Origin of the sequence: Aliidiomarina sedimenti (assembly GCF_003986955.1) — a bacterium.
Taxonomy (GTDB): Bacteria; Pseudomonadota; Gammaproteobacteria; order Enterobacterales; family Alteromonadaceae; genus Aliidiomarina; species Aliidiomarina sedimenti.
Map to the genome: position 1 here is coordinate 57672 of NZ_PIPN01000005.1, position 113593 is coordinate 171264.

Sequence of the window (113593 nt, forward strand, 5' to 3'; positions counted from 1 at the left end):
TTGCTGAGGGTCCGGAAAAAGAAATTCGAGCCGTTCTTCAAGCCCCTTCTGCGACGCCTGAACCAGATAATCGGCAATGCTCATATCGCCAGTCGGAAAGTCCGGTAATACATACTCATCGAGCGTCACGGTGACATTGCAACGCTTGGCAATTTCGATCGTGTTGGCGAGTGCTTCCGGAATATCTGCGAATACCTCTGCCATTTCAGCTGCACTGCGCAGATACTGTTGTTCGCTGTATTGCTTGGGCCGTCGTGGGTCGCCGAGGGTATAGCCGTCATGAATTGAGACCCTGATTTCATGGGCATCGTAGTCTTCAGCATCGAGGAAAACCACTTCGTTCGTGGCTACCACCGGGAGGTCGTATTGACTCGCCAGATCAACCGCCAGATGCAAATAGTCTTCTTCCTGCGGCCGTCCGGTGCGGATTAATTCAAGATAAAAATGGTCGGCGAAATGGGTTTGATAAAATTGCAGGCTTTGCTGCAACGCTTTCTCATTACGCTGCAGCAATGCCTGGCCGACATCGCCGTCTTTGGCGCCAGAAAGCACAATCAAACCTTCTGCTTTATCAGCCAGCCAGCTTTGCTCGATACACGGCCGCCCGCAACGATGACCTCGAAGGTAGGCATCCGATATCAGCAGGGTCAAATTCTGATAGCCCGTGTTATTTGCTGCCAGTACCGTCAGACGGAACGGGGTATCCGGCCAGTCATCGCTGAGCACCCACAAATCAGCCCCGATTAATGGTTTAAGACCGAGGTCTTCTGAGGTTTTGTAATAACGCACCAAACCACACATATTCATCTGGTCGGTCAATGCCACAGCAGGCATTGCCAGCTCAGACGCTCGCTTACACAGCGGTCCTACTTTTTGTACGCCATCGATCATGGAAAAATCGCTATGCACACGCAAGTGAATAAAAGCAGGTGTTGATGTCATTAAATAGGTAACCTTTTGCAGCTAAAACGCGGTCAAACGCAGACGGCTAAACATACACAAACAGACCTGTTATTGTGCCTTAAAGACAAGCGGATCGCCACCGATGAAAAGGGTCCAACCAGGGCCGGAAATCTGTTACCCTTTTAGGGTATAAGGGACTACAAACAAAGAGTTAAAAAACACTATGCGCAACAACCTTCCGGTAAGTGGAAAAGAACACCGTTACCCAGAGCATTATCGATTAATTTCGTCCACTGATACCCGCGGTATCATTACTCACTGCAATGACGCTTTTGTCGAAGTTTCGGGCTTTAGCGAAGAGCAACTGATTGGTGCCCCTCATAACCTCGTGCGCCACCCCGATATGCCCCCAGCTGTCTACAAAGACATGTGGGAATGTTTACGCAGCGGTAAAGCCTGGATGGGGGTGGTTAAAAACCGCTGTAAGAACGGCGACCACTACTGGGTAAGTGCGTATGTGACCCCGATTAAAGACGGTTCAACCATTGTAGGCTATGAGTCCGTTCGGGTGAATGCGGATGAAGCTTCGAAGCAACGCGCACAGCGGATGTATGATCGTATCCGCGCCGGAAAATCTGCCCGTACCGGCATGCAACAAGCGCTTAGCTACGGTCGCGAGATGCTACCTGTGGCAGTGCCCGGTTTAGTTGGTAGTGCCATTCTGGCGGCGATTGCTGGCCCTACTGCAGCCATCGTCGGTCTGGCCACTGGCGCAGCCGCCCTGGCCTGGCAACAGGCGCATTCAAATAGTTGTCTGCGTGCCATGTTAGCGCAACGTCCGGACGCCTATCAGGACCCGTTGGTCGCACAAAGCTACAGTGACTGGCATGGTCTGCGCGCGCAATTGAACCTGGTACTGCTAAGTGAGGCAGCTCGTGCCCGCACCGCCTTGACCCGAATTGAAGATGCCGCCACTCAGTTGCATCACATCGTCGCGCAAACCCGTACCCAGGCTCAGTCCAGTAACCAGTTGATCGAAGAGCAGAACAACGCGACCGAGAATACCGCTTCAGCAATTAATGAAATGGCGACCTCAATCGGCGAAGTAGCAGATAAAGTTGAGAGCAATGCCGCCCAGGCAGATGTCGCCAGCAAGAGTGTCGACAGCAGCACCGAAACGGCGGCTGAAGCGCTGCTTGCAATTGAGAATCTGAATAAATCAGTTCACAGCATTGCAGCGACGGTGAAAGCACTGGCTGAATCAACAGGCAGCATTGGACAGGCCGCTGACCTGATTTCTGACATTGCTGAGCAAACTAATTTACTTGCGTTAAATGCAGCGATCGAAGCGGCACGCGCCGGTGAGCATGGTCGTGGATTTGCAGTCGTCGCCCAGGAAGTTCGCGCATTAGCGCAACGCACACGCGAATCAACGCAGAATATCCATTCGATTGTGAATAACCTGAAAGAACGTGCAGAGGACGCCGTCAGTGTTTCTCTGGCCGGTGAAGAAACAGCCCTGGCTGGGGTAAGTAAGGTTGAGCAAACAGAAAGCGCGTTGCGTGATATTGCACGTGCCATCAACGATATCACCGACGCTTCGATGCAAATGGCGACGGCTGTTGAAGAGCAAAGCAATGTAGCAGAGCATATTAATCAGCAAATTACCGCTATTTCCGATATCGCTCAGCAGAGTAAACAGAATGCGCAAAATACATTCGACTCAAGCGAGCAACTGTCCACCACCACGGAAGAGCTGTATTCACTGATTAAGCGGTTTGCAGCGCGTTAACCGGTTTTATCAGACGTCGATTCTGTCTACGTGAACAGGTAAAGGGATATGGCGCAGACCACCAGCAATGGTGGTTTGTGCTCTAGCCATCTGGTACGAATTTCAGGCACAAAAAAATCGCCTGAAGGCGATTATTAAGTGGCGGAGCGGACGGGACTCGAACCCGCGACCCCCGGCGTGACAGGCCGGTATTCTAACCAACTGAACTACCGCTCCACACGGTACTTTCTATCCGAAAGCTTGTTCATCTTTGTGCATGTTTTTTCTGCTTGCTGCTTGCGTTTGCTCAGTTCAAGTGGCGGAGCGGACGGGACTCGAACCCGCGACCCCCGGCGTGACAGGCCGGTATTCTAACCAACTGAACTACCGCTCCACATACCTGAGCTTACGCTAACATTGCATCAAGAAACGAATTGGCGGAGCGGACGGGACTCGAACCCGCGACCCCCGGCGTGACAGGCCGGTATTCTAACCAACTGAACTACCGCTCCGCTGCATACAGCGTTCGCTCTCAATGCGGCGAGGATAATACGAGTCGCCCGCGTCGCCGTCAACCCTTTTTTCCGCCTTTGCGTCTGTTTGCGCACGAAATCGCCAAAACGTCTACTTTTTAGCTTTTCCGCTGTTCTTTCCTTGCCCACGGCGACGGAAAAGCATCACGCCGATCCAGCCGAGTACCAGAACCAGATTCACCCCTACAATCAACCAAAGCATGACCCGTTGTTTGCGTAGCCGTTCACGTTCTGCTGCAACCTGTGCGGCAATTTCAGCCTCACGCTGCTCTGCCCGGATCGCTGCCAGTTCTTCGTCTGTAGGGCCCGCAGGCTCAGGCTGACGCGCCATAAAGTCATAGGTCGCCACGGTAGCCTCGATTTCACGCCCGTCTGTTGTGGTCGCAAACAAGGTTAAATCAATGGCAAAATTTCCATTCACATAATTTGGGATCCGTTCCCGCAATCTGTCACCCATCGCTGTACGGATATCTATCCGCTGAATTTCGCCATTGGGGTACTCAACATCGCCGCGTAAGACCAGATCATCAACCTGCAGTTGTTCCTCATCGACGTGAATATCAAGCACATGGGGCACGCCCTCAGTGGCGGACACCCGCACCTCCAGTTCAACCGGCAATTCAGCCAACATGACCGGCGACTGCTCGAAAGTGCGTTGGTACAGCGGCGTGATCGCCTGATACGACGGCAAATACGGCCCCGACGGTGCATTGAACCAAATTTCACCGGTAAAGATACCATCCCTGGCCCGTACGTCATGACCACGACCATCGTCGAGAAAATCCCCTAAGTGCCGCGGATTAATACCAAAGTTGTTGTGGTTCTCATCGTTGGTACTGACCAGATGAAGCTGCATCTCGATAGCACTGCGAAAATCGCGTTGCTCAATGGGTTCACCAGCCTCGGTGAATCGCCCTTCAACGCTGATGGTCTCGCCCCGGAAGATGCGTGGCGGCAATGGCTCCGCATGAAACTGCAGATCAGAGATAACCATCAACCGGCTTTCAGGTCGTAGTGCCCCGGACACCTGCCAGGGACCGCGCATAGGCGATTCGATACGCACCTGGTCAAAACCGGCACCCGACTCCCATTGCACATCGTCCGGATGACGCGAGCTATACCACTTACTGCCATCCGGTAAAATAAGCACCACAGGGTCCGTCCCGTGATCACGAAAGAAGACCATGGTGATCTCATCTACATGATCGTCAATACGGAACCGGTCACCAAGCAACGGTAATTGATTATCAGGTGCCATTTCGGTTAACCGAAAGGCGTCATACGGATTAGGTAAAGATTCAGCCACCGCTGCTGGCTGGGATGCCAGCAAGACAGTAAGTGCTAAACCACAACGAATTAACCAGACACGGGCCAAAGAGACTCCCCTCCCTTCTTAAGAAGCTTTGCGATGCGTTGCTGATGTGCTGCTTCTTCTTCGGCAGATGCAGGTAAAACCTTTAGCGCTGGCCGCTGATCGGGTAAACGTCGGATGGCGGTGAGGTCAGTCAGCTGACCATCTTTGTCTTTATCTGCCAGCGACAGTTTGCGCTGGCCACCAGTCATCCACAGATAGACATCAGCCAGGATTTCGGCATCGAGTAACGCGCCATGCAGGGTACGGTGTGAATTATCAATGTCGAAACGTTTACACAGCGCATCCAGGCTGGCCCGTTGCCCGGGATACAACTGCCGCGCCAGCGCCAGGGTATCCAATACCCCGGCAATGTCTTTGGTTAAGCCGTATGGCGCATTAATGCGGTTAAACTCAGCATCCATGTGGCCGACGTCGAACGGCGCATTATGAATAACCAGCTCAGCGCCACGGATAAATTCAACAAACTCATCAACGACTTGCGAAAAAACTGGTTTGTCTTCCAGAAACTCATTGGTAATCCCATGCACGCGGATGGCATCTTCCTCAACCAGGCGCTCCGGGTTCAGGTAGGCGTGAAAATGGCGCCCCGTCAGTTTACGTTCGATTAACTCAACGCAACCGATTTCGATGATACGATGACCCTGCTTAGGGTCGATACCTGTGGTTTCTGTATCCAGCACAATTTGTCGTTGTGATTTGGAATCAATCAGTTCATGCATATCATCAACCTTTTATTTTTGCTGTCGGGCTGCGTATACTCGACGCTTTCACTGCACCGGCATATCTGTCAGAGCGCTATAGTAGCAACATCAAAACCTGAGAAGAAGCATGCAGACAAAGGACGTAACAATATTTACCGATGGCTCCTGTCTAGGCAACCCCGGACCTGGCGGCTACGGGGCGATTTTACGCTACGGAAAACATGAAAAAGAACTGGCTCAGGGTTTCCGCCTGACCACGAATAATCGAATGGAGTTGATGGCCACAGTGGTCGCACTCAATGCGCTGACCAAAGCCTGCAAAATCGATGTCTACACCGACAGCGAATATGTCCGCCAGGGCATTACTAAGTGGATTCAGGGCTGGAAAAAGAAAGGCTGGATGACCAGCGCGAAAAAACCAGTCAAAAACCAGGATCTATGGCAGGCACTGGATAGCGCAATCGCCCGCCACAAAATTGAATGGCACTGGGTTAAAGGGCATTCAGGTCACCCCGAGAACGAGCGTTGCGATGTCTTAGCACGAACCGCCGCCGAACGTGGCCCTCATGATGAAGACCACGGATATCAGCCGGACTAACCTTACAGGCGCGCTTTGCGCGCCGCGAACCAGCCGATTATCATCATCAGCACAAAAACCAGCGTAGCGACGCTACCCGATGTCAGTGCCGCTATCGCCGGACCCGGGCAATAGCCGACCAGTCCCCAGCCTAAACCAAACAGCAGCGCTCCAATCACCAGTGACTTGTCAATGCGATTGCTTTTTGGCAGGTGAAATTGAGTATCACAGACTGGTGCTTTACGCTTACGGATAAGCAAAAACCCGGGTAAAAAAACTGCCAGTGCCCCTCCCATCACCAATGCCAGGCTTGGGTCCCAGCCCGGACCCAGGTGCAAAAAGCCAAGCACTTTATTGGGGTCGATCATCGCTGACACCGCAATCCCCGCCGTCATCAGAAGTCCGCTTAGAAAAGCCATTAAAATTACCATGTGGCTGCCCCCTGAGTGAATAAGGTTGCAATGAGGAAGCCCGCAGCCATGAAAATTAACGTGGCTACGATGGAACGCTTCGATAACCGGCCAATACCACAAATACCATGGCCCGAGGTACAGCCCGACCCTACGCCGGTGCCGACGCCAACCAGTAAGCCAGCCACGACCACTTCCCAGCCAAGATCTGGCGTGGCAAAGGTAAAGTCGGTTAAAATCAGGCCAACCAGCAAAGGCCCCACTAATAACCCAGCGACAAAGGCCAGCCGCCAGGCCCGACCCTCGGATTGAAATATAGCGCTTGACGCTATACCCGAAATACCGGCTACCCGGCCCAGCATTAACATCAGCAATAGCGCGCCGCTACCGATGATGGCGCCGCCTATCAGCGCACTAACGGGAGTGAAGTTTTCCATTTTTTCTCGCCTTACACAGTTGGCTTGCCGCTATCGACCCAGGCTTGCATCCCACCTGCGACTGAAAACACCTTTTCTAAACCCATTTTCTGCAACGACTCTGCTGCCAGCGCAGAGCGTCCACCGGAGCGACAAATCAGGTAAGTTGGACGAGCCTTTAGCTGCTCCAGCGCGACCATAGGTTCGCAGCCACTTGCTGCTACCGATGGATGATTGGCCAACTGGAATTCGAGCACGCCGCGCGGCAGATTGATTGCCTCTTTTATATGATGATCGATGTATTCAGCGGGTTCCCGAATATCAATGATCAACGCGTCTGACTCTGTCACCTGAGCCAGCTCATCAACACTGCATTCAACGATTGCCTGCTTTGCCTCTGCTACTAACTGTTGTGCTGTTTTCATAACCTTGTCTCACCTTATACTGCTTTTTGTGCACGCTGCACTTGACCAAACTACCCTGCTATTCTGATTAATATTAACAGGGCCTAATTAATTCGCTATAAAACGGACTGATAAATCACCACAGCGGCCATTAACACCAGAAAAACCGCAAATCCGCGCTGCATTTTCTGCTTAGGTAACCGTATGGCCAGCCAGCTGCCGCCAAAACTACCTATCACGCCTGCCACAATCATGGTGGCGATTACGCCCATTTCGAACTGATAACCAGCATTCGTCATCGGCACATAGTACTGGGTAAAACCGACCACGGATTTAAGTGCAATAATAACCAGACTTGTTGCGATCCCGATCGGCATACTTAGCCCACCTAAGAGAACCAATGCCGGGACAATTAAAAAGCCACCGCCAACCCCGACAAAACCAGTGATACAGCCTACTATCAGACCCTCTGCCATCACTTTCCAGGGTCGTATAACAATGGGGGCACCCAATTCAGGTAAGCGCGCCCGCCACATCATGTACGCGGCCACTATCATTAACAGCGAAAATACCAACAGCTGCCAGCGTGGATCTACCATTAAACCCGCGAGCGCGCCGAGCCAGGTTCCAAACACGCCAGGAACACCGAAAAAGCCAACATGGCGCCAGCTGATTAATTTCTTAAATGCGTTTTGCACCGAACCAAAAAAACTGATCCCGGCCACGATCAGCAACGACGAGGCAATCGCTACCTGAGGGTCCTGATGCAAAAGATAAAGCAACACCGGCACGGTGAGAATCGAACCACCCGAGCCAAACAAGCCAAGACTGAGGCCTATTATCAACGCACCAAAAAGAGCCATCTTTAGATTCCTGCTTATTATCGCCAGCTACCATATTCAAAAATAGAATATACTTATAACCAATAAATTATAAACGCAATATTAAGCATGTCAAATATTTCGACTGCTCGGTGACGGCATGGCTTTCGGGGTTGTAACCTGACGTGCAAACTGGAGAAACCCCGGGCTCGGGGTTAATGGGAACACGCGCTTACGGGCAATCAAATAATAGCAGCTGCGCAGCCAGGGAACATAGTTGCACACTCGATTTTCGCTCTCGTGACTGGCATCACTGCGGCCTGGCCAAAGCGCGCGGCTGCCAGCGTAACCACTGGCCAACACTTCATAGTTCAATAACCCCAGCCAGTCTTCGATCCGGGCCTTACTAAAATAGCGACCACTCCATGGAGGTTTGCCCGCACTGCCGGGAAATAACCCGGTCAGGGTTGCCAGCGCGAGCGGATTATACAAGGTTAGGACCAGGTACCCGTCAAACGCCAGACTACGGTCTGCTTCACGCAGTAACTGGTGGGGGTCATCCGCATACTCAAGTACATGCGCCATGATCACCACATCGACACTGCGCCGGGAAAAAGGTAATGCGTTCAGCTGGGCCCGCACCCGGGCGTCATCGCCAGGATGTACCGGGACTTTCTCACGTGCCCGGCAACCTTTTGAAATGGCTTCACTTAACCGACCCAACTGGAGCGCGTAATCGCCGGCTATGGTTGCCCAGTACGGAGCCAATGCGTTGCGCTCCGCCTGACACAGGTAGCTGCCGTGGGCGAGATCCCGCCAGGCCAATGGCTGACGTTTGGAACGTGCGACTAAAGCTGGTTTTATTAACATCTAAGGCCCCTTATACTGGGCAGTATACTCTGACTGAGGATGCAGACTTATGCAATTACATGCCATTCGTGCGTTTGACGACAATTACATCTGGCTGATTGACGCTAGTGACGATAAGCATTGCGCGGTCGTCGACCCAGGTCAAGCGGCGCCGGTACTTGAGTACCTGGACAAGCACCAGTTAACACTTAGTGCGATCCTGATTACCCACCATCATCACGACCACACTGGTGGCATTGACGAGTTAGTGGCGCGCTTCGACTGCCCGGTATTCGGCCCGCATAATAGCATCGCAGGTATTACCCACCGGCTAGAGGATGGTGATACTATCAAGGTGCCTGATCTGCCTCTTGAATTGGCAGTGCTCGCGTGCCCGGGACACACGCTCGATCATATTGCCTTCTACGCTGAACCCTGGCTGTTTTGCGGTGATACTTTGTTCTCAGCCGGCTGCGGTCGCATGTTTGAAGGCGAACCAAACCAATTTTTTAGCAGTTTACAGCGTTTTCGACAGCTACCTGAGGATACCCTGGTATATTGCGCTCATGAGTACACGGCGGCCAACCTTGCCTTTGCAAAGGCGGTGGAACCCGACAACCGTATGCTTGACAAACATTCGCAATGGGTGCAAAAAAAACGTCAACAGGATATGCCAACGTTGCCATCTACGTTAGCCTTGGAGGCAGAAATTAACCCCTTTTTGCGCTGTCACTTGCAAAGCGTCAAAGATGCAGCACAAATCCATGCGCAAACCAGTCTTAGTGACCCGGTAGAAGTCTTTGCCTGTCTACGCAACTGGAAAGATAACTTTTAAGTCAATGGCATACCAATCAATATGTATCATTGGCGTAGATTTTGCTTAAATTTACATCAGTAAGTAGCCGCGTAGCGGTTACCTTTAACGATAAAATGGCTTTAAAAGCCGTGCGCTACATAGGTTGTATATGAAAAAAATATGTCTTGCGGTACTCGGTGCCCTTGCTTTGTCTGGCTGCCAGGCGACCCAATGGGTTTCTGATAATGTGATGCCGAAGCCTTATACTGACGAGGAACGCACTCACTCCATGGACGAGGGCCTGGCGTTATACGCGCTAAACGCCCCCGTCAATTTACCGACACCCACCTCGACCGATAGCAGCCTCTCCCCTCAGCAACAGGCTGACCTGTGGGATCGTATGCGCTTGCAGATGAGCATTGACGTGCCGCTTAACGAACGAGTGCAAACCCATATTGATTGGTACACCCGGCATTCCAGCTACATTGATCGCATTTCACAGCAGGCGGCACCGTTTTTATATCTGATTATTGAGCGTATCGAGGAACGTGGGTTACCCGTAGAGCTAGCGCTGGTCCCGGTGGTCGAGAGTTCCTATGATACCTTTGCCTACTCTCATGGCAGTGCATCAGGCATTTGGCAGTTTATCCCGAGCACGGCAACTTACTACGGACTGGATATCAACTGGTGGTACGACGGCCGTCGCGACATCATTGCTGCCACCGATACGGCACTGGATTATCTGGAACGCCTGCACCGTACCTTCGACGGTGACTGGCTGCACGCTATGGCTGCATACAATGCCGGCCAGGGCCGGGTCGCCGGAGCTATCCGCCGCAACAAAAATGCCGGTCTGGATACCGATTTCTGGTCGTTAAACTTACCTCGCGAAACGCAAAACTACGTTCCAAAAATCCTCGCGCTGGCCGAGCTGTTACGTGACAGCCAAAACTATGGCGTTGACTGGCGTTATGTTGCCAACCAGCCGGTAACCGCGGTGATTGAACTTGAGAATCAGATTGACTTAGCGCAAGCCGCTGAAATGGCGGGGATGACTTTGCACGAATTGCATCGTTTTAACTCTGGTTATAATCGCTGGGCTACCGGCCCGGACGGCCCCCATCGTTTACTGCTGCCAGTGGCCAACGCCGAGCAGTTTAACGTTGCCCTGGCGCAAACGTCGCCTGAGCAGTGGATGAACTGGCAACGCCATCAGGTACAAAGCGGCGAATCGCTGATTCGGATTGCAAATCAATACGGTACAACCGCACGCGCCATCCAGTTAGCCAATGAACTCGACGGGCACGTTATCCGCCAGGGAGACCATTTATTAATTCCGGTGGCCAGTCTCGATCTCGAAGAATACACGCTGAGTGCTGAGCAACGCCGCGTATCGACGCAAAACCGTTCGCGAGGCAATCATCGTATTAACCACCAGGTCGCCAGTGGTGATACCTTGTGGGATCTTAGCCGCAAATACAGCGTGCCGGTACGCAGCTTGGCCTCGTGGAACAATATGGCGCCGGGGGACTTTCTTCGTCCTGGTCAGACGCTGACCATCTGGCGTCAGGAACGCCCGTCCAATGCGGGCGATGGCGCGGTGGTCCGGGCGGTGTATTATCAGGTTCGTTCAGGCGATTCGCTGGACCGGATTGCTAATCGTTTCAGTGTTTCCATTGCGGACATTGAGCGCTGGAATGAGATCAACCGTCAGCGCTTTTTACAGCCAGGCCAACGGCTCACCTTATATGTTGACGTAACCCGGGTAAATATCTGATGAAACGGCTACTTTTAATTGGATTGTGTTTGATTTGCTGGGCCCTGGCAACGTCCGTTAAAGCCGACACAAATGACGAAGATAGCCGCGGTTTTTCGTATCGGATAGAAGGTCAGGCGGTGCTCGCTGACGGCGAAGAAATTGAAGTCGACATGTTACTCGGCTTTCAGCGCAGCCAGACCCGTGGCTGGTATTTCCGCGCTGGACCGGACTATATTTTCCGCGACACGCCACCGCAAGCCTACTACCTGAATCTGATCCTGGACGGTGAAGGCCACGCGTACATTCTGGAATTTTCTGATCAGCCGATTAAGACCTTTCTGGTCACCGTGGATGACTACGAACTGGAACTAATGCCAACTGAGAATCCGGAGATAAATTTTGGTGTTCGCCTGCGCATGAACGAACGGCAATATCTTTTCGACAGCTCTCACCCACGCCTGCGTTTTGAGTTAACTGAAGATGGCCTTAGCACTATCGTGGCCGAGCGCACCATGCGCGACTTATCCATCCGCCGCGCCGAGTAACGCCAGTAAGTCTGCTTCGCTGAGCACTGGGACCCCCAGTGCTTCGGCTTTAGCCAGCTTCGATCCTGCTTTTTCGCCGGCAACCACACCACTGGTTTTGGCTGAGACACTACCAGCAACTTTTGCTCCAAGCGCCATCAACTGCGCTTTCGCCTCATCCCGGGTCATCTCTGTCAAGGTGCCGGTTAACACATAGGTCTTACCGCTCAACGGCTGTTCGCTTTGACTCGGGGCACTTAGCTGAGGCCAGCTGACGGCCTTGTCGCCGCTAATCAACGCATTGATAACAGCCAGGTTATGTGGCTCACGAAAGAACGCATAAACGTGTTCTGCGACAACCACACCCACATCATTGACGTCCTGCAATGCCTCTTTGTCTGCAGCCATCAGGTTATCCAGCGATGCAAAGTGCAGCGCCAGATTTTGCGCCGTGGCTTCCCCTACTTCCCGAATACCCAGGCTGTATAGAAATTTGGCTAACGTGGTGACCCTGCTTTTATCTATGGCAGCGACCAGGTTCTGCGCCGATTTCGTTCCCATCCGCGGTAGCGATGCCAGTTGCTGCGTGGTTAACCTATAGAGTTCAGCCGGGCTCTGTACCCACTCGCGCTCTACCAGCTGTTCAATCAGTTTGTCACCCAGCCCGTCGATGTCCATAGCCTTACGCGATGCATAATGCATCAGCGCCTGCTTGCGCTGTGCCGCACAATACAAACCACCGCTACACCGCGCCACAGCTTCGCCTTCAACACGTTCAATCGCGGACTGACAGACCGGGCACTGGGTTGGAAACTCAATGGCCTGCGTGTCCGCCGGACGTTCATCCAACACCACTCCAACGACCTGGGGAATAACGTCGCCAGCGCGCCGAACGATCACGCGATCGCCAATACGAACGCCCAGCCGCTCTATTTCATCCGCGTTGTGCAGCGTCGCATTGGATACCGTAACCCCGGCCACTGTCACCGGCTCCAGCCGGGCTACAGGGGTTATAGCGCCTGTTCGGCCGACCTGAAAGTCGACCCCGCGCAACCAGGTAAGCTCCTCCTGGGCGGGAAATTTATACGCAATCGCCCAGCGTGGCGCCCGTGAAACAAAGCCCAGTTGCTGCTGCAGGTCGATTGCATCAAGCTTAAATACCACACCATCAATTTCATAGCGCAACGCGGCGCGGCGTTGCTGGATATCTGCATAATACTCAAAGCAGGCGTCACTGGTATCCAGCTGGCGAGTTTCAGGACAGACCGGTACACCCCAGTCTTTTAATTGCATTAAACGCTGGTAGTGGCTGTCGTCATCCAGTTCCCGAGCCGGTTCGACTTCTCCCATCGCGTAGGCATAAAACTGCAACGGTCGCCGGGCGGTAATTCGCGAATCGAGTTGGCGCAAACTTCCAGCCGCCGCATTGCGTGGATTAGCAAATACTTTTTCCCCCAGCTCGCGCGCTTTCTCGTTATAGGCGCTAAAGCCTGCCACAGGCATAAATACTTCACCACGCACTTCCAGCCGCGCCGGGACATCGCCGCGTAAGCGCAACGGCACGTTTTTAATGGTCCGCACATTGGCGGTAATGTCTTCGCCCTGATAGCCGTCACCACGGGTAGCAGCACGCACCAGCTTGCCGTTCTCATACAGAATACTGACGGCGGCACCATCCAGCTTAGGCTCTGCACACCAGCGCAGCCTTTGCTCCCCGCTCCGCTCTTCGACCCGGCGAATAAATTGTTCCATCGATACCTGGTCAAAGGCATTATCGAGTGACAACATCGGCACCTCATGGGTAACGGTGGCGAAGGCCCCTGACGGCGGTGCGCCTACTTTTTGCGTGGGCGACTCATCGCTGGCCAGTTCCGGGAACTGACTCTCAAGCTCCGTTGCCCGTGCAAAGAGTCGGTCATATTCCGCGTCTGGCACGCTCGGCGCGTCCTGCACATAATACTCATAATTAAATTGCTGCAGACGATCGCGTAAGTCTTCCAGCTCGGCTTTCGCAGCGGCCAGTGATAAAGATGTTGTCATGTCTGAACTACCAGTTGGTCGTGGGCTTTTGCAAACGCTGTTTACGTTCGAATTCGCGAATCCGCTGATACGTATGCTGCACGGACTGTTTGGTCACCGGGTTACGGTTTCCATCCAGAACCGCCGCGCGGGGCATTGCGTCCGCGATTTTATTTGCCGCATTGTACATCATAGTGAACGCCTGATGACCGTCACTCTTGAGTGGCAGGGTCATAAACAGCACCAGTCCTTCTGTATGAAACCGCTCCATACTATGGATATCGAAGGTCCCGGGGTTAAACATATTCGCCACGCTGAATAACACAGGTCCATGTCCGGAGGACTCCAGGTGGCGGTGAAAAATATCCATCTCACCATATTTGAGTCCCAGCTCAGCGGTCATCTGCAACAGTATGGCACCCTGAATATCGCCGGTAATAAACAAGGTGATCACTTCCATGTCATCCTTTGCTGCAGGTTCTGATTGAGGTTCTTCCTTCGCGTCTGCAGGCTCTTCTAGCGGGCTGTGCTGGTCGTTCTCAACATGCTGCACCTGATCGGTTGTTGCCTGCGGCGACTGCTCTGCGCCCCGGCTGTCATCCACCCGTTGGTCATTGTCATCAAGTAAGCCCATTTGCTGCTGCTCAACTGAGGCTCGCTCATCATTCAAATCGATTTCCATTTGTTGCAGATCTGGCTCATGCAACTGCTCATCGTGCAGCAGATCAGTTTCCACATCGGTCGCGATCTCAGGCTCACGCTTACGGCTGCGACCCGGTCTGGTCGACACGTCACGCGGTGGTCGCGAAGTCTCCTCGCTGAGATCAATATCATCGGCGGCACTGAACAGATCGTCCGCTTGTCGGCTACGTTTGCGTTCAAGGGTTTCCTGCTCTCCTCGCGCTTGCTGGTTATTCTTGCGGATAGTCCATAGCCCCTTACCAAGCAGAGCCAGTATCACCAGTAAACCAATTATCATTAGAGCAATGCGTAAGCTATCCATCGTGTCCTTGTAACCCTTTGTTAGTATCAGGAGGCGTCGGCCAATGCCACGGCCTCATCCACATCGACTGCGACCAGGCGACTCACACCTGGTTCCTGCATGGTTACCCCAGCGAGGTGGGTCGCCATCTCCATCGCTATCTTATTATGGCTGATATAAATAAACTGTACCGATTCTGACATTTCCTGCACCAATCTACAAAAACGACCCACGTTGGCATCATCCAATGGTGCGTCCACCTCATCGAGCATGCAAAAAGGCGCAGGGTTCAGGCGAAATATAGCAAATACCAGCGACAATGCCGTTAACGCTTTTTCCCCACCCGAAAGCAAGTGAATAGTGCTGTTCTTCTTGCCCGGTGGGCGCGCCATGATAGTGACACCGGTTTCCAGCAGGTCGTCGTCCGTCAGTGCCAGGTAGGCACTGCCGCCCCCGAATACTTTAGGGAATAACTGACTCAGATCGCTATTGACCTGATCGAAAGTTTTGCGAAAACGTTGCCGTGTTTCTTTATCGATCTTTTTAATCGCATCTTCAAGCAACGCAAGTGATTCGTTCAAATCATCATACTGACTGTCGAGGTAAGCCTTTCGTTCCGCCTGAGCTTCCGCCTCTTCGATCGCCGCCAGGTTAATCGCCCCAAGCTGCTGCAACGAGCGGGCTATCTTATCTAGTCGCTGCTGCCATTCACCTTCGTCTGCGTCCTCCGGCATGGCTTCCAGTATTTCTTTTAATGCATAGCCGGTTTCCTGCAACCCTTCGAGCAGACTATGACCGCGCTCGCGGGAGGCAGCCAACTCAAGTTTGCTGGCTTCGACCTGCTCTCGCTGCTGCTCAATTTTCTGCTGCACACCTTGCTGGCCGCTGTTGAGTACGTTCAACTCAGCGTCGACTTCAGCCAGAGCCTCAGCAAATGCCTGTTTCTCCGCCTCAGCGTCTTCACGGCGAGCCAGCGCTTCCGCCAGCTCTTCCTGTTGTTCGGTCGTATCCTGATCCTGCTGCTGGCCCTGCAGACCCGCTATACGCTCACGTAACGCCTCTTCATTGCTACTGCTGCGTTGCATCGAACGCTGCAAATGCGCCTGCGACTGCTGTGCCTGCTGCTGCTTCAGTTGCAGCTGGTGGACATCCTGTTGCACCACCTGTTGCTGGTCGCGCACCGCCTGCAATTGTTGCCGTGCCTGACTTAATTGTTGTTGCTGCAGCTGTTCTGCCGGCTCCTGATCACTTACTTCAATACGCAGGCTGTCGAGTTCATCTTCCAACGCCAGCTTACGTTCTTCCTGTTCGGCCAGGGTCAGCGATAATTCTTCGACACTTTGTTCCAGCTCGTCACGCTCTTGTTGCTGCTGCTCGAGTCGTTGCTGCAACGATTGCAATTCAGTGCGCTGCTCGAGAACCTGCTGCTGACGGTTGCGCAGTTGCTCAGCAACACGCTCCAGTTCGGTTTCGCTGCGTTGTTTTTTCTCGCGCAACTCACGTTGCCGTTGCTCCAGCGCCGACGACTGCTGTTCCAATTGCGCGTGATCAGCCTGCCATTGCTGTAAGTTCTGCTGCCAGGCAAGAACACTGTCCGCCGAATCGGTTGGCTGTTGAATACCATCCGGGGTATACAGCCGCCCTGCCTGGTCGACCGCCATCAGGTAGGACTGCTGGCCAAATAACTCTGCCGCTTCCTCTCCGTCGGCGACCAGTGCCACATTCCGGAACAAGTGCAGATGCGCAGCATCACCAGTTAACCGGGTTGCCAGGCTTTTCGCCGGGGGCGGCTGAGCAATTTTATGCAGGTGCAACAGTCCCCCCTGGGTTAACGGCGCTTGCAATAATGTTTCAAACTCAGCCTGACGCAACACAGGGGCATGTAGCAGCGCGCCTGCCACCGCTTCAACGGCACTTTGCCAGCGTGTATCAACCTCCAGCAGCTGCAACAAGGACGGCGCATGCGCCTGGCCCTGAAGCCAGCTATCCAGTGCTGGCTGCTGAGCTGGTTCGGCACTGGCCAGCAATTGCTCAAACGAAGCAATGCGTCCACTGACTTGTTGCCGCTGACTGTTCAGCTGGTGTACTTCTACACTCAGCGCCTCCAGTTCAGTCGCTTGTTGCAGGCTATGCTGCTTTGCTGCCTGATGAGTCTGTTCCGCTTCCGCTAACTGCTGTTCACTCTCACTCAGGGTGGCGCTTAACTGCGTCTGTTCCGCTTGCAAATTCTGTTGCTGTAACTGCGCCAGTCGCGTTTGCGCCTGCTGATACTGCACATCCAGCCGCTGTTGTAAGCTCTCCATCCCGGCCAGCTCGGTCTGAGCAACCTGGATCCGCTGATTCTTATCGCGCATTCGCTGCGCGAGCGCGTCGGCTTCCTGCTGCTGGTTTTGCAACGCCTCTTCAAGCTCGAGTAAACGCTCACTGCTTTCTTCCAGCTCAGCCTGTTTAAGCTCAAACTCAGGCTCGAGCTGGAGCAGCGTTTCTGCTATCAACTCAGCCTCAGCGCTTTCTTCGTCCAGCTGGCTACGTAACTGTTCAAGCTGCAGCGTCGCTTCGTCCAGATCACGCCGTCGTTGGTCCGCCAACTGACGTTGATGCTGAATACTCTGTTCCATCCGGGTAATATCATTATTGCACTGGTAGAAAGCTTGCTGCGCTTTATCAAAGTCAGCTTTGAGTTGTGCCTGGCGTTCACGAAGCTCGGTCTGACCACGTTCACTGCCACGTTGTTCGGCTATCCAGCGCTCTAACTCGGTTTGTTCGTCACGCAGCTGAGCTTCAACCCGGTCACATTGCTGTTGATAGTGCAGCCAGCGCAATGCCTGCAACTGTGCCTTAAGCGTCCGCTCTTCTGCTTTTAAGGTTTTATAGCGCTGCGCCGCTGCAGCCTGACGTTGCAATTTGGCAAGCTGGGTGCCCAGTTCGTCGCGCACATCGGTTAATCGTTCCAGGTTTTCCCGCGTGCGGCGCATCCGGCTCTCACTATCCTTGCGTCGCTCTTTGTATTTTGAAATGCCTGCAGCTTCTTCAATAAAGACACGCAGTTCCTGCGGGCGGGACTCGATTAAGCGGGAAATCATACCCTGTTCAATAATTGCGTAGCTACGTGGCCCTAACCCTGTCCCCAGAAACAGATCCGTAATATCGCGGCGCCGGCACTTACTGCCATTGAGAAAATAGCTGGACTGGCCGTCCCGGGTCACCAGGCGTTTAACAGAAATCTCCTGGTAACTGGCATATTCCCCCTGCAAACGTCCTTCACTGTTATCAAAAACCAGTTCAACACTGGCACGGGAGACTGGTTTACGCGAATTGGATCCGTTAAAAATAACATCGGTCATTGCATCGCCGCGCAAATTTTTCGCCGAGCTTTCGCCCAGAACCCAGCGCACCGCGTCAATCACATTTGATTTTCCGCAGCCGTTCGGCCCGACTACACAGGTCATCTGCTCGGGGAAAGGTACTTTGGTTGAGTCAACAAAGGACTTAAAACCAGCCAGCTTGATATAATTTAAGCGCATCATTTATAGCTTTTTATTCGCGAGCCCCTAGTCTAGCGGCAAACCAGACCTGACTACAACTTTGTCATAACTATGCAAAAATTCCGGGGGATATTTGCAGGCGGCGGCGAAGATACATAGTATTAGCTCCAACCCAACAGACCTGACAATCCCGAGGTGTATTTTGCCGTTTCGCAGGCTGCTTAATCTGCTATCTCTGTTTGCCCTTATCGTCGGCTCCGCACACGCGGAATCCGGCAAAGGAGCCGCCAACAATAAATACACCCTGAGCACCTCGTTGTGGACGCAACATTTCAACCCTCAACCCGGACAAAATAATAACCAGAATTACATTGGTCTGGAACGGCGTGGGCAGAATATGCTGTCAATCCCTCTCGATGCACGTTTTCCGGCGTTAGAGAATGCCACGCCGCTACTCGGCTTTGCCTTTTTCAATAACTCGTATTATCAGTCGTCCGTCTACGCCTATGCCGGGTATGACTATGATATCTGGCAGGGTGACAACAGTGCCCTCTATATAAAGTTAACGGCCGGGTTTATCCATGGCTACCGCGATGAGTATCAGCACAAAGTGCCGCTGAATGACTATGGGACCTCACCCGCCGCGATTCCCAGCTTTGGTTTTCGCTATAAACAGATCGACAGTGAACTGGTGATATTTGGTGTTTCCGGTCTCATGTTACTAATTGGTTATAATTTTTAACAAAGGCCATTGCCGAACCTAAACATTCATCGTAGTATTAGTAGCTAAGTGTTGATTTATTTATTCATGGCCCGAGGTTTTATACCTATGTTCCAGCGCTTACTTTACATTATCGGCTTTTGCATCCTAAGCTCAGCGTCCGCGTCTGAGCAGTCTCCTCCGCGTATTACCTGGTTAACTGATGTTGACCCTGACGTGCCCGTCGCAACCCCGACGTCCTCTTCTGATATCAATAGTCAGTTACTTGCGCTGTATCAGCCCTACCTGAAGGACTTCGATGTCCAGCCACGCTTTGTAAACTCGGCCCGCGCCCAGGCGATGTTGAGCGAACAGGCCCATGTCTGTCGTGGTAAGAGTGTTTACAATGAAGAACGTGGTCAGTATGCCTATGCATCGGCCCTGCCTCAGGTGGTTTTCCCGCCGCTGCGATTGTATATGCTGGCCTCTCATCGGCTGGCGGACCAGGTCGAAGCGTTAAAGTCCGCTTCAGAAGACGACCATCTCTCATTGCAGGAGGTGCTTTCATTGAGCCCGAATCTCACCCTTGGCCTGGTCCGGGGCCGTTCCTACGGTGAGGACTTAGATCAAGCGCTGAGCAGAGACCGCCATAGTAACCAGTTGTGGATCCGATCGGTGCCTGATCAAGCGTCCGGGCTTTTCGATATGCTCGTCAGTGGACGCATCGACCTCACGATTCATACATCAGTCGCGATGGAACGCTTTATTCAGATGAGTAATCAGGCGCAACCTGACCTTAAAGTCATTCCGTTACGTGAAGCGGACCGAGCCTTGCTTGGCTACCTGCTGTGTAATCGTAGCGAGCAGGGCCAGCAGTTTCTGCAAAGCGTCAATCTGGCGATTGAAGAGCTGAGCCGCACGCAGGAGTACTTTGATATGCATATGAGCTGGGTCCCGGCTGCCGAACGGCCCTATCTGGCACGTTTATACAACGACATCTATGGTACCAGTTTCCGCGCCGATTAATCCGCCTCGTCGATGTCCGGAGTTTGTGGCAGACGTTTGTTCGGCTGTACTCCCATCGCCCGGAACTTCTCTACCCGACTGATGATGTTGCCTCGCCCTTCGGCTAATTTGTTAAACGCGGAATCCAGGTGCTTTTCGGAGTTTTGCAGCGCGCCGCGCACCTTCTGCATGTCATCGACAAAACCAACAAACTTGTCATAAAGCCGGGCTGCGTCTTCAGCAATACGCTGCGCATTCTGGTTCTGATATTCGTACTGCCAGATATTGTGGACCGTGCGCAGGGCAACCAGCAGGTTGGTCGGGCTAACCAGCATGATATTGTTATCCAAAGCCAGACTAATCAGCTCGGGATCTTTATCCACTGCAAGCAGAAACGCTGGTTCCAGCGGAATAAACAACAACACATAGTCGAGCGTTCGTACGCCATCTAAACTCTGATAATTCTTTTTGCCAAGCTCTTTTATATGCTGACGCAACGACTGCAGATGCTGCTGCATTGCCTGCTCTCGCATGGCCTCATCGTCACTGTTGAAATAGCGTTCGTACGCGGTTAACGACACTTTCGAATCGATAACCACATCTTTGTCATTCGGCAAATGAACCACCACATCGGGCTTAAAGCTTTTTCCCTCTTCATCCCGGTGTTGACGCTGAGTTGTATACTCGTGCCCCTCTCTCAACCCGGACTGATCGAGCATACGACCCAATACCACTTCGCCCCAGTTGCCCTGCTGCTTATTATCACCCTTTAAGGCCATGGTCAGAGCCTGGGCTTCCGACGCCATTTGCTGATTAAGCTGACGTAACTGGTTCAGTTCCTGTTTTAACGACGCCCGTTCCCTGGTTTCATCATTAAACTGCTGAGACACTTGCTGGCGAAAGGTATCGATTTGCTGACGCAGAGGCGCCAGCGTATGGCTCAATGTTTCCTGGTTTCGTTTATTGAATTGCGCTGAGGTTTGTTCCAGGATGCGTCCGGCAAGGCGTTCAAACTCTTTTTCGAGGCGCTCCTCACTGCGCTGCAGCAGGCTTATTTTTTCATCCGCATGCTGTTTAATTTGCTCAGACTGAGTGCGAGTGCTGGCCAGCTTTACCTGAAGTTGTTGTTGGTAGTGCTGTGCTTCACGCAGATCATCCTGCTGCGCTTCGAAGCGCCGGGCAAGTTCGTCGTAACGCGCTTCCAGCAGGCGTTTAGGTTTCAGGTTCCATAACCCGTAAACACCTGCGCCAAGGGCAAATGTTGTTACCGCGGCAAGGGCCAGCAACCAAACCGGCGAGCTGAGCTCCATCTAAAACTCCTTCATTGCTTTTCAAATAAAAAGGCCTGTTGCCAATCATATCGGCAACAGGCCTTGCTTGCATCCATTATAGGCTGCTTAGGTGTAGCGACTGTCCCAGCTACGCTTAGCCTGGAAAGGCATCGGCTTCAGCGATCTTAACCGCCCATGTCGCCGGGCCAGCCTGATGCGCATTGTTCCCTTGCGCATCCACCGCAACCGTCACCGGCATGTCTTCGACTTCAAACTCGTAGATAGCTTCCATCCCCAGATCATCAAAGGCCACAACCTTGGCTTTCTTCACCGCTTTGGCCACCAGATAAGCCGCACCGCCGACCGCCATCAGGTAGACAGCCTTGTGTTGCGCAATGCTATCGACTGTCTTCTGGCCGCGCTCTGCTTTGCCGATCATACCAATAATGCCGGTCTGCTCGAGCATGGTATCAGTGAACTTGTCCATGCGCGTGGCTGTGGTCGGCCCGGCCGGCCCGACTGCCTCGTCGCCAACCGGATCGACAGGCCCTACGTAGTAAATAAACTTATCGGTAAAGTCGACGGGAAGCGGTTCACCTTTGCTTAGCATGTCGGCGATTCGCTTATGTGCGGCGTCACGCCCGGTTAACAACTTGCCGCTCAGAAGTACGGTTTCACCCATTTTCCAGTCAAGAACATCGTCTTTTTTAAGCTCATCCAGGTTCACCCGACGAACATTTTCACCCACTTCAAAGGTAATATCCGGCCAGTCTTCTAGTTTCGGCGGCTGCAAATCGGCAGGTCCCGAGCCATCAAGGGTAAAGTGCACATGCCGCGTCGCCGCGCAATTTGGGATCAGAGTGACCGGCTTCGATGCCGCATGGGTTGGCAGCGAGTTAATTTTTACATCGACCACTGTGGTAAGTCCGCCGAGACCCTGAGCACCAATACCCAGCTTGTTAACCCGTTCAAAGATTTCCAGACGCAGTTCTTCTTCCGCGTTCTGAGGGCCTCGCTCAATAAGTTCGTGAATATCCACCGGGTCCATTAGCGACTCCTTGGCTAACACCGCGGATTTTTCCGCCGTACCGCCAATGCCGAGACCAATCATACCTGGCGGGCACCAGCCTGCGCCCATCTTCGGCAGTGTTTCAACCACCCAGTCAGCAACCGAGTCACTCGGATTCAGCATCACCATTTTCGATTTGTTCTCAGATCCGCCACCTTTGGCCGCGATCATGACATCCACCTTTGCCCCGTGGACCATGTCCAGGTGCACCACCGCAGGCGTGTTGTCACCGGTGTTCTTGCGTGTTCCAGCAGGGTCAGCGACGATCGAAGCGCGTAATGGGTTATCCGGGTTCAGATACGCGCGACGGGTGCCTTCATCGACCATTTCCTGCACTGTCATATCCGTTTTATCCCACTGCACATCCATTCCGACTTTGACAAAACAGGTCACAATTCCGGTGTCCTGACAAATTGGGCGGTGTCCCTGGGCTGACATGCGTGAATTCTGCAGCATCTGCGCGATCGCATGTTTGGCCGCTTCACTTTGCTCGCGTTCATAGGCGTCCGCCAGCGCCTGGACAAAATCCAGCGGGTGATAGTACGAAATAAACTGCAGCGCATCTGCAATGCTTTCAATAAAATCCTGCTGTTTTATCACTGGCTTGGTGTTGCTTGACTCAGATTTTGCTGACATAGCTTGGGTCGACATAATTACCTCTAGTCCGGCTACAATGGTTGCCCGGCGCAAACCAGGAAACGTGATTCTTAAGCGGCGGTTATGATACTCTGTTTACCTTCAAGCTGCCAGTTAGAGACCTTGTTAAATGCCTCTGTCATCGTCACCCAATGTAGTACTCAGTCGCGAAGTTCCGTACTCCGACTGGTCCGATACACTGGCTCTGTTCACCCCGTTCAGTCGCGAACCCTGGGCGTTGCTACTTGACTCGTCAGCCAGTGTTCACCCCAATAGTCGCTACGACATTCTGCTGCGCCAACCGCTGCAGCAACTCAGCGCATCGGTTGCAGAGCTGCGTCAGCAAGGGCTGGATCCATTCGAGGAACTGCAACAGCAACTCTCGGCTCAGGCGGACTATAAGGGCGAGCACGACTTGCCATTTACTGGCGGCGCTGCCGGCTACTTTGCATACGATCTCGGTCGTTTACTGGAGTCCATTGACAGCCCGGACGCAGGGCCTGCAAGCAGTGATATTAATCTGCCTGATATCGCCCTGGGTTTTTATCAGCACGCATTAATTATCGACCATCAGGAACAGCGCAGTTTTGTCCTTGCCCCCGCCGACCAACTTGAGCACTACGAGGCGTTCTGGAAGCCTCCACATGCACTGGGGCAATTTGATTTTTCCCTTTGCGGGGCCTGGCAGAGCAACATGACTAAACCTGCCTACCTTGCAAAAATTAAGCATATCCATCAGCACCTGCGGGCCGGAAACTGCTACCAGGTAAACCTCGCGCAACGCTTCAGTACCAGCTATCAGGGTGATGAATGGCTTGCTTACAGAGCACTTCGTGAGGCAAACCGGGCACCTTTTTCTGCTTTTATGCGCCTGCCTGACGGAGCCATATTAAGTCTGTCACCTGAACGATTTTTACAGACCGATGCCACCGGCGCGGTGCAAACAAAGCCTATTAAAGGAACGCGACCGCGCAGTGATGACCCGCAGACTGATACCCTGCAACGGCAACAGCTCGCGAGCTCGGCCAAAGACCAGGCCGAAAACCTGATGATCGTTGATCTGCTGCGCAATGATTTAAGTCGAACCTGTCTCCCAGGCAGCGTCAAAGTGCCGGCTTTGTTTGCTATCGAGAGTTTCAATGCGGTGCACCATCTGGTTAGCACAGTCGTCGGCCAACTTGCGACCCCCCAGCAAAGCATCGAGTTGCTGCGTGCGGCGTTTCCTGGCGGCTCGATTACCGGTGCACCGAAAATCAGCGCCATGCGGATTATTGACTCGCTCGAACCGCACCGACGCAGTGTGTACTGCGGTAGTATCGGCTATATTAATAAAGATGGTTCCAGTGATACCAATATTGCGATCCGAACCTTAGTCGCCGCCCAGGGCCACCTGCATTGCTGGGCCGGTGGCGGAATTGTGATGGATTCAGTAGCGGAAGACGAATATCAGGAAACCTTTGACAAAGTTCAGCGAATTCTCCCTGTACTCACCAGCATGGGTCAGGCTGATCAAGTGAGTCGCGGTGATGATTAAAACCCGGGAGCAGTTTATTCGCCAGTTCAACCTCGGTCGGCCAAGCCCCACGCGCTTTGTCAAAGAGCTCCCCATCCATTACGATTTGCGCCCGTCTGCGGTATTAATTGCGCTGGTCGAACAGCCTCAGGGCATTGAAGTAGTATTGACTAAGCGCACCGACCACCTGCGCCACCATGCTGGCCAGATTTGTTTTCCGGGCGGCCGCCAGGACGCTGACGATGGTTCATTGCAGGTGACCGCCCTGCGCGAGTTCGAAGAAGAGCTCGGGGTCCCCCGCGATCAGGTAGAAATTATCGGGCAACTGCCCGACATGCCGGTGATCAGCCGTTTTATGATCCGCCCCTATGTTGGCTTTCTTAAGACGCAGCCCCAGTGGCAACCTTCTCCGGCTGAAGTTGAAGAAGTTTTCACCGTACCGCTGCACCAGTTGCTCAGTCATCAATTGCATTATGCCTATCAACTGCCACGCTTCGGTGTTCAGCGAGTGTGGTTCATTCCCTGGCGTGAACGTATGATTTGGGGAGCAACAGCGGCGATTGTGCGGAGTTTAAGCGAGCAGCTTCTGCCCACCACACAGAAGCTGTACAGACCACTTAACTGAGGCTTGCATAAGCCTCGCTTCGCCCCCACACTAGCCGTCATACTAAGCTAATGATATGAATAACGGAGTTTCGAATGATCAGCGTATTTGATATGTATAAAGTCGGTATCGGGCCATCCAGCTCGCACACCGTTGGGCCTATGCGTGCTGCCCACGACTTTATGCGTGAAGTCGACAAGCAATACGGGGTCAGCAATGTCACCCGGGTTGAAGTCGAGCTGTTTGGATCGCTCGGTCAGACAGGTAAAGGCCATGGCACCGGTAAAGCGGTCATCCTCGGTCTTGCTGGTGAACTGCCCGAAAGCGTCGATACCAGTAAAATCGATGATTTCCTTGCCGATGTTGAGCAAAGCCAGCAGCTTCCTCTGCTCGGAGAGCATCCGGTTAAATTCCCGCGTCAGGGCGCAATCGTGTTCCATCGCCGCAAAAGCATGCCGAAGCACGCCAATGCTATGGAGCTGCGCGCCTATCAGGACGAGAACCTGCTGCACAAAGATCTCTATTACTCGATCGGCGGTGGTTTTATCGTCCGCGATGCGGATTTTGATGAAACACTGGAAGAAGCCATTGAACAAAGCACCAAGCCGATTCCTCACCCATTCGACTCAGCCGCGGACTTGCTCGAACAATGCAGCCAGCATTCAATTAGTATCAGTCAGCTGATGATGGCAAATGAAAAAGTGGAACGCGCCGAGGACGATGTTCGCGCAGGCCTGCTGCATATCTGGAAAACCATGCAGGACTGCATTGACACGGGCATACGTACCGAAGGTATTTTACCCGGTGGGCTCAAAGTTAAACGCCGGGCACCGGGCCTGCACCAGTGCCTCAGCACGGAAGAACAGAATGACCCAATGGGCGCAATGGACTGGGTAAATCTTTATGCACTGGCTGTCAATGAAGAGAATGCAGCCGGTGGCCGTATCGTGACCGCACCCACCAATGGTGCGGCTGGTATTATCCCGGCAGTGATGAAATATGCCGACACCTTTATTCGTCCGCTGACTGACGATGATGTGGTCAACTTCCTGCTGACCTCGGCGGCTATCGGTATTTTGTACAAGAAAAACGCCTCGATTTCCGGCGCGGAAGTCGGTTGTCAGGGCGAAGTTGGGGTCGCCTGTTCAATGGCAGCCGGGGCTCTCGCTGAGGTAATGGGTGGCAGCGTACGGCAGGTGGAATGTGCCGCCGAAATTGGTATGGAGCACAACCTCGGCTTGACCTGTGACCCTGTCGGCGGTCTGGTTCAGGTACCTTGTATCGAGCGCAATGCGATGGGGTCGGTGAAAGCCATTAATGCTGCACGTCTGGCGCTGCGCGGAACCGGTGATCAGAAAGTCTCGCTGGATAAGGTTATTAAAACTATGTGGGACACCGGTAACGACATGAAAAGCAAATACAAAGAGACCGCCCGTGGCGGCCTCGCCGTTAATATTACGGAGTGTTAAACAGCAACCTCAGTAGATCGGCAGCTCGAAGTCAGCAAACATGGCTTCGAGCTCGTCGTGACTGCGCATTGTCATTGCTTTTTCGACCACTTCTTTTGTCAGATGCGGTGCAAAGCCTTCGATAAAGTCAAACATATAACTGCGTAAAAATGTCCCTTTACGGAAGCCTATCTTCGTCGTCGAGTGGTCGAACAGATGCCCTGCCGGAATCGCTACCAGGTCATCATCTTTCTGCTCTTCATACGCCATACTGGCGACCACCCCAATGCCGAGTCCCATGCGAACGTAGGTCTTGATAACATCCGCATCAGTCGCCGTAAATACAATCTGCGGATCCAGGCCAGCGCGGGAAAAAGCTTTATCCAGCTCAGAGCGGCCAGTAAACCCATACACATAAGTAACCAGTGGAAAGCTGGCAACATCCTCAATGCTAATCGATGCCTTTTGCGTTAACGGATGCCCTTTAGGCACCAGCACCGAACGGTTCCAGTGGTAGCACGGCAACATAATCAAATCATGGTACAGATGCAGCGCTTCGGTGGCGATTGCAAAATCCGCCTTTCCTTTTGCCGCTGCTTCACTAATTTGCTGCGGTGATCCCTGATGCATATGCAACGAGACCTGAGGGTACTTGTTGATAAAACGCTGGATCACCGGCGGCAATGCATAGCGTGCCTGAGTGTGCGTGGTGGCGATATTGAGCTTACCCTGATCGGGTTTGGTATGTTCTGCGGCGACCGCCTTAATGGCATCGACCTTCGACAGAATATGCTGGGCAATTTCAATCACGTCCTGTCCTGCTGGCGTGACGTGAGTCAGATGCTTCCCACTGCGGCCAAAGATCTGAATGCCAAGTTCATCCTCCAGCATCCGGACCTGTTTACTAATACCAGGCTGAGATGTGAACAGACTCTCAGCGGTGGCTGACACATTAAGGTTATTGTTAACCACCTCAACGATGTAACGTAATTGTTGCAACTTCATATACATTGCCTTGATTGAGCCTGCCGTGACGCGGGGTTGGCTACGACAAGCGAAAGCATCCGGCCAGGCCTCTACTGGCTGGCGGTCCCTTTGCTATATTCTCTAACCGTATAAGATTGTCAATATCTATTCAAAGTGTCAAATATTAGCGTTGAATGGACTGTATTTTTCTCTGTCCAGGCCGATACATAACCAGAATTCTTTAAACCTTGATCCCGGACGCGCACATTATGCTAAAAGATCACAACCAGGCAGCCGACTTCGCCACTATTTTAGGGGCTGCGGTGCATGACATGAAAAACTCGCTCTGGCTGTTGCTGCAGAATATTAACGAAGTGTCCGAAGAGCTGGGCGATACCCCTGCAGGGCGCTCTTTGGCCGATATTCAGTATGAAGCACAACGCCTCAACACCGGGCTCATTCAGCTACTGAGCTTGTACCGCAACGAGTATGACGCCTTGCCTGTCAGCCTCGAAGAGCAGTTTGTCGATGAACTCTTCGATGATTTAGTTGAGGATAGCCGTTTTTATGCCCAGCGCCACCGGGTAGAGCTAAGCATAGATGTTGAATCTGGTTTGACCTGGTTTATGGATCGCACCCTGATCAACGTCCTGCTGCAGGATGTGGTGATTAACGCCCTGCGCTACGCAAATCAGCGTGTTCATCTGACTGCTACGGTAGAGGATAACCAGCTGCTTATTACAGTGCGGGACGACGGCGACGGCTACCCTGATGACGTGCTCGCGCAAATGGCCTCAGGGGAGCCGGATATTCGCTCAGGACGGACGGGGCTGGGCCTCTATTTCGCCCAGCGTATCGCCCAGGGCCACGCCCGCCATAATGTCGCCGGTAGTATCCAGCTTAGTAATGCCAGCCAGCAGGATGACAACGGCATGCCTGAGCATGGCGGCATTTTAACCTTGCAACTACCGTAAGTGTAAAAAGTCAGTTATTATACGCCCCTGCGGTCAAAATTAATAAAAAATGAAAGGAACGCACAACGCATGCTATACGTCATTATATTGCTTATTGTCGCTCTCGTTTTACTCGCTTTTGCGGTCAATGCTTACCAACAGCACCGCCAGCGACAGGAGCTGGAACGCCGACAAAAAATGGCTCGTTTTCGTAACACTCTGGATGAATCAGAAACGCTGATTGCCAATGCCAATGTGTTTCCCGTCGGCCGCAGTCTGATCTATGTTCTGCATGCCCGTGCCCGTGATGCACTGCAGAAGCTGTCTGAAGTTGCGCCTAAAAATGAACTTTATAAAGAACGTCTGCGCGAGTACGACGAAATTATGAATACACTGCGCCCGGACGATCATACTCTGGTCACAGAAACCTTTGCCCTGCCTGACGGCGACAAACAGATCATCACCATGATTCAGTCGCTGAAGAAGCTGCGGAGTGTGTTAAAAAGCGAACACAACCGGGGCCGCATCGACTCCAAGCACTTTCATGAAGAAGATCGCCGGCTCGAATTTACCCAGCTCAGAATCAACGTAGAAAGCCTTGAGCGGCGCGCCGATGCTGCATTCAATTCCAATCTGACCGGGTCTGCCCGTCAGTATTATGAGAAAGCCTTATCCACGCTGCGTAACCAAAGCTACTCCAACGAGTACATTGTCGACCACACCACACGGGTTGAAAAACGCTTACAGGAAATTACTGACTCGTTGCGCGAAACCAACTCTCGCGATGCGGCAGAGCGTGCAAAAGATGTCGATGAACTGGATGAACTGTTCCAACCGAAGAAAAAATGGTAAGTCATGAGCAAGGATTCACGCCTGGTTTACAGTACCGATAGCGGCCGTATTGAACAACCTGAGGCAGCGCCTCAGGTGGGCCCCAGTGACGGGGTCGTCCGTATTCAACGGGAAACCAAAGGCCGCAAAGGGAAAGGGGTGACCATTATACGCGGTCTGCCCCTGCCCCAGGACGAATTAAAGAAACTCGCCAAACAGCTAAAAAAGCTCTGCGGCGTCGGTGGCAGTGTTAAAGACTTCGATATCGAAATGCAGGGTGACCAGCGCGATGCCTGTAAAGCATTTCTAGAGAAGCAGGGCTATCAGGTTAAACTGGCAGGCGGCTAAGCTTACATTGGCAGGATGCACTCGACGGTGCGTCCGTTATCGTTCCAGCACAGCTCGCTGGTTAATTGCCTGATAAGCTGCAACCCACGTCCAAAACCATCATCAGTAGGTTCTTCTGCAACCAGTTCGGCATGGCTGAACCCGGCACCTGAATCAGTCACTCTAAGTTTCAAATAGCGTCTGGCTGGACAATACTCAATCCCAAATTCGATCCACCCGTGTTGCAACGCCTGTAAACGCTCCTGGTACAACTGATAGTATTGCTCAAACCCTTCCGGCGTGCTCTTCAGGCTTGAATCAAGTTGCAGCAAGCCATGTTCCAGCGCGTTACTGTAGGCCTCCTGAAGAACCGTAAATAACTGCGATTTAACCAAGCCAAAACCAGGAATATGAGACAAATCACGGACAATCTGGTTAACCGGATCGAGCTGCTGAATGTCCTCACTGTGCAGGCGTATTTTGACCTCGAACGGGATCCCGGACGGTGTGGTGTTGTCCTGGCGTGGCTTAAGCCCGGTCGGCCGACAGCGCAACCATGCCATCGACACATCATCACGCTGCTTCCGCCCAATCATAAGACGCTGCACTGCAGCAGTCAGTTCGCCCATGTTAGTACAGCCCTGCAGCAGCTCCCGCACACCATCCACGCCGAGCATTCCTTGCTCGGCAGGCAGCTCAGTTAAACCATCGGTATATAAAACCAGGCTATCATCCGGACTGACCCGCAACGACGAAACCCGGCTATCAAATTCATTATCAGTCAGGATACCAAGCGCCAGATGCTGCGGTTGCAACGCCGCCCAGGCTCGTTGATCAGCACCCAGCAATACCGCAGGCGGTATGCCGCCGTTCCAGTAACTCACACGCTCCCCCGACGCAGAAAGCTCCACCACTAATGCCGCAAGGAACATGTCGGTAGGCAGTAAATGATGCAACCGCTTGTTAATCTCGCGCACGATCTCACCGACCGAAGCACCCTGCTCAGTTAAGCTAAAGAAGGTTTGAGAGGTCGGCAATGCACCGACGGCGGCCGATAATCCGTGTCCGGTAAAATCACCCAGCAACACATAGATGTTGCCTAATGGACCGGGAGCCGCCAGTAACAAATCGCCGTTAAACATCGACATCGGCGACAGGTAGGTATGCAGGTTAGGATAATCGAGATAATTATGAGCTAACGAATTCTGAAAAATATGTTCAACGATTTGGTGTTCACGTTCGATACGGCTTGAATGATACGCCAGCGCTTTATTCTTTTCAGCCAGGGAACTACTTAATTCGCGAGTCCGCATGTGCGCGCGTAGTTTGGCTTCCAGCACCACAGGTTCAAACGGCTTACTGATAAAGTCATCACCACCCGCTTCCAGACACTGTAACAAAGTCTCCTGCTCATCCAGTGCGGTAATAAAAATGATCGGTAAATGGACTTCCCCCGCCAGCTGTTTCAACTTTGGCGCGGTGGCTAAACCGCTGAGGCCAGGCATAAGTACATCAAGCAGCACCAGGTCTGGGGTAAAACGCGGGTACACGGCAAGCGCGTCAGCGCCGTCGTTAACGGTCAGGCACTGGTAGCCAAAGCCACGCACCATATCGCTTAGCAGCAACCGGTTCGCAGCCTGGTCGTCGACAATCAGAACGCGCATCATCAATCGATATGAAAAAGTTTATCGAAACGGGCTATTTCAAGGATATTACGGATTTCCGGTCGGCAATTAACCAGATGAAAGTTTTTCTCACCCACACCGACTGACTTGCGCATATTCAGCAGCATCCCCAGCGCACAACTGTCGATGTATTCGGTTTCACGAAAGTCCACGACCACCGTCTCAGCGCCGTCTTTAAGCTCAGCATAGGACTGTCGGAATTGCTGGACCAGGCCAAAATCAAATTTGCCTTTGACGTGGATAACAAATTGCTTGTTGTCGTTAGAGTACTCGGTCGAGAGGGTCATTTGGTTACCATCCGTTATTTAGGTCAGTGCGACAAAGGTAATCAGCAGAAATAATTTTAAATTCATACCTTTGTCCTAGTACAGCTTGTCAAATGCCGTGTGATTTCTTACTCTGGTGACCTACAACATATGCAGGAATTATTTAATGTCGGCTCAGTTTAACGCCAGTCAGTTGTCCATTCTACTCATTGAACCTTCCGAGGTACAACGCAAAGTCATTACACGCCATCTGGCCGACGCGGGAGTGCGCCAGGTTGACGGTGCAGCGACCATCGCTGAGGCCCAGGAAAAGCTTGGTTACCTGAATCCGGATCTGGTGGCAAGCGCGATGTACTTCGAGGATGGTGACGCCGACAAAATACTCGACTTTATGTTCTCTCAGCCGCATTTGCGTGATACCCCGTTCATGCTGGTCAGTAGTGAAACCAAACGCAACTACATCGAACAGTTTAAGCAACTCGGGGTCGTTGCGATTCTGCCCAAGCCATTCACTTTCCCGCATTTAAAGCGAGCCTTGAATGCAACAATTGATTTAATTGAACCCCAGGCACTGAAGCTAAGTAATTTTGAAACCGAAGATTTGAGCGTGCTGATTGTGGATGACAGCGTCACTTCGCGTCATTACCTGGGCCGCGTGGTACGTAGTATTGGGATTGAGAATATCGTTGAAGCAGAGAGTGGCGCCCAGGCCATCGAGGTATTACGCGATTACCCGGTCGACCTCATTGTCACCGACTATCATATGCCAGAGATGAATGGCGACGAGTTTGCCAAAACCGTGCGCAATGAACTGAACCAGCAACACGTCCCTATCCTGATGGTTTCGGCCCGTGCCGACGAGCTTCAACTGGAGCAGATTGAGCAAAGTGGGGTCAATGCACTTACCGACAAGCCATTTGAGCCTGAAACCTTGCGCACCTTGCTGGCGAGTATTCTTGACGAGCTCTGAGCATAGTCTGAGCGTATAAAAACGACACAGACTCAAACAAAAAAGCTGCAGTTTTAACACTGCAGCTTTTTATTTTTCACCTATCAGTCATGCACCACTGAGCTTAGTCACGACGCTCGCGATACTTGTCCCATAACTGAGTCTGACGACTGCTCATTTCGACCGCCCGGCCGTCAATAAACATGTAATCTACCGAGTGCTCTAAGGGATCGAGTATATCCCCTTTTGACACCACCAGGCTGGCACTTTTACCCACTTCCAGTGAGCCGAGACGATCATCAACCCCCATCAGCTTTGCCGGTGCCATGGTGATGGAATAGAGGGCGGTGTCATGATCAAGCCCAAATGCAACCGTATGACCGGCAGCAAAAGCGAGGTTGCGGGTGTCCCAGAATCCCGGGTAAGCAAGTGCAAACTCCACGCCCGCCTGCGCCAGCTTGGCTGGGGTCGCAAAGGCCGTATCATAGGCATCATCCTGACGCGCCGGTAAGCCGTAAGCATCCCCAAAAACAACCGCGATATTGCGCTGAGCAAGTTCTTCGCCCATCATCCAGGCGTCACGCCCACCGATAATCACCGGAGTGATGCCCTGCTCGTCCGCAAACTCGATAGCCTGGGTGATTTGACGGCGGTCATCGGCATGAATAAACAGCGTTTTGGACCCATCAAACAAGCCCCGCATACCTTCCCAGCGAACGTCCTGACGTCGCTGAACACCCGCTTGCTGAGCGTCAGCATAGGCTCTGGCCGTGGTAAAAACGCGATCCAGTTCATCGCGCATCTCGGCCTGTGCTTCGCGCTGTTCCTCTGGCGAACGCTGTTCCCACGGAGAATTACTAACAGCAACCTGAGGCCAGCTGATATGAATACCAATGTCCGACTCAACCAGACTGTCACGGTTGTTCCACCCATCCAGACTCATTAAGCTGGAATTTCCGCGCACCAGATTGCCTTGCGGCACCACCTGAGCGTGGGTAATACCATTGTAACGAACCGTTGGGATAATATCGGAGTCCGCATTAAACGCCGTATGAGCGGAAACTTCCGGGGTGATATTGCCAATTTCATTGGCATCCCGGGTTGCCCGCACGGCTTCCATTTCAACTAACCCCAGCGTGGTATCCAGCGCAATCAAACCAGGGTACACGTGGCGCCCCTCAATATTAATGATCTCAGTCCCTTCGGGCAGATTGATATTGCTGCCGATGGCGCTGATTTTACCGTCTTCAAACAACAAGTCGCCCTGAATACGGCCGTCCGTTATGGTGTGCAGGGTGCCGCCCTGAAGTAAGACTGGTGAGCTCTGTGCACTTCCGGGCGCGACATTGTGAGCCAGCACCGGTGCGGCTAGAACACTCGCCGCTAGCAAAGTTAATGCATATTTCATTCGTGCTGTCCTCCATGTTGATGGCCATGAGCAAAGGTTTCTGACCAAACATCGTACTCACTGTCACAATGCCAGGTTGGCTGTTCTGTCTTATAGCCATTGCTGGCTCCGCGGCTGGCGTTGCTGCCTTCGGCGAGGATCTGCTGAATCAATGCTTGCTGTTCCTGTTGAATCAGCTCACGGCGCTCAAGATCCGCCTCACGGTCAAAGAACTTATGACCTTCAATCCAGGTTTGCTGAACCTGAGCATACGCTGACAGCGGATGATTGTTCCAGAGTACGAAATCGGCATGCTTACCTTCTTCAAGACTCCCGACCAGACTGTCAATTTCCAGCTGCATGGCCGGATACAGCGTAATCATACGCAGGGCTTCCTGTTCATCCATGCCACAGTAGCGCACTGATTTCGCGGCTTCGATATTCATTCGGCGCTGCAAATCGTTGCTATCTGAGTTAAGGCTGGTCAGCACGCCTTGTTCCATCATCTCACAGGCGTTGAAAGGAATAGCGTCAAAGGCTTCAACTTTGAATGCCCACCAGTCGGCAAAAGTCGATGCGCGGGCACCATGTTCAGCCATTTCCGAGGCGACTTTATAGCCCTCCAGAATATGGGTAAAGGTATGAATGCTAAAGCCCAGCTCATCGGCGGTTTCCATCAGTGCTAAGACCTCAGAAGCGATATAGGAATGAGCGTGAATATGACGTTCCTCGCGCAGAATTTCCAATAACGCGTCTAAGCGATAGTTACGACGCGGTGGTGCCGTTCGTGAACGCTCACGTCGGCTCATATCGTTGTAGGCTTGCTGCGTCTGCTCGTATTCAGCAGCAGTGCGGAAGAAATCGTGGATAACTGCGACAACACCCATACGGGTTTGCGGGTAACGGTGATTATTAATCCCCCAGTTACTCTGTTTCACGTTTTCGCCGAGCGCCATCTTAATGGTTGGCGGCGCTTCACTGAACTTAAGTCCTTCTGCATTCGCTCCCCAGCGCAGCTTAATCGTCTGGCCCTGGCCGCCAATGGGGTTGGCCGAGCCATGCAATAAATGCGCGACCGTGGTGCCACCAGCTAAAGAACGGTAGATATGAACATCATCCGGATTTACCACATCACCGATGCGAACTTCAGAGGTGACTGCTTCAGTGCCTTCATTGACGCCGCGATCAATGGCGATATGGGAATGTTCATCGACAATACCAGGCGTAACATGCATACCAGTCCCATCGATTTCCAGGTAACCTCGAGGGGTTGGTAAATTCTGCCCGACGCTGTAGATGCGTCCGTCACGTACCACCATGTCCGCGTTTTCCAGAACACCGGCATCTGCAGACGTCCAGATAGTGGCATTTTTAATGATCAGGTTCTGTTGTTCCGGCAGTTCATCGACCCCTAAGCCAATATTCGGCAAGGTCAGCTGGCTACGGTACTCTGGTGAGCCAGCCTGTCGAGGTGATGTCTGCTCCTCGTCAGGATCGCCCTGGCGCTCGGCGACCACAGCATGGTCCTGACCCGTTGCATCGGTGTAACTACCGGATAACTGATCACGGTTGCTGGCACTTAACGAAAAACGGTACACACCATTGCCACCAAACGCTTGCATGTCCACCACAAAGTTGAGCTGATGCGCCTCGGCCACTACATGAGTGACGTCAGCCTGCTGGTCATCAACACCTAGTGTGCCTTTCACATCACCTTGTTGTTGCAAGGTCAGTGTATAGCTTTGCCCTTCAACGTTAATGCTGAACTCGCCGGCAAAGCGGGTTGGGTGCATTGGTTTCAGCGCGTGTTCCTGGCCCTGAGTCCACACCGAAACAATTTCACCGTCGCTAAACAGGTCACCGCGACTGACCACAAAGTCGGCCATATAGCCAGGTGCCAGGCGGCCAGCCTTGTCTTCCACACCAGCAATACGTGCAGCCGACGTGGTTAAAGCGGCCAGCGCCGTGTCAGGTTGCAACCCATGATCGATGGCTTGCCGCACATTGCTCAGAAAATCACTACGGTTTTCAAGCCCGTGCAAGGTGAACGCAAAGTCGACTCCAGCGTTGGCCATTGCAGCCGCATTGCCGGGAGCGCGTTCCCAATGCCGCAAGTCCGCAACCGACACATCCAGCTCAGCATACTGAGCACTTACATCAGGTGCCGCCGGGTAATTCAATGGCAGAATCAACGACGAACCGGTGGCCGCAATATCCGCTAAGCGCGCATATTCAAAGCCCGACCCAACATAGCTGACCGGGACATCGAACTCGCTGAATACCTGGTGCGCACGCGCAATATCGAGCTCTTCGGTGGTTTCAAAAATAACCCCCTGCTCAGACACATTACTCAGCGCAGCAAGTGCCGCATTGTATTCGAGTACACCACCGCCACTCAGAGTCCGGCCCTGAGCCTGCGCGTACCACTGGGCGTCAGACAGGGTCTGGCGAATTAACGCAACACTGCCCATCAACGAGGCCGGATACTGCTGTGTCGAGCTGCCTTTATCAAACGAGCTAAAATGGCGGGTGACAGGCTGGTATACCACCTGGTTTGGAATGTCATCGGCAAGCGAAACAGTGGTGCCCTGGCCGCGGAAAATGCCATCCATACGAACGCTCTGAATCGCCGTGAAACCTAATTCACGATAATCATCTGCCTGCTCTGAGTCGGTTGAAAACCCATCCACCCAGCGCAGTTGAGCATGAATCGCATCATTTGCCGCATTGCCACCAGTGCGTTGGTTGTCGTACTGGGCTGGCTCGCTACGCGTATAGCGTTGCGCGGCCTCAGCTTCGGTCACCCCGTAATTGCTATAAGGGTCAATAAAGCCCGGGTAAATGGTATAACCGGTTGCATCGATAACCCGCGCCCCCTGAGGCGCCCGGTTGTTACGCTGAACCGCAGAAATTTTTCCGTTTTCGATCACCAGCGTAGCATTGTCTAACTGCTCACCAGGTTCGGTCACGATGGTTGCGTTTTGCAATGCAACTAAAGTGGGACTGTTGTCGTGGAGGCCGCGAACTGGTGTAGTATTGCCAGCTGACGCTGTCACCACCACAGTTCCCAACGCTGCCAGCAAACAACTTGCCAGACGCCCTTTCCCCTTCATGTGGATCCCCTATATTCTAATTTACTTATATTTTGTGTATGTTCAGGCCAGTAGGCATTAAAACCGACTGAACCGGGAAGCACAAGAGAACCGTCCGCTTAGCAAGTTAAATCCACAGCTTTGCTCGACAAACCGCGATAAATCTCTAAACTAAAATAAATTTCAACCTTTACAAATAATTAAAGGATGCTCTCATGCACACAACTATGCTCCGCTCGCTTAGCCTGCTCACTCTGTTGGGCATTAGCTCGCTCAGCTTTTGCGCCCATTCCTCTGCCTTTACCGAAGCAGAGGAAGCCGTCGAATACCGCCAGTCAGCACTCCAGCTGATGCGTGAAAACTTCTCCGTCATGGCCGACATGGTTCGGGGTGACATTGACTACGACGCAGCCACCTTTGAAACCCGCGCGGAGGCTTTTTATCATGCCAGCCACTTACCCTGGGATGGGTTCCGTGACGCAGGGGAAAATTTTCGCGGTGATGGCGATGCTCTGCCCGCCGTATGGGAAAACTGGGATGATTTCAGTCAGCGCATTGAGCAACTTAAAAGCGATGCCAAAGCATTAAGTGAGGCATCCGCCAGTCACGACATGAGTACCATTCGTAGCTCCTTTATGAGCACTGCACGCAACTGTCAGCAATGCCATGACCGCTATCGCGAGTAACCAGGACGACTAGCAATGACCCACTTAGTTCGCGTCTGGGACAGTTTCGTCCGCGCCTTTCACTGGATACTGGTGCTATTACTGCTTGGCCTGTGGTTTACCGGCGGTAAAATCGATTACATCGACATACACGTCAAGCTGGGGCTGTTCACTCTGGCGCTTCTTATTAGCCGCCTGATGTGGGGAGTCGTCGGCAGTGACAGTGCCCGTTTCGCCGATTTCGTGCGCGGACCGGTACGCGCGTTGCGCTTTCTGCGCGACGAAATACGCGGCAGAAACCCAGAGCTTGCCGGCCACAACCCGGCCGGTGGCTACATGATCCTGCTGCTATTGGCGCTGGTTCTGGCACAGGCAGTAAGTGGGCTGTTTACCAATGATGATCTGTTCTTCATGGGTCCACTGGCGAACTGGGTCGAGTATGACACTCAGCGCCTTCTAACCCGCTTTCACGGGGCTAATTTTAACTGGATCCTGATTGCTACCGCAGTTCATATTATTGCGATATTTATTTATATGGCGCGCAATAAAGATCTGATTACGCCCATGTTCAGTGGGAACAAAAAGCTAAGCAAGGACACCGCAAAACCCCGTATCATCAACGGGGGCATTGGCTTTGCCATTTTTATTGGCAACCTGGTCTGGGTATTTTGGTGGCTTGGTTAGCATGCTACACTAGCCGTTCACTTATACGACGAGCAAGGTTGTTATGCACACAGTGTTGATTGCCGATGATGATTTCATCAGCCTTGAAGTGCTCAAAGCGATGCTGGATGAGTATCCACTGGATTTACTGGTCGCCAACAATGGCGAAGAAGCCCTTAAGCTGGCCCGGGAAGGTGAACCCGAGCTGCTTATTCTTGATTACGACATGCCAGATATGACGGGCGCCGAGGTTTGCCGGGCATTGCGCGAAGACGCACAATTCAGCGATCTCCCCATTATTGCCTTAACCGGGCATCAAAGTGTCTCAGAACTGAATGCATGCCGCATGGCTGGCATGAACGAAACATTGCACAAGCCTGTTTCACCGGACAGCCTGCACGTGATTATGCAGCATTATCTGAGTTTGTAAGGTAGCAGGCGGATTGAGATCGGACTGAAGCCACCTTCAACGTGCTTTTGCATCATCCGCCTGTTGCAATAAAGCGCTCGACTCGGCCAGAAATGCCTCCGCATCCTCGCCAAACCAGTCGGCTACTTTATTAAACTCGGCAATAAAACTGTCCCGGCCGCCCTGTTCCAGCGCTTCCAGTAAATTCGCGAAGCGTTGCAGGTAGCGCCGGATCATGGCGAAATTCTGCGGAGCGTCGAGAATAATATCGGCATACAAAGCCGGAGACTGAGCAAACAGCCGCCCGACCATCATCAGTTCGAGACGGTAAATCGGCGAACTCAGGGTTTTTAACTGGTTCAGGCTGGCATCCTCCTCCATCAGATGAACACCATACGCGAACGTACTCATGTGACGCATGACCTGAATCAGGCTCATGCTTTCGTCGTGAGATGTTGCATCCAGCCACTCAATATGTGCGCCCCAGGTCTGCAACTGGGTAATTAACCAGCTATAAGTTTCAGCTTGGCGCCCTGCGGTGGCTACAATCAACTGCTTTGCCATGCTCGATACATTGGGCCCGAACATCGGGTGCAGGCCAACCACGGGCCCCTGGTGAGCCGCCAGCATCGCTTGCAGTGGTCGTGACTTCACTGAGGTTAAATCCGCCAGCACGCAATCCTGAGGCAAGTTGGTTAAGCCACTAATCACCGCTTCGGTACTGGCAATAGGCACGCTCACAAGAACCAGTGCCGCATCTGCAACCGCGTCTGGTAATGTCTCTGCGTTGTCGGTATCAATCACATGCACCGGGTACCCAGATAATTCAAACCAGTGGGCAAACAGAGAGCCAAGCTGGCCGCGACCACCAATGACCACTACAGCGCGATCATCCTCTCGTGCTTTTTTAAAACCGCGACCTTTCTGGCTCAGGTAAGACTCGCGCATCACCCGTCGTAAGACGTCTTCAGCTAACTGGGGGTTAATTCCCTGCTGACGTGCTTCTTCACGTCTGGCGGCGAGCAATACCCGTTCCCGTTCAGGCACATAAAGCGGTTGGCCTAACTGGGATTTAATCTCGCCGATTTCGCCGGTGACCTGTAAACGCTGGGCGAGCAAGCGAACCAGTTCGCTATCAATTGAATCAATCCGGGCACGCAATGCATCCAGGGAAGGTTTTGCCATGGTTACAATCTCTTTATTAAAGCAAAAGTTTAAACACTAACTGCGTATACCGTTTTGCAACACCTGCCGCAGGACTCCATAGGCCCATTGCAGTGACTGCATGGCATCACTACTACCGCCTTTGTCAGGGTGTTTATGGTGCACCTGCTGCCGATACAGACGCTTTAACTGACGTTCATTTTCCGGCATGGTCTGCACATCCATAATCATCATCGCCTGGCTGCGCTCGTCTGCGCTCACGCTCACCACATCATGGCTGAAGCGACGCCAGAATCCATCCAGCAATGCTTCCACGTCATCACCACTGGTTTCTTTCAGGTGGCTAATATCCAGATAGTACTCGGCTAAAGGGTCGGTCGACTGAAGTCCTTTATCATGTCCATCCGCTAAGGGCTGCAGTTCAATCGAAAGCGGCTCAATCCGCAAATCCGAGAAGCCCTCCCCCCGCCACTGTTCACGTAACAGGTAGAGGCAATGAAAGAGCAGAAAATGAGTCTGAAACAAGCTCAGACTTCCGCGCAGAGCACGCTCGCTCAGTAATTCATAGGGTTCATTCTGTAATATTCGTATCAGTTCAAACTCACTCAAGGGTTGCACCTGAGTCAGTAAAATTTCACTGATAGCCTGTTTCATCGCTTGCATCCATTCACCATAACAAAAAGCTCTGCCGGAGCAGAGCTTTTTTCACCGCTATTCGCTGCGGGTCCTGAATTCAATGGTGCCACTGACAGATCTCACATCCACTCGCCCCTGCCCGTCGCCCAGGCTAAACCGTAAGTTGCGGGCTGGCCCATAAGTGGCTCGTTCAGCCTGGTCATCCGACAGATGATTGTTAATCTGACCGCCAGCACTGGTGTTGACACTGAAGCGGGCATCCGCCGTAGCGGGCAAGTTAAAGATAAGCCGACCGCTGACTGACTGAGCCTGCAGACGTGGGGACGATGCACCCAGTGTCACTTCGGCCCCACCACTCACCGTATTCACATCAATCGCAGTGGCATCGGACAGATCAAGTCGCAGCCGACCACTGACCGTCGAAACTGAGACTTCCTCTGCCTGCGACTGCACCTCAATATTGCCGTTTACGGTTTGATACGCAACCCGTCCGCTTGAGTTGGTGTCCTCAATACCGCCATTCACCGTGCCCAGCTCAATACGTCCCTGATTGTTCTCGCTGCGGATATTTCCATTGACTGTTTTCAGACTGACCTGACTACTCAGGTTTTCGCCATGCACCGCGCCGTTGACTGTACTCAGTGAACTGGCACCTTCAATACCCCGCGCGCGAACATTCGCATTCACGCCTTCAAAGCGGACATCAGCCTGCACAGGGACACGAATAGTTAATCGTGAGCCTGACTGCCGGCTGTCCGCCTGAACCTGTTGTGGCATACGAACTTCAAAGCTGGTAAAGCCATCGTCAGACTCTAAGCTATAGCCCTCAGCCAGGCTATCAAGCTCACCCCTGACCTCAAAGGTAGCCTGATCATGGGCGATAATTTCAACTTCACCGCGCATATTCTTAATGTAAATTCGCTCGTTCGCACTGACCTCACGAGATTCATTGATAACCTCAGCGGCCATACTCACGCTGCTCAACAAGAGCATGATGCTTGCCAGTGCTACTGCTATATTTTTAGACATGAATGTCTCCTTAGCTCAGCGTTGCTGAGTGGTAACTGGATACGGCCTGTAACCAGGCCAGTTGTTGTTGGTACACATCCTGGAGTTGTTGCAGCAATCCCGGGTTGTGTGGTTGAAAACTAAGAGCAAAACGAATCTCTGCCACTGCCGAACGAAACATCTCTAACTGATGCTCCACATCACCCCAGTTGCTGTCCGCGCTCTGCAGAACATGAATCCGCTCAGCGATAGCCGTTTCATAGGCAGTGATAACCTCGGCTTCTGCGGAGGCTTCCATTGCAATGCTTAAGTCTGGCTGCTGGTCCCCCGACGGCACATAAGTCACCACCAGTAAGACACCAACCAGCAAAACACTGGCCACAGCACCCCAAACAAAAGCAAGCCTCCCCTGCGCAGGTTGGTGCGCTTGAGCTTGATCGAGTTCAGGCTCAAGTTGAGCCCACAAATCAGTTTGCGGGGTAATCTCCCGACTCAGGCGGGCGACCTGTTGATCCAAATATAGATCCGGGTCTTTTTCATGACTCATGAGATAACGCCTCCTTCAGCAACTGCCGCGCACGAAAATAATGAGATTTACTACTGCCTTCGGCGATGTGCAGTAACTCAGCAACTTCGCGATGGGTATGCCCTTCAATGGCAACTAACACAAATACCGCTTTTGCCTGCGCCGGTAAGCGCTGAATCGCTTGCTCGAGTTGATTGTCGAATGCGTCCTCCGCGGTGGCTTCGCTTTCATGCTCATCGCCAACCTCGACCAGGCGTACCTGCTCCCGTCGCCACATATCAATCGCTGTGCGCTTAGCGATACTGTGCAGCCAGGTGGTAAACTGGCTGTTAAATGAGAATTCCGGTAACTGGCGCCATACTTTGATAAAAACCTCCTGAGTGGCCTCCTCCGCTCGCCCGCGGTCACTGCATAAGCGACGGCAAATGGCGTATACCCGGCCGACATAGCAGTCGTAAAGCTGACGAAACGCCGCTTTATCACCCGCCTGGGCCTGCTCAATTAAGCCTTTCTCAGAATTAGTCATAGTTGGTTAATTTATTGCTTTACCTGGTTAGTCGCAGGCGGAAGCAAAAAGGTTTAAACAGGCCTTATTATTTACCCATAAAAAAAGCCCGCACAAAGCGGGCTTTTCTGCAAAACGTTAGCGGGTAAGCTACAAAGCTTACTTAGTCGCCAGCTTCTCGCGGATACGTGCAGACTTACCTGAACGCTCACGCAAGTAGTAAAGCTTAGCACGACGTACCGCACCACGACGCTTCACATTAATGCTATCAACTTGTGGGCTGTGCGTTTGGAACGTACGCTCAACACCTTCACCGTTAGACACTTTACGAACCGTGAATGCACTGTGCAGACCACGGTTACGCTTACGGATTACAACACCTTCAAAGGCCTGCAAACGCTCGCGTGTTCCTTCTTTAACCTTAACACTCACCACAACGGTGTCGCCCGGAGCAAATTCCGGTAAATCTTGCTTAAGCTGCTCGTCTTCAAGCTGCTTAATAATATTCTGATTAACTTTAGCCATGATAATCTCTCTTCCTAGAATTACACTGCCCGTTACTCAGCGCCATCCTGATGCTCTTCAATGAAGGCGGTCAGTAATTGCTGTTGCTCGTCAGTCAGAGCTAGGTTGTTTAAAAGTTCTGGTCGACGCAACCAGGTTCTGCCTAGAGCCTGCTGCATTCGCCATTGACGAATTTTTTCGTGGTTGCCACTCAGTAAAACCGAGGGCACCTGTTTACCATCCAACACTTCAGGGCGAGTATAATGCGGGCAATCCAGCAAGCCATCAACAAACGAATCCTCTGCTGCTGACGCCTGGTGACCCAATACGCCCGGCACTTGTCGTGCAAGGGTATCAATCATCACCATTGCCGGTAACTCACCGCCACTTAACACAAAGTCGCCAATTGACCATTCCTCATCAATGTCGGATTCAATCACCCGCTCATCAATGCCTTCGTAGCGCCCTGCAACCAGTACCAGTTTATCGTACTGACTTAGCTCCAGAACTCCGCGCTGGTCAAGCTTGCGCCCTTGTGGTGACAGGTAAATAACCCGGGCACCTTTACCGACCCCTTGTTTCGCTGCAGCAATGGCCGCACGGAGCGGTTCCACCATCATCAGCATGCCCGGACCACCGCCATAAGGCCGGTCATCAACCGTACGGTGTTTGTCGTGGGTAAAATCACGAGGATTCCACGTTTCGACACTAAGCAGATCCTGCTCCACCGCGCGGCGGGTCACGCCGTAACTGGTAATTGCTTCAAACATGTCAGGGAATAAACTAACCACCCCAACCTGTAATGCCGCGGCCATTAAAAGTCCGCAGGCCAGTCCACGGTAATCCGTTTTTCTTCACGATCCACTGCAACCACATACTGTGACTGAATGAACGGAATTAAACGCTCCCGCTTTCCAAAAGCATCATTGCTGTTTGCCGTCACCACCAGGACATCATTCGATACCGTTGGCAGCATCTGGCTCACCGTGCCCATGTCATAGTTTTCAGTGTTAACCACTTTCAACCCGACCAGGTCACGCCAGTAAAACTCGTCTTCCGGTAATTCCGGCAGTTTATCTGCCGAAACCGCGATTTGCCGACCTACCCACTGCTGTGCAGCGTCGCGGTCGTCAATAGTCGCAAACTTGGCAATTAGCCCTTTGTTGTGCCAGCGCCATTGCGCGACCTCAACAGACTGCCAATTCCCTTCCTGGCCTAACAGCCAGGGTTGGTATTCGAAAATACCTTCGGCCTGATCCGTAAAACTAATGACCTTCAACCAGCCCTTAATGCCATAGACCGCACCTAAGGTGCCTAAAATGACTGGGTTGTTGTCGCTCATGTTTACTCCAGAACCGTTAATAAATCAGCAAAGTTACGCAGCTGCTTTGTTTGCGTCTTTGACTAATTTTGATACACGCTCAGACAACTGTGCGCCCTGGCCTACCCAGTGCTCCACACGCCCTAAATCAACGCGTAATTTTTCTTCCTGACCACGTGCTACCGGGTTAAAGAAACCGACATTCTCGATGAAACGACCGTCACGGGCGTTGCGGCTGTCGGTAACAACCATTTGGTAGAATGGACGCTTTTTTGCGCCACCACGTTGTAAACGAATGGTTACCATACCGTCCTCTACAATGTTAATGAATGTTTCTAAGGATAAAGAAAGCCTCCCGACCGAAGTCAGGAAGCGCGCCAATTGTACGCATTTTGATGTGAAATGCAAGGTAAAGCTTGGGTTTTGGCTAGCGGCTCAGGCCCTTAGCCTGATTTCTTACGTTTGCGTTTACTGGGCATGACGCGAACGGTCTTGATCATGTTGTTTTCGACCTCAGTGACTTCAATCCGGTACGGACCCACCACGATGCACATCGGGTTTTCCGGAATATCGCCAAAAGCTTCAATGATCAATCCATTAATGGTTTTTGGCCCGTCAGTGGGGAAATTCCAGTGCAGATCTTTATTCAGCTCACGCAGATTAGCAGTACCTTCGATCAGGTAGCTTCCATCCGCCTGCAACTGGACATGGTCACTCGTGACGCCACTAATAGTAGTGGTAAAGTCACCAACAATTTCTTCAAGGATATCTTCCAGTGTAACCAGCCCCTGAATATCACCATATTCGTCAACCACCAGGCCAATGCGCTCTTTATTACGCTGAAACTTCAACAGTTGCACGTTAAGCGGGGTACCTTCAGGAATAAAGTATATATCGCGTGCAGCGCGCACCAGAGAGGCTTTATCCGGTACTGCCTGGTAGCGGGTGACTAATCGCATCATATCGCGAGCGTGGAGGAAGCCGATGGCATCGTCTATTTGACTGCGGAATAGCAATACCCGGGTGTGTTGCATGTTCATCACCTGCTTCATGATGGCAGGCCATTCATCGTTGATATCGATGGCAATGATTTCATTGCGCGGGATCATAATGTCATCAACGGTCACTTTTTCCAGATCGAGCACACTGACCAGCATGTCCTGGTGACGACTTGGAATCAGCGAGCCCGCTTCATTCACGATAGTACGCAACTCGTCAGCGCTCAGTGCATCCCGCTGCTGCTCGTTCGGGTTCATCCCGAACAGTTTCATCATGTTGTTAGTGATGAAGTTTAGTGCAATCACGAAGGGGAGCATAACTTTCATCAACAGCGCAATCAGAATCGAACTTGGCATTGCCACCCGTTCAGGGTTCAGTGCAGCAACGGTTTTCGGCGTTACTTCAGCGAAGATCAGGATAACCAGGGTCAGCACTATGGTCGCAAAGGCGATACCGGCGTCACCGTAGAGACGCATACCGATAATCGTGGCGATTGCCGAGGCGGCAATATTAACCAGGTTGTTGCCAATTAAAATAAGACCAATCAGACGATCAGGTCGGTCAAGTAATTTACTGACCCGCTTAGCCCCGCGGTCCCCACTCTGCGCCAGGTGGCGAAGTTTGTAGCGGTTGACCGAGACCATGCCAGTTTCCGTGCCGGAAAAATAGGCAGATATAATAATGAGTACGGCTAATATAATAAAAAGCGTACTCGTCGATATGTCGTCCAAGGGGGGTTCCTATTCTATTCGAAAGAGTAATAACTGTACGGCGTTCATGCAATAAGTCAAGGCTGTGAGCAGCACTCACCTCAAGCCAAAAGAACGTCCCGTACAAAGCGACTGCCATAATAGGCAAGAATGAGTAGCAGGCTGGCAATCAGGGTAATAATAACCGCCGGTTTACCGCGCAGTCCGCGCCAGTAATGAACCACCAGAATACCGTTAAAGGTTAGCCAGGCAACCAGGCTAAGTGAGGTCTTATGCAACTGACCAGGTGCGAACATATTTTCGACAAACAAAAATCCGCTGACAATGGCCAGGGTAAGCACGCCAGTCCCTATTGTCAGCAGGCGGAAAAAATAATTCTCCACCGTCATCAATGGCGGCAGGTTGTCACTTAACGCCTTCGCTTTGCGCTGCTTAAGCAGTCGATTAAGGTACAACAGTTGTAACGAATACAGTGCAGCCAGAGCAAGAATACTAAATGCCAGTAAAGACAGCCCAATATGTAAAGTGACACCCGGTTGCACGGTAATCGCATGGCCTGCGCGCAGCGGCGTCACAGCTACCAGTAGCAGGCTAAAAATAGCAAAGGTGAAAATAACCGGACGCAGCAGGTTGGCTTCGGCCCGTAAACCACGGCTAAGGTTGAAAATAGATAGCAGTGCCGCAATGATCAACAAAGTGGCAGCCATATTGAAGTGGCGGAACCCCGTTTCATTGAGCACCAGCGCGATACTTAACACGTGGGTGAACACCGCGACAGCACTACTGACCTGAATGCGACGCTGGCCCCAGCGCGGCGATGCAGCAAAACGCTGGCCGGTAAAAACCACCGCCATCGTGTAACTGACGATGCTAAGCATCAGCAGGAAGCTAATCATGTCAAGCTGAACCTTGTAGTAGTTGTAAGGTTAGTAAGTGTAAGTTCATGTTTTAAGGAAAGTTCATCATGTTGGGTTGAGTATACTGCGCAACATCGCCAAACCCAACCGTCTTAAGGTATAATAGCGCAAACTTTTCCCACAGGACGTAACGTTACTATGTTCGAGAATCTAAGTGAACGATTATCGCAAAGCCTGCGCAATATTGGTGGTCGCGGCCGCCTGACTGAAGACAATATTAAAGATACTTTGCGCGAAGTGCGCATGGCGCTGCTCGAAGCAGACGTCGCGCTGCCGGTGGTAAAAGAATTTATTAAGGCAGTCAAAGAGCGGGCTATTGGTGCCGAGGTCAATAAAAACCTCAACCCAGGCCAGGTCTTTATCAAGATTGTGCGTGAAGAGCTGGAAGCAGCCATGGGCGAGGCAAATGTCCCCCTCGACCTGGCAACTCAGCCACCCGCCGTTATTATGATGGCGGGTTTGCAGGGGGCTGGTAAAACCACCAGTGTCGGCAAACTGGCTCGTCACCTGAAAGAAAAGCAAAAGAAAAAAGTCATGGTGGTCAGTGCTGACGTCTACCGGCCAGCCGCGATTAAACAGCTGGAAACCTTGGCTGCAGAAGTGGATGTTGAATTTTTCCCTTCAACGGTAGACCAGGACCCGGTCACGATTGCCAGTAATGCCATTGCCCAGGCCCGTAAGCAGTTTATGGACGTGGTACTGGTCGATACCGCAGGTCGCCTGGCGATTGATGAAGCGATGATGGATGAAATCGGTCGCCTGCATAAAGCCATCAACCCCATCGAGACGCTATTTGTAGTCGACGCCATGACCGGTCAGGATGCGGCTAACACCGCCCGGGCCTTCAACGAAGCGCTGCCCTTAACTGGTGTTATTCTGACCAAAACCGACGGTGATGCGCGCGGTGGTGCGGCGTTGTCGATCCGTCATATAACAGGCAAACCAATTAAGTTTCTTGGGGTTGGCGAAAAAAATGATGCCCTCGAACCTTTCCACCCTGACCGGATTGCATCGCGAATTCTGGGCATGGGGGATGTGCTTTCCCTGATTGAAGAAGTTGAGAGCAAAGTTGATCGGCAGAAAGCCGAGAAAGTGGCAAAGAAAGTCATGAAAAGCGGCAAGTTCAGCCTTGAAGACTTTCGCGATCAGCTGCAGCAAATGAAGAACATGGGCGGCATGATGGGCATGCTCGACAAACTGCCCGGTATGGGTGCCATGAAAGGCCAGCTACAGGGGCAGATGGACGACAGCCTGACCACCCGGATGGAAGCTATCATTAATTCGATGACGCCAAAAGAACGTGAACATCCTGATTTGATAAAAGGTTCACGCAAACGTCGCATCGCGACCGGTTCCGGTACCCAGGTGCAGGACGTCAATAAACTGCTCAAGCAGTTTACCCAGATGCAAAAAATGATGAAGAAAATGAAAGGTGGCGGCATGCAAAAAATGATGCGCCAAATGGGCGGTAAAATGCCACCAGGGATGTTCCCTGGCGGCGGGCGTTAAGCAATACGTTTAACCACTACCCTTAACCGAACAATAAACGGCGCAGCCAGCCACGGTTGAGCCGTTCTTCACAACCACGTAACTGACCAGCGTAATTCAGTGAGCGCTGATCGACGCGGCGTGAGGTTGCTACCAACCACTGCTTTTGCAAATAAGTACGACGTTGATAGCCGCCCCACCCTTCGTGGTAGTTGAGGTACTGAGCATAGGCGTCCCACTTAGACACGCCATTAATTTGCTGGCTCTTACTAATAAACCAACCCATAAAATCAATCGCATCAGCGAAGTCGTCGCGCCGCCCACGGCGGTTGCCTGTCTCGCGTATATAGTCATCCCAGGTCATGGTTTTGGCCTGCGCATAGCCATAGGCATCGGACACCCGACCCCAGGGAATAAAACCCAGGACATACTTACGCGGCGGTAATGCCCGTGACCGAAACGAGCTTTCCTGATACATCATAGCCATAGGTACGTGAACCGGTACGCCCCATTCATCCCGCATCGCTTTAGAGGCTCGCCACCAGTCTCGACGCTCTTCAAAAATATTACAGATATTTTCGGGGTCTTTCGGAGGAGCGGTCGAGCATGCACCTAAAAATAGCGTGGAAACAACGGCTAAGACAGCAATCGTGATTTTTTTTCGCTTTTTTGCCAGCGACAGGAACTTTCTGCCTCGCTGCGCCTCTGAGTAAGTAAGCGATTTACACATGATTGGTCTTCCCCTGGACTACATCCCTTTTACGCGCCTCTAGCAGGCGCGTTCTTTTTTCTCTTCTGCTGCTGCAAAATAAGCCTGCAAGTAAGCCGCAAAGGTCCCGCTTTGCTGAGACTCAATTGTGCTTTGCTCTGTTAACGACTTTGTCGCCAGCGCTTTTAGCTCATCTTCACTGTAATACTCCAGCGACTCCTGCAACAGCTGTTCCCGGTAGTGCTGAGCAAGCTGCATAGCAAACCCCTGTCCGTGCTGTTGTGCTTTACGCATATCGGCGATCAACTGGCCTGACAGGGTCCGTTCCGGATTATCGATTTGCGGGCCTAAATGACCTAAAACGCAACGGTAGGCATCACCACCGTTTGCATTGTCCATCAGTTCTGCCAGGGGTTCCAGCGTCTTGAACAAATCTTTAAGTTGCTCTTTCAACAGCACCTGGTGTTGTCCTTGCTGCAACCGCAACCGAGGGTCACGACCATCAAGTACCACCTGAGTAAGGTTTCTGCCTGCCTGCTGTTGATCGTCCCAGCTCATTTTGGGACTGTCACTAAGCAGACAATGCATGAGTAACAAATCGAGAAACAGCATTTGCTCGGCGGTAATCCCCACTGGTGTGTAGGGATTGGTATCCAACGCACGAATTTCAATGTACTCGACCCCCCCACGCTCAAGAGCCTGGGTTGGAGTTTCACCAGAGTGCGCTGTGCGTTTAGGCCGGATCGGCGCATAGAATTCGTTTTCAATTTGCAGAATATTGCTGTTCAGCTGACGGAACTCGCCCTGGTCGTCCTGCACACCAATCTTGGCAAAACGCTCGGATGGTGTCGACACCGCGCGACGCAGGCCATCAATGTATTGCTGCGCCGAATCATACGAAATACGCAGTGCCGCCTGCTCTTTGTTGGTGTAACCAAGATCACTCATGCGCAACGCTGTGGCGTACGGCCGGTAACTCATGCCACCGCCAAATGACTGCAGGTCTACGTCACCCGGGCTATATCGGGTAAAAGAGCTGCATACGACGGGCGACGCACCAAAGAAGTACGGCACGACCCAGGCATGCTTAAGGAAATTACGGATCAGGTCAAAATACCGTTCCGAACGATAGTCGCTGCAATTCTTGGCCCCATCCTGCGCGGCCAGTTCATCCCACAGTTGGTCAGACACCGAGAAGTTATAATGCACACCTGCAATGGTCTGCATGACAGCACCGTAACGATGGGTCAGACCCTGACGGTAGGTGCTTTTCATCATACCCACATGGGACGAGCCAAAATCAGCGATACGAATGTCTTTGGGCTCATTAACATAGCAAGGCATGCTTAATGGCCATAAAAGCTCATCCCCAATATGGCGATAGGTAAAGCGATGTAAATCCCGCAGTTGGGTCAGGGTCTCCCTTACCGAGCGGGAAACCGGAGTAATAAACTCGAGTAAGGACTCCGCGTAATCGGTGGTAATCAGCGGATGGGTCAAGGTGGCACCAAGAGACTGCGGGTGCATGGTTTGCGCTAACTGACCACTATTGGTAATGCGCAACGTTTCCCGCTCAACACCCCGATTAATTCCAGCAAGGGTTGCTGTTTGCTGGCGCTGACGAAGAGCGTCGAGGCGTGCAGATAAATTCATCGACAAAGCAATTCCTATACAATTCCTGCTATCATGCGGCTAGTGTGCCATATTCGACAGTAAAATACAGCGCAGGGAGTTAACTTGAAGGTTTTATTTAAACCCAGCCAGCTAAATGTATTGCAGCATCATTTTTGGTGGATCTGCACGTTATTAGTGCTTTCTATTATCGTTCTGCCTGGTATTTGGATCACTATTCCCAGCGCCCTATTGGTCGCCCTGGCTACTGCCATCAGTATAGACAACCAGCAAAGCCGACAGAGTAAAACCATCAGTGCTGATAGCTCGCAGGTACTCCGTCAGGTGTTCAACGACCTGCCCAACCGGGTTTACTGGCGCAATACCGAGTTAAAATTAATTGGCGCCAACCGGGCTTTCCTTGACGATTTTGGCCTTAACGACCTCAATGAAGAGGACTTTGCGCAACAGGAATTCGATGCCTTGACCGCCAATAAAGAGCTGTTCCAGCGCGATCAGGCGACCCTGCAGGGGCAGCAGGCATGTAGCAGTGAAGAACTAAAATTAAAGCTTGGCGAAGCCGCCGACCAGACGCGCTGGGTCGAGCACGCCAGCGCCCCGCTCTACAACGACCATAACGAATTAATTGGTGTTCTCGGCAGCTACTATGACATTTCAACAATCAAGGCAGCCACGGTTGAAATGGCAGCTGCAAAAGAAGCAGCGGAGCAGGCAAACCAGTCTAAAAGCGATTTCCTGGCCAATATGAGTCATGAAATCCGCACCCCGATTAACGCCATTGTGGGGATGGCTAACCTGGCGCTTAAAACCGAACTGAATCCCAAACAACAACGCTACCTTAAAGTAATTAATTCGTCATCCAATGCGCTGCTTGGGGTTATCAATGACATTCTCGATTTCTCCAAGATAGAAGCCAATAAGCTTACTATCGAGCATATTCCCTTTGATCTCGACGAGGTGCTCAGCACCCTGGCGGACATGTTCGCCTATAAGGCATACGACAAAGATTTAGAGTTCATTATCAATCTGCCCGCGAACATACCGACCATGCTGGTCGGTGATCCCATGCGCCTCAACCAGGTTCTGGTCAACCTGGTCAGCAACGCGATCAAATTTACCGATGAAGGTGAAATTAACGTCTCCTGTACCTTGCTCGAACAAAGTGACGATAAAGTCTGGTTGCGCATGTCAGTGACGGACACCGGCATCGGCATGGACGAAGAACAGCGCGCAAACCTGTTTCAGGCCTTCACTCAGGCTGACACCTCTACTACCCGTAAATTTGGTGGTACCGGGCTGGGGCTGACCATCTCACAACGCCTGATCAAGCTTATGAACGGCGACTTGGGGGTAATTAGTGCGACCGGGCAGGGATCGACGTTTTACGTCGAAATCGCGTTGCCGTTGCAGCCTAATCAGGACGCATCACACCATCAGTTACTGCTGGAACGTCTCGAGGGTGTGCGTATCCTGGCCATCGACGACAATCTCAGTACCCGGGAAATGCTCTACGAATTGCTTCGCTCCTACAAAATGGACGCAAAAGTGGCGCGCAGTGCCGAACAGGGTCTGCAAATCATGCTCGATGCTGAAACCGCGGGCACTCCGTATCAAATAGTTTTGATCGACTGGCGGCTGCCTGGCATGGACGGCCTGACCCTGGTCGAAACCATGCAGCAAAAACTGGCTGCAGAGACCATGCCCAAAGCCATTCTGGCGACCGGGTATTACGCGGAAGAACTGGCCGAGAAAGCAAAACTGGTCGGTGCCTGTGACTTTATAACCAAACCCTATACCACCGCCACCCTGGCGCGGGTTCTGAATACCGCGGTATATGGGAACAGCAATACTGATTATGCAAATGCCACCGATACCATCGCTCATCCGGCTAGTTCCGAACGGGTTCCGGTTGCCTTGCGCAATGCACCGTTATTGGTGGTGGAAGACAATGAAATTAATCAGCACGTAGCGAAGGAATTGTTACGCGGGCACGGATTCTCGGTGGACATTGCCGAGAATGGTGAGGTCGCAGTGAATATGGTGCAGAAAAAAGCCTACGCCCTGGTGTTAATGGATATTCAGATGCCAGTGATGGATGGCTATCGCGCCGCCGAAACCATTCGTCAGAATTATAGTTACCAGCAACTGCCAATTGTGGCAATGACCGCTAATGCGATGTCTGGTGACGCAGAGCGCTCTCTCGCTGCGGGAATGCAAGGGCATATACCGAAGCCCATTGACGAAGACATGCTGCTTAGTCAAATCAGCAAATGGGCCATTCCAGGCCCTTATGACAGCTCTAAACCGGACGACGACGGCGTCCGTGAAACACCGCCGCTGCAGCAACATAAGTATCCCCAGGTGAAAGGTATCGAGTTTGCCTCGGCACTGGCGCGTCTCAATCATAACGCGGCGCTTTATATACGCCTGGTCAAGCAGCTAGTCGACAGCTACCAGCAAAGCGCGATGAAAGTCGCAGAGTTTATTACCCGCGGAAAACATGATGAAGCACGCCGCTATTTCCACTCGTTAAAAGGCGCCTCGGCTAACCTCGGCTTAATAGCGCTGGAGAAAAAGGCGGGTCGCCTTGAAGATGCAATGAAAGGCGGCGATATTGCGACTGTAGCAGACTTGATCGGCGGTCTTGATAAATTACTTAACGAAGCAGAACAAGCCGCCGATGACTTCGCGGCGCTGCATCAGTCCCAGCAAAGTGCCGACACAGGAGCACCCGGATGATCCGTTTACTATTTTTAATTCCTCTTGTTCTATGCCTGCTTTGGATGCTCTTTCTGACCTACCGGGGGTATAGCTTTACTGAGGGTAAGCAAGGCTTTATCTACATTCTGGTCATCAGCACCGTGATTGCTGCCTTCTATACTCTGATGTGGTTTATTACCTGACGCCAGGTTATTTGAGCAGCAGACAGCTGTAAGACTGTCTGCCGCCTGGCTCTATGTTACTTGCTCTCTAGTGCGAAGAACGTGTCTCTAGCTATCCAACCAGAGCGAGTAAAACACCCGCAGCAACCGCAGAACCAAGTACCCCGGCTACGTTCGGCCCCATCGCATGCATCAACAGGAAATTCTGTGGATTGGCAGCCAGCCCCTCTTTATTCACCACGCGCGCTGCCATCGGCACTGCAGAGACGCCCGCAGCACCCAGCAATGGGTTGATAGGGTCTTTGCTGAGTACGTTCATCAGCTTCGCCATGAGCACGCCTGCTGCCGTACCAATCACAAAGGCCACAGCACCCAGCAGTAAAATCCCCAGGGTTTGCACATTAAGAAACGATGTGGCCGACAGTTGAGCGCCAACCGCCAAGCCGAGGAAAATGGTCACAACATTGATGATCTCATTCTGTGCGGCATTGCTCAGGCGCTCGACTACCCCGGATTCGCGCAATAAATTACCTAAGCAGAGCATTCCCACCAAGGGCGTTGCCGTGGGCAATAATAACGCGGTTAGAACCAACACCATTAACGGAAACAAGATTTTCGCCTTCTTTGAAACCGGCTTTAACTGCTCCATTTTTATTTGCCGTTCCGCTTTGCTGGTCAGCAAGCGCATAATCGGTGGCTGAATAACCGGCACCAGCGCCATGTAGGAGTAGGCAGCAACGGCAATGGCACCGAGCAGCTCCGGGGCCAGCTGAGAAGACAGATAAATTGCAGTCGGACCATCGGCACCGCCAATAATCGCAATCGCGGCCGCCTGTTCGAGCGTAAAGCTCATCCCCGGCACCCAATTCAATGCAATAGCACCAATTAAGGTCGCAAAAATACCAAACTGCGCCGCCGCTCCAAGAATAAACATTTTCGGGTTGCCGAGTACGGCGCTGAAGTCAGTCATAGCGCCAACACCGAGGAAAATGAGCAGTGGAAAGACGCCAGTGCTGATCCCTACCTCGTAAATGTAATACAGCATACCGCCTGCATCGCTCAGACCAGCGAGGGGAATATTGGTTAGGATCGCACCAAACCCAATGGGTAACAGCAATAAAGGTTCAAACTTATGCCGGATTGCGAGATAAATCAGTAGCGCACCGACTGCAATCATCAGCAGCATGCCCCACTGCATGTTAGCCAGTCCGGTGCTAACCCATAACTTATGCAAATCTTCCAAGGTTTATGCTCCCTTTACCGCTACCAGCTCATCACCAACCTGAACGTTGTCGCCCTCTTTCGCGATTAGACGTGAAACTACGCCGGCGTGTTCAGCACGCACTTCCGTTTCCATCTTCATCGCCTCAAGAATAACCAGCACGTCCCCTTCGGCCACTTCATCGCCAACTTTGACGTTGTGTTTCCACATGGTGCCTGCCAGCGGTGCGGTAATAATGACCTCGTCGCCCTCGTTTTTTGTGGGTGCAGATTCTGGCGCTTCACTTTTCTCAGCTGGAGCACCTTTTTCACTTGCAGCCAGGCTGCCGTCAGGGCCGACCTGGACCGAGAAAACCTTACCATCGACATTGACATCATAACGTTCAACGTTGCTGCTGCTCTTGTCCTTAGAGGCAGGAGCCGCCGACGATGCTTCGGCTTGTTCGCCTGGCGCCGGTTCAAAGGCATCAGGATTGCCTCGATTCTGTAAGAATTTGAGCCCTACTTCAGGGAAAAGCGCGTAGATCAGAACGTCATCTTCAGTGTTCTCAGCCAGCTTAATATCCAGCTCGCTCGCCTTGTCTTTCAGCTCAGTCTGCAGGCTTTCCATTTCCGGCTGCAGATTATCAGCTGGGCGGCAGGTCACAGGCTCAGCGCCTTCCAGCACACGCTTTTGCAGTTCTTCGTTAACTGGAGCAGCTGTCGCGCCGTATTCACCTTTAAGTACCGCTGCGGTCTCTTTTGAAATTGACTTGTAACGCTCACCGGTCAGCACATTTAACACCGCCTGCGTGCCCACGATCTGAGACGTTGGCGTAACCAGAGGGATGTAGCCAAGATCCTTGCGTACCGTTGGAATTTCCTTCAGCACCTCATCAAACTTGTCCAGTGCGCCCTGCTCTTTAAGTTGATTCTCCATATTGGTGAGCATGCCACCAGGCACCTGAGCCAGCAGGATTCGTGCATCAACCCCTTTTAACGAACCTTCAAACTGCGCATATTTTTTTCGTACATCACGGAAATAAGCAGCAATTTCTTCGAGTAGCTCGAGATCCAGTCCAGTGTCGCGCTCGGTCCCCTGCACCATGGCCACCAGCGTTTCCGTGGCGGAGTGCCCATAGGTCATACTCATTGAGGAAATCGCGGTATCAAGCATGTCGATCCCGGCATCAATCGCCTTTTGGTAAGTCGCTGTGCTCAGCCCCGTCGTCGCATGGCATTGCATCGCAATCGGCAGGTCAACGGCGTCTTTCAATGCGGTAATCAACGACTCGCATTCATAAGGGCGAAGTAACCCCGCCATGTCCTTAATACAGATTGAATGACAGCCCATGTCTTCCAGTTCACGGGCCATATCGACCCACTTATCAATGGTATGCACCGGGCTGACAGTGTACGACAAGGTTCCCTGAGCATGCCCTTCATTCTCGATGGTCGCTTTCACCGCGGTTTTCAGATTGCGCATGTCGTTCATGGCATCAAAGATACGGAACACATCGACACCGTTCTCTTTGGCCCGGGCGACAAAACGTTCAACCACGTCGTCGGCGTAGTGACGATAGCCAAGTAAATTCTGTCCGCGCAGTAGCATTTGCTGCGGCGTATTGGGCATAGCTTTCTTAAACTGGCGAATTCTGTCCCAGGGATCTTCCCCTAAATAACGGATGCAACTGTCAAAGGTCGCTCCGCCCCAGGATTCCAGCGACCAGTATCCAACCTGATCCAATTTTTCGGCGATCGGCAACATGTCATCAATACGAAAGCGCGTGGCCAACAGCGACTGATGCGCATCACGCAGTACAACGTCCGTGAGGTAAAGCGGCTTACTCATGAAATGGCTCCTGATAATACGAAATTAATTGGAATGTCGGGATTTACGATATTGGGCAACAGCAGATGCAATCGCGGCCATATGGGCCGAATTCGGGCTGTTGCCTGCAGATTGTGGTTGCTTGGCTGGCGATGCCTGTTCCGGCGCCATGCGGGTTAACAAACTCACGCAGCCAGTCAGTACAAGCAGAAAGCAAAATACAGTGGCCATGCCAATTAGCATCAGCGTAACTGCATCTAGAAGCATAGAAGTCATCTGTTATCTCATCTCCATGTGGTACGACCATTACATAGGAAAGCCAACAAAAATGCAACGTTAGCAGGCATGGAAGAGATTAAACTTTGGTGGAATAAAACAATAGCTTCACGCCTGAATCTTCAGGGTAAGCATAGTCGAAACAATGAGGATTTAAATCATATGAGGAAAGAAATGGCGCGCTCGGGAGGATTCGAACCTCCGACCGCCTGGTTCGTAGCCAGGTACTCTATCCAGCTGAGCTACGAGCGCGCTGATATCTCTTATAAAGACTTGTTATGTGATGGAAAGGAATGGCGCGCTCGGGAGGATTCGAACCTCCGACCGCCTGGTTCGTAGCCAGGTACTCTATCCAGCTGAGCTACGAGCGCGTCGTTACTTACACATCTATCTAGTCGGGACCATTTTGATGCAGTCACTGTTTATAAAAAACAATTTGCAGAAAAATGGCGGTGAGGGAGGGATTCGAACCCTCGATGAGGCTACAAACCCCATACTCCCTTAGCAGGGGAGCGCCTTCAGCCGCTCGGCCACCTCACCGCGACTTGATGGGGCAGAATGATAGCGACTCACAAAAATATGTCAAACGCTTTTTGCAAAGCACACCATCGTTTGCGTTATATTTAGCCAACTCGGGCAAATAACCTGCAACTTTTAAGCGCTAGATACAAAAAAGCTGGCGGAAGCCAGCTTTTCTGTAAGGTTATTCGTTCGAGTCGGTTGAACTCTCGCCCTTTTCTGCCTGGATGCGCATGTAAATCTCTTCCCGATGTACCGACACATCTTTTGGTGCGTTGACACCAATTCGAACTTGATTTCCTTTCACACCCAACACTGTCACGGTGACGTCGTCACCGATCATCAGGGTTTCACCTACACGGCGGGTTAAGATCAACATTCGTCTGCTCCTTCAATACCTTATTCCCAGTACACTCGATCCACTGACGAGAACCTCGCCGAGGAACAGGCATACTACCAGCCTTTCTTTTAATAGCACTATATCAATACTCATATAGTGCTACGACGTGCTACACGTTCGGTTACCAGCCTTGGATAGCCGTTATAGCATAACATAACCTGGCTAAAGTCTAACCGCTAACTTGCTGTGGCAAGGGTAAAGAGCAGGAAAATACGACCAACGTCAGAAACTCATAATCGTTCGTTCAACCAGGCCGACACAGACTGTAAGGCCACTTCCACGTTTTCCGGCTGTGAGCCCCCTGCCTGAGCCATATCAGGGCGACCTCCGCCTTTACCGCCAACCTGACTCGCCACATGGTTAACCAGGTCTCCAGCTTTAACTTTAGCAGTTAATGATTTAGTTACACCTGCAATCAGACTTACTTTTTCATCTGAGCTGGTTGCCAGCATCACAATGCCTTCCCCTAGCTGGTTTTTCAGGTCATCAACCATGCCGCGCAACGATTTTGCTTCAGCGCCTTGCAGCTCCGCAATAATCACCTTAACGCCATTCACGTCGACCACCTGGTCAATCAGGCTAGCGCCAGCTTGCTGGCTTAACTGTTGCTGCAAATCCGCAAGTTGCTTCTCTTGCTGCTTTTGCTTGTCCAGTAATTGCTCAATACGCGATACCAGCGTCGATTGATCAGTTTTGGTCAGCTCTGCCAGTTTCTGCAGTTGTTGTTGCTGCTGCTGGATAAAACGAACCGCAGCGGCACCTGTGGTCGCTTCGATACGACGCACGCCGGACGCAATACCACTTTCCTGCAAAATGCGGAAACAGCCAATATCACCAGTACGAGAGACATGCGTCCCGCCGCAAAGTTCGAGCGAGTAGTCGCCCATTTGCACAACCCTTACGTTGTCGTCGTATTTTTCACCGAATAACGCCATCGCGCCTTTCGCTTTCGCTTCGTCAACCGGCATAACGGCAGTCGTCAGCTCAGTATTGCGACGAACTTCAGTATTCACCTGAGTTTCAATTTCACGCAGTTGCTCTGCACTAACCGCCTGACCATGGGCAAAGTCGAAACGCAGGCGTTCTGCATCCACCAACGACCCTTTCTGGGCCACATGTTCACCAAGCACCCGACGCAGTGCTTCATGGATTAAATGGGTTGCCGAATGGTTACGTTTAATTGCTTCACGGCGTTCCACGTCGATACTTGCAGTCAGTTCCATTCCAATAGCGAGGTCCGCTATAGCTTCACCATGATGCCCGATGGCTTTCCCGATGTACTGGGTGTCAGTCACGTTAAAAACAGCGTCAGCGGCACTCAGCGTACCTATATCACCAACCTGACCACCGCTCTCGGCATAGAATGGCGTGCGTGACAGCACCACGACTCCACTTTGACCGGCAGCTAATTGGCCGACCGCCTTGCCTTCGTGGAACAATTCGACAATCTGAGCGCTATCTGAGGTGTTTCCATAGCCGCTAAATTCAGTCACCTGCTCTGACTTCAACTGCTTAGTGTAATCAGTGGTGAACTGAGACGCTTGCTGAGCACGTTTTCGCTGCTCGTCCATCGCCGCCGCAAAACCTTCTTCGTCAACTTTGACATCACGCTCACGAGCAACGTCTGCGGTTAAGTCAAGTGGGAAGCCATAGGTGTCATACAGCTTGAATGCGACATCGCCGGGAATCGTGTCACCCTGCAGCTCACTCAGTGCGTCATCCAGAATGCTCAGTCCGCGTTGCAAGGTGCGCGCAAACTGCTGTTCTTCCTGCAGCAGTGCCTGTTCGATGCGCTGCTGGTTGCTGACCAACTCGGGGTAGGCTTCGCCCATTTGTTTAATTAATGCATCCACCAGCTTGTAGAAAAACGGTTCTGTCGCGCCCAGCTTAGTGCCATGGCGAACCGCACGACGGATAATGCGGCGTAACACATAGCCGCGCCCTTCGTTGGAGGGCAGAACACCATCGGTAATCAGAAACGAACAGGAGCGAATATGATCGGCAATCACGCGCAACGACTGGTTACTAAGATCTTCATAGCCGACCGCATTTGCTGCAGCCTGGATCAGCGCGACAAAGGTGTCTGTTTCGTAGTTGGAATGCACACCCTGCATAATCGCAGCAATTCGCTCCAGACCCATGCCGGTATCAATCGACTGCTTCGCCAGCGGCTCCATGGTGCCATCCGGCTGGCGGTTGTACTGCATGAAAACCAGGTTCCAGATCTCAATGTAGCGGTCGCCATCTTCTTCAGGGGTGCCGGGAGGACCGCCCCAGACATCAGCGCCGTGGTCATAGAAGATTTCCGAGCAGGGCCCACAGGGTCCGGTATCGCCCATCGACCAGAAATTGTCTTTCTCGCCAATACGGCTGATCCGATCTTCCGGTACACCGATTTCTTTGGCCCAGATATCATAGGCTTCGTCATCGGTTTCAAACACGGTGACCCATAATTTTTCCGCAGGTAACCCCAACTGACCAGTTAAAAACTGCCAGGAGTACTGGATCGCTTCACGTTTGAAATAGTCGCCAAAGCTGAAATTGCCCAGCATCTCGAAAAAAGTATGATGGCGGGCGGTATACCCTACGTTTTCCAGATCATTGTGCTTACCACCGGCGCGGACGCAACGCTGTGAACTTGTCGCTCGCGTATAGCCACGTTTATCGGTGCCCAGAAACACATCTTTAAAAGGCACCATACCGGCATTCGTAAACAGCAGGGTGTCATCATTGTGGGGGATCAGGGAGCCACTGGGGACCACTTCGTGGCCGCGCTCAGTAAAGAAGTTTAAAAACGCGGAACGAATCTCGGCGCTGGTCATACTCATGGAAAATGTCCTAACTTATCTGTTCGTTGCTCGAAAAAAGAATGGCGATTAGCCTACCATAACGTGCTGAGATTGGCACTCAGATTACCCGCGTCTTTTGCTGCGAAAAATACGTTACGGGGCGCTCAGCAACCGTCGTCCTCATGCACTTTACTGATAGCTGCATAGACATGCGACGACAAAAATCCGCGCGAGGCCAAATGCCGCTGACGCCGGGCTTTTTCTTTATCCCCAGTTGCCGCTTCGGTGCCGAAGCGACGCTGGTATCGGTCGGCTGCCACAGCCACCCAGTCAACGTTGGTGGATTCCAGGATCTGCTCAACCAGCGTTCTCTGGATGCCTTTCTGTGCCATGTCCGAATAAATTTTCAACGGCCCATAGCCCGCTTCAATACGCTGTCGAACATAGCTTTCAGTAAAACGCTGATCCGATTGCCAGCCGCGTTCCTGCAGTTCACTGATGACCTCATCGACCGCATCAGCTGCAAAGCCCTTATCGCGCAACTTACGGGCTAATTCGCTGGCTGAGTGCTCGCGTCTTCCAAGTAAAAAAACCGCACGCTGCTCGATTGCTTTCTTGTCATCTGGTTCAACTTTTGCCATAGATATCCTTAGCATGCTGGTGAAAACCCAGTGAAACGATCACGCTCAAAGTGAACCTTTTATACCAGCAACCGTTCCAAGCTCCAACTGAGTTCGTTTTCACAATCGTTCTATACGTCTGTTTTACTAAACAAGGATACATTCATGCGTTCTTTTTCGTTCATCTCAGTCATCACGACTTTGTCACTCACGCTGTTGCTGGTAGCCGGTTGCAGCGCCCAGGCCAATACCGCTAACGATGAGGACCAGATTGTGGTCTCCGGGCAGGGCACGGTGCACGTGGTGCCCGATACCATGCGCTTTAGCCTGTGGGTCGAAGCCGACGGCCATCAGCTAAGCCCGATTAAAACCCAGGTCGACCAAATTACTGCCGCCATCTTAAACCAGTTGCAGCAACGCGATATCAAAAGAGAAGACATGCGTTCGTTCCAGCTGGCAATTCATCCGAAGTATAAACGAGAAGGCGATCAAACCGTACAGGACGGTTTTCAGGTAAGCCGTCAGATTGACGTGACCCTGCGTGATGCCAGTAATTTCGACCACCTGATCGACTATGCACTTGCCCAGGGCGTCACGCGTGTGGGAAGTATTCAGTATCAGTTAGGAGATGCCAGCGAAGCGTCGCAGCAGGCTTTATTGCGCGCCATTGATGATGCCCACACCAAGGCTACGTTGATCGCTGAACACAGCGACCGCGAGCTTGGTTCAATCATCACCATCCGCGAAAGCAGCAGCAACGGCTCCCCTGTTATGCGCATGGCTGCTGAAAGCCGCACAATGGACGTCTCAGAGCCTGGCCAGCAAGCCATTAACGCACAGGTTGAAGTCGTTTTCCGCTTACGTTAAACCACGGCGTGGCTGGCGCAGTGCCAGCCACCACCGCCGGGTAACAGTGCCCTTGCCGGTAACTCGATCACCGTCAGCCGGGGTTCAGCCTGCTCAATTAAACCCCGGGCAAGAGCATCTTCAGGCACGCCAAAAGTTGGCATCGCGTAGATGTCTCCAAGCCGGATACCGTTGCAGTAGCTGGCACACAGGGGCATACCTGGCGGACGCTGCAATGTATTTGAGCGGCGTCGTATACTAAGCGCCTCGGCTTCGCTCAATTGCAGTTGCGGCATCGGTAACGGCAGTAACTCGACGGCCAGTTGCTGCTCGCTCAGTTGCTGACGTAAATCGGCAACTGTCTGCTGACACCCTTCGTATTCAGGGTGCATCGGGTCGTCCGGTAGCGTCACCGCCAGTGTGCGCGGGCTTAAAAACGTCAGCAAATTGTCCGCATGACCACCCGTTTCATCACAGACTAAGCCCTGTGCCAGGGCAATAATATTGCGTGCTGCAAAGCTATCGCGAAATAACTGATGCAAGGTTTCCTGATTAAGAGTGGGGTTGCGCTTCGGCTCCAGTACTGACGAGGCTACATATAGCAATAGTCCCTCGCCATTGGTGTGCAATGAGCCACCTTCCAAGACCAAATCAAGGGGTTCGCGGTCTAACTGATAGCGCTTACAAAGCCAGTCGCGGGCCGCCAGGTCATCGGCAAAATCCGGATCAAGGCCGCCCCAGCCATTAAAGCCAGTGAGCAGACTAACAACCCTGCCGGGTTCATGGGGCAACGATGTCGGATCGGAGCATGTAGCCGATTGCTGAACATAAAAAGGTGCGCAGTCGCGCACCCATATATCCGCATAATCAACCACATCAAGCTGAATAGAGGAGAGCTGATGCGTTTTTAACTGCTCGGCTGCATTGGCCGCAGAGGACGAATGCACCTGCAGCACCAGCTGGATTGAACGTGCCTGCAGCAAGGGCTGCAGTCTGCATAAAGTATCCACAACTGCTTGCTGCGCAGCTACCGCCTGAAACGGCCAGATATCAGTACGCCAGGGCCAGCGCAGTATTAGCGCCCGCCGAGGCGACCATTCAGGAAGAAGAACGTCCATTGCGGGTGGAAGGCTTCCTCGCCGGTGATTTTGATTTACTGCGTGGTGATGATTTAGAGCTGTCCGGCTTGCTACCTGACCCCGCCCGGCCATGCTTACTGCGTCGCACGGCTCGGCGCGCGCGTTGCAGTTGCCGCTTGCCTTCTTTCTTATCAGTCATACTAACAAAGCTTTGCTCTTCTTTCGGCAAGTCAACCAGTCTGCGAAGGTAGTTGACGCGGTCTAACGGCAACTCCATCCATGCCCCCTGAACCAGGCCTTTCTCCAGCTTGACGTCACCATAACGAACGCGGATCAGGCGGCTCACCTGCATTCCCTGAGATTCCCACAAGCGCCGTACTTCACGGTTGCGACCTTCAGTCAGGGTGACATGGAACCACTGGTTCATCCCTTCGGCAGCCGTTGGCACTATTTTCTTAAAACGGGCGGGCCCATCGTCCAGTTTCACCCCACCGCGCAAGTTATGCAGGTGATGGTGCATGACCTCGCCAAACACACGGACCGCATATTCACGTTCAATTTCCCGGCTTGGGTGCATTAATCGGTTTGCCAGTTCACCGTCTGTAGTAAACAGCAGCAACCCGGATGTATTCACATCCAGTCGGCCGACTGCAATCCAGCGCGCACCATGCAATTTAGGCAGACGGTCATAGACGGTTGGGCGGCCTTCGGGGTCTTTTCGTGTTACCAGCTCGCCTTCAGGCTTGTGGTACATCAAAACCCGGCACACCATGGACGTTTCGTCTTTGACCACCACTTTATGGCCGTCGATACGCACGTCGGCCTCGCCTTCAATACGCTCGCCCAACTGAGCCACATGACCGTCCACGCGGATACGTCCGCTGGCAATCATCTGTTCGATTTCGCGGCGCGAGCCGTGCCCTGAACGGGCCAGTACTTTCTGTAACTTCTCAGTCATAGTTAATGCAATGTCGCCTTGGTTTCGCCACGCTCTCGCGTGTCTGGTTCGTGATCGGCCGCTTGTGGTTCGGCCAGTGCTTCAAGCTCTGGGCGTTCTGCTGCCAGTGCCGGAAGATCCGCTATGGATTGTAAAGAAAAATAATCTAAAAATGCTTTCGTGGTTGCATACAACGACGGCCGTCCCGGGACTTCTTTCTGCCCCACTACCTTTACCCAGCCACGTTCCTGCAAGGTTCGCATAATCTGAGTGCTGACAGAAACTCCCCGCACCGCCTCAATCTCTCCGCGGGTGACCGGCTGACGCCAGGCAATCAATGCCAGCGTTTCCAGCAATGCCGCAGAGTAACGTGGGGACCGCTCCTGCCACATATTTGCCAAAGCCGGTGCCAGTTCGGCACGGGTCTGAAACCGGTAGCCTGAGGCCACTTCCACCAATTGTACCCCACGCTCCTGGTAATCTGCTATTAATTCATCCAGGATCTGGCGCAAGCGAGGGCGGTTCAGCTTATATCCGGACAACGCGCCCTGCATCAGCTGATCCAATGTGATTGCTTCATTAGCAGCAAACAATGCCGCTTCAACCAGCTGTTTTAACTGACTGTCTTTGATCATTTTGCATCCACATAAATCATTGAAAAATTTTCTGCCTGGGTGAGCCGGATCATGCCCTCTTTATTCAGTTCCAATAACGCCAGAAAGCTAACCACTACCCCGGCACGCCCTTCAGCGACCTCGAAAAGCTGCTGGAACTGGAGCCGCGGCTGGCTTTGCAGCCGATCCAATATGCTACTCATGCGCTCACGCGTCGACAAGGTTTCACGACTGACATGATGATGCTGGGTTACATCGATTTGGCGCATCACCGCGCGCATCGCCGTTACTAAGTCATCTAACCCAACTTGCGGCGGCTCTGGTTCGCTGTCGTCGGCCTGAACCAGCGCACTCCCAATAAAAAAGTCGCGCTCCTGCTGAGGCTGGCTGTCCAGCTCCATCGCGCCCTGGCGAATAATCTCATATTCTTTCAGGCGGCGGATTAACTCTGCCCTGGGGTCATCTTCCTCGTCATCTTCTGCCGGCGGCCGCGGTAGCAGCAAGCGGCTTTTAATTTCAGCCAGCATGGCGGCCATCACCAGATAGTCGGCAGCCAGTTCCAGCTTCAATTCGCGCATCAGGTCGACGTAGGTCATGTACTGGCGAATCACATCGAGAATAGGTAAGTCCAGAATATTCATCTGATCGCGTCGGATCAGGTACAACAACAGGTCCATCGGGCCACTGAATGCATCCAGCATCAGTTCCAGAGCATCTGGCGGAATATACAGGTTTTCCGGACGTTCCAGTACCGGTTCGCCACGCACAAAGCCTAAGGGCAAGGACTGCTGTTCAGCCACTTATGAACTCCTGTTCCGTACTGTTAATCCGCAAAGGGGCCCGGGTCGCCCTGCCCTTCCCGCAGCACGCTAACATCGCCATCGGCCATGTCAATTACTGTGGTCGGTTGCTCGCCAATATGGCCACCGTCAATGATCACCCCAACCTGATTGCCTAAGCGCTGTTCAATTTCATACGGGTCTGATTCTGCCATTTCATTGCCTGGCAAGATTAAGCTGGTCGACATCAAAGGCTCATTTAATTCAGCCAACAATGCCTGCGCTATTGGATTCGCCGGCACCCGCAAACCTATGGTTTTACGTTTTGGGTTCAATAGCCGTTTAGGCACCTCTTTGGTTCCTTTAAGAATAAAAGTATAACCCCCCGGGGTATTGTTCTTAATCAAACGAAACGCCTGATTATCAACCCGCGCGTACACCGAGAGTTCCGACAGGTCACGTACCATTAAGGTGAAATTATGGTCCTTGTCGATATCGCGAATCCGGCAAATCTGCATCAACGAATTCTTATCGCCTATCTGGCAGCCAATGGCATAGCCAGAGTCGGTCGGATAAATGACTACCGCGCCTTGCCGGATCATTTCGACTGCTTGTTTAATTAAACGCGGCTGTGGGTCTTGCGGATGAATGTACAGGTATTCACTCATAAACTTAATGCCTTTGATCCCTAACTAAGGTACTCAGATCCCAGTGCTGCCAAACGGGTCGGCAGCCATCCGGCAAACTCAAATTACGGCCTAGCTCGCGCCAGCGGCCAGGGCCATGGAAATCAGAACCTACACTGCTCAGCAGCGTATAGTCATTTGCCAGCTGCGCTAACTGCATGCGTTGCTGCGGCGCCTGTTGACCACTGGCCACCTCAAGCGCTTCGCCGCCGACATCTTTATAGGCAGCGAGCAATCGTTTCAGCCATTTACTACTCAACTGATACGCCAGTGGATGGGCCAGCGAGGTAACACCACCCGCCGCCTGAATAGCGCCAACCGCATCTTCCAGGCTACACCACTGAGGGGCCACATACGCACAGTTGCCCTTACCTAAGTAACGTTTGAATGCTTCATCCACCGTCGCCACATAACCGCCAGCAACCAGAGCATCCGCCAAATGCTTACGGGTAATCACCTCATCAGCATTGTCCTGTCGCGCCCGCACTGACTGCAAACAACCTTCGTCAATTTGCTGTTTACTCAATTTGTCTATCATCTGCTCAGCCCGTTCCTGACGTGCCATTTGCTGAGCCGCAATCAACTCAGTTAGCGCTGTATTGTCAAGATCGAAACACCAACCCAGGACGTGAATTTCATGCCCCTGCCAGCGACTACTAAGCTCAATGCCTGTCACTATCTGTGGCACCACGCCGCCAGTCAGTTTGGCCGCCCGCTGACGAGCTTCTGCAATACCGGCCACGCTGTCATGATCGGTTATTGAGATCACTTCGACATGGAGGTTGTGTGCACGCTCTACCAATTCGCCAGGCGTCAGGCTGCCATCCGACGCAGTGCTGTGCATATGTAAATCAATTTTCATCCCACTATCATACGCGTATACGCCTGTTTAATCATCCATTCAGTATTGACAGCCTCAGTCTCCGTGGGTAAGGTATAGCCAACATAGACAACTTCCTGATCCGTACTCAGGAAATTTTCAGCAGACTAAAGCGGATTCGCGATGAAAATCATGCAAATCGATTCAACAACAGTGCACAACAACCAACCTAACCGTTGGTGGTGGCATCACGCAACTATGCGGGTGCTGTTGTTATCTTTTTGTCTGCAACCAAGCACGTTAGCGCCAACCAGAGCCTAGCGTCAGCAACGAAAAGAAAATCAATAAAAAAGCCCGCAACCTTTGCGGGCTTTTTTATTGAGCCCGGCAGAGGCAGGCGACGACAATCACTTATTAGATTCGGGAAAATACAATGCAGCCGGCAAAAGATATACAACTTGGTTTTGTAGAACCTATTTCTATTCGCCTCGACTACCAGGCCGAACCCCTGAGCGTGCTAAATACACTGGCCACTAAGGATGGGGAGCACCTCTTACTCGAATCAGCCGAAGTCGATTCGAAACAAAACCTGAAAAGTTTGCTGATGGTGGATGCTGCGCTGCGTATTCGCTGTGACGGGCTGCAGGTTGAAGTCAGCGCACTGAGTGACAATGGCACGCCGTTACTCGACTATCTTCAACAGCAACTGCTGGAGCAGCACGGCGACCAGTTTACACTTCAGCGTAATGGCACCGAGTTGAGCATTCATTGTCCGCAAGCCCCCATTCACCTGAATGAGGATGCCCGATTGCAGGCTCCGGGAAACCTGACCCCACTGCGCCTTTTACAACAGTTAGAAAGCACCCGAGCGCACCCGTTTGCAGTGTTTCTCGGCGGCGTCTTCGGCTACGACCTGATCGCCAGTTTCGAAGATTTACCCGCGGTCAGTGCCGGCCATAACAACTGCCCGGATTATCAGTTCTATTTTGCCGAAAGCCTGATTGTCATGGACCACCAGGCGCAGCGTACTGAGCTTATCGCGACACTCATCGGCGGCGACAATCTGGCGCAACGCGAAGAACGGCTGTATCAGCGCATGGGCGAACTAAGCGCCCGTTTACAACGGCCAAAGCCAGTCAGCCCGGTGACCAGCGAAACGCCTGCAACCATTCAGGCAACACCGGACCGGGCAACCTTTGCCCGTCATGTTGAAACACTTAAAGAATCCATTGTCGCCGGTGATATTTTCCAGGTGGTACCGTCCCGCGAATTTAAGTTGCCCTGCCCACATGCGCTCGCCGCTTACCAGCAGCTCAAAGTTGAAAACCCAAGCCCCTACATGTTTTACCTGAAAACACTCGATTTCGAACTTTTCGGTGCATCGCCCGAATCGGCTCTCAAATATACAGCCGCGACCAATCAGGTCGAGCTTTACCCCATTGCAGGTACTCGTATACGCGGAAAAGATAAAGAGGGTAACGTCAGCGCGGATTTAGACTCACGAATTGAACTTGAGCTGCGCAATGATCAAAAAGAGCTGGCCGAGCATATGATGTTAGTGGACCTGGCACGAAATGATTTGGCACGTATCGCAGTTACCGGTAGCCGCTACGTGGCGGACCTGTTGCAGGTGGACCGCTATTCACATGTGATGCATTTAGTCTCTCGGGTAGTCGCCCAACTGCGCCCTGAGCTGGATGCGCTGGACGCATACCGCGCCTGTATGAATATGGGAACCCTGACCGGCGCGCCGAAACTCAGTGCCAGCCGTCTGATCCGCCAGGTCGAACAACAACGTCGTGGAAGTTACGGCGGTGCGGTCGGTTACCTTAACGGCGACGGCGACATGGACACCTGCATTGTTATCCGCTCTGCCCTGGTTCGCGATGGAATGGCGGTGGTGCAGGCTGGCGCCGGGGTGGTCTATGATTCAGACCCAAGCGCAGAAACCAACGAAACTGAAAACAAAGCCCGGGCAGTACTGAATGCCATTCGCCGCAGTCAACAGGGAGGCCAACTGGCATGAACCTACACAAAGGTCGTATATTTCTTCTCGATAATCAGGATAGTTTTGCCTACAACCTGGTCGATGAACTGGCACAACTTGGCTTTAGTCTTGAGGTCTATCGCAACCAGTTGAGTGCCGACGAGATTTTCCGGCACATGGAAAAAGCAGCCCTCAACGAGCCGGTTATGCTTTGCCTGTCACCCGGCCCCGGTCACCCCAGTGCCGCCGGATGTTTGCTTGAGCTGCTGCAGCTGTGTCGTGGCCGCTTTCCGCTACTTGGCATTTGCCTTGGTTTCCAGGCTATGGTTCACCAGGCTGGCGGTGAGGTTGGACGCAGCCGACAGATCATGCACGGCAAGACCAGTTTAATGCAGCTTAGCGAGCATCCGGTCTTTGCCGGCCTTGGCTCACCACTGCAGATCGCCCGTTACCATTCGTTGCAGGCAATAAAAGTGCCCGAGTCGCTGACTGTTATTGCGCAGGTCGATGACATCCCCATGGCCGCCTATGATCAGATAAACGCCTGCATTGGTTATCAGTTTCATCCGGAGTCGATTATGACCACTCAAGGCAGCAGCCTATTACACGCCACAGCAAACTTTTTACTAACTCAAGCGGAGCGTCTGACATGCAACAACTAGCCCGGGTTTTAAACGGTGAAGTACTCGACCAGGTTGAGACAGACACCATGTTCTCCTACCTGATCCAGGGGCGGATGACCGACGCACAGATCGCTGGCATGCTGCTGGCGATGAAAATTCGTGGAGAAACCCCAGCTGAGATAGCTGGCGCCGCACAGGCATTGCGCCGGGCGGCTAAGCCGTTCCCACGCCCTGACTACACCATTGCCGATACCTGCGGCACTGGCGGTGATGGCTCCAATACGATCAATATTTCCACCGCCGCCGCCGTTGTCGCTGCCAGTATGGGCGTCGCGGTAGCTAAGCATGGTAATAGAAGCGTGTCCTCCCGGTCGGGCTCAGCGGATGTGCTGGAAGCGATGAAAATACCGCTCGACGGGCCACCGGATGAAGCGCGTAGCATGCTCGATAATTACAACTTTTGTTTTCTCTTTGCCCCCCATTACCATCCTGGCTTTAAACACGCCATGCCGGCGCGCCAGGAACTGAAAACACGGACCCTGTTTAACCTGTTAGGGCCGCTGATAAACCCGGCCCAGCCCGACGTGCAATTGCTCGGCGTGTACCGGCCTGAACTGTGTGAACCGGTTGCGCAGACCTTGCAGCTTCTCGGTTGTAAGCGGGCCATGGTGGTGCACGGCAGCGGTCTCGATGAGCTGGCACTGCATGCACCAACCAAAGTGGTGGAAGTGAATGGTGCTGACGTAAGCAGCTATGAACTGACACCGGCTGATTTTGGTGTTTCGCCCGCCCCGGTCAGTGACCTTAAGGGCGGCGATGCGAATATGAACGCCCGCTTGCTGAACGAAGTATTCCGTGGCGAAGGACCCTCAGCGCATCGTCATGCGATTGCAATGAACGTAGCCGCTCTGCTTCATATGACGGGCCGTGCCGACAACTTTAAAGACGCGACCGAGGAAGCGCTGACCCATATTGATAGCGGCGCCGTGGCAACCCACCTGCAACACATGCAATACGGAGTTGCACTATGAACAGGCCAGCAACTAACTCGCAGCAGCCAAGTATTCTGCAGCAAATAGTCACTCAGCGTCGCCAGCGTATTGCTGAACTGGCTGAGGTGTATTCCCAGGCCGGACTATATCAGGCAATTCAACAGCAGCAGCGGCCCCGTCGCAGCCTCACAGGCCAGTTACGACGTAGCGACAAAGGGTTTATTCTTGAATGCAAAAAGGCCTCGCCATCGAAAGGTCTGATCCGGGCCGACTTTGATCCGGTTGCTATCGCCCGGATCTATCAGCCTCATGCCGCGGCAATTTCGGTACTGACCGAGCCTGACTACTTTGAAGGGGATTTTGCCTATTTGCAGGCGGTCAGCCGCGAAGTGCAAATTCCGGTCCTGTGCAAGGACTTTATCGTGGAGCCGCTGCAGTTGTATCTTGCCCGCTACTTTGGTGCTGACGCGGTGCTGCTGATGCTCTCAATACTTGATGATGACGACTATCGAACCTTAAGTGACCTGGCTGGCAAGCTCGGTCTTGAGGTACTAACCGAAGTTAGTACGGAAGCAGAAATGCACCGGGCTGCTGCATTAAACGCGCCTGTTATTGGCATTAATCATCGTAACCTGCATGATCTCAGTATTGACCTGAATCGCAGTCAGCGTCTGGCCGCACTCGCGCCGAAAGACGCCTTGCTGATTGCAGAATCCGGTATTACTGAACACAGCCAGGTGCGCGCGCTCGGCGCTTTCGTCGACGGCTTCCTGGTCGGTAGCCATTTAACCGCCCAGGCTGATATTGACCGCGCCTGCCGCCAACTGATTTATGGCGAGCATAAAGTGTGCGGTCTTACCTCACCTGCCGACGCGCTCATGGCGGCAACAGCGGGTGCCCGCTACGGCGGTCTTATCTTCGCCGAAGGCTCGCCGCGTCAACTCACTATCACCCAGGCCAAAGGCATTTGCCAGCAAGTACCCGCGCTGGATTATGTCGCTGTGGTGACCACTGATGCAGTGAACGATATCGTTCAGTTAGCCGAGTCACTGCCATTGAGTGCTATTCAACTGCATGGTCAGCAGCCCCTTGCGGTGGTCGAAGCAGTGCGCCAGCAACTCCCCACGACCACCGCCCTTTGGTATGCCATCGACATGGCTAACCAGGAGGCCGCAGACTTTTTTAACTGGCCAGTGGAGCGTCTGGTGCTCGACAATGGCCGTGGTGGCAGTGGCCAGTCATTTGACTGGCAAAAACTGAATACACTGACCGAGACCCAGCGCCAGCAATGTCTGTTGGCTGGCGGTATTGGTGCTGACAACGTCCGCGACGCGATGGCAACTGGCTGTCGGGGGCTGGATCTAAACTCAGCAGTCGAATACAAGCCAGGTCAAAAAGATGCAGCCGCACTTAATTTAGTCTTTACCCGTTTGAGTCATTATTTTCGCAGTTCCGCTCAAACACTTTCTTCGCTTAGTTCAAAGGACATCAACTCATGAGTAGTCAAGACAAAAAGCTGGACCCTTATTTCGGAGAGTTTGGTGGTCAGTATGTACCTGAAATTCTATTACCTGCACTGGACCAGCTCGAGCAGGCATTTATTGACGCTCAGCAGGACGACCTGTTTCGAGCTGAATTTAACGACCTGTTGAAGAATTACCTGGGTCGTCCAACGCCACTAAGCCTGTGCCGCAACCTGCCCCGCACCGGGCGCAGTAAGATCTACCTGAAACGCGAAGATCTGCTGCATGGCGGCGCCCACAAAACCAATCAGGTACTCGGTCAGGCATTATTGGCCAAACGCATGGGTAAACACCGTATTATTGCCGAAACCGGCGCCGGTCAGCATGGTACGGCGACTGCATTGGCGTGCGCCCTGCTCGACCTGGAATGTATTATTTATATGGGCAAGAAGGATGTTGAACGGCAGCAGCCTAATGTCTTCCGCATGGAGCTGATGGGGGCTAAGGTGGTACCCGTTGACAGTGGTAGTGGCACGTTGAAAGACGCCGTTAATGAAGCCTTGCGCGACTGGACGGCAAGCTATCAAAGCACACATTATTTACTTGGTACCGCCGCTGGGCCACACCCCTTCCCGACCATTGTGCGTGAATTCCACCGTATGATTGGTGAGGAATCGAAACGGCAGATAATCGATCAGGCCGGGCGCCTGCCAGACGAAGTGATTGCCTGTGTTGGCGGCGGCTCCAATGCAATTGGCATGTTTGCCGACTTTATCAACGAACGTGAGGTTCGTTTAACGGGGGTCGAGCCGGGCGGCAAAGGGCTTAGTTCGATGCAGCATGGTGCTACGCTGAGCGCCGGAAAACCGGGTCTGTTGCACGGTTGCTACTCGTTTTTAATGCAGACCGATGAAGGTCAGATTGAAGAGTCGTATTCAGTATCAGCCGGGCTTGACTACCCGGGGGTCGGCCCTCAACACGCTCATCTGCATGCCACCGGCCGCGCCCAGTATGTCTCGGTCACTGACGATGAAGCGTTAGAGGCTTTTAAATTGCTAAGTGCCCATGAAGGGATTATTCCCGCGCTGGAAAGTGCTCACGCCCTCGCCTATGCCATCAAGGTCGCTGAAACCAGTAAAGAACCACAAATTTTGCTGGTCAACCTATCCGGCCGTGGCGACAAGGACATTGATCATGTACGTAAAATATTTGCCAGCCAGGAGGCGTCGAAATGAGTCAGACACCCTTTGTTAGCGAACGCTATGCCGCTATGTTCAAACGCCTCGGTGAAGCCGGCCAGGGTGCCTTTATTCCGTTTGTGACTTTAGGTGACCCGGATCTTGAACAAAGTGAAGCGATTATAAAAACACTGATTGATAACGGTGCCGATGCACTCGAGCTGGGCTTTCCGTTTTCTGACCCTGTCGCCGACGGCCCGACCATTCAACGTGCATCGATCCGGGCGCTGCAGGCGCAGATGTCCGTCGATAAGTGTTTTGCGTTGCTCAAACGTATTCGCCAGTACAACGCCGACATCCCAATTGGCTTGCTGGTCTATGGCAATCTGATTATGGCTCAGGGACGCGAGCATTTTTACCAGCGCTGCGCCGAAAACGGAGTGGATTCAGTATTGGCGGCTGATATCCCAGTGCGGGAAGGCAAAACTTTTCAACAGGCGGCTAACCAGGCCCATATCGCCCAGGTTTTTATTGCGCCACCTGACGCGACTCCGATGACATTGCAGCGTATTGCGGCCCATAGCCAGGGTTATATCTACCTGCTTAGTCGTGCCGGTGTGACCGGCGCTAATGCAACGCTTCAGCTACCTGCAGGTAAGCTAATTGACTACCTCAGGCAACAGGGAGGCGCGCCGGCGGTGCTTGGTTTCGGAATTTCGGCGCCAGAGCACGTTCGCCAGGCTATTGAGGCTGGGGCGGCCGGCGCTATCAGTGGCTCGGCGGTGGTTCAGCGGATTGAACAGCATCTGGATGACAAAACGGCAATGCTGGCGAGTCTTGCTGAATTTATTGGCAACATGAAAGCAGCTACCATTAAGTAGTACTTAAAAAAGGCGCCTGCTAGGCCCAGGCGTCTATCAGGTTACCCACGGCCCCGACTCCGCGGGGCTTATTAACACCGCTTTCCATCGAGGCTCCCTGATTGATCTCAGGCGGTGGAGGACCAATACGGTTGATCTGGTCATTGGTGACCCGTGTCAGTTCAGCGCGCGGGGCATTGCGCATGCTGGCAAGGCGCGCATCGTTCTGCACATCCGACTGTCGCTGGCGGAATACATCCGGCCCTGTTTTAACCCGGCTATTCTGTGCAGACCGTCCTTGTGAGACTGTATTTTCCGGGACCATGTTACTCGACACTAGGTTAGCTCCTGGCTTTACTGCCTTTTCGTTTCCGCCGGTTCAGCCATGACGTGTGTATTTTCGAGACTTGCAGCCCCGCTTCCTTTTTCGTTATCGGCCATTCTCAGAATTTCATCACCAGCGAGTGCAATTGCCAGCCAACGTGTACTATCGCTCTCCATTAAGGCAATCTTCACAACCATGGTTAAAGGAACCGACAGCAGCATACCGACGGGGCCCAGCATCCAGCCCCAGAACAACAAAGATAAGAACACGACCAGAGTAGAAAGACCAAGTCCACGGCCCATCACTCTCGGTTCAATAATGTTACCCATAATGACATTCACCGCCAGATAAAGCAGCGCAACGGCACCGGCAATCCATGGGTTGTATTGGATCAAGGCCATAATTATCGCAGGCACAGAGGCGAGAATAGAACCAATATTTGGAATGTAATTAAACAGAAAGGCGACCACACCCCAGAGTAAATAGTGGTCAATGTTCATCAGCCATAAACTAAACCCTATCAGCACCCCGGTAAACAAACTGATCAGCGTCTTCAGTGCCAGGTACTTATTGATGGCATGCAAAATTGCACCGACATTGCCCATCGTCCGTTCCGGATGTTTAATGGCAAGGCGTATTTTAGCTGGCACTATGCGCGCTTCGCCTATCATAAACACCATAATTAATAACACGATAACGAAACTGGCCATGAAGTTACCGACACCGCTGAGCATATTCACGGTGAGGTTAATGGCGCGGGACGGGTCGAGCTGGGACTGCAACAGTTCCCAGTTGAGCGAAATATTGTAGGATTCAGCCTGCGCCACTAACCATTCAAACTGGGCGGCGCTGCGGTCGCGATACTCTGGCAGCTTCTGGGTAAATTCATTGACGGACTGTACAACCAACCCTGTCAGCAATAAAACAATGATCGCAATGACTCCGACGACCGGCAGTAAGGCCAGAAAACGCGGTAGACCCTGGCGATGAAACCATTCAATCAACGGGTGACAAATAATCGCTATAAACAATGCCAGCAAAACCGGTACGACGACGACACTGGCGGCCTGCACACCTGCCAGAACCACCACAATGGCAGCCATGGTAAACAATATCTTTCCGGCCGAAGTAATCTGAGCTGAGTTGTTCATCGTAATCCTTACTGAGGTTAAGCGCTGGCTATGCACGACAATGAAAACAGTGTACGCAAGCTGATGCGTTTGAGCAATGTGAGCGAAAAGCTGCTTTACTTGAACCAAGTCACTGAGCACAACAACATAGGCATGTTCATGAAACTATTAATAACAGGCGCAACCGGTCTTATCGGGACAGCGCTGTATAAAAAATTACGCAATCAGCACCAGTTAACGGTGTTAACCCGCAACGCAAACAAGGCCTATCAGAAACTAGGCCATGATATCGAGGTCATTACTCAGCTCAGCGAGCTGAACGACCTCAACCAGTTTGATGCAGTGATCAATTTAGCCGGTGAGCCTATTGCAGACAAACGCTGGAGTAATGGCCAGAAGCGACGAATTGAACAGAGCCGCTGGCAGATTACTGAGCAATTAGCGCATTTGTTCGAAGCCAGTGATCAGCCACCCGGGGTGCTGATCTCCGGTTCAGCTATTGGCTACTATGGTCGCCAGGGTCGCGAGCCCGTCACCGAGGACAGCCACAAGGTTCACGATGAGTTTACTCATCGTTTATGCGCCCACTGGGAAGCCCTTGCGATACAGGCCGAGTCGGACAAAACCCGGGTATGTCTGCTGCGAACCGGTATCGTGCTGGCCCAGGATGGCGGAGCCTTGCAGCGCATGGCTCTGCCATTTAAATTCGGCTTCGGTGGCCCGATCGGCGATGGTAAACAAATGATGTCATGGATTCACCTCGACGACATGGTCGATCTCATTCTTTACCTGCTGAATAACGAGGAATGCAAAGGTCCATATAATGCTACGGCGCCCAACCCCGTCAGCAATGAAGAATTCAGCCGCACCCTGGCCCGGGTACTCAACCGGCCTTGTCTGTTGCGGGTTCCCGCTGTGGTAATGCGGGCCTTGCTCGGTGAAATGGCCGATATGATCCTGACCGGTCAGGCAGTACTTCCGGAGCGTATCCAGCAACACGGGTTTGAATTCCGCCACAGTACCGTGCGAGACGCCTTGCAACAATGCTGCAAGGCGTAAACTCGAGCCACCACTGCCATCAGCTAAGCCGGCGGATCAGCCCCGCTGCATTCTGGGCCAGTAGCCGGGCGCAGACCGCCTTGCCTAACAAGGCAACAATGGTGGCGCCTAATACCGGCCCCAGAATCCAGAAACGCCAGTGGATACTGGGTTGCATCGCAAAGACCTGGGTTTGCAGCAGAAACACCGACAACTCCATCGCGACCGCCGCAATAAGGCCCGCCAGCGCTCCTAAAATAACAAACTCATAAGTCACAGCCCGGGACAGTAACTTGCCCGGTGCACCCAGGGTGCGCAGAATCACCAGTTCCTTTTCGCGCTCTTCCAGGGTCGCCTGTACCTGCGCCACCAGCACCAGCGCACCCGCTAAGACCACCAGCACCAGTACGAAAGTAATCGCCAGTGAGACCTGCTCAATAACTTCACGCAACTGACCAATAATGGTATCAACATCAATCAGCGAGACCTGGGGGAAGTTACGAAACAGTTCATAGAGTTCATCGCTTCGCTCTGGCGCCAGATAAAAACTGGCAATGTAAGTTGCCGAACTGGTCTGCAATGTGGCCGGATCAAAAATCATATAGAAATTCGGCTGCATCGTATTCCAGTCGACTTCACGAATACTACTCACCGGCACACTAAACTCATCGCCCCCCACCGAGAAGCGCAGCTCGTCGCCCACGGCCAGGTTGAGTCGTTCCGCTACTTGCGACTCAACAGAGACTGAACCTGTCTCGTCCTCGCTAAACCAGTTACCCTCAGTGAGGTTATTATTCGGTGGCAGATCAGCGCGCCAGGTTAACTGCAGCTCGCGGCCAAAGCCTTCCCGAAACTCACTGGCATCACGTTCTTCTTTGCTCACTGCGTCGCGCACCAGTTCATCGTTAATCGCCATCAGCCGACCCGGCACAATCGGGTACAAATCAGTCGCCGAGATCTGTTCCCGCTCAAACATAGCGTTCAGTTCGGCAACCTGGTCATCGGCGACATTGACGACGAAATAATTAGGCGCATCATCGGGCAATTGATTTTGCCAGTCAGCAAGCAGCTCGTTACGCAACGCCAGAACCAACAGGAAAAGCATCAGGGCGGTGGCAAAGCTAATCATCTGCACTGAATTCTGTTTGGCACGACGCTGCATTCCTGCCATTGCTAAACGCCAACTACTGCCCGCCTGCATGCCTGCCGTGCGACTAGCGCGGATAAACAGGCGACTAATCCCGAGCAATACCAGCACCGCCATCGACCCGCCGGCAAACAAGGCTGCCGACAGCAACCAGCTGGAGGAATACACCACCATTAATATATAAATAGTGCCGCCCCCGATCAGCCACTGCAGCCAGGCACGCAGACTCGACTGCGCAAGGTCACGTTGCAGCACTCGCAATGGCGGAACCTTAATCAGCCGCAGTAACGGATAGAGGCTGAACATAAGCGCACAGAGCAGGCCCGTTCCGATGGCCAGAACATACGGACCGCTACCAGCGGCCGGCAGGCTTTGTTCAAGATATGCAGCAACAAAGTAGATCACGCCAGCCTGCAACAGGTAACCCAGCAGCGTACCCAGGGCGATACTAAAGACCGTCAACAGCAACAAATGGAGGGTGAAAATACGCGAAATCAGACCGCGCGATCCACCCAGTGTTTTCATAATGGCCACCGCATCGTAATTGCGCTGACAATAGCGCTGAGCGGCGACTGCCACTGCTGTGGCGGCTAACACCACGCCCAGCAGGCTGGCCAGCAGCATGAACTGTTCAGCCCGCTGCAGTGAGCTTGCCAGCGGTGTGTCACCGTCGGTGATTCCCTGCCAGCGCTGAGTCACATCATCGAGTTGTGGCAGTAGCCAGCTTTCAAAACGTTCGATATCGGCGTTGTCGCCGGCAAATAAGTAATGGTAATTAACCCGGCTACCAGGTTGAATCAAGCCAGTCGCGGCGAGATCATCATAGCCAATCAACACATTTGGACTGTCAGTAAACACATTCAGCCCGGAATCTGGTTCGTGGGTCAGAACCTGAGTCACGGTGAATTCGCTGTTACCAATTTCAAGCGTATCACCCAAGGCTAATTCAAGTCGCTGAAAAAGCTGTGACGCCACCCAGGCTTCACCGGACTGAGGCAACTCGTCGGTCGGCGCACCTTCCGCGAATGCCTGACTGCCGACTTCAAGCTGGCCGCGCAACGGGTATTCGCTGCTGACTGCTTTAATATCGACCAGTGCCATATCACTCGCTGCAAAGGCCATTGAATTGAAACTGGTTCGCCGTGCCCAGCGCAAGCCTTCGTCGCTGGCTTGCTGCAACCACTCTGTGTTCACTTCGTCGCGTGAACGAAGCACCCGATCCGCGGCAAGAAATTCTGCACTTCGCTCCAGTAAACCAGCCTGCAGACGCTCGGAAAACAACGACAGCGAGAGGACGGCGCAAACCGACAGCGCGATGGCTGCAGCCATGATCGTCAGTTCACCACGTCTCAGTTCATGCTGTAGTAAACGCCAGGATATTTTATGCCACATCGACTGACTGCTCCTTCAGTTCACCTGCCTGCATCTCCAGCACGCGATCGCATTTTTGTGCCAGCGTGGTGTCGTGAGTGACCATCACCAGCGTAGTACCCTGTGCTTTGTTCATCTCGAACAGTAATGCCTCCACCGTATGCCCGGTGGTGCTGTCGAGATTACCGGTCGGTTCATCAGCAAAGAGAATTTTAGGCTGGCCAATAAATGCCCGGGCAATAGCAACGCGCTGTTGTTCACCACCAGACAATTGATTCGGATAATGGGTTAAACGTTCACCCAGGCCGACCTTGCCAAGCAACTCCCGCGCCTGAGCTTCGGCATCTTTACGCCCGGCCAGCTCGGCGGGTAGCATGACGTTTTCCAGTGCAGTCAGGCTTGGAATCAACAGAAATGACTGAAAAATAAAACCGACTTTATCCGCGCGTATTTTTGCCCGCTGCTCCTCATCCAAATCGCCTAAATTTTCGTTATCTATAAGGACCTGACCTGTAGTAGCAATATCCAGCCCGGCCAGGAGTGACAACAAGGTGGATTTACCAGAGCCGGAAGCCCCCACAATGGCGACGCTTTCACCAGCTTTAATAGCAAGAGTAATTGCGTGTAGAATGGTGAGTGGACCTGCACTGGTCTCAACTTTTTTCGAAACAGCGGTGGTTTGAATAATCATATGATGAAAAAATTCCTTTATGTCGGCTCAATGCTCGTGCTTTTGCTGGTTATACGGCCGGCAAGCGCAAATGTTTCACTTTTAATTTTTGGTGACAGCCTGAGTGCTGGCTATGGCATTTCTCAAGCCGACACCTGGGTCGCTGAAATCGAACGCCGCTGGCAACAGGACTATCCAGAGTACAGTATTATTAACGCCAGTATTAGCGGTGACACCACTCAGGGCGGGTTAAGACGCCTTGCCGAGGTGGTCGAACGCCATCAACCAGACGCCGTTTTTATTGAACTTGGCGGCAATGACGGCTTACGTGGATTTCAAATCGACAGTATTCGCAGCAACCTGAGCGAAATGATTCACTATCTGCAAAACCGTGATATCCATGTGGCACTCAGCCAGATCGAGATCCCGCCCAATATGGGTCCACGCTACACGGATCAGTTTCGTAGCTTATTTGCTAACATTGCCGAGCAGCATAATGTCGAGCTGGTGCCCTTTTTCATGCTTGATATTGCCACTGACCCCGGGTTGATGCAAAGCGATGGCATTCACCCCAACCTGCAGGCCCAGGAGGCCATTGCTGATATCATGGAACCCCAGTTGCGGGCTATCGCTGAACAGGCAGCCAGCGAATGACAGCGCGCTATTGCTACTTCCTCGGACTTGGCAGTAATCTGCAACCCACCTCTAATTTGCAGACAGCGCTACACAAACTGCAAGCACAGTTTGCGCAGATAATCCTGTGGCCAATAATTGAAACCGAGCCTGTCTCGATTGAAAGCCAGCGAATATTCCTCAACACACTGGTCGTGGTAAGAAGTAACTGGACACCAGAGCAGTTAAAAAGCTGGTGCAATGAACTTGAGGAAAGCCTGGGGCGGAACCGTAAAGATCCGCTAAGCAGTATCAAAGACCGGCCGCTTGATATTGATATCCTGGCCCAGCAAAGTCAGTTAAACCTCAGCGTCCTCGAATGCTTTACTGAACCCTATGTTCGTCAGGTGATTGCCTCAGCGGAGCGAGCAACAGACCAGAGCCCGACGACTCACCCTGTTTCCTTGTGGGGACACCAGTTAGGCCAGCGAGCGGCCACCGTCTACCCGAACCACGCTGGCGGTCATATAATGGTTGTCGAGGATAGCGTAGATCGCCTTTTCCAGTGCTTCGAAGCCCCCCTCGACCGCGAGCAGAGTCTCTGCTAAGACTTTAGATTGTTCACCCGCACTATGCTCGGGTAAAAACTTAACTGGTCCCGGCTGAATCGCGTTCACCCGCACCTTAGGTGCCAGCCGCTTGGCAAAACTCTTCATCAAGTTTTCTGAGCCCGCTTTCGTTGAGCAGTACAGTGCATAGTCAGCATTGGGATTATCGACATAAATATCAGTGATATGAATCACATTGCCATGGTCCAGAATGCTCTGCGCAAGCAGCTCGCTTAAGCTGCTATTAAGGCGTGCGGGCAACTTCATGTGGATCTGATAAAGAGCGTCGTAGAAGTCTTCCAGCTGCCCTTCATGGGCACTGTCTTTTTCATAAATAGAGGCATTGTGGAGTAACAGCTCAATGTGCTTAGTGTGCTGCTGGATAGTCTCAATCGCGTGACTGACGCTGGCGTCATCAAGTGCATCAAACTCAACACCAATTAGCTTATTCGGGTCTGTGGCGGTGTCATTCGTTAGCGTAGCAAGTTCTCCGCTGAAGCTGCGTGTCAGCACTATCACTTTCCAGCCGTTGGCTAACAACGATCGGGTCATATGCAGCCCAAGTCGCTGGCTTGCACCACTGATTATTGCTACGGGGGATGTTACTGCCATGCCGGCGCCTCACTCAACTTGTTTGGTTTAAGGCATTGTATACGAACAACTTAACGACTTGGATGTTGAAACAAAAGAATTGTTGGCAGGTAAGATTTCAAGAAGTGGCGTCCCCAAGGGGATTCGAACCCCTGTTACCGCCGTGCCAAAGGTTCAGCGCGGTGTCCTCAAGACAACGCCTTCACGGCAACGCTCAAACAGAGAAATAGGTATGAATTCAAGAAGTGGCGTCCCCAAGGGGATTCGAACCCCTGTTACCGCCGTGAAAGGGCGGTGTCCTAGGCCTCTAGACGATGGGGACCCTGGACTGCTGTTGCTATTGAAAGTGGCGTCCCCAAGGGAATTCGTACCCCTGATATTGCCGTGCCAAAGGTTGGCGCGGTGTCCCTGGGGCACCGCCTCACGGCGGCCAATCTCACGGCATGTGCCGTTGTTCATATTGAAAGTGGCGTCCCCAAGGGGATTCGAACCCCTGTTACCGCCGTGAAAGGGCGGTGTCCTAGGCCTCTAGACGATGGGGACGCAAAATTTCAATCGCTGTTAACTAAGTCACGTTTACCTTGTGTTGCCCTTGCGCTGTTTTACTCGCACTCACGCATACCACAAGATCTTCTTCTTAATGCCAAAGGCACTTAAAAGATGGCGTCCCCAAGGGGATTCGAACCCCTGTTACCGCCGTGAAAGGGCGGTGTCCTAGGCCTCTAGACGATGGGGACCCGGACTCAGTCATGACAGGTTTGGTGGAGCTAAGCGGGATCGAACCGCTGACCTCTTGCATGCCATGCAAGCGCTCTCCCAGCTGAGCTATAGCCCCATCCTGATAAACAATCGCTTCACCGATTGCTTTACCCTGACAGCGGGGCGAATTATAAGGGTCACTAAAAAACTGTCAATACTTTTTTCGTAACTTCTTTCTATTCGGTCAATTTTTTAACAATTCGACGCAAAAACAATCAAAAAGCGGCGTTTTGACAAGTTTTCTTTCAGCTAAGCGAGCCCGCAAGCGAATTCGTTATCGTTGCTTAACACTCACCATTTGGACAGTCAAAATGGTAGATCCGCTCAACCCCTTCGCGGTCCGACATAGTCACGTCAAGGTCGCGAACCAGGCCGTCTTTTACGCTGTATATCCAGCCATGAATAGTGAGCTCCTGGCCACGATTCCAGGCTTCCTGGATAGTGTGACTTTTGGCCAGGTTACGGACCTGTTCGATGACGTTCAGCTCACATAAGCGATCTAATCGCGGATCATACGGCAAACCTTCTAGCTCTCGCCGATTCTCACGGAAAATGTCTTTGATCGGAAACAGCCAGTTATCAACCAGGCCGTGTGCGCTGTTGTCCATCGCCGCCGCCACACCACCACAGCCATAGTGGCCAACGACAAGGATATGTTTAACTTTCAGGGCGTCTACCGCAAATTGCACCACAGACAGGCAATTAAAGTCAGTTTGTACAATCTGATTAGCCACATTCCGATGCACAAAAAGTTCACCAGGCGCCATTCCTACGATCTGATTTGCAGGCACCCGACTGTCAGAACAGCCAATCCAAAGGTACTCAGGTTTTTGCTGATTGACCAGGCGGTTGAAGAAATCAGGATCTTCTTCAATCTTACGCTTGGCCCACTCCTTATTGTTATTAATGAGTTCTTTTACTTTCGGCATTTTAGCTTTGCTCCTCCCGCGCTTTTATAAATTCTAACGCCAGGTTAATCCGTGCCACCACGGTTGCTTGTGGTAATGCAGCCAATGTCGCATCCAGTGAGGGTGAATTACCACCGCCAGTGGCAGCTACACGTAATGGCATACCAACTTTACCCATACCAATATCAAGCTCACTACAGGTAGCCTGAATGGCCTGCTGAATGCCGTCCTGGTTCCATGACGTCAATTCAGCTAGTTTATCGCGAACCAGAGCTAAAGCTGCTCCGGCCACTGGACGCAAATGCTTTTTCGCGGCACCAGCTTCAAATTCAGTCACTTGCTCAAAGAAATAGCGACTAATCTCAGCCATTTCTTTCAACGTTTTAACACGTTCCGCCTGCAGGCTGACAATGTCAGTCAGCGCTGGGCCGTCACTGGTATCGACCCCTAGCTTATTAAAATGCCAGGCAAGCTCGGTAGCAACTTCGTCGGCGGGCAGTGACTTCATATAATGCTGGTTCAGCCAGTTCAATTTTTCGGTATTAAATGCCGAGGCCGCCTTGTTGATATCCGACAATTTGAACAACTTAATCATCTCATCAACCGAAAAGACTTCCTGGTCACCATGGGACCAACCGAGCCGAACCAGATAGTTCAACAATGCCTGCGGTAAGTACCCGTTGTCACGGTATTCCATGACACTTACCGCGCCATGGCGCTTTGACAGTTTCTTACCGTCGTCGCCGAGAATCATCGATACATGAGCATACTCAGGCACAGGCGCGCCAAGTGCTTTGAGAATGTTAATCTGCCGCGGTGTATTGTTGATATGGTCTTCGCCGCGGACGACATGAGTGATCCCCATATCCCAGTCATCAACGACAACACAAAAGTTGTAGGTCGGCGTGCCATCAGTGCGCGCAATAATCAGGTCATCCAGTTCCTGATTGGAAAATTCGATGCGTCCACGTACATGGTCATCGAAGATCACAGACCCCTCTTGCGGGTTACGAAAACGGATAACATAGGGCTTACCCGGCTGTTCTTCCTGATCGCGACAGGCACCGTCGTAACGAGGTTTCTCACCTGCAGCCATTTGCTCTTCACGCATTTTCTCGAGCCGCTCAATTGAGCAGTAACATTTATAGGCTTTGCCTTCGTCAAGCAAACGGTCGATCAGTTGCTGATAGCGTTCAAAACGCTGAGTCTGATAATAAGGCCCTTCGTCGTAATCCAGCCCCAGCCACTGCATACCTTCAAGAATCGCATCAATCGCCGGTTGAGTTGAACGTTCGCGGTCCGTATCTTCTATCCGTAGAATAAATTTACCGCCCGCAGCTTTCGCCACCAGCCAGGAGTAAAGAGCGGTACGAGCTCCACCAACATGCAAATAACCAGTAGGACTTGGCGCAAAACGAGAGACTATGCTCATAGAAACTTAACCTTGAGATTCACGTGAATGTATAAATGCCGATAGTCTACCACAGCGCTAATGGACGGCGGTATAGGGTCGTGTTGTGTTTAATACAGAGCCAGCAGAATCGTTTCTTAAGACCCTCTCGTTTGTAAGTTTTACGATAGAAAAAAACTAAAATATTTACATAGAATAAACATAAAAGTAGAATAATTAACCAACCCAAATAAGGATATTGCCATGCTTAAACTCAAACTTTTACCTCTCTTGCTATTCAGCAGCCCTTTCCTGACGGGCTGCAATTCTTCTGATGACGAGAATGTAGAGCAGGAATTGGAAGACGAATACTACCAGGAGGTTGTCGTTATCGGATCCCGGCCGGAACCATATTATGGATTTAATACAGGTCCAGGTTACAGCGTAACCGATGAGTCAGGAGAACAATCTCTTGTGGATTTGATCCGAGACTTCACATTTGAATGGGGCTACACAGTAACAGCGCAAGTTGAGGTTGTGATTTATGCAGATCCGCCAGACGATGGGGCTTCATCAGACATTAGAGTTCTGGAGATCCTGGATAGGGAGGAAGATGAAGTCGGCACCCTTTACAATTATGATTCCGTGATACTGGACCACGCACACGTTATTCGAACGGATGATAATAACGAAGGATACTATTTGTTCTTGGGGCATACCTTCGAATGTGCAGAGAACATAGATTGTGATCAACTGGTCGATATGAGTAATGATGGCGGTACCATTTCGCTCGAGTTCGAATACCTCGGCCAATCAGATGACCGTCCCACTGCAGTCATGCTGACCGACTGGAACTAAGCCACCTCTCCGGCTGCCGGTTACTTACTTAATAGAAAGCGTAACCGGCTTGTCCAGGCTCTGGCTGCCAAAACGGGCCCAGGCTTTCTCATGAAAGAAGTAAGCGACCGTATTGACCGCAGGCTCAATCATCGCGATCAGTCCGCCAAGTACAAAGCTGCCTGTCAGCAACCAGGTTACGGTAAACGCAACACAGAAGTGGACCACCGCAAAGGTTAGTGTTTTATTCATGAAATGCATACCGACAACTCCTCAATACCTGATTACCTTAATGGACTATTTTTAATGATAATAGTTCTCATTAATAATGGAAATCAATAATATCGATTGTGATAAAGGATTTTTCACCCTTCAGCGGTCAACTCGCCAATGCGCATAGGCTTTGCCACAGCCATTAAGCGCCGTGAGATTGGTATAGAACAGAAAGAGAATAATACAGACAGAAATTGGTGGGTGGTACTGGGCTCGAACCAGTGACCCTCGCCTTGTAAGGGCGATGCTCTCCCAGCTGAGCTAACCACCCATCGTGGTCGACCTTGAGGTCATGGCAGCGCCTGTGAGGCGTGCCTGGGATATGTGAAATGCTGGTGGGTGGTACTGGGCTCGAACCAGTGACCCTCGCCTTGTAAGGGCGATGCTCTCCCAGCTGAGCTAACCACCCATCTTGGTGTATCTCAGCATTTCTTTTCTAAACTGCAGCCACAAAATGGTGGGTGGTACTGGGCTCGAACCAGTGACCCTCGCCTTGTAAGGGCGATGCTCTCCCAGCTGAGCTAACCACCCATATTTCGCTGGACTGCGGGGCGCTATTATAGAGATCGGCGAAAAGCTGTCAACAACAAATTGCGCCTTGAGCACTTGTTTGCTGGTAATTTAGTCAGCCTGGCTGATGGCGGCGTTATTCTCATACCCTGCCACATGGAGGTCGATAAGACGCCCGGTAAATGGCGTCAGTTCCACCACCGCATAATTGCCATTTTGCACATCTTCCAGCTGCACCAGCCGACTCCCCACTGCGGGTAGGCTAGCTCCCGAGCGCAAAGCCAGTATTGTAGCCACTATAGCGGCATCGGTACGCTGGCTAGCGCCAGCCTCATCCATCAGCTGGGCAAACACCTCTGTCTCAAGGTACAGATGCAAATCCACCAGGCTGGTTGAACGCGCGTAGGGAATACGGGGTTGAGACTCTGACACACTTGCTGCAAACGCCAGCAAGGAAAGTAAGTTATTGATCCTGAATGGTTCATAAAAATGGATGTTCTGCAGCGTGTTCGCAGTGTCGGTCGAGCTGGCTTGTTGCAGCAGCGCGATATCCTCCTGCAGTGCCTTCGTCATCACGATGGGGCTATCCAGCGGCATATTGAGCAAAGGACCTATTCCCGGCCGTTGGTCAAGCAACATTAAATCAAACGGATTGCCGCCAAAGCTATCCAGGTTGACCAGCTCCAGCAATAAAGCCTGGGTGGCATACTCGTCGCCCAGGCCATATAAGGACGTCAGCCAGGAAAGTACCTGAGGAGGATCGTCGCCCTCGACAAGTATACCCTCTCCTTCCGTCAAAGGGCTAAGTTGACGCAACACCTCAGTAAGGCGCGGATTAGCCTGCAAAAAAGTAGCCTCGATCGCTGCAAGCTCATCAAGTTCGGGGAAAAGCCCGGCGTTAAAATCCGCTAAGCGGAAAAAAAAAGCCTCCTGAATTTGCATTGATACCCAATCCTGGGCATGGCGCACATCGGCGAGCACCTGAAAACGGTGGGACAGGAACTGAGCCATTTCCTGTTGCAGTGCTGCAGTGGGACGTTCGTCACTATTCATCACTGCTATGAATCGCTTAAACTCAACGGTGTCCCGTAACGGAACTACCGCTGCTTCACCGCGCTCTTCGGCGATTATGCTTTGAATAAACCCTACGTAGTCAGGAATGTTGGCAAAGCCCAACAGCTCAGCGTAGCGGTATAAAGTCTGGCAGGGCTCAACCGTATTTGCGCTATCAAAACAATCGTGAGGAAGGCTCAAATTCTCCTTCTCATTACTTTCAGATGCCAACGCCGTGCCGCCAATTCCGCTGCCGATACACAGAGAAAAGATTAGCGCCAAGGCCCCTACCGCTTTGTTCATTAGCCATATTCCTTCAACTGTTCACGCAGCTCGTGCAGCTCGTCGCGAATGTTGGCCGCTTTTTCAAACTCAAGATCCTGGGCAGCTTTGTACATCGCTTTTTCCTGAGCTGCGATAGCTTTCAGAATATCTTTGCTGTTGCGATACACCGGCAGGTCTTTTTTCAGTCGTGCCACTTCTTTCTTGCGTTTGCGAGCAGCTCCACCACCGAGATCCATGACGTCGGTGATTTTCTTATTCAGCCCAAGCGGGGTAATGCCATGTTCTTCATTGTATGCGACCTGGATGTTACGGCGACGATCAGTTTCGTCAATAGCTCGCTGCATCGAGCCCGTAATGCGGTCTGCATATAAAATAGCGCGACCGTTAATATTACGGGCCGCACGACCAATAGTCTGAATTAGTGATCGCTCAGCGCGCAGGAAGCCCTCTTTATCTGCATCCAGAATAGCAACCAGCGACACTTCCGGCATATCCAGGCCCTCCCGCAACAGGTTAATGCCGACCAGACAATCAAATTCACCGAGGCGCAAGTCACGGATGATCTCCATTCGCTCCACGGTATCAATGTCCGAATGCAGGTAGCGTACCCGGATCCCATGCTCGTCCAGATAATCGGTCAGGTCTTCAGCCATCCGTTTGGTCAGTGTTGTTGCCAGTACACGTTCACCTGCTTCTGCGCGTATCCGGATCTCCGACATTAGATCATCCACCTGGCTGCCCACCGGGCGAATTTCAATAACCGGGTCAAGCAAGCCTGTCGGTCGTACTACCTGCTCAACTGTTTCACCACCACTGCGTTCAAGTTCATAATTTCCCGGCGTAGCGGACACATAAATGGTTTGCGGAGCGATGGCTTCAAACTCATCAAACTTCAGCGGCCGGTTATCCAGCGCTGACGGCAAGCGAAAGCCGTACCCTACCAGATTCTCTTTGCGCGAGCGGTCCCCTTTATACATAGCGCCGATCTGGGAGACGGTGACGTGTGACTCATCGATAATCAGCAGAGCGTCGTCCGGCAAGTAATCCATCAGCGTCGGTGGCGGCTCACCGGGTGCCCGGCCCGACAAATAACGCGAGTAGTTTTCGATGCCCGAACAATAACCAAGCTCCAGCATCATTTCGATATCAAACTGGGTCCGTTCACGAATACGCTGCTCTTCAATCAGTTTATTCTCGCCAAAAAACTGCTCGCGGCGGTCTTTTAGCTCTGCTTTTATATGGTCAATGGCATCAATGATTTTTTCCCGCGGCGTCACATAGTGAGTTTTCGGGTACACCGTGAAACGCGCGATATCTGCTTGCAGAAGCTGTCCGGTCAAAGGTTCAAACAAACTTATCCGTTCGATTTCATCGTCAAACATTTCCACCCGAACCGCCGCTTCATCGGATTCGGCCGGGAAAATGTCAATCACTTCGCCGCGGACACGGTAGGTGCCGCGCTCAAACGCCTGGTCATTGCGGGTGTACTGCAAGGTCGCCAGCGTTCGCACCATGTCACGCTGGTCAACAATGTCGCCGCGGCGCAGGTGCAGCATCATCTTCATATAGGATTCAGGATCGCCAAGACCATAAATGGCGGAGACCGAGGCGATCAGCACCACGTCACGGCGTTCCATTAACGCCTTGGTAGCCGACAAACGCATCTGTTCAATGTGGTCGTTCACCGAGGCATCTTTCTCAATAAAGGTATCAGTGGTCGGCACATAGGCTTCAGGCTGGTAGTAATCGTAATAGGAAACGAAATATTCCACTGCGTTATTGGGAAAAAATTCTTTCATTTCGCCATACAGCTGGGCGGCCAAAGTTTTATTGTGGGCAAGAATTAACGTCGGACGATTGGTCTGCTCGATAACATTCGCCATGGTGAAGGTCTTTCCCGAGCCAGTAACCCCAAGCAAGGTTTGGTGCGCCAGCCCGGCATCAATATTTTCCACCAGCTTCTCGATGGCAGCAGGTTGATCACCGGCAGGTTTATAATCAGAGACAAGTTCAAACTTACGTGACATTCGTTTCCTCGTTATTTACCTGACCGGGTACCCGGGCTCGTAACCGGGCCGGCCATTTGCAAAGGCCCGGTATCCTGTTCGTAGTCATTCAGGATACGCATAAACCAGTGATAAGACACAATCGCAGTGAGAATGTTCGCAATCAGGCCACCCACAAACAGGCCTTGTAAGCCCGCCAGATGACTGCCCAAATAAGACAAAGGTACAAACAGCATAAACAAACGCACCATGCTCAGCAGTAATGCGCGTAGTGGCATGTGCAATGCATTCATCGATGAGTTGGTCAGAATCACCCAACCCTGTAAACCATAGCTGAGGGGCATGATCCAGACAAACCAGGCCAGTACCTGAGCAACCGCTTCTTCGCGGGCAAAGGCCATTTGGATCAGCGGCAGGCAGACGACCATGAGCCCATAGATAACTAACTGAATGATAAATACGGCCGCTAACGCAGTGCGGTATGCAGCCCGCACCCGGTCCATTTTACCGGCACCAAAATTCTGGCTGATAAAAGGCGGTAAACTCATAGACAGCGCCAAAATAAAGATCGATGCCAGAGATTCCAGTCGTATCCCGGCACCAAAGCCAGCCACAGCCGCTGCACCGTAGGTGGCGACAATGGCGGTCATGATGCCCATCGCCAACGGCGTCATCATATTGGCCCCTGCAGCTGGCAGACCAATACTAAGAAGCCGTCTCGATGATGCAACAAAAACAGAAAACGAAGGTGGCCAGGGGTCAATCAATTTCTTACGCACCACCAGCCAGTACACAATCAATACAAAGCCAATGCTCCAGGAGAGGACACTGGCCAGAGCGGCCCCTTGCATGCCGAGCGCTGGGACAGGCCCCCAGCCAAAAATTAGCAGTGGATCAAAAATCGCATTCAGTACCCCGCCCAGGGCCATAATCATTGAGGGTGTTTTAGTATCCCCTGATGCGCGCAATACGCTGTTACCGATCATGGGTATCACCAGCATCACCGCACCTAAAAACCACCAGTTCATGTAGCTCATGATAAGTGGCATTAACTCATCGGTAGCGCCAAGCACACTGAAAATTGGCCGGGCCAGTAACCAGCCGGCTAATGACAGCAAGGCGACCAGCAACGCCGCAAGATACAGTGCCGAACTTCCGACATGGCGCGCTTGCCGGGTTTTCTCTGCGCCTAACTTACGGGCAATGACTGCTGAAGTCCCAATGCCTAAACCAATAGTCAGGCTAATGACGGTAAAGGTCACCGGAAAAGTAAAACCTATCGCGGCAAGTGCTTCAGTGCCGAGTAAGCTGATAAAGAAGGTATCAACAACGTTGAAACTAATCAGAGTAGCGACACCAAAAACCATCGGCCAGGTCATTTGCCACAACGTTTTCGTAATTGGCGCGTCGAGCATAACCCGTGCTGGTCTGGTCTGACTCATGGGACTCCTGAAGAGGTTTTTCGGGGCAATCAAAGAAAGACCATAGCATATCTTAATAATCGCCCTTTGGCCACGTATGGCGGGCGCTTTAAGACACCTGGCCAACACTGACTAGACCAGCCGCTACTGGACTTTATGTGTCGCCCCGCTTAGTATAAGCAGCGCAACAAACACGCATGCAGGCTCTGCATATTTCATTTTTAGTGTACGTAAAAAGGTGCTCTGGTGGATTACAAACTGTCCCGTCGCGTCAACGCAATAAAGCCTTCTCCAACGTTAGCCGTCAGTCAAAAAGCTGCCGAACTTAAAGCCGCAGGTAAAGATGTCATTGGGTTGGGTGTCGGTGAGCCCGATTTTGATACCCCTGAGTTTATCCGTGAGGCGGCCAAACGAGCTATCGACGAAGGGCATACACGTTACACCGCCGTAGATGGCATTCCTGCGCTAAAACAAGCTGTTTGTGACAAATTCAAACGGGATAATCAGCTCAGCTACACGCCCGACCAGGTGCTTATTTCCAGTGGCGGTAAACACAGTATTTTCAACCTGCTGACGGCATGGCTGGACGAAGGCGATGAAGTCGTTATTCCCGCCCCTTACTGGGTGTCGTATCCCGATATGACGTTACTGGTGGGCGCCAAACCTGTCATTGTACAGGCCACTATTGAGCAGGAGTATAAGATTACTGCTGATCAACTGCGCTCCGCGATCACCGAGAAAACACGATTGCTGTTCCTCAACAGCCCATCCAATCCAACTGGAATGGCCTATAGTGCTGATGAACTGAAAGCGCTTGCAGAAGTCCTCCGAGATTATCCGAATATTCTGATTGCTACCGATGATATGTATGAACATATTCTGTGGGGTGACGAACCTTTCGTAAACCTGCCAATGGTAGCGCCGGATTTGGTTGAGCGTACCGTTATTCTATCCGGGGTTTCTAAAGCCTATGCGATGACTGGTTGGCGGATTGGCTATGCAGCTGGCCCCAAAGCGATTATCGCAGCGATGAAAAAAGTTCAGTCGCAAAGTACCTCGAACCCTGCCGCCGTGTCACAACACGCCGCGTTAGCCGCATTAGAGGGCGACCAGAGCTGCATTCAAACCATGGTCACAGAGTTTAAGAAACGTCACGACTACCTGGTTAAAGCGCTGCACGAGATCCCGGGAATCCAGTGCTTACCGGGACATGGCACCTTTTACACCTTCCCCAATGTCACGGGTTTAATGCGTAAAGCAGGGGTAGATACTGATGTCGCGCTATGCGAGCGGCTTCTGGAAGAAGCCAATGTTGCCCTGGTACCGGGCTCGGCCTTCGGTACTCAAGGCTATTTCCGTCTGTCTTTTGCGACCAGCATGGATGTGCTTGAAGAAGCCGTGAAACGCATCAGAGCCTTTGCGGAATCTTTATAGTTAGTTACTTGCATTGAGAATAAGCCCGCTTTGACTCGCTCAGGCGGGCTTTTTTGTGCCCTTTCGGTACTTAAGTCGTAGTATTAAGGCCAATTGTAATAACTTTTTATTGTAAAACGTTGAGTTTGCATTTATTACAAAGTTATAACGGAACTGCTTTTGAAAACACGACTCTGGAACGACCATTCTAAGAAATGCAAGCAAAAAAGATATAAAAAATCACTTGACTGGAAATAAAATACACAGGTGGTGAATGGAAAAAAAGCAAATCGTTCAGGAATTCCGCATCTCGGCTAAAACCTCGCCGATATTTTTAAGTTGTTGATTTTTATGTATTTTTAAAAACCATGCCAATATTTAACCATGCTTACAAAATCGCTACAGCGCCCACCACTGCTTATAGCCCACAGACTTAACCACAAAGTTATCCACAGAAAAAGTGGATAAGATCCGCAATCGCTGACGGTGTGGGCGATCGCAGAAGCTGTGGATAAAAAATCAACAGCCATTTATATCTTTTGATATAGCTAATTTAAAATAAGGATGCAAAACGTATGAATTCAGGCCTTAGGGGCTGATTCTTGGCCAAGAAGAGCAAAAATCAGGCAAACAGAATCTTTTAAGGGCTTTTTGTTGTTTTCCATGTTGACAGGGTCAGGTAACGGCATTAATATTTCGCCCCGTTGACGGCAGTTCCCCAGTAGCTCAGTTGGTTAGAGCGGTGGACTGTTAATCCATGTGTCGTTGGTTCGAATCCAACCTGGGGAGCCAATTCGCTGCCGCAACATTTGTAATACTTGTCAATTCCCCAGTAGCTCAGTTGGTTAGAGCGGTGGACTGTTAATCCATGTGTCGTTGGTTCGAATCCAACCTGGGGAGCCATTCAAGCAAGTAGCTTCCATCAATTAAATAGAAACATCCCGCGACGACCTCAAGGTCGTTTTTTTGTATCTGGAATTCGAAAACCGCTAATTAATCGGCAGTTGTAACACGAAATAGGCAATACCAGTCCCAAGCAAAGCGCCGGCCAAAATATCAGACGGAAAGTGAACCCCTAAGGCAATCCTGGAAAGCCCGACCAGGCAAGCCCATACATAGTAGATCAGCGCCCAGGCCGGGAAACTAATCGCGGCCAACCCGGCAAATAGAAAAGCAGCTGTGGCATGCCCAGAGGGAAAGCTAAAGCGGTCGGCCGGGGTGATTACCGGGCGAAATGATAGCCGCTCGAGTGCAGGGCGCGCCCTTCGTAAGGTATTCTTTAACCACCAGTACAATGGCAGCTCGATAGCAAAAGCAATCAGAGCACGCTGCAGGAACAGAACACTGCCTTCAACCGCCGCAACAATAAACAAACTGGCAAGAGCAGCATAATAGGGCCCATCCCCGGAGCGGGAAATCCAGATCGCGAGTCGACTGTCTCGCCCCCAGCGTGTCAGGCGGAACAACCAGTAAAAAGTAAATTCGTCGACCCGACGAATACCTTCCCAAATGTTGGTCATTCACTCTCCCATTACTTAATTAGCAACGACTTACCAGCGTTTAGACCGGTCTGACTGAAGGCTTGCATAGCCCTGAACATGGTCATCTGCGACCACTGCAGAAACGTCATAATAGCCGAAAAGACCGCTCCTTTACGAGAGTCGCTTGCAAAGTGTTGTTTATGACGCCTTAAACCCCGATAATATAGGCCGTTAATTTTCTTGCGGGATTCTGGCAGGCGTTTTTACCCTGTGTACCCTTTGCCATCATAACAACGCGAGCTTCAATGACTGATTACTTAGTATTGCTAATTGCCACCGTGCTGGTGAACAACTTTGTTCTGGTCCAGTTTCTCGGCCTGTGCCCGTTTATGGGGGTTTCCAACCGCCTTGAAACCGCCATAGGTATGTCCGCTGCCACGACATTTGTGCTGACCCTGGCGTCAGTCTGCAGCTATCTGGTCAATGCCTATATATTACAGCCGTTCGATTTAATGGCGTTGCGCACCTTAAGCTTTATATTAGTCATTGCTGTTGTTGTCCAGTTTACAGAAATGGTAGTACACAAGACCAGCCCAACGCTCTATCGATTGCTCGGTATATTCCTGCCCTTAATTACCACCAACTGCGCGGTGCTTGGGGTCGCTTTGCTGAACATCAATGAGCAGCACAGTTTTATGCAGTCGATAGTCTTCGGCTTTGGCGCCGCCATCGGTTTCTCACTGGTTCTTATTGTTTTCTCTGCTCTGCGCGAACGAGTAGCTGCTGCAGACGTACCTTTACCCTTTAAAGGGGCCGCTATTGGTATGATTACAGCGGGCCTGATGTCACTCGCGTTTATGGGCTTCAGCGGATTGGTCTCGGTTTCATGAGTATGGTTGCAGGTATTATCGCATTAGCAGTACTGGCATTAGCCTTTGGCTTATTGCTTGGTTTCGCTGCCGTTCGTTTTCGGGTTGAGAAAGATCCCATTGTCGAGCAAATTGACAGCCTGTTACCACAAACCCAGTGTGGTCAGTGCGGGTATCCTGGGTGTCGCCCTTATGCGGAGGCGATTGCGAATGGGGACGATATAAATAAATGCCCTCCAGGCGGGCAAAGCACCATCGAGCAGTTAGCGGATTTAATGGGCCGCGAAGCCAAGCCGCTGGACGACGCCCATGGCGTCGAAGATGTCAAAAAAGTGGCCTACATACGCGAAGACGAATGCATTGGCTGCACCAAGTGTATCCAGGCCTGTCCGGTGGATGCCATTCTCGGTGCAACGAAACAAATGCACACGGTTATCGCCGACGAATGCACCGGGTGTGACCTCTGTGTGGAGCCCTGCCCGGTTGATTGCATTGACATGATCGAGTTACAGCAGGGACCAGAACGGTGGAAGTGGGATCTTGAACAAATTCCGGTCACACAATTAGCAACTGAGGTGAAATCGTGAGTTCATTAGTCCATCAATTTAGTCACGAGGACCTGCTGCGTAACCGGGATGATATAGCTGCTGGCAAATTGTGGCAGTTCCCTGGCGGCATTCATCCGCCGCAGCGCAAAGAACTGGCCAATAAAACGGCTATCCGTCGACTCCCGCCACCACCCCGTTTGTTGATCCCGTTTAAGCAACATATTGGTCAGCCCGGCACTGTCCTTGTGCAAGAGGGTGACCATGTTTTAAAAGGCCAGCCCCTGACCGCACCAGGACCGAATTCGGGTTTGCCGGTGCATGCGCCAACCTCCGGTCGCATCAAGCGGATTGGGGAGCACCCAAGCGCGCACCCGTCCGCGTTGCCGGTTTCAACTATTGAATTACTCAGTGACGGCGAAGATGAGTGGACTGAAAAACACCCCATTGCTGATTACACCGCCCTGAGTAGCAGCGAACTTATCGCGCTGATTGCCGAGGCTGGGATTGCCGGTTTAGGCGGCGCAGCCTTTCCAACGGCGCAAAAGCTCGCCGCTGATGGTCAGCTCGATTACTTAATTATAAACGGCGTTGAATGTGAACCTTACATTGTCTCCGACGACCGTCTCATGCGTGAGCATGCCGCTGGTATTGTCCGTGGCATTCGCATTTTGCAGCATATCAGCGGCGTCAAAAACGTCCTTATTGCTATCGAAGATAATAAACCAGAAGCTATCAGAGCGATGCAGGACGCCTGCTCCGGCACTGAAAGCCTGGCGGTTCGTATCGTACCAACCCGTTATCCGTCCGGCGGCGAGCGGCAGTTAATTCAGTTATTAACAGGGCGCGAAGTCCCGGCCAACGGTTTACCCAAAGACGTTGGTCTGTTAATGCAGAATGTAGGCACGGCGTATGCGGTGTATCGCGCGATTATACTCGGCGAGCCTTTGCTGGAACGGGTTATTACCCTGACCGGAGAAGCACTGCAGCAGCCTGGAACCGTTTGGGCGATGCTGGGTACCCCGGTCGACACGCTATTAAAACAGGCCGGCTATGTGCCCTACCCCAATGCCCGGGTGATTATGGGCGGTCCAATGATGGGCTTTACCCTGCCTACCCTGGACGTTCCTATCGTCAAGGGCAGTAACTGCATTCTGGCTCCGGCCAAACGCGAGTTGCCTGCATCCACTACCGAGATGGCCTGTATCCGCTGTGGCGCCTGTGCCGATGTCTGCCCGGCGTCATTGTTGCCGCAACAACTTTACTGGCTGGCCCGGGATCATGACCATGACGGCCTGCGTGAGCATCATCTGGCGGACTGCATCGAATGCGGTGCCTGTGCCTACGTCTGCCCCAGCGAAATTCCGTTGGTCCATTATTACCGCCAGGCTAAAGCGGATATGCGCGAACAATACATTGAGAAACAAAAAGCCGAAATTGCTAAAGAGCGTTTTGAAGCACGCAAGGCTCGCCTCGAACGTGAAAAGCAGGAACGTCTTGAACGCCATGAGCGCGCAGCTGAAGCTCGTAAGCGGGCGCTTGCTGAGCGCGAAGCCAAAGCCGCCGAGACTGCACCAGCCTCAGGCACCGAAACGACTGGCGAGCCAAGCAAGCCGGCTAATGACCGGGTAGCAGCAGCCATTGCCCGGGCCAAAGCAAAGAAAGCCGAGCAACAGAAGGCTGCACAAGCCACCGAAAACCCCGAAGGTCAGGCAAATGCCAAGCCCGAAGCGCAAACTGAATCAAGTAATAGTGCAGAGGCGCTGAAAGCCAGCCCAGATGACGTGTCTCAAACCGCTCCTGGAAGTGACCCTGAGAATGACAAAAAAGCCCGGATTGCCGCTGCAGTAGCACGTGCTAAAGCGAAGAAAGCCGCCCAGCAAGGATCTGATTGATGAGTTTTTATATCGCCTCCTCCCCTCATACTCGACAGCGCCGCACGACCGCCAGACTGATGCAATTGGTCATTGTGGCGCTGATCCCGGGAATTCTTGCTCAGTGGTATTTCTTTGGCTGGGGCGTGCTCCTGCAACTGCTGTTAGCGATTACTACAGCCTATGTCGCCGAATCGCTATGTCTGCATGCCCGCGAACGCAGTTCACTAAGCGCATTGCGTGACAATACCGCACTGGTGACTGCGATGCTGCTGGCTGTCAGTATTCCACCGCTGGCCCCTTGGTGGGTGATTGTTATCGGTGTCGCGTTTTCTATCATCGTGGTTAAACATTTATACGGTGGCGTCGGGCAAAACCTTTTTAACCCTGCGATGGCCGGGTACGTAGTATTGTTAATTTCCTTTCCGTTACAAATGAGCAGCTGGGTTGCTCCCGTGGAGCTGACCGGCCAGCATTTAAGCCTGTTCGAAAGCATTCATTTAATGCTCTTTCAGTACACCAGTGAAGGCTATAGCGTCGAACAAATGCGTATGGTTGCCAGCGGTACTGGCCTGGATGCCGTCGCCATGGCGACGCCACTTGACCATATTCGTACCGATCTCAGTCAGGGCCTGACCCTTAGCGAAAGCCTGCAGGCTCCGCTATTTAGTGGCCTTGCCGGACTTGGCTGGCAATGGGTCAATCTGGCCTATTTACTTGGCGGCCTGTTTTTGCTGCAACAGCGGGTCATTCAGTGGCATATCCCTGCAGCACTGCTGGCTTCATTAGCATTGCTGGCCGCATTGGGTACCCTGTTGGCGCCGGATCAGCTGCCCGGAATAGACATTCACTTATTCAGTGGCGGGACTATGCTGGCTGCATTTTTTATCGCTACCGACCCGGTCTCGGCCGCTACATCGAACCGCGGACGCCTGGTTTATGCCGCACTCATTGGCCTCATTATCTACCTTATTCGCAGCTTTGGTGGTTACCCCGACGCCATCGCGTTTGCGGTTTTGCTGGCCAATATGTGTGTGCCTATTATCGATAAATACACCCGTCCGACGACCTATGGCCACCCGCGGAGGAAGCTACAATGATGACGCAAATGCGCCGTAACGGGCTTATCCTGGCCGCCTTCGCACTGGTTTCGACGATACTGGTTATGACCACCCAATGGCTGACTGAGGACCGTATCGCTGAGCAACAACGCAGCGAACTGATGACAACGCTCAATAGCCTGATCCCGCCCGCGCTGCACGACAATGATTTATATGCAGATTGCACCTTAGTCACTGCCGACGAGCTTGGCCTAAGTGAACCTCAGCCGGTCTATCGAAGCCGCCGCGAGGGACAACCAACTGCGCTGGCATTGCGTACTACCGCGCCAGATGGATACAGCGGCAATATCCATTTATTGGTAGCGCTGAATGACAGCGGTACCCTGCTCGGTGTGCGCGCCCTGTCCCACCGGGAAACACCAGGTCTTGGTGATAAAATTGAAGTGCGCCGCAGTGACTGGATCCACAGTTTTCAGGGGCAACAAGTACGGGGTGCGGATGACCCTCGCTGGGATGTGCAGCGTAATGGCGGTATGTTCGATGCCTTTGCCGGTGCTACTATTACGCCCCGCGCCGTCGTAAATGCCGTGCAACGTACCGTGCTCTATGCAACCGAACATCAGCAGCAGCTGTTTAATGCGAACGCAAACTGCAGTCAGTCAGGAGATATGCAATGAGTGAAAGCATCGCCGACACCGGCGTCGCCGGCGAAGCCAGCACAGAAACGACGAACGGGCGCTTTGACGAAATCAGAACACTGACTCAAAATGGCCTGTGGAGCAACAACCCCGCGTTGGTGCAACTACTCGGGCTTTGCCCTTTACTTGCCGTCAGCGGCACCGTCACCAATGCATTGGGGCTTGGCATCGCCACCATGCTGGTGTTGATCGGTTCAAACGTTACGGTTTCGCTGGTGCGCAATTTTGTCCCTTCTGAAATTCGTATTCCGGTCTTTGTCATGGTCATAGCAACCTTCGTGACACTCATCGAATTGTTCATGAATGCCTTCACCTACGGTCTTTTTATGGCGCTGGGGATATTTATTCCACTGATCGTGACTAACTGCGCCATTATCGGACGTGCGGAAGCCTATGCATCAAAAAATAACTGGCAGCTGTCCGCAATTGACGGCTTTATGATGGGCCTCGGGTTTACCCTGGTGTTGGTTTTACTGGGTGCGATGCGGGAAATTATCGGTCAGGGTACGCTGTTCGACGGTGCCGAGCTGCTGTTAGGTGACTGGGCCACCGTATTGCGAATCGAATTGTTCGCCGTTGACTACCCGCTCTTGCTCGCAGTCTTACCACCCGGTGCTTTTATCGGTATGGGTTTTATCATCGCCGGTAAGAATTGGATCGACCATAAACGCGAACAACGCAGTCAAACAGACTCAGTCAGAAAAGTTGAACGGGCCCGGGTGACCTCTGCTTAGATTATGAATAAACAAAAACGCTACCAAATTCTCAGCCGGCTACGGGATAACAACCCCAACCCCACCACCGAACTCAACTTTAGCAACCCGTTTGAGTTGCTGATTGCGGTGCTGTTATCAGCGCAGGCAACTGATGTTGGGGTCAATAAAGCGACCGGGCCACTGTTCAAAGTAGCCGATAACCCGGCTGATATGCTCGCCTTAGGGGTGGATGGGGTTAAAGACTATATTAAAACCATCGGCCTGTTTAACACCAAGGCCGAGAATGTGATCAAAACCTGTCGCATTCTGGTCGAAAATCACAGCGGTGAAATCCCGCAGGATCGGGAAGCCCTTGAGGCTCTGCCCGGCGTTGGCCGCAAAACCGCCAATGTGGTCCTCAACACCGCCTTTGGCTGGCCGACGATTGCCGTCGACACCCATATTTTCAGGGTTAGCAACCGCACTAAGCTGGCCCCCGGGAAGAACGTCAACGAGGTCGAGCAAAAGCTGCTGAAGGTGGTACCTGCCGAGTTTAAAGTGGATGTTCACCACTGGCTTATTTTGCATGGCCGATACACCTGTATCGCCCGTAAACCACGCTGTGGTTCCTGTATGATTGAAGACTTGTGCGAATTTAAAGACAAAACTGAAATCTAGTCCGCTCAGCGCGCACAGCAACAATAAAAAACGGCAGCCCGAAGCTGCCGTTTTTTGTCCGACCGATTTTGTTTAATCGGCTTGAGCACTCAACAGGTTAGGATTGAATGGTCGTTGCAGCTGCAATACCACCCGGCGGTTTTGCGCCCGTTCCAGTTCGGTGTCGTTCGGCGCTGCATGACGACGTTCGCCATGCGCGGTAATGCGAATTTGTGATTCGTTAACGCCATGCTCAAGGAGGAAGGTTTTCACTACCTCAGCACGCTGTTCAGATAACGACTCGTTTTCTTCGAAGGGTCCATAGGAGTCGGTATATGCGTCCACTAGCACCAGCTCGATTTCGCGGTCATGACTGAGATACTGACCAATTTGCATCAGACGCCGTTTCGACGGGTTGGTCAGATCTTCGGTTTGTTCATGATACTGCAACACAGTAAACGCAATGTCTTCAAAGCTATAGGGTAGTAAGTTGGCCACACAGTCTAAGAAATCATCGTAACGGGAATGAAAATTGACCGCGGAAATACTCACTGCCACCTGGTCACGCTGATTATGCCAGTCGCGATAGAAAAAAGTCGGCATCATGCCCTTTTCCAGCTCGGTCAGCACCGTCCATGCCATTTCTCTATTTAATTCACTGCTGAACTGGCGATACATGTCGAGATTGCCAAGTTCCTGCGACGCAACGCCCGGGCGCCACTGGGGGGCGACCGACTTAATGCTGGCCACATCATAGGTATCCGGCAGACGCAGCATATCAAGCTGCAGGCGCAGATTCATATCACGGCTGGCCTGGCTAACAAAGCGGACATTGCCGTAGCGCGGAATATCGTGTTCGAGTGTACACTGCAAGGGTGAGTATTCGCTTACCCGCCACTCCGAGTTGTCCAGACTGGCACCATAGGTGCGCACCGAGCTTTGCGCTGGTGTAGCAGCAATCAGGCTGGTCAGTAGCAGTGAGGTGAGCAGTGTCTTATACATAAAACTACATCCAATGTCAGGTTCAGCGTCTGTTAAAGGTATCGGCGCAAACCATGGTACCTTTAGCTTTTAAAATCCCTTTCTGGCATACTGAGCGCCATCAGAGTGGTCGGCTCCGAGCCAGTACCGATGCAGTTAGTCTACGGGAGTTACATGTCAGATTCCAACCAGACATCAACCAGTCAAGCGATGCCTAAACCTGTCCAAAGCAACACCTCCGGCGACGAGCAGAGCAGCAGTTCACAAAGTGCTCAGCAAAGCCAGGACAGTATGATGAAAGGACGGTTTCGTGGCTACTTGCCGGTGGTTATTGATGTCGAAACCGCTGGCTTCAATTGCAAGACCGACGCATTGCTGGAGATAGCAGCGGTGCTGCTGGACTTTAATGATGCAGGTGAACTGTACCCGGTCGCTACCCATCACGCTCATATCGAACCGTTCGAAGGCGCCAATATTGAGCAGTCCGCTATTGATTTCCATGGCATTGACCCGGCCAACCCTTTACGCGGTGCGGTGGCAGAGGCGGACGGGATGAAGGACATTTTCAAAGCCATTCGTAAGCACCAGAAAGCGCTGGGGTGCCAGCGTTCCGTTCTGGTTGGACACAATGCAACCTTCGACCATGGCTTCGTCATGCAGGCGGCCGAACGCCAGGCGCTCAAACGTAATCCGTTTCACCCGTTCGTGACCTTCGACACGGCTGCGCTGGCGGCTCTGACACTGGGTCAGACTGTATTAGCCAAAGCCTGTAAAGCGGCGGACATTCCGTTTGATGGCAATGAAGCCCATAGTGCTATCTACGACACCGAACGCACCGCTGAGCTATTCTGCTGGATGGTGAATCGCTGGAAGGCGCTCGGTGGCTGGCCCTCACCTTAGCTATCTTCGTTACCCACAAAAAAACCGCGCCGAAGCGCGGTTTTTTTGCAGACAGCTTAAACGTTATAGCTTGTCAGAGTTTTTCGACAGGTAAGCAGATACACCAGCGGCGTCAGCTTTCATACCTTCATCGCCTTCGTTCCAGCCCGCAGGGCATACTTCACCGTGCTTCTCGTGGAAGTTCAGAGCGTCAACCATGCGCAGCATCTCGTCAACGTTACGGCCCAATGGCAGGTCATTGACGACCTGATGGCGAACCTGACCTTCTTCGTCAATCAGGAAAGATGCACGGAACGCTACACCAGCTTCCGGATGCTCGATGTCGTATGCTTTAACGACTTCGTGTTTAACGTCAGCAACCAATGGATATTTAACCTGGCCAATACCGCCGTTATCCACATTGGTGTTACGCCATGCGTTGTGCGAGAACTGAGAATCGATTGAACAACCGATTACTTTCACACCACGTTTTTCAAACTCAGCCAAACGCTTGTCAAACGCGATCAGCTCAGAAGGACAAACAAAGGTGAAGTCCAGTGGATAGAAAAACAGAACAGCTTTTGAGCCTTTGATGTGATCCGCAAAGTTAAAATCTTCAACGATTTCACCATTACCTAACACTGCTGCCGCAGTAAAATCAGGGGCTTGACGTCCAACTAGTACAGCCATTTGTATATTCTCCATTTAATAGTCGTGAATAAAAATATAGACCTCAGCAATATGAGGGCGTTTAGTCCGAATTCAAGGGCTTAGTCTTCCGGTTGTGCCGGCGCAGCCTCTTCCACCATAGGTTGCAGTTCACCCTGCTGGAACATTTCCAGAATGATGTCACAGCCACCTACCAGTTCGCCACTAATCCAAAGCTGTGGAAAGGTTGGCCAGTTGGCAATTTTGGGCAGTTCCGCACGAATATCCGGATTCTGCAAGATATCCACGTATGCGAAGGGCTTACCACAGCTCATTAAAGCCTGCGAAGCCTGCGCTGAAAAACCACAGCTCGGTAATTTCGGTGAGCCTTTCATATAAAGTAATACAGGGTTTTCCGCGATCTGTTGACGAATGCGGTCGTGAACGTCCTGTTCCTGTTGTGGTGCTTGTTGGTTCTCTTGCATCGAGTCCACCTCAATCACTGCTTAAAGGTAAAAACCTAGTATAACACCCGGACTTTTTTTTGCTAAGCCCTTGAGATCTGAATCATTCGGCATCATGTATTGATTCTGGGACAGGCGGAACTTCCGCTCGCATAGCTTTCGACTATACTGCTAATACTCATTTTAATGAAGTTTAGCGCCTACATGCGAATGGATTTGCGCTAGATGACATGCATTGTTAAAAAAAAGAACGGAGAGCACATTATGGCTTTTGAACTACCCGCACTACCTTACGAAAAAAACGCCCTCGAGCCGCATATTTCAGCTGAAACTCTTGAGTTTCACTACGGTAAGCATCATCAGACTTACGTAGATAAGTTGAACGCTCAGGTTGAAGGTTCTGAGTATGCGGGCAAATCACTGGAAGACATCATCAAGTCTTCAAGCGGTGGCCTGTTTAACAACGCGGCACAAGTCTGGAACCACACTTTCTACTGGAACTGCCTGAGCCCAAATGGCGGCGGTGAGCCAACTGGCGCTGTTGCGGATGCAATCAGCAAGAAATTTGGTTCTTTCGATAAATTTAAAGAAGAATTCACCAATCAAGCAATTGGTAACTTCGCATCAGGCTGGACCTGGCTGGTGAAAACAGCTGATGGTGGCGTGGATATCGTCAACACTGACGATGCAGAAACCCCACTAACCGACGACAGCGTTACCCCAATCCTGACCGTCGACGTATGGGAACACGCCTACTACATCGACTACCGCAATGCCCGTCCTAAGTACCTGGAAGCATTCTGGAACCTGGTGAACTGGGAGTTTGTTGCTAAGAACTTCGGTTAATAAGCAGATATAAAAAAACCGCGCTCCGGCGCGGTTTTTTTATATCTGCTTATTAACCAAGACTCTCTATGTATAGAGCGCGGGGCTTGAAGATTGAATTAGCCCCACCAATTCAATCTTCAAGCCCCGCGCTCGCTCTATCGGTCTCAATTCAAAGCCCAAGCCTTAGACCCGACCTATTGATCTGTCAGATCGGCTAAGCTCTCATTTACCTCAATCCACCAAATTAGCCGGAATCCGCTCGCGCAAACTAAACCAAATCTTAGCCGACTCGTAGCCGTACTTACGCACCAGGGTCACTGACTCTTCATAATTCCCCTGCTCAGCCAGCGCACGCAGCTCACTGTAATATTTACGCGCCAGCGGACGAGCTTCGTCTGAAGAAAAATAAAACTGACCGATGCGCGCGTACAGCCCTTTAAAGCCATTCAGCACCAGAATATAAATCGGATTCTCCGACGCCATCGCCAACTCGTGATTGAGCGTGTAATCAAAATCCGCAAACGCTTTTGGCGTATCTTCTAAGGCCTCGGCTTTGGCTAGCGCAAGTACCGCTTTCTCTGGGTTCTTACGAATAGCGGCACGAATATAAATGGTACTGATATTGGTGCGGGCTGAGAGAAGTTGATCAACCAGTTCTGGCATACCCTCTTCATCCAGTCGCGCCAATGTCTCCAGGATATTCAAACCAGAGGTTTCCCAAAAGTTGTTTACCTTGGTCGGCTTACCATGCTGAATCGTCAACCAGCCATCACGCGCCAGTCGCTGCAAAACTTCACGCAGGGTCGTCCGGGTCACCCCGATTAGCTCAGACAGCTCGCGCTCTGCAGGCAAGATTGAACCGGGCGCAAAGTGGCCGTTCCAAATCGATTTAACAATGTACTCTTCGGCAAATCCCGCCGGACTTTGTGCTTTAATAATCATTCAGAAACCTTTGGTCAGCCCTGCTTTTTACAATGAAACAGGAGAAGGAATGCGCTGATTCTAACGCGCCGGCATTGGTCGGACAAGTATCCTGTCATTTTCCTTTTGACCTGTGCTACTCTGCCACCACGTTTTACATTGTTATCATCACTTCACTGAGTGTGACACCCTTGAAGCAATCGAACTTAACTAACATATCATATAGCATAGCATGCTGGCCAACCCTGCGCTGGCCCTGGCTCTTACTCGCCCTGACCGCCTCTACCCTGGTCAGCTATGCGCTCTACACTCAACACGGACCACAACAACTTTGGCCCTGCGTGCAATGTATTTATCAACGCACTGCAATGATAGGCGTCGCCTTGTTCGCCTGGTTCGGGTTCTTCACCGCGACCCGCTCAGCGCTGGCTCGCTGGATAGCGCTGAGTGGCTGGTTACTAAGTGCCTTAGCCGGCGCCTATAGTGCTTACTACCACAGCTGGATTCAATCCGCCATTAACCCACTGTTCGCTCCCTGTCAGCCACATCCTGATTTCCCCGGCTGGGCACCGTTGCATCAGTGGTTGCCGCAGGTCTTCGATGCGGGTGGTATGTGTGGTGACATCGACTGGCAGTGGTTGGGACTTTCCATGCCCCAGTGGTTATTCATTATCTTTACCACATTCACTGTCCTCGCGCTGATTGTTGTCGCAGCCCGTCTGTTAAGCGCTGCGAGAAATAAGCGCTAGGCTTCGTTTAATGGCCAGGTAACAATACGCAGGTCGTAGTCCTGCTCATCCATTTCCCCGTCTGAAATCGTAGTCTGCGTGGTAATGCTCATACCAGCCTTCTGCATGGGTACTTTTGACCCCTGGTGTAACAAAGGGTGCCATGCAGGCAGCCCTTTTCCTTCATGCAAGCGACGGTAGGCGCAGCTGGGCGGCATAAAGTGAATATTGGGTAGATCCTGCAGGGTGATGTTGACGCAGTTTGGCACTTTCTCAAGACGTGTCGGGTAACAGTCACATTGCGCCGTGACCGGGTCCAGATGCTGGCAGCGAACATCCGTATAGAAAACCTGTTCATCGGCGTGCATATAGAGACTGTCGCTGTCCTGGTCAGGCGCCTCAGCATCCGCATCAAGTAATTTCTGCAGGCAACACTTGCCGCAGCCATCGCACAATGACTCCCATTCACTGGGCGTCATTTCATGCAATGTTTTACTCTGCCAGAATTCATTCATAACCGAGCCCGGAGGTTAGCCTGCCACCCGGGTTTTCCACGACCAGTGCTTCTCTGCGCCCTGCAGTTGCAAGTGCAACTCATCGCCACGACGCAAGGCACCGACGCCCGCAGGCGTCCCTGTCATCAGGATATCGCCCGGCTGTAAGGTGAAGATCGTCGCCGCTTCGCAGAGCAACTCAAGGACATTAAACATCATTGATTTTGTCTCTGCCGCCTGGCGCACACCGCCGTTGATCTGCAATTCCAGTTGCAGATCACGGACTGAGCCAATTTCACTAGCCGGAATAAAGCTTCCCATCGGCGCGCTGCCGGCAAAGGCCTTTGCGCGTTCCCACGGATGCCCCTGTATTTTAAGCTTTTCCTGTTCATCACGTAAGGTTAGATCCAAACCTAACGAGTAGCCCCACACCGAACTCATTGCCTGTTTCGCGGTCGGGTTCGGATCGCTCAGGCTGCGCCCAATCAAAAGGCTAAGCTCGATTTCATGATGGCAGCTTCCCAGCACCTGCGGCCACTGAATTGGCTGCGTCATCGGCTGCAGTGCACTGGCAGGTTTAATAAACAACAAAGGGTGCTTGGGGACCTGATTGCCAAGCTCTTCTACGTGAGCGCGATAGTTACGCCCCGCACAGACAACCTTCCCCGGGGTAAAAGGTAATACCCGTCCGTAAATATCTTTATGTTGATAACTCATTGATTTTTAGCGACCTAATTGTATGCGATCGGCAAGGTGACCGACCGCGACGACGAAATAGTTTGAGCGGTTCCAGCGCATCAGGGAATCCCAGTTGGTATACGCAAGATAAATACGACCCTGTTCATCATCAGGGATAATCACGGACGCTTCAATATCATCGCGTACCGGCAAGTCTGAACCGTCATAGCGGCGCACACCCAGCGCCTGCCACTCAGCTAAAGGCTTCTTGGTCGACAACCCGGCTAATTCAGTATCGAAATTATCCGGAATGCGTACCTGGCGTCCCCAGGTCACATCATCCTGCCAGCCGACCTGGCTCAGGTAGTTGGCTGCCGATGCAAAAACATCCTCATAGCTGTTCCAGATATCGATTTTACCGTCCTGATTGAAGTCAATCGCATAACTTAAAAAGGAACTCGGCATAAACTGCGTTTGGCCCATAGCACCAGCCCAGGAGCCACGCATCTCGTCTGGGTCTATATGGCCCGCATCAATGATTTCCAGGGCCTGCATCAGCTGGCCTTTAAAGAATGCTTCACGACGGCCTTCCCAGGCCATCGTTGCCAGCGCCGAAACAACTTTGAAATTACCGGTGTAACTGCCGTAATTGGTTTCAACACCCCATAACGCAACAATAAAGCGTGGCTGGACGCCAAATTCCGCGCCCACGCGTTCCAGCAACTCTTTGTGCTCTGCAAATTTTTCAATGCCCTGGTTAACCTTCCAGTCAGGCACTGCTCGCGGCAGGTAGGTATCCAGAGTCAGCACCCGTTCTGGTTGATTACGGTCAGCAGAGACCGAACGCTGATAAAACTCAATTCCTTCAAAAGCACGGGCAACGGTGTCTTCACCAATGCCATGCTCGATGGCTTCATTTTTTAACTGTTCTACATAGCGCTCGTAATCGGGTCGCTCATCTTCAGCTTGTTCTTCGGCATAGACGGCTGGATTCGCCAGCGCGACGGCTAGCATTGCTGTGCAGGCTACTTTAACAACATGCATCATCAGGGTATCTCCTAATCAACAGGGTTTTGAGCGGTGTGCTCTTTAAGCCAGTCTTCCGTGGTGGCGGGTAACTGCAGGTAAAACCCTTCAGCTTCTATGTGTTGCTTAAGTTTTGATGCACTGAGACGCGCAATTTTTCGCTCCCCCTGGAGGAGTAAGGTCATTACGTGGGTATGCGGGGTGAAGAGCTGCTGGAGTGGCTCCGGCAGCTCTTCAAAAGAGGCGTCTTTGGCAATATACAGATATGTATCTGCTTTTTTATGTGACCTTAGCACTATGCAAAACATGGTTTACTCCACTTTCATGTCTGCACTCAGTCTACCTTAAGGCCGTGGCAGCAACAACGCTTCGAGCTCGCTTTTCAGCAGTTCCCCGCGCCAGCCGACCAGTAAATCCGGCGGGTTGAGCTGCTGCCTGAGCGCATCATTACAGAACCAAAGCCAGTGAAACACTTCGTTGATTTGCTTACGGGAACCGATCAACGACGCAGGCACTTGTAATTCCTCAGCTTTCCGCTGTATCAGGGCTTTGGCTTTTTTAAACATACCTTTATAGCCATCGACAAAATCGAGGCGTGGCATTTCCGCTGGAATGTTTTCCTCCGGGCAGGCCAGGCCAGTTTTGACTGCAGCAATAATTTCGTCGCCCCAGCGCCGAACTGCCTGCGGATGCATGCTATCAATCGCAGCAAGTTGTGCCATCGATTGTGCTTCTTTCCGCGCAATTTCGATTAAAGTAGCGTCTTTAACAATAAATCCTACCGGCTTATCTTTGCGTCGTGCAGTGTTTAAACGCCAGGCCGCTAACGCTTGCAACACCGCACGCTGCTGCGGCGAAGTTTGCCAGGCGTTGCCAATCTCGCGCCAGGCTAAATCAGGGTTCAGCTGACGCGTGCGTTTGACGATCTGCAAGGCACATTCATCAGCCACCAGTGCCAGCTTGTCGGCCTGCTGAAGTTCGGTCAGTAAACGTGGATAAATGCGCGCTAAATAAAACACATCAGCCGCCGCATAATAGCGTTGGTCATCACTCAGTGGTCGTGCCAGCCAATCTGTGCGCGATTGTGATTTATCCAGTTCAACATCACAAAACTGCTGCACCATGGCCGCATAGCCAAGGGAATCGCCATACCCTAATACCGATGCCGCTATCTGGCTATCGAACACATTCTGTGGCATCCGTTGCGCGCATTGATAAAGTAATTCAAGATCTTCGCCGCCCGAATGCAGCACCTTGGTCACATTTTCGTCGGCAAGCAGTTGCCAGAAAGGCTCCAGCTCGAATCCGGCTAATGGATCAACCAATACAATGTCATCCGCCACGGCCAGCTGCAGCAAACCAAGCTGAGCATAAAAGGTCCGCTCACGAACAAACTCGGTATCCAGCGCCAGCCATCCAGCCGTTTTTGCCTGATCGCAAAACGCCACCAATTCCTTGGTGGCGTCTATAAAGCGATAATTCACTTCGCTCATTCGTCGTCTCTTAGTTCACGACGAAGGATTTTCCCGACATTGGTTTTCGGTAGTTCCTCGCGGAACTCAACCAATTTAGGAACCTTGTACGCAGTCAGATTTTCGCGACAATATTCAACGACTTCTTTCTCAGTCAGCGAGTCATCTTTCTTCACCAATACGACTTTGACTGCCTCACCTGATGCGTCATTCGGTACACCAATCGCGGCAACTTCAAGGACCTTCGGATGGCTCGCCACCACTTCTTCGATCTCATTTGGATAGACATTGAAGCCGGACACCAGAATCATATCTTTCTTCCGGTCTACAATGCGGAAGAAGCCATCATCATCTGCCACTGCCATGTCGCCAGTCGCGAACCAGCCGTCTTTGATAGACTCAGCGGTTGCATCCGGACGTCCCAGATAACCAGCCATCACCTGCGGACCCTTGACCCACATCTCGCCAGGCTCTCCCAACGGTAGCTCGTTACCTTCTTCATCGACGATCATGATATCTGTGGAAGGAACCGGAATACCAATGCTGCCAGTGTAATGTTCGATGTCATAAGGATTAACTGTCACCACCGGCGCGCACTCCGTCAGGCCATAACCTTCCAGTAAAGGCGCTTTAGTGACCTTTTCCCAATGCTCAGCGACCGCGCGTTGCACCGCCATGCCGCCACCCAGCGCTATTTTCAGTTTACTGAAATCAAGATCTTTAAAGCCTGGGGTGTTTAACAAGCCATTGAACAGCGTATTAACGCCTGAAATCATCGAGAACTGATGTTTGGATAGCTCTTTAACGAAGCCAGGCATGTCACGCGGGTTGGTAATTAAAATGTTTTTGCCGCCATGCTTGAGGAACGTCAGGCAATTCGCCGTCAACGCAAAGATATGATAAAGCGGCAAGGCAGTAATAATTACTTCTTCACCATCATTCATCATTGGCGTAATGACAGAAGATACCTGTTCCAGGTTGGCCACCATATTGCGGTGCGTCAGCATAGCGCCTTTAGACGGCCCGGTAGTACCACCGGTATACTGTAAAAAGGCCAGATCGTCGCCATTCAGGTCGATTTCTTTAAAGCTGGCCGCGCTGCCTTTGCTAAGCGCGCTGTTAAAATCAATGCTGTTATTAAGGCTGTAGGCGGGAACCATCTTTTTAACGTACTTCACGACGAAGTTTACAATCCAGCGCTTCGGAGCTGGTAATGCATCCCCAATACCCGTCAGAACCACCTTATCCAGCTTCACATCGTCTTTGATTTTATCAAAGGTATGAGCGAAATTTTTCAGGATAACCAATACTTTGGCGCCAGAATCACTAAGCTGGTGCTTAAGTTCGCGAGCGGTGTAGAGCGGGTTAACATTCACTACTACCATCCCTGCCCGCAAAATGCCGAAAAGAGCAATCGGATACTGCAGCAAATTCGGCATCATCACGGCCACAGGGTCGCCCTTTTTCAGCCCGATACTTTGTAAGTAGGCGGCAAAGTCACGAGTTTGCTTATCTAACTCGTCAAAGGACAGTTCCTGATCCATGTTTACATAAGCACTTTTACCCTGGTATTTGCTTACACTGTCGTTAAAAATTTCAACCAACGAGCCAAAATGGTCCGGATCAATCTCGTTTGGAACACCTTTGGGATAGCGCTTCTGCCAAATTCTTTCCACCGTGTCGCTCCTGCTTTCTGTTATTTCTAACCCATCCAAATGATGCGTCCGACCTTCTGATGACGGGCCGTTTAAAGAACATTATTGTACATAGCAAAGCGCCCCAACGGGGCGCTTGTCAAATCTGTAGCCCAATATATTCGCATATCCGACCAGTAGATCCTAGCGGATTTTACACTTGTTCGATGAACTGGCAAGTCAAGGCATTTACTACCCTGGCAGGGTTTTGCATGTGAAAGTGATGCCCTCCGGGGAGGGTTTCAAAGCTAATTCGGCGTACATCTGTAGCCCATTTTTCAACTGCTTGCGGCAAGTCATTGTGACCCTGGTCGCCGAGGATCACGTGCATTGGAGCTTCGATGCCCTGCAGAATTGGCGGCACCTGTTGAGCACAAAAGCGAAACGGCGAAGGCGCCCGAACGCGCGGGTCGGTACGCCAGCGATAGCCCCCTTCGACCGGCTGCAGATTCCGCTGCAGCAACAACAGCGCCAGGTCTTCGGAGAACTCACTGATTTCAGCTCGCGCTTTAACCAGGCTGTTAATATCGGCGTAGACAGGGTCACGCCGTTTGCCCTGCTTTAAGCGAGCCTGCAGCCCCTTACGTAACTGCTGCAGCGAGTCGGATGCCGGGCTAACCACCATACCAAAGGCTTCCAGAGTGACCAGTTTTTTAATCGGTTGCGGAAATACCGCCGCCAGTGTCTGCGCCACATAACCGCCCATGCTGTGCCCGACCAGATGGATATTCTGCCACTTTTGGATTCTGATAAGCGCCTCGATATCAGCCACCCAGTCGACAAAATAATAAGCGCCGCCTGCAGGTCGATGGCCTGAATAACCATGACCAGGAAAGTCGATGGCTACCCAGTCAAAGGCATCCAGATAGGGAAACATGGGTTCGAAGCTGCGGCAGTTATCCAGCCAGCCATGCAGCAACAATAAAAAAGGCCCGCCCGGGGTACCTCCACGCAGACCTTTTAAGCTGATATGAGGTAATTCAAAGCTTACCTCGCTAACCTCGTTCTTTGTCGTCAAGCCAACCTCTGGTTTACTGTTCTTTTATTATGCGTTGCTGCACACTTTGCGGGCGTTCTATATGTGGTTCCCGCGAACTCAGCGGGCGCTGCATCTGTTGCGGCTGTTGCTGGGAGCGCTGCGGGCGACTTTCGCCGTAAGGATAGTAATAAGGATGATAGCGGTAAGGACCTACGCCATACAGCGAATGCCGATACCATAACGAATAGGGGTCATAGTAGTAATAGCCAACCCCTATCTGGTCGCGTTGTTGTTGCGGCCGCCACAACTCTACACCAGTGGCCTGCAGGACCGGGTAAAGGTAATTAAATTCGCCGATTTTACCCTCTTCACTGGCGCTGATCTGGCCCAGAGCAGTCAGTGAGCGACCTTCTTTGTATATTTCCGGGTCTACAAAGCGGTCCAGGTAGACAATAAAACGCCCTTCACTGTCGTCTTCAATCTGCGGCCTGCCGTAGCCGTTGAGGCGAAAATGAACCAGCTCAATACGGGTAGCGTCTGCGCTATTTTCAATGTTCGCGATAACGCCTCCCCACCGCGCTGTGCGCCCTTCAAGCTCTGCTGTGCTTCGCAGAGCCTGGCTAAATGGCACCAGATCAGTCGCCTCAGTTCGAATTGGTTCCGGGTAGCGCGATGCACACCCCGCTATAACCAGCGATACAACTAAACCCAAAACTGTTTGCATTATCAGGCGCATGAGCACCTCCCATATCAGCGTCCCGGCAACTTTTGCCAGGTTACTTCATTACGTAAGTAATGCGGTGAAAGATCCTCCGCAGCGATTGCTCGCCCCTGAGCAAAATAGACCTCACCTAAGCTTAGCATGTCTATTGCGTGAGGCAGGCGAACACCGTTCGCTGGTCGTAAATCAATATCAGCGCACTGTGCTTTGATGCGGTCACTAAGCACTTGAGGATAGGTTTCCCAGCCAGTTCCACAGCTAAACCAGAGGTCATTCTGTGTCGCGGAGGCGGGCAAGCTGACCTGCTCGGGCGCACATACCCGTTCTTCATCTATTGCCTGCATAAGACCATTTTGCAGACCGTAGGTTCCCCAGTACACCTCGCCCATGCGCGCATCGATAGCCGCCAAAACCTGGTTTGCCTGGTGCAGTCGGTAGCTCGCCTGTGCCATCGCCGCCAGGGTCGACACCTGGACCAGAGGTAAGTCCTGACTAAACGCCAGACCCTGAGCCATGCTAGCGCCGATGCGCACGCCGGTGAAACTCCCCGGCCCCTGACTGACCACAATAGCACTCAACTGATCCAGGC

Annotated in this window: 109 protein-coding genes, 15 tRNA genes and 1 pseudogene (2 of these 125 only partly in view); 44 read left to right on the forward strand and 81 right to left on the reverse strand. The window is 52.2% G+C overall.

Features of this window, described 5'->3' with window-relative positions; all coding sequences use genetic code 11:
- Window positions 1–942, reverse strand: partial view of a DNA polymerase III subunit alpha gene (dnaE, locus tag CWE12_RS10915; protein ID WP_126789755.1) — the 5' portion only. 2541 nt of this gene lie to the left of the window's left edge; 942 of the gene's 3483 nt are visible here — the first part of the coding sequence; its start codon is at window positions 940–942; its stop codon lies beyond the left edge, outside the window.
- Between the two features lie 184 nt (window positions 943–1126).
- Here dnaE and CWE12_RS10920 point away from each other — a divergent pair, with 184 nt between their 5' ends.
- A complete protein-coding gene (locus CWE12_RS10920; protein ID WP_126789756.1) occupies window positions 1127–2695 on the forward strand; it encodes a methyl-accepting chemotaxis protein in 1569 nt (522 codons plus the stop codon).
- 139 nt (window positions 2696–2834) lie between these two features.
- Here CWE12_RS10920 and CWE12_RS10925 read toward each other — a convergent pair.
- The 5 genes from CWE12_RS10925 to dnaQ form a co-directional block, all read right to left on the reverse strand.
- A tRNA-Asp gene (locus tag CWE12_RS10925) sits at window positions 2835–2911 on the reverse strand.
- Window positions 2912–2991: 80 nt separating this feature from the next.
- Window positions 2992–3068: transfer RNA gene (locus CWE12_RS10930), tRNA-Asp, on the reverse strand.
- Window positions 3069–3109: 41 nt separating this feature from the next.
- Window positions 3110–3186 (reverse strand) — tRNA-Asp (locus tag CWE12_RS10935).
- A 112-nt stretch (window positions 3187–3298) separates the two neighbouring features.
- Complete coding sequence (locus CWE12_RS10940; RefSeq protein ID WP_126789757.1) at window positions 3299–4582, reverse strand: TIGR03503 family protein; 1284 nt, start codon at window positions 4580–4582, stop codon at window positions 3299–3301.
- Window positions 4564–5301 carry a DNA polymerase III subunit epsilon gene (gene dnaQ, locus CWE12_RS10945; RefSeq protein ID WP_126789758.1) on the reverse strand — a complete coding sequence of 246 codons (738 nt, stop codon included), beginning with the start codon at window positions 5299–5301 and terminating at the stop codon, window positions 4564–4566. The genes CWE12_RS10940 and dnaQ overlap by 19 nt, the downstream gene beginning before the upstream one ends.
- A gap of 109 nt (window positions 5302–5410) precedes the next feature.
- On the opposite strand from dnaQ, the gene rnhA reads away from it, so the two are divergent.
- Entirely contained in the window at window positions 5411–5881 is a 471-nt protein-coding gene (gene rnhA, locus CWE12_RS10950; RefSeq protein WP_126789759.1) for a ribonuclease HI, read from the forward strand.
- A 2-nt stretch (window positions 5882–5883) separates the two neighbouring features.
- Here rnhA and CWE12_RS10955 read toward each other — a convergent pair whose 3' ends face one another.
- The 5 genes from CWE12_RS10955 to CWE12_RS10975 all read right to left on the reverse strand — a co-directional run bounded on the left by CWE12_RS10955 (window position 5884) and on the right by CWE12_RS10975 (window position 8781).
- A complete protein-coding gene (locus CWE12_RS10955) occupies window positions 5884–6279 on the reverse strand; it encodes a DUF6691 family protein (RefSeq protein WP_241984195.1) in 396 nt (131 codons plus the stop codon).
- Window positions 6280–6284: 5 nt separating this feature from the next.
- Entirely contained in the window at window positions 6285–6707 is a 423-nt protein-coding gene (locus CWE12_RS10960) for a YeeE/YedE family protein (RefSeq protein ID WP_126789761.1), read from the reverse strand.
- An 11-nt stretch (window positions 6708–6718) separates the two neighbouring features.
- Window positions 6719–7111, reverse strand: a complete 393-nt coding sequence (locus CWE12_RS10965; RefSeq protein WP_126789762.1) for a rhodanese-like domain-containing protein — start codon at window positions 7109–7111, stop codon at window positions 6719–6721.
- A 95-nt stretch (window positions 7112–7206) separates the two neighbouring features.
- Window positions 7207–7953 carry a sulfite exporter TauE/SafE family protein gene (locus tag CWE12_RS10970; RefSeq protein WP_126789763.1) on the reverse strand — a complete coding sequence of 249 codons (747 nt, stop codon included), beginning with the start codon at window positions 7951–7953 and terminating at the stop codon, window positions 7207–7209.
- Window positions 7954–8043: 90 nt separating this feature from the next.
- Window positions 8044–8781, reverse strand: coding sequence for a class I SAM-dependent methyltransferase (locus CWE12_RS10975; RefSeq protein ID WP_126789764.1), 738 nt, complete (start codon window positions 8779–8781; stop codon window positions 8044–8046).
- 49 nt (window positions 8782–8830) lie between these two features.
- Between CWE12_RS10975 and gloB the strand changes: the two genes are divergently transcribed.
- The 3 genes from gloB to CWE12_RS10990 all read left to right on the forward strand — a co-directional run bounded on the left by gloB (window position 8831) and on the right by CWE12_RS10990 (window position 11860).
- Window positions 8831–9595, forward strand: coding sequence for a hydroxyacylglutathione hydrolase (gene gloB, locus CWE12_RS10980; RefSeq protein WP_126789765.1), 765 nt, complete (start codon window positions 8831–8833; stop codon window positions 9593–9595).
- Between the two features lie 130 nt (window positions 9596–9725).
- Window positions 9726–11333 carry a LysM peptidoglycan-binding domain-containing protein gene (locus CWE12_RS10985; RefSeq protein ID WP_126789766.1) on the forward strand — a complete coding sequence of 536 codons (1608 nt, stop codon included), beginning with the start codon at window positions 9726–9728 and terminating at the stop codon, window positions 11331–11333.
- The gene (locus CWE12_RS10990) at window positions 11333–11860 is read left to right on the forward strand and encodes a hypothetical protein (protein WP_126789767.1); all 528 of its coding nucleotides are present in this window, start codon (window positions 11333–11335) and stop codon (window positions 11858–11860) included. Before CWE12_RS10985 ends, CWE12_RS10990 begins: the two co-directional genes overlap by 1 nt.
- Here the strand turns inward: CWE12_RS10990 and ligA are convergent.
- Genes ligA through smc form a run of 3 tightly spaced genes read right to left on the reverse strand, consistent with a single transcriptional unit; the run spans window position 11837 to window position 18364 of the window.
- A complete protein-coding gene (gene ligA, locus CWE12_RS10995; protein ID WP_126789768.1) occupies window positions 11837–13879 on the reverse strand; it encodes an NAD-dependent DNA ligase LigA in 2043 nt (680 codons plus the stop codon). The genes CWE12_RS10990 and ligA overlap by 24 nt on opposite strands.
- A 7-nt stretch (window positions 13880–13886) precedes the next feature.
- Window positions 13887–14861 carry a cell division protein ZipA gene (gene zipA / locus CWE12_RS11000; RefSeq protein WP_126789769.1) on the reverse strand — a complete coding sequence of 325 codons (975 nt, stop codon included), beginning with the start codon at window positions 14859–14861 and terminating at the stop codon, window positions 13887–13889.
- Between the two features lie 26 nt (window positions 14862–14887).
- Window positions 14888–18364, reverse strand: a complete 3477-nt coding sequence (gene smc / locus CWE12_RS11005; protein ID WP_126789975.1) for a chromosome segregation protein SMC — start codon at window positions 18362–18364, stop codon at window positions 14888–14890.
- Window positions 18365–18527: 163 nt separating this feature from the next.
- On the opposite strand from smc, the gene CWE12_RS11010 reads away from it, so the two are divergent.
- The gene (locus CWE12_RS11010) at window positions 18528–19067 is read left to right on the forward strand and encodes a sn-glycerol-3-phosphate transporter (protein ID WP_126789770.1); all 540 of its coding nucleotides are present in this window, start codon (window positions 18528–18530) and stop codon (window positions 19065–19067) included.
- 87 nt (window positions 19068–19154) lie between these two features.
- Window positions 19155–20051, forward strand: a complete 897-nt coding sequence (locus CWE12_RS11015) for a hypothetical protein (protein ID WP_126789771.1) — start codon at window positions 19155–19157, stop codon at window positions 20049–20051.
- Here the strand turns inward: CWE12_RS11015 and rmuC are convergent.
- Window positions 20048–21340 (reverse strand): DNA recombination protein RmuC, encoded by a 1293-nt coding sequence (gene rmuC / locus CWE12_RS11020; RefSeq protein WP_126789772.1) that lies wholly within the window; start codon window positions 21338–21340, stop codon window positions 20048–20050. The two genes, CWE12_RS11015 and rmuC, sit on opposite strands and share 4 nt — an antisense overlap.
- Before the next feature lie 115 nt (window positions 21341–21455).
- The gene (locus CWE12_RS11025; RefSeq protein WP_241984197.1) at window positions 21456–23021 is read right to left on the reverse strand and encodes a fumarate hydratase; all 1566 of its coding nucleotides are present in this window, start codon (window positions 23019–23021) and stop codon (window positions 21456–21458) included.
- A 115-nt stretch (window positions 23022–23136) separates the two neighbouring features.
- Between CWE12_RS11025 and pabB the strand changes: the two genes are divergently transcribed.
- The 3 genes from pabB to CWE12_RS11040 all read left to right on the forward strand — a co-directional run bounded on the left by pabB (window position 23137) and on the right by CWE12_RS11040 (window position 26592).
- Entirely contained in the window at window positions 23137–24540 is a 1404-nt protein-coding gene (gene pabB, locus CWE12_RS11030; protein WP_126789773.1) for an aminodeoxychorismate synthase component I, read from the forward strand.
- Window positions 24533–25144, forward strand: a complete 612-nt coding sequence (locus CWE12_RS11035; protein ID WP_241984198.1) for a CoA pyrophosphatase — start codon at window positions 24533–24535, stop codon at window positions 25142–25144. The genes pabB and CWE12_RS11035 overlap by 8 nt, the downstream gene beginning before the upstream one ends.
- 74 nt (window positions 25145–25218) lie before the next feature.
- Window positions 25219–26592: an L-serine ammonia-lyase gene (locus tag CWE12_RS11040; protein WP_126789775.1), complete on the forward strand. Its 1374-nt coding sequence runs from the start codon at window positions 25219–25221 to the stop codon at window positions 26590–26592.
- Window positions 26593–26601: 9 nt separating this feature from the next.
- Here the strand turns inward: CWE12_RS11040 and cysB are convergent, their stop codons facing one another.
- Window positions 26602–27576, reverse strand: coding sequence for an HTH-type transcriptional regulator CysB (cysB, locus tag CWE12_RS11045; protein ID WP_126789776.1), 975 nt, complete (start codon window positions 27574–27576; stop codon window positions 26602–26604).
- A 230-nt stretch (window positions 27577–27806) separates the two neighbouring features.
- Here cysB and CWE12_RS11050 point away from each other — a divergent pair, with 230 nt between their 5' ends.
- The 3 genes from CWE12_RS11050 to yciH all read left to right on the forward strand — a co-directional run bounded on the left by CWE12_RS11050 (window position 27807) and on the right by yciH (window position 29669).
- A complete protein-coding gene (locus tag CWE12_RS11050; RefSeq protein ID WP_126789777.1) occupies window positions 27807–28511 on the forward strand; it encodes a sensor histidine kinase in 705 nt (234 codons plus the stop codon).
- A 69-nt stretch (window positions 28512–28580) separates the two neighbouring features.
- Complete coding sequence (locus CWE12_RS11055) at window positions 28581–29342, forward strand: hypothetical protein (protein WP_126789778.1); 762 nt, start codon at window positions 28581–28583, stop codon at window positions 29340–29342.
- A gap of 3 nt (window positions 29343–29345) precedes the next feature.
- A complete protein-coding gene (yciH, locus tag CWE12_RS11060; RefSeq protein WP_126789779.1) occupies window positions 29346–29669 on the forward strand; it encodes a stress response translation initiation inhibitor YciH in 324 nt (107 codons plus the stop codon).
- Between the two features lie 2 nt (window positions 29670–29671).
- On the opposite strand, the gene CWE12_RS11065 is transcribed toward yciH, so the two are convergent.
- Window positions 29672–31312, reverse strand: coding sequence for an ATP-binding SpoIIE family protein phosphatase (locus tag CWE12_RS11065; RefSeq protein WP_198675744.1), 1641 nt, complete (start codon window positions 31310–31312; stop codon window positions 29672–29674).
- 2 nt (window positions 31313–31314) lie between these two features.
- Window positions 31315–31620, reverse strand: a complete 306-nt coding sequence (locus CWE12_RS11070) for an STAS domain-containing protein (protein ID WP_126789781.1) — start codon at window positions 31618–31620, stop codon at window positions 31315–31317.
- Between the two features lie 145 nt (window positions 31621–31765).
- Here CWE12_RS11070 and CWE12_RS11075 point away from each other — a divergent pair, with 145 nt between their 5' ends.
- Window positions 31766–32569, forward strand: coding sequence for a response regulator (locus tag CWE12_RS11075; RefSeq protein ID WP_126789782.1), 804 nt, complete (start codon window positions 31766–31768; stop codon window positions 32567–32569).
- Between the two features lie 103 nt (window positions 32570–32672).
- Here the strand turns inward: CWE12_RS11075 and CWE12_RS11080 are convergent, their stop codons facing one another.
- Both CWE12_RS11080 and CWE12_RS11085 read right to left on the reverse strand, forming a co-directional pair.
- On the reverse strand, window positions 32673–33956 hold the full coding sequence (locus CWE12_RS11080; protein ID WP_126789783.1) for an amidohydrolase family protein: 1284 nt from the start codon (window positions 33954–33956) through the stop codon (window positions 32673–32675).
- Window positions 33953–37048, reverse strand: coding sequence for an amidohydrolase family protein (locus tag CWE12_RS11085; protein ID WP_126789784.1), 3096 nt, complete (start codon window positions 37046–37048; stop codon window positions 33953–33955). The genes CWE12_RS11080 and CWE12_RS11085 overlap by 4 nt, the downstream gene beginning before the upstream one ends.
- A 194-nt stretch (window positions 37049–37242) precedes the next feature.
- Between CWE12_RS11085 and CWE12_RS11090 the strand changes: the two genes are divergently transcribed.
- From CWE12_RS11090 to CWE12_RS11100, 3 genes are read left to right on the forward strand one after another with little or no spacing between them, the layout of a single operon-like run.
- On the forward strand, window positions 37243–37713 hold the full coding sequence (locus tag CWE12_RS11090) for a c-type cytochrome (protein WP_126789785.1): 471 nt from the start codon (window positions 37243–37245) through the stop codon (window positions 37711–37713).
- Window positions 37714–37728: 15 nt separating this feature from the next.
- Window positions 37729–38376 (forward strand): cytochrome b/b6 domain-containing protein, encoded by a 648-nt coding sequence (locus tag CWE12_RS11095; RefSeq protein ID WP_126789786.1) that lies wholly within the window; start codon window positions 37729–37731, stop codon window positions 38374–38376.
- Between the two features lie 43 nt (window positions 38377–38419).
- Window positions 38420–38785, forward strand: coding sequence for a response regulator (locus tag CWE12_RS11100; protein WP_126789787.1), 366 nt, complete (start codon window positions 38420–38422; stop codon window positions 38783–38785).
- A gap of 36 nt (window positions 38786–38821) precedes the next feature.
- Here CWE12_RS11100 and tyrA read toward each other — a convergent pair whose 3' ends face one another.
- The 11 genes from tyrA to CWE12_RS11155 all read right to left on the reverse strand — a co-directional run bounded on the left by tyrA (window position 38822) and on the right by CWE12_RS11155 (window position 47033).
- Complete coding sequence (gene tyrA, locus CWE12_RS11105; protein WP_126789788.1) at window positions 38822–39949, reverse strand: bifunctional chorismate mutase/prephenate dehydrogenase; 1128 nt, start codon at window positions 39947–39949, stop codon at window positions 38822–38824.
- A gap of 36 nt (window positions 39950–39985) precedes the next feature.
- On the reverse strand, window positions 39986–40591 hold the full coding sequence (locus CWE12_RS11110; protein ID WP_126789789.1) for a DNA-J related domain-containing protein: 606 nt from the start codon (window positions 40589–40591) through the stop codon (window positions 39986–39988).
- 48 nt (window positions 40592–40639) lie between these two features.
- Window positions 40640–41593 carry a DUF4097 family beta strand repeat-containing protein gene (locus CWE12_RS11115; protein WP_126789790.1) on the reverse strand — a complete coding sequence of 318 codons (954 nt, stop codon included), beginning with the start codon at window positions 41591–41593 and terminating at the stop codon, window positions 40640–40642.
- 10 nt (window positions 41594–41603) lie between these two features.
- The gene (locus CWE12_RS11120) at window positions 41604–42119 is read right to left on the reverse strand and encodes a hypothetical protein (protein WP_126789791.1); all 516 of its coding nucleotides are present in this window, start codon (window positions 42117–42119) and stop codon (window positions 41604–41606) included.
- Window positions 42109–42624 (reverse strand): RNA polymerase sigma factor, encoded by a 516-nt coding sequence (locus CWE12_RS11125; RefSeq protein WP_126789792.1) that lies wholly within the window; start codon window positions 42622–42624, stop codon window positions 42109–42111. Before CWE12_RS11125 ends, CWE12_RS11120 begins: the two co-directional genes overlap by 11 nt.
- Before the next feature lie 138 nt (window positions 42625–42762).
- Window positions 42763–43128: a 50S ribosomal protein L19 gene (gene rplS, locus CWE12_RS11130; protein ID WP_126789793.1), complete on the reverse strand. Its 366-nt coding sequence runs from the start codon at window positions 43126–43128 to the stop codon at window positions 42763–42765.
- A 32-nt stretch (window positions 43129–43160) separates the two neighbouring features.
- On the reverse strand, window positions 43161–43922 hold the full coding sequence (gene trmD, locus CWE12_RS11135; RefSeq protein ID WP_126789794.1) for a tRNA (guanosine(37)-N1)-methyltransferase TrmD: 762 nt from the start codon (window positions 43920–43922) through the stop codon (window positions 43161–43163).
- Window positions 43922–44449 (reverse strand): ribosome maturation factor RimM, encoded by a 528-nt coding sequence (gene rimM / locus CWE12_RS11140; RefSeq protein ID WP_126789795.1) that lies wholly within the window; start codon window positions 44447–44449, stop codon window positions 43922–43924. The genes trmD and rimM overlap by 1 nt, the downstream gene beginning before the upstream one ends.
- 33 nt (window positions 44450–44482) lie before the next feature.
- Complete coding sequence (gene rpsP / locus CWE12_RS11145) at window positions 44483–44734, reverse strand: 30S ribosomal protein S16 (protein ID WP_126789796.1); 252 nt, start codon at window positions 44732–44734, stop codon at window positions 44483–44485.
- Window positions 44735–44871: 137 nt separating this feature from the next.
- Window positions 44872–46158: an HlyC/CorC family transporter gene (locus tag CWE12_RS11150; protein WP_126789797.1), complete on the reverse strand. Its 1287-nt coding sequence runs from the start codon at window positions 46156–46158 to the stop codon at window positions 44872–44874.
- An 80-nt stretch (window positions 46159–46238) separates the two neighbouring features.
- Complete coding sequence (locus tag CWE12_RS11155; RefSeq protein WP_126789798.1) at window positions 46239–47033, reverse strand: cytochrome C assembly family protein; 795 nt, start codon at window positions 47031–47033, stop codon at window positions 46239–46241.
- A 159-nt stretch (window positions 47034–47192) separates the two neighbouring features.
- Between CWE12_RS11155 and ffh the strand changes: the two genes are divergently transcribed.
- Complete coding sequence (gene ffh, locus CWE12_RS11160) at window positions 47193–48563, forward strand: signal recognition particle protein (protein WP_126789799.1); 1371 nt, start codon at window positions 47193–47195, stop codon at window positions 48561–48563.
- A gap of 22 nt (window positions 48564–48585) precedes the next feature.
- Here ffh and CWE12_RS11165 read toward each other — a convergent pair whose 3' ends face one another.
- Window positions 48586–49272, reverse strand: coding sequence for a transglycosylase SLT domain-containing protein (locus tag CWE12_RS11165; RefSeq protein ID WP_241984199.1), 687 nt, complete (start codon window positions 49270–49272; stop codon window positions 48586–48588).
- Window positions 49273–49311: 39 nt separating this feature from the next.
- Window positions 49312–50904, reverse strand: a complete 1593-nt coding sequence (gene gshA, locus CWE12_RS11170; RefSeq protein WP_126789800.1) for a glutamate--cysteine ligase — start codon at window positions 50902–50904, stop codon at window positions 49312–49314.
- An 84-nt stretch (window positions 50905–50988) separates the two neighbouring features.
- Between gshA and CWE12_RS11175 the strand changes: the two genes are divergently transcribed.
- Together CWE12_RS11175 and CWE12_RS13625 are read left to right on the forward strand one after the other, a co-directional pair.
- Complete coding sequence (locus CWE12_RS11175) at window positions 50989–53622, forward strand: response regulator (RefSeq protein WP_126789801.1); 2634 nt, start codon at window positions 50989–50991, stop codon at window positions 53620–53622.
- Complete coding sequence (locus tag CWE12_RS13625) at window positions 53619–53786, forward strand: hypothetical protein (protein ID WP_198675745.1); 168 nt, start codon at window positions 53619–53621, stop codon at window positions 53784–53786. The genes CWE12_RS11175 and CWE12_RS13625 overlap by 4 nt, the downstream gene beginning before the upstream one ends.
- A gap of 91 nt (window positions 53787–53877) precedes the next feature.
- On the opposite strand, the gene CWE12_RS11180 is transcribed toward CWE12_RS13625, so the two are convergent.
- From CWE12_RS11180 to CWE12_RS11220, 9 genes are all read right to left on the reverse strand, one after another.
- Window positions 53878–54963 (reverse strand): sodium ion-translocating decarboxylase subunit beta, encoded by a 1086-nt coding sequence (locus tag CWE12_RS11180; RefSeq protein WP_126789978.1) that lies wholly within the window; start codon window positions 54961–54963, stop codon window positions 53878–53880.
- A 48-nt stretch (window positions 54964–55011) separates the two neighbouring features.
- A complete protein-coding gene (gene oadA, locus CWE12_RS11185; protein ID WP_126789802.1) occupies window positions 55012–56817 on the reverse strand; it encodes a sodium-extruding oxaloacetate decarboxylase subunit alpha in 1806 nt (601 codons plus the stop codon).
- A gap of 24 nt (window positions 56818–56841) precedes the next feature.
- A complete protein-coding gene (locus CWE12_RS11190) occupies window positions 56842–57072 on the reverse strand; it encodes an OadG family protein (RefSeq protein ID WP_126789803.1) in 231 nt (76 codons plus the stop codon).
- Window positions 57073–57247: 175 nt separating this feature from the next.
- Window positions 57248–57324 (reverse strand) — tRNA-Arg (locus CWE12_RS11195).
- A 42-nt stretch (window positions 57325–57366) separates the two neighbouring features.
- Window positions 57367–57443: transfer RNA gene (locus tag CWE12_RS11200), tRNA-Arg, on the reverse strand.
- A 76-nt stretch (window positions 57444–57519) separates the two neighbouring features.
- Window positions 57520–57612 (reverse strand) — tRNA-Ser (locus tag CWE12_RS11205).
- A 163-nt stretch (window positions 57613–57775) separates the two neighbouring features.
- Window positions 57776–57970, reverse strand: a complete 195-nt coding sequence (gene csrA / locus CWE12_RS11210) for a carbon storage regulator CsrA (RefSeq protein WP_126789804.1) — start codon at window positions 57968–57970, stop codon at window positions 57776–57778.
- 251 nt (window positions 57971–58221) lie between these two features.
- Window positions 58222–60819: an alanine--tRNA ligase gene (gene alaS / locus CWE12_RS11215; RefSeq protein WP_126789805.1), complete on the reverse strand. Its 2598-nt coding sequence runs from the start codon at window positions 60817–60819 to the stop codon at window positions 58222–58224.
- 125 nt (window positions 60820–60944) lie between these two features.
- A complete protein-coding gene (locus CWE12_RS11220) occupies window positions 60945–61421 on the reverse strand; it encodes a regulatory protein RecX (RefSeq protein ID WP_157981966.1) in 477 nt (158 codons plus the stop codon).
- 144 nt (window positions 61422–61565) lie between these two features.
- Between CWE12_RS11220 and CWE12_RS11225 the strand changes: the two genes are divergently transcribed.
- Entirely contained in the window at window positions 61566–62267 is a 702-nt protein-coding gene (locus tag CWE12_RS11225; protein WP_126789807.1) for an SIMPL domain-containing protein, read from the forward strand.
- Here CWE12_RS11225 and CWE12_RS11230 read toward each other — a convergent pair.
- The 6 genes from CWE12_RS11230 to CWE12_RS11255 are packed head-to-tail and all read right to left on the reverse strand — an operon-like array spanning window position 62264 to window position 67203.
- Window positions 62264–63364 (reverse strand): agmatine deiminase family protein, encoded by a 1101-nt coding sequence (locus tag CWE12_RS11230; RefSeq protein ID WP_157981967.1) that lies wholly within the window; start codon window positions 63362–63364, stop codon window positions 62264–62266. The genes CWE12_RS11225 and CWE12_RS11230 overlap by 4 nt on opposite strands.
- Window positions 63345–64283, reverse strand: coding sequence for a 23S rRNA pseudouridine(2605) synthase RluB (gene rluB, locus CWE12_RS11235; protein ID WP_126789809.1), 939 nt, complete (start codon window positions 64281–64283; stop codon window positions 63345–63347). The genes CWE12_RS11230 and rluB overlap by 20 nt, the downstream gene beginning before the upstream one ends.
- 2 nt (window positions 64284–64285) lie before the next feature.
- Entirely contained in the window at window positions 64286–64897 is a 612-nt protein-coding gene (scpB, locus tag CWE12_RS11240) for an SMC-Scp complex subunit ScpB (RefSeq protein ID WP_126789810.1), read from the reverse strand.
- The gene (locus tag CWE12_RS11245; RefSeq protein ID WP_126789811.1) at window positions 64894–65676 is read right to left on the reverse strand and encodes a segregation and condensation protein A; all 783 of its coding nucleotides are present in this window, start codon (window positions 65674–65676) and stop codon (window positions 64894–64896) included. Before CWE12_RS11245 ends, scpB begins: the two co-directional genes overlap by 4 nt.
- Before the next feature lie 23 nt (window positions 65677–65699).
- Window positions 65700–66323, reverse strand: coding sequence for an L-threonylcarbamoyladenylate synthase (locus CWE12_RS11250; protein ID WP_126789812.1), 624 nt, complete (start codon window positions 66321–66323; stop codon window positions 65700–65702).
- Window positions 66324–66327: 4 nt separating this feature from the next.
- Window positions 66328–67203, reverse strand: coding sequence for a PHP domain-containing protein (locus CWE12_RS11255; protein WP_126789813.1), 876 nt, complete (start codon window positions 67201–67203; stop codon window positions 66328–66330).
- A gap of 391 nt (window positions 67204–67594) precedes the next feature.
- Between CWE12_RS11255 and CWE12_RS11260 the strand changes: the two genes are divergently transcribed.
- The 6 genes from CWE12_RS11260 to trpA are packed head-to-tail and all read left to right on the forward strand — an operon-like array spanning window position 67595 to window position 74285.
- On the forward strand, window positions 67595–69187 hold the full coding sequence (locus CWE12_RS11260) for an anthranilate synthase component 1 (RefSeq protein WP_126789814.1): 1593 nt from the start codon (window positions 67595–67597) through the stop codon (window positions 69185–69187).
- The gene (locus tag CWE12_RS11265; RefSeq protein WP_126789815.1) at window positions 69184–69810 is read left to right on the forward strand and encodes an anthranilate synthase component II; all 627 of its coding nucleotides are present in this window, start codon (window positions 69184–69186) and stop codon (window positions 69808–69810) included. Before CWE12_RS11260 ends, CWE12_RS11265 begins: the two co-directional genes overlap by 4 nt.
- A complete protein-coding gene (trpD, locus tag CWE12_RS11270) occupies window positions 69798–70802 on the forward strand; it encodes an anthranilate phosphoribosyltransferase (RefSeq protein WP_126789816.1) in 1005 nt (334 codons plus the stop codon). The genes CWE12_RS11265 and trpD overlap by 13 nt, the downstream gene beginning before the upstream one ends.
- On the forward strand, window positions 70799–72262 hold the full coding sequence (gene trpCF, locus CWE12_RS11275) for a bifunctional indole-3-glycerol-phosphate synthase TrpC/phosphoribosylanthranilate isomerase TrpF (protein WP_126789817.1): 1464 nt from the start codon (window positions 70799–70801) through the stop codon (window positions 72260–72262). The genes trpD and trpCF overlap by 4 nt, the downstream gene beginning before the upstream one ends.
- On the forward strand, window positions 72259–73461 hold the full coding sequence (gene trpB, locus CWE12_RS11280) for a tryptophan synthase subunit beta (protein ID WP_126789818.1): 1203 nt from the start codon (window positions 72259–72261) through the stop codon (window positions 73459–73461). The genes trpCF and trpB overlap by 4 nt, the downstream gene beginning before the upstream one ends.
- Window positions 73458–74285: a tryptophan synthase subunit alpha gene (gene trpA / locus CWE12_RS11285; protein WP_126789819.1), complete on the forward strand. Its 828-nt coding sequence runs from the start codon at window positions 73458–73460 to the stop codon at window positions 74283–74285. The genes trpB and trpA overlap by 4 nt, the downstream gene beginning before the upstream one ends.
- A 19-nt stretch (window positions 74286–74304) precedes the next feature.
- On the opposite strand, the gene CWE12_RS11290 is transcribed toward trpA, so the two are convergent.
- Window positions 74305–74601, reverse strand: coding sequence for a hypothetical protein (locus CWE12_RS11290; protein ID WP_126789820.1), 297 nt, complete (start codon window positions 74599–74601; stop codon window positions 74305–74307).
- A gap of 17 nt (window positions 74602–74618) precedes the next feature.
- Complete coding sequence (locus CWE12_RS11295; RefSeq protein WP_157981968.1) at window positions 74619–75740, reverse strand: AI-2E family transporter; 1122 nt, start codon at window positions 75738–75740, stop codon at window positions 74619–74621.
- Window positions 75741–75878: 138 nt separating this feature from the next.
- Here CWE12_RS11295 and CWE12_RS11300 point away from each other — a divergent pair, with 138 nt between their 5' ends.
- Window positions 75879–76778: a TIGR01777 family oxidoreductase gene (locus tag CWE12_RS11300; RefSeq protein ID WP_126789821.1), complete on the forward strand. Its 900-nt coding sequence runs from the start codon at window positions 75879–75881 to the stop codon at window positions 76776–76778.
- 19 nt (window positions 76779–76797) lie between these two features.
- On the opposite strand, the gene CWE12_RS11305 is transcribed toward CWE12_RS11300, so the two are convergent.
- Both CWE12_RS11305 and CWE12_RS11310 read right to left on the reverse strand, forming a co-directional pair.
- Window positions 76798–79296, reverse strand: coding sequence for an ABC transporter permease (locus CWE12_RS11305; protein ID WP_126789822.1), 2499 nt, complete (start codon window positions 79294–79296; stop codon window positions 76798–76800).
- Entirely contained in the window at window positions 79286–79966 is a 681-nt protein-coding gene (locus CWE12_RS11310; protein WP_126789823.1) for an ABC transporter ATP-binding protein, read from the reverse strand. Before CWE12_RS11310 ends, CWE12_RS11305 begins: the two co-directional genes overlap by 11 nt.
- Between CWE12_RS11310 and CWE12_RS11315 the strand changes: the two genes are divergently transcribed.
- A complete protein-coding gene (locus CWE12_RS11315) occupies window positions 79967–80599 on the forward strand; it encodes an arylesterase (RefSeq protein WP_241984200.1) in 633 nt (210 codons plus the stop codon). It begins immediately after the preceding gene.
- Window positions 80596–80913, forward strand: a pseudogene (folK, locus tag CWE12_RS13680) (2-amino-4-hydroxy-6-hydroxymethyldihydropteridine diphosphokinase); the annotation flags it as partial. The gene CWE12_RS11315 and the pseudogene folK, both read left to right, overlap by 4 nt.
- Before the next feature lie 123 nt (window positions 80914–81036).
- On the opposite strand, the gene CWE12_RS11325 reads toward folK, so the two are convergent.
- The 7 genes from CWE12_RS11325 to gltX all read right to left on the reverse strand — a co-directional run bounded on the left by CWE12_RS11325 (window position 81037) and on the right by gltX (window position 84855).
- A complete protein-coding gene (locus CWE12_RS11325; RefSeq protein WP_126789825.1) occupies window positions 81037–81777 on the reverse strand; it encodes an SDR family NAD(P)-dependent oxidoreductase in 741 nt (246 codons plus the stop codon).
- Window positions 81778–82002: 225 nt separating this feature from the next.
- A tRNA-Glu gene (locus CWE12_RS11330) sits at window positions 82003–82078 on the reverse strand.
- 145 nt (window positions 82079–82223) lie between these two features.
- Window positions 82224–82299 (reverse strand) — tRNA-Glu (locus CWE12_RS11335).
- A 118-nt stretch (window positions 82300–82417) separates the two neighbouring features.
- Window positions 82418–82493, reverse strand: a tRNA-Glu gene (locus tag CWE12_RS11340).
- 22 nt (window positions 82494–82515) lie between these two features.
- Window positions 82516–82591 (reverse strand) — tRNA-Ala (locus CWE12_RS11345).
- 208 nt (window positions 82592–82799) lie between these two features.
- Window positions 82800–83444 (reverse strand): carbonate dehydratase, encoded by a 645-nt coding sequence (gene can / locus CWE12_RS11350; protein ID WP_126789826.1) that lies wholly within the window; start codon window positions 83442–83444, stop codon window positions 82800–82802.
- A gap of 1 nt (window position 83445) precedes the next feature.
- Window positions 83446–84855: a glutamate--tRNA ligase gene (gene gltX / locus CWE12_RS11355; RefSeq protein WP_126789827.1), complete on the reverse strand. Its 1410-nt coding sequence runs from the start codon at window positions 84853–84855 to the stop codon at window positions 83446–83448.
- 222 nt (window positions 84856–85077) lie between these two features.
- Here gltX and CWE12_RS11360 point away from each other — a divergent pair, with 222 nt between their 5' ends.
- Entirely contained in the window at window positions 85078–85671 is a 594-nt protein-coding gene (locus CWE12_RS11360) for a DUF4377 domain-containing protein (protein ID WP_126789828.1), read from the forward strand.
- A 24-nt stretch (window positions 85672–85695) separates the two neighbouring features.
- On the opposite strand, the gene CWE12_RS11365 is transcribed toward CWE12_RS11360, so the two are convergent.
- From CWE12_RS11365 to CWE12_RS11395, 7 genes are all read right to left on the reverse strand, one after another.
- On the reverse strand, window positions 85696–85902 hold the full coding sequence (locus CWE12_RS11365) for a DUF2061 domain-containing protein (protein ID WP_126789981.1): 207 nt from the start codon (window positions 85900–85902) through the stop codon (window positions 85696–85698).
- A gap of 216 nt (window positions 85903–86118) precedes the next feature.
- Window positions 86119–86194 (reverse strand) — tRNA-Val (locus CWE12_RS11370).
- 62 nt (window positions 86195–86256) lie between these two features.
- Window positions 86257–86332 (reverse strand) — tRNA-Val (locus CWE12_RS11375).
- Between the two features lie 46 nt (window positions 86333–86378).
- Window positions 86379–86454 (reverse strand) — tRNA-Val (locus CWE12_RS11380).
- Window positions 86455–86544: 90 nt separating this feature from the next.
- A complete protein-coding gene (locus CWE12_RS11385; protein WP_126789829.1) occupies window positions 86545–87789 on the reverse strand; it encodes a hypothetical protein in 1245 nt (414 codons plus the stop codon).
- The gene (uvrB, locus tag CWE12_RS11390) at window positions 87789–89798 is read right to left on the reverse strand and encodes an excinuclease ABC subunit UvrB (RefSeq protein ID WP_126789830.1); all 2010 of its coding nucleotides are present in this window, start codon (window positions 89796–89798) and stop codon (window positions 87789–87791) included. Before uvrB ends, CWE12_RS11385 begins: the two co-directional genes overlap by 1 nt.
- Window positions 89799–89809: 11 nt before the next feature.
- The gene (locus CWE12_RS11395) at window positions 89810–91219 is read right to left on the reverse strand and encodes an MATE family efflux transporter (RefSeq protein WP_126789831.1); all 1410 of its coding nucleotides are present in this window, start codon (window positions 91217–91219) and stop codon (window positions 89810–89812) included.
- Window positions 91220–91444: 225 nt separating this feature from the next.
- Between CWE12_RS11395 and CWE12_RS11400 the strand changes: the two genes are divergently transcribed.
- From CWE12_RS11400 to CWE12_RS11410, 3 genes are all read left to right on the forward strand, one after another.
- The gene (locus CWE12_RS11400; RefSeq protein ID WP_126789832.1) at window positions 91445–92632 is read left to right on the forward strand and encodes a pyridoxal phosphate-dependent aminotransferase; all 1188 of its coding nucleotides are present in this window, start codon (window positions 91445–91447) and stop codon (window positions 92630–92632) included.
- A gap of 694 nt (window positions 92633–93326) precedes the next feature.
- Window positions 93327–93403: transfer RNA gene (locus tag CWE12_RS11405), tRNA-Asn, on the forward strand.
- A gap of 34 nt (window positions 93404–93437) precedes the next feature.
- Window positions 93438–93514: transfer RNA gene (locus CWE12_RS11410), tRNA-Asn, on the forward strand.
- 86 nt (window positions 93515–93600) lie between these two features.
- Here CWE12_RS11410 and CWE12_RS11415 read toward each other — a convergent pair.
- Complete coding sequence (locus CWE12_RS11415; protein ID WP_126789833.1) at window positions 93601–94131, reverse strand: phosphatase PAP2 family protein; 531 nt, start codon at window positions 94129–94131, stop codon at window positions 93601–93603.
- Window positions 94132–94397: 266 nt separating this feature from the next.
- Here CWE12_RS11415 and rsxA point away from each other — a divergent pair, with 266 nt between their 5' ends.
- From rsxA to nth, 7 genes are read left to right on the forward strand one after another with little or no spacing between them, the layout of a single operon-like run.
- Window positions 94398–94982 carry an electron transport complex subunit RsxA gene (gene rsxA, locus CWE12_RS11420; RefSeq protein WP_126789834.1) on the forward strand — a complete coding sequence of 195 codons (585 nt, stop codon included), beginning with the start codon at window positions 94398–94400 and terminating at the stop codon, window positions 94980–94982.
- The gene (rsxB, locus tag CWE12_RS11425; RefSeq protein ID WP_126789835.1) at window positions 94979–95548 is read left to right on the forward strand and encodes an electron transport complex subunit RsxB; all 570 of its coding nucleotides are present in this window, start codon (window positions 94979–94981) and stop codon (window positions 95546–95548) included. The genes rsxA and rsxB overlap by 4 nt, the downstream gene beginning before the upstream one ends.
- On the forward strand, window positions 95545–97401 hold the full coding sequence (gene rsxC / locus CWE12_RS11430; protein ID WP_241984201.1) for an electron transport complex subunit RsxC: 1857 nt from the start codon (window positions 95545–95547) through the stop codon (window positions 97399–97401). Before rsxB ends, rsxC begins: the two co-directional genes overlap by 4 nt.
- Entirely contained in the window at window positions 97401–98480 is a 1080-nt protein-coding gene (gene rsxD, locus CWE12_RS11435; protein ID WP_126789836.1) for an electron transport complex subunit RsxD, read from the forward strand. The genes rsxC and rsxD overlap by 1 nt, the downstream gene beginning before the upstream one ends.
- Entirely contained in the window at window positions 98477–99118 is a 642-nt protein-coding gene (rsxG, locus tag CWE12_RS11440; RefSeq protein WP_126789837.1) for an electron transport complex subunit RsxG, read from the forward strand. The genes rsxD and rsxG overlap by 4 nt, the downstream gene beginning before the upstream one ends.
- On the forward strand, window positions 99115–99873 hold the full coding sequence (locus CWE12_RS11445; protein WP_126789838.1) for an electron transport complex subunit E: 759 nt from the start codon (window positions 99115–99117) through the stop codon (window positions 99871–99873). Before rsxG ends, CWE12_RS11445 begins: the two co-directional genes overlap by 4 nt.
- Before the next feature lie 3 nt (window positions 99874–99876).
- Window positions 99877–100512 carry an endonuclease III gene (gene nth / locus CWE12_RS11450; protein ID WP_126789839.1) on the forward strand — a complete coding sequence of 212 codons (636 nt, stop codon included), beginning with the start codon at window positions 99877–99879 and terminating at the stop codon, window positions 100510–100512.
- A gap of 72 nt (window positions 100513–100584) precedes the next feature.
- Here nth and CWE12_RS11455 read toward each other — a convergent pair whose 3' ends face one another.
- Entirely contained in the window at window positions 100585–101493 is a 909-nt protein-coding gene (locus CWE12_RS11455) for a flagellar protein MotY (RefSeq protein WP_126789840.1), read from the reverse strand.
- A gap of 270 nt (window positions 101494–101763) precedes the next feature.
- Between CWE12_RS11455 and rnt the strand changes: the two genes are divergently transcribed.
- Window positions 101764–102372: a ribonuclease T gene (gene rnt / locus CWE12_RS11460; RefSeq protein ID WP_241972363.1), complete on the forward strand. Its 609-nt coding sequence runs from the start codon at window positions 101764–101766 to the stop codon at window positions 102370–102372.
- Between the two features lie 63 nt (window positions 102373–102435).
- Here the strand turns inward: rnt and CWE12_RS11465 are convergent, their stop codons facing one another.
- Entirely contained in the window at window positions 102436–103041 is a 606-nt protein-coding gene (locus CWE12_RS11465; protein WP_126789841.1) for a peroxiredoxin, read from the reverse strand.
- Window positions 103042–103121: 80 nt separating this feature from the next.
- Complete coding sequence (gene grxD / locus CWE12_RS11470) at window positions 103122–103484, reverse strand: Grx4 family monothiol glutaredoxin (RefSeq protein WP_126789842.1); 363 nt, start codon at window positions 103482–103484, stop codon at window positions 103122–103124.
- Window positions 103485–103727: 243 nt separating this feature from the next.
- On the opposite strand from grxD, the gene sodB reads away from it, so the two are divergent.
- Window positions 103728–104309, forward strand: coding sequence for a superoxide dismutase [Fe] (gene sodB, locus CWE12_RS11475; RefSeq protein WP_126789843.1), 582 nt, complete (start codon window positions 103728–103730; stop codon window positions 104307–104309).
- Between the two features lie 213 nt (window positions 104310–104522).
- Here the strand turns inward: sodB and fadR are convergent, their stop codons facing one another.
- Window positions 104523–105233 (reverse strand): fatty acid metabolism transcriptional regulator FadR, encoded by a 711-nt coding sequence (gene fadR, locus CWE12_RS11480; protein WP_126789844.1) that lies wholly within the window; start codon window positions 105231–105233, stop codon window positions 104523–104525.
- Window positions 105234–105403: 170 nt separating this feature from the next.
- On the opposite strand from fadR, the gene CWE12_RS11485 reads away from it, so the two are divergent.
- Complete coding sequence (locus CWE12_RS11485; RefSeq protein ID WP_157981969.1) at window positions 105404–105961, forward strand: disulfide bond formation protein B; 558 nt, start codon at window positions 105404–105406, stop codon at window positions 105959–105961.
- Here the strand turns inward: CWE12_RS11485 and CWE12_RS11490 are convergent.
- The 9 genes from CWE12_RS11490 to tsaB all read right to left on the reverse strand — a co-directional run.
- The gene (locus tag CWE12_RS11490; protein WP_126789846.1) at window positions 105958–106455 is read right to left on the reverse strand and encodes a YcgN family cysteine cluster protein; all 498 of its coding nucleotides are present in this window, start codon (window positions 106453–106455) and stop codon (window positions 105958–105960) included. The genes CWE12_RS11485 and CWE12_RS11490 overlap by 4 nt on opposite strands.
- A gap of 15 nt (window positions 106456–106470) precedes the next feature.
- Window positions 106471–107151 (reverse strand): fumarylacetoacetate hydrolase family protein, encoded by a 681-nt coding sequence (locus CWE12_RS11495; RefSeq protein WP_126789847.1) that lies wholly within the window; start codon window positions 107149–107151, stop codon window positions 106471–106473.
- A gap of 6 nt (window positions 107152–107157) precedes the next feature.
- Entirely contained in the window at window positions 107158–108159 is a 1002-nt protein-coding gene (locus tag CWE12_RS11500) for a lytic murein transglycosylase (protein WP_198675746.1), read from the reverse strand.
- 11 nt (window positions 108160–108170) lie between these two features.
- Window positions 108171–108446 carry a YcgL domain-containing protein gene (locus CWE12_RS11505; protein WP_126789848.1) on the reverse strand — a complete coding sequence of 92 codons (276 nt, stop codon included), beginning with the start codon at window positions 108444–108446 and terminating at the stop codon, window positions 108171–108173.
- A 36-nt stretch (window positions 108447–108482) separates the two neighbouring features.
- Window positions 108483–109631 (reverse strand): ribonuclease D, encoded by a 1149-nt coding sequence (gene rnd / locus CWE12_RS11510; RefSeq protein WP_126789849.1) that lies wholly within the window; start codon window positions 109629–109631, stop codon window positions 108483–108485.
- Window positions 109628–111286 carry a long-chain-fatty-acid--CoA ligase FadD gene (fadD, locus tag CWE12_RS11515; RefSeq protein ID WP_126789850.1) on the reverse strand — a complete coding sequence of 553 codons (1659 nt, stop codon included), beginning with the start codon at window positions 111284–111286 and terminating at the stop codon, window positions 109628–109630. Before fadD ends, rnd begins: the two co-directional genes overlap by 4 nt.
- Window positions 111287–111458: 172 nt before the next feature.
- Entirely contained in the window at window positions 111459–112322 is an 864-nt protein-coding gene (locus tag CWE12_RS11520) for an alpha/beta fold hydrolase (protein ID WP_126789851.1), read from the reverse strand.
- 13 nt (window positions 112323–112335) lie between these two features.
- A complete protein-coding gene (locus tag CWE12_RS11525) occupies window positions 112336–113007 on the reverse strand; it encodes a Slp family lipoprotein (RefSeq protein WP_157981970.1) in 672 nt (223 codons plus the stop codon).
- Window positions 113008–113033: 26 nt separating this feature from the next.
- On the reverse strand, window positions 113034–113593 hold the 3' portion of the coding sequence (tsaB, locus tag CWE12_RS11530) for a tRNA (adenosine(37)-N6)-threonylcarbamoyltransferase complex dimerization subunit type 1 TsaB (RefSeq protein WP_126789853.1). Its footprint extends 157 nt past the window's final position; the window shows 560 of its 717 coding nt (coding positions 158–717); the start codon falls outside the window, past its right edge; the stop codon is at window positions 113034–113036.

Excerpts from the sequence above, each read along its gene's own strand:
- CWE12_RS11295 (WP_157981968.1), bottom strand. The coding sequence starts at position 75,740 with ATGAACAACTCAGCTCAGATTACTTCGGCCGGAAAGATATTGTTTACC.
- CWE12_RS13625 (WP_198675745.1), top strand. The coding sequence starts at position 53,619 with ATGATCCGTTTACTATTTTTAATTCCTCTTGTTCTATGCCTGCTTTGG.
- CWE12_RS11165 (WP_241984199.1), bottom strand. The coding sequence starts at position 49,272 with ATGTGTAAATCGCTTACTTACTCAGAGGCGCAGCGAGGCAGAAAGTTC.
- CWE12_RS11155 (WP_126789798.1), bottom strand. The coding sequence starts at position 47,033 with ATGATTAGCTTCCTGCTGATGCTTAGCATCGTCAGTTACACGATGGCG.
- CWE12_RS11120 (WP_126789791.1), bottom strand. The coding sequence starts at position 42,119 with ATGAGTCATGAAAAAGACCCGGATCTATATTTGGATCAACAGGTCGCC.
- rpsP (WP_126789796.1), bottom strand. The coding sequence starts at position 44,734 with ATGGTAACCATTCGTTTACAACGTGGTGGCGCAAAAAAGCGTCCATTC.
- tyrA (WP_126789788.1), bottom strand. The coding sequence starts at position 39,949 with ATGGCAAAACCTTCCCTGGATGCATTGCGTGCCCGGATTGATTCAATT.
- oadA (WP_126789802.1), bottom strand. The coding sequence starts at position 56,817 with ATGAGTAAGCCGCTTTACCTCACGGACGTTGTACTGCGTGATGCGCAT.
- CWE12_RS11325 (WP_126789825.1), bottom strand. The coding sequence starts at position 81,777 with ATGGCAGTAACATCCCCCGTAGCAATAATCAGTGGTGCAAGCCAGCGA.
- rimM (WP_126789795.1), bottom strand. The coding sequence starts at position 44,449 with ATGAGCGACAACAACCCAGTCATTTTAGGCACCTTAGGTGCGGTCTAT.
- grxD (WP_126789842.1), bottom strand. The coding sequence starts at position 103,484 with ATGCAAGAGAACCAACAAGCACCACAACAGGAACAGGACGTTCACGAC.
- CWE12_RS11385 (WP_126789829.1), bottom strand. The coding sequence starts at position 87,789 with ATGAACAAAGCGGTAGGGGCCTTGGCGCTAATCTTTTCTCTGTGTATC.
- cysB (WP_126789776.1), bottom strand. The coding sequence starts at position 27,576 with ATGAAGTTGCAACAATTACGTTACATCGTTGAGGTGGTTAACAATAAC.
- rluB (WP_126789809.1), bottom strand. The coding sequence starts at position 64,283 with ATGACTGAGAAGTTACAGAAAGTACTGGCCCGTTCAGGGCACGGCTCG.
- CWE12_RS11225 (WP_126789807.1), top strand. The coding sequence starts at position 61,566 with ATGCGTTCTTTTTCGTTCATCTCAGTCATCACGACTTTGTCACTCACG.
- CWE12_RS10990 (WP_126789767.1), top strand. The coding sequence starts at position 11,333 with ATGAAACGGCTACTTTTAATTGGATTGTGTTTGATTTGCTGGGCCCTG.
- CWE12_RS11050 (WP_126789777.1), top strand. The coding sequence starts at position 27,807 with ATGCTAAAAGATCACAACCAGGCAGCCGACTTCGCCACTATTTTAGGG.
- CWE12_RS11110 (WP_126789789.1), bottom strand. The coding sequence starts at position 40,591 with ATGCAAGCGATGAAACAGGCTATCAGTGAAATTTTACTGACTCAGGTG.
- dnaQ (WP_126789758.1), bottom strand. The coding sequence starts at position 5,301 with ATGCATGAACTGATTGATTCCAAATCACAACGACAAATTGTGCTGGAT.
- fadR (WP_126789844.1), bottom strand. The coding sequence starts at position 105,233 with ATGATTATTAAAGCACAAAGTCCGGCGGGATTTGCCGAAGAGTACATT.
- nth (WP_126789839.1), top strand. The coding sequence starts at position 99,877 with ATGAATAAACAAAAACGCTACCAAATTCTCAGCCGGCTACGGGATAAC.
- CWE12_RS11365 (WP_126789981.1), bottom strand. The coding sequence starts at position 85,902 with ATGAATAAAACACTAACCTTTGCGGTGGTCCACTTCTGTGTTGCGTTT.
- rnt (WP_241972363.1), top strand. The coding sequence starts at position 101,764 with ATGATGAAAGGACGGTTTCGTGGCTACTTGCCGGTGGTTATTGATGTC.
- CWE12_RS11250 (WP_126789812.1), bottom strand. The coding sequence starts at position 66,323 with ATGAGTGAATACCTGTACATTCATCCGCAAGACCCACAGCCGCGTTTA.
- ligA (WP_126789768.1), bottom strand. The coding sequence starts at position 13,879 with ATGACAACATCTTTATCACTGGCCGCTGCGAAAGCCGAGCTGGAAGAC.
- rnhA (WP_126789759.1), top strand. The coding sequence starts at position 5,411 with ATGCAGACAAAGGACGTAACAATATTTACCGATGGCTCCTGTCTAGGC.
- CWE12_RS11090 (WP_126789785.1), top strand. The coding sequence starts at position 37,243 with ATGCACACAACTATGCTCCGCTCGCTTAGCCTGCTCACTCTGTTGGGC.
- trpB (WP_126789818.1), top strand. The coding sequence starts at position 72,259 with ATGAGTAGTCAAGACAAAAAGCTGGACCCTTATTTCGGAGAGTTTGGT.
- alaS (WP_126789805.1), bottom strand. The coding sequence starts at position 60,819 with ATGAGTATGACCAGCGCCGAGATTCGTTCCGCGTTTTTAAACTTCTTT.
- scpB (WP_126789810.1), bottom strand. The coding sequence starts at position 64,897 with ATGATCAAAGACAGTCAGTTAAAACAGCTGGTTGAAGCGGCATTGTTT.
- CWE12_RS11080 (WP_126789783.1), bottom strand. The coding sequence starts at position 33,956 with ATGAAATATGCATTAACTTTGCTAGCGGCGAGTGTTCTAGCCGCACCG.
- gshA (WP_126789800.1), bottom strand. The coding sequence starts at position 50,904 with ATGAATTTATCTGCACGCCTCGACGCTCTTCGTCAGCGCCAGCAAACA.
- CWE12_RS11305 (WP_126789822.1), bottom strand. The coding sequence starts at position 79,296 with ATGTGGCATAAAATATCCTGGCGTTTACTACAGCATGAACTGAGACGT.
- CWE12_RS10960 (WP_126789761.1), bottom strand. The coding sequence starts at position 6,707 with ATGGAAAACTTCACTCCCGTTAGTGCGCTGATAGGCGGCGCCATCATC.
- rplS (WP_126789793.1), bottom strand. The coding sequence starts at position 43,128 with ATGGCTAAAGTTAATCAGAATATTATTAAGCAGCTTGAAGACGAGCAG.
- rsxA (WP_126789834.1), top strand. The coding sequence starts at position 94,398 with ATGACTGATTACTTAGTATTGCTAATTGCCACCGTGCTGGTGAACAAC.
- CWE12_RS11230 (WP_157981967.1), bottom strand. The coding sequence starts at position 63,364 with ATGGACGTTCTTCTTCCTGAATGGTCGCCTCGGCGGGCGCTAATACTG.
- CWE12_RS11070 (WP_126789781.1), bottom strand. The coding sequence starts at position 31,620 with ATGACCCTCTCGACCGAGTACTCTAACGACAACAAGCAATTTGTTATC.
- CWE12_RS11015 (WP_126789771.1), top strand. The coding sequence starts at position 19,155 with ATGTTCCAGCGCTTACTTTACATTATCGGCTTTTGCATCCTAAGCTCA.
- CWE12_RS11395 (WP_126789831.1), bottom strand. The coding sequence starts at position 91,219 with ATGAGTCAGACCAGACCAGCACGGGTTATGCTCGACGCGCCAATTACG.
- smc (WP_126789975.1), bottom strand. The coding sequence starts at position 18,364 with ATGCGCTTAAATTATATCAAGCTGGCTGGTTTTAAGTCCTTTGTTGAC.
- CWE12_RS11465 (WP_126789841.1), bottom strand. The coding sequence starts at position 103,041 with ATGGCTGTACTAGTTGGACGTCAAGCCCCTGATTTTACTGCGGCAGCA.
- rnd (WP_126789849.1), bottom strand. The coding sequence starts at position 109,631 with ATGAGCGAAGTGAATTATCGCTTTATAGACGCCACCAAGGAATTGGTG.
- trpA (WP_126789819.1), top strand. The coding sequence starts at position 73,458 with ATGAGTCAGACACCCTTTGTTAGCGAACGCTATGCCGCTATGTTCAAA.
- CWE12_RS11190 (WP_126789803.1), bottom strand. The coding sequence starts at position 57,072 with ATGACTTCTATGCTTCTAGATGCAGTTACGCTGATGCTAATTGGCATG.
- trpD (WP_126789816.1), top strand. The coding sequence starts at position 69,798 with ATGCAACAACTAGCCCGGGTTTTAAACGGTGAAGTACTCGACCAGGTT.
- CWE12_RS11415 (WP_126789833.1), bottom strand. The coding sequence starts at position 94,131 with ATGACCAACATTTGGGAAGGTATTCGTCGGGTCGACGAATTTACTTTT.
- zipA (WP_126789769.1), bottom strand. The coding sequence starts at position 14,861 with ATGGATAGCTTACGCATTGCTCTAATGATAATTGGTTTACTGGTGATA.
- CWE12_RS11255 (WP_126789813.1), bottom strand. The coding sequence starts at position 67,203 with ATGAAAATTGATTTACATATGCACAGCACTGCGTCGGATGGCAGCCTG.
- gltX (WP_126789827.1), bottom strand. The coding sequence starts at position 84,855 with ATGAGCATAGTCTCTCGTTTTGCGCCAAGTCCTACTGGTTATTTGCAT.
- uvrB (WP_126789830.1), bottom strand. The coding sequence starts at position 89,798 with ATGTCACGTAAGTTTGAACTTGTCTCTGATTATAAACCTGCCGGTGAT.
- CWE12_RS11075 (WP_126789782.1), top strand. The coding sequence starts at position 31,766 with ATGTCGGCTCAGTTTAACGCCAGTCAGTTGTCCATTCTACTCATTGAA.
- CWE12_RS11505 (WP_126789848.1), bottom strand. The coding sequence starts at position 108,446 with ATGTTTTGCATAGTGCTAAGGTCACATAAAAAAGCAGATACATATCTG.
- CWE12_RS11095 (WP_126789786.1), top strand. The coding sequence starts at position 37,729 with ATGACCCACTTAGTTCGCGTCTGGGACAGTTTCGTCCGCGCCTTTCAC.
- yciH (WP_126789779.1), top strand. The coding sequence starts at position 29,346 with ATGAGCAAGGATTCACGCCTGGTTTACAGTACCGATAGCGGCCGTATT.
- CWE12_RS11310 (WP_126789823.1), bottom strand. The coding sequence starts at position 79,966 with ATGATTATTCAAACCACCGCTGTTTCGAAAAAAGTTGAGACCAGTGCA.
- CWE12_RS11085 (WP_126789784.1), bottom strand. The coding sequence starts at position 37,048 with ATGAAGGGGAAAGGGCGTCTGGCAAGTTGTTTGCTGGCAGCGTTGGGA.
- CWE12_RS11035 (WP_241984198.1), top strand. The coding sequence starts at position 24,533 with ATGATTAAAACCCGGGAGCAGTTTATTCGCCAGTTCAACCTCGGTCGG.
- can (WP_126789826.1), bottom strand. The coding sequence starts at position 83,444 with ATGCCGAAAGTAAAAGAACTCATTAATAACAATAAGGAGTGGGCCAAG.
- CWE12_RS10975 (WP_126789764.1), bottom strand. The coding sequence starts at position 8,781 with ATGTTAATAAAACCAGCTTTAGTCGCACGTTCCAAACGTCAGCCATTG.
- CWE12_RS11125 (WP_126789792.1), bottom strand. The coding sequence starts at position 42,624 with ATGACTAATTCTGAGAAAGGCTTAATTGAGCAGGCCCAGGCGGGTGAT.
- CWE12_RS10965 (WP_126789762.1), bottom strand. The coding sequence starts at position 7,111 with ATGAAAACAGCACAACAGTTAGTAGCAGAGGCAAAGCAGGCAATCGTT.
- CWE12_RS11300 (WP_126789821.1), top strand. The coding sequence starts at position 75,879 with ATGAAACTATTAATAACAGGCGCAACCGGTCTTATCGGGACAGCGCTG.
- CWE12_RS11360 (WP_126789828.1), top strand. The coding sequence starts at position 85,078 with ATGCTTAAACTCAAACTTTTACCTCTCTTGCTATTCAGCAGCCCTTTC.
- trpCF (WP_126789817.1), top strand. The coding sequence starts at position 70,799 with ATGAACAGGCCAGCAACTAACTCGCAGCAGCCAAGTATTCTGCAGCAA.
- CWE12_RS11055 (WP_126789778.1), top strand. The coding sequence starts at position 28,581 with ATGCTATACGTCATTATATTGCTTATTGTCGCTCTCGTTTTACTCGCT.
- sodB (WP_126789843.1), top strand. The coding sequence starts at position 103,728 with ATGGCTTTTGAACTACCCGCACTACCTTACGAAAAAAACGCCCTCGAG.
- CWE12_RS11525 (WP_157981970.1), bottom strand. The coding sequence starts at position 113,007 with ATGCAAACAGTTTTGGGTTTAGTTGTATCGCTGGTTATAGCGGGGTGT.
- csrA (WP_126789804.1), bottom strand. The coding sequence starts at position 57,970 with ATGTTGATCTTAACCCGCCGTGTAGGTGAAACCCTGATGATCGGTGAC.
- CWE12_RS10920 (WP_126789756.1), top strand. The coding sequence starts at position 1,127 with ATGCGCAACAACCTTCCGGTAAGTGGAAAAGAACACCGTTACCCAGAG.
- CWE12_RS11455 (WP_126789840.1), bottom strand. The coding sequence starts at position 101,493 with ATGTATAAGACACTGCTCACCTCACTGCTACTGACCAGCCTGATTGCT.
- CWE12_RS11100 (WP_126789787.1), top strand. The coding sequence starts at position 38,420 with ATGCACACAGTGTTGATTGCCGATGATGATTTCATCAGCCTTGAAGTG.
- gloB (WP_126789765.1), top strand. The coding sequence starts at position 8,831 with ATGCAATTACATGCCATTCGTGCGTTTGACGACAATTACATCTGGCTG.
- CWE12_RS11040 (WP_126789775.1), top strand. The coding sequence starts at position 25,219 with ATGATCAGCGTATTTGATATGTATAAAGTCGGTATCGGGCCATCCAGC.
- rmuC (WP_126789772.1), bottom strand. The coding sequence starts at position 21,340 with ATGGAGCTCAGCTCGCCGGTTTGGTTGCTGGCCCTTGCCGCGGTAACA.
- pabB (WP_126789773.1), top strand. The coding sequence starts at position 23,137 with ATGCCTCTGTCATCGTCACCCAATGTAGTACTCAGTCGCGAAGTTCCG.
- rsxD (WP_126789836.1), top strand. The coding sequence starts at position 97,401 with ATGAGTTTTTATATCGCCTCCTCCCCTCATACTCGACAGCGCCGCACG.
- rsxB (WP_126789835.1), top strand. The coding sequence starts at position 94,979 with ATGAGTATGGTTGCAGGTATTATCGCATTAGCAGTACTGGCATTAGCC.
- CWE12_RS11500 (WP_198675746.1), bottom strand. The coding sequence starts at position 108,159 with ATGATGCATGTTGTTAAAGTAGCCTGCACAGCAATGCTAGCCGTCGCG.
- CWE12_RS11445 (WP_126789838.1), top strand. The coding sequence starts at position 99,115 with ATGAGTGAAAGCATCGCCGACACCGGCGTCGCCGGCGAAGCCAGCACA.
- CWE12_RS11115 (WP_126789790.1), bottom strand. The coding sequence starts at position 41,593 with ATGTCTAAAAATATAGCAGTAGCACTGGCAAGCATCATGCTCTTGTTG.
- CWE12_RS11490 (WP_126789846.1), bottom strand. The coding sequence starts at position 106,455 with ATGAATGAATTCTGGCAGAGTAAAACATTGCATGAAATGACGCCCAGT.
- rsxG (WP_126789837.1), top strand. The coding sequence starts at position 98,477 with ATGATGACGCAAATGCGCCGTAACGGGCTTATCCTGGCCGCCTTCGCA.
- ffh (WP_126789799.1), top strand. The coding sequence starts at position 47,193 with ATGTTCGAGAATCTAAGTGAACGATTATCGCAAAGCCTGCGCAATATT.
- CWE12_RS11065 (WP_198675744.1), bottom strand. The coding sequence starts at position 31,312 with ATGCGCGTTCTGATTGTCGACGACCAGGCTGCGAACCGGTTGCTGCTA.
- CWE12_RS11025 (WP_241984197.1), bottom strand. The coding sequence starts at position 23,021 with ATGTCGACCCAAGCTATGTCAGCAAAATCTGAGTCAAGCAACACCAAG.
- CWE12_RS10985 (WP_126789766.1), top strand. The coding sequence starts at position 9,726 with ATGAAAAAAATATGTCTTGCGGTACTCGGTGCCCTTGCTTTGTCTGGC.
- CWE12_RS10955 (WP_241984195.1), bottom strand. The coding sequence starts at position 6,279 with ATGGCTTTTCTAAGCGGACTTCTGATGACGGCGGGGATTGCGGTGTCA.
- CWE12_RS10970 (WP_126789763.1), bottom strand. The coding sequence starts at position 7,953 with ATGGCTCTTTTTGGTGCGTTGATAATAGGCCTCAGTCTTGGCTTGTTT.
- CWE12_RS11495 (WP_126789847.1), bottom strand. The coding sequence starts at position 107,151 with ATGAGTTATCAACATAAAGATATTTACGGACGGGTATTACCTTTTACC.
- trmD (WP_126789794.1), bottom strand. The coding sequence starts at position 43,922 with ATGGCCGCGGCATTACAGGTTGGGGTGGTTAGTTTATTCCCTGACATG.
- CWE12_RS11220 (WP_157981966.1), bottom strand. The coding sequence starts at position 61,421 with ATGGCAAAAGTTGAACCAGATGACAAGAAAGCAATCGAGCAGCGTGCG.
- CWE12_RS11315 (WP_241984200.1), top strand. The coding sequence starts at position 79,967 with ATGATGAAAAAATTCCTTTATGTCGGCTCAATGCTCGTGCTTTTGCTG.
- CWE12_RS11265 (WP_126789815.1), top strand. The coding sequence starts at position 69,184 with ATGAACCTACACAAAGGTCGTATATTTCTTCTCGATAATCAGGATAGT.
- CWE12_RS11180 (WP_126789978.1), bottom strand. The coding sequence starts at position 54,963 with ATGCAGTGGGGCATGCTGCTGATGATTGCAGTCGGTGCGCTACTGATT.
- CWE12_RS11260 (WP_126789814.1), top strand. The coding sequence starts at position 67,595 with ATGCAGCCGGCAAAAGATATACAACTTGGTTTTGTAGAACCTATTTCT.